Origin of the sequence: Gemmatimonas sp. (genome assembly GCF_044344655.1) — a bacterium.
Classification (GTDB): Bacteria; Gemmatimonadota; Gemmatimonadetes; order Gemmatimonadales; family Gemmatimonadaceae; genus Gemmatimonas.
In genome coordinates this window covers 1-96202 of sequence record NZ_JBIJCN010000005.1, presented here as the reverse complement: position 1 = coordinate 96202, position 96202 = coordinate 1, and the positions used below count along the sequence as shown (strand labels likewise).

General features: G+C 67.7%; 84 protein-coding genes. 44 read left to right on the top strand and 40 right to left on the bottom strand.

Translation table 11 applies throughout. The features are described from left to right. Positions 1-348: fumarate hydratase C-terminal domain-containing protein (locus tag ACIQ51_RS03420; protein WP_396203604.1), on the top strand; the 348-nt coding region annotated here is incomplete at its 5' end. 29 nt (positions 349-377) lie between these two features. On the opposite strand, the gene ACIQ51_RS03415 is transcribed toward ACIQ51_RS03420, so the two are convergent. Together ACIQ51_RS03415 and ACIQ51_RS03410 are read right to left on the bottom strand one after the other, a co-directional pair. After that, positions 378-1694, bottom strand: a complete 1317-nt coding sequence (locus ACIQ51_RS03415; RefSeq protein ID WP_396203603.1) for a CitMHS family transporter — start codon at positions 1692-1694, stop codon at positions 378-380. Then, positions 1688-2041, bottom strand: a complete 354-nt coding sequence (locus tag ACIQ51_RS03410; protein WP_396203602.1) for a nucleotide pyrophosphohydrolase — start codon at positions 2039-2041, stop codon at positions 1688-1690. Before ACIQ51_RS03410 ends, ACIQ51_RS03415 begins: the two co-directional genes overlap by 7 nt. Before the next feature lie 96 nt (positions 2042-2137). Here ACIQ51_RS03410 and ACIQ51_RS03405 point away from each other — a divergent pair, with 96 nt between their 5' ends. From ACIQ51_RS03405 to ACIQ51_RS03390, 4 genes are all read left to right on the top strand, one after another. Then, the gene (locus ACIQ51_RS03405; protein WP_396203601.1) at positions 2138-2719 is read left to right on the top strand and encodes a hypothetical protein; all 582 of its coding nucleotides are present in this window, start codon (positions 2138-2140) and stop codon (positions 2717-2719) included. Beyond that, the gene (locus tag ACIQ51_RS03400) at positions 2712-3494 is read left to right on the top strand and encodes a 1,4-dihydroxy-6-naphthoate synthase (RefSeq protein WP_396203600.1); all 783 of its coding nucleotides are present in this window, start codon (positions 2712-2714) and stop codon (positions 3492-3494) included. Before ACIQ51_RS03405 ends, ACIQ51_RS03400 begins: the two co-directional genes overlap by 8 nt. Positions 3495-3605: 111 nt before the next feature. Beyond that, complete coding sequence (locus tag ACIQ51_RS03395; protein WP_396203598.1) at positions 3606-4181, top strand: DUF2239 family protein; 576 nt, start codon at positions 3606-3608, stop codon at positions 4179-4181. Continuing rightward, positions 4178-4891: an MOSC domain-containing protein gene (locus ACIQ51_RS03390; RefSeq protein WP_396203597.1), complete on the top strand. Its 714-nt coding sequence runs from the start codon at positions 4178-4180 to the stop codon at positions 4889-4891. Before ACIQ51_RS03395 ends, ACIQ51_RS03390 begins: the two co-directional genes overlap by 4 nt. Before the next feature lie 7 nt (positions 4892-4898). On the opposite strand, the gene ACIQ51_RS03385 is transcribed toward ACIQ51_RS03390, so the two are convergent. Continuing rightward, a complete protein-coding gene (locus tag ACIQ51_RS03385; RefSeq protein ID WP_396203596.1) occupies positions 4899-6290 on the bottom strand; it encodes an FAD-dependent oxidoreductase in 1392 nt (463 codons plus the stop codon). Positions 6291-6416: 126 nt separating this feature from the next. Between ACIQ51_RS03385 and ACIQ51_RS03380 the strand changes: the two genes are divergently transcribed. The 4 genes from ACIQ51_RS03380 (at position 6417) to ACIQ51_RS03365 (ending at position 11110) form a co-directional block, all read left to right on the top strand. Then, the gene (locus ACIQ51_RS03380; protein WP_396203595.1) at positions 6417-7091 is read left to right on the top strand and encodes a DUF305 domain-containing protein; all 675 of its coding nucleotides are present in this window, start codon (positions 6417-6419) and stop codon (positions 7089-7091) included. 39 nt (positions 7092-7130) lie between these two features. After that, positions 7131-8978, top strand: a complete 1848-nt coding sequence (locus ACIQ51_RS03375; RefSeq protein WP_396203594.1) for an LVIVD repeat-containing protein — start codon at positions 7131-7133, stop codon at positions 8976-8978. Positions 8979-9079: 101 nt separating this feature from the next. After that, positions 9080-10417, top strand: a complete 1338-nt coding sequence (locus ACIQ51_RS03370) for an aminotransferase class V-fold PLP-dependent enzyme (RefSeq protein WP_396203593.1) — start codon at positions 9080-9082, stop codon at positions 10415-10417. A gap of 6 nt (positions 10418-10423) precedes the next feature. After that, complete coding sequence (locus ACIQ51_RS03365) at positions 10424-11110, top strand: YqjF family protein (RefSeq protein WP_396203592.1); 687 nt, start codon at positions 10424-10426, stop codon at positions 11108-11110. 69 nt (positions 11111-11179) lie between these two features. Here ACIQ51_RS03365 and ettA read toward each other — a convergent pair whose 3' ends face one another. Beyond that, positions 11180-12847: an energy-dependent translational throttle protein EttA gene (gene ettA, locus ACIQ51_RS03360; protein WP_396203607.1), complete on the bottom strand. Its 1668-nt coding sequence runs from the start codon at positions 12845-12847 to the stop codon at positions 11180-11182. A 195-nt stretch (positions 12848-13042) separates the two neighbouring features. Here ettA and ACIQ51_RS03355 point away from each other — a divergent pair, with 195 nt between their 5' ends. From ACIQ51_RS03355 to ACIQ51_RS03335, 5 genes are all read left to right on the top strand, one after another. Further along, complete coding sequence (locus ACIQ51_RS03355; protein ID WP_396203591.1) at positions 13043-15121, top strand: hypothetical protein; 2079 nt, start codon at positions 13043-13045, stop codon at positions 15119-15121. Then, entirely contained in the window at positions 15118-16374 is a 1257-nt protein-coding gene (locus ACIQ51_RS03350; RefSeq protein WP_396203590.1) for an HD-GYP domain-containing protein, read from the top strand. Before ACIQ51_RS03355 ends, ACIQ51_RS03350 begins: the two co-directional genes overlap by 4 nt. Positions 16375-16427: 53 nt before the next feature. Next, on the top strand, positions 16428-17168 hold the full coding sequence (locus ACIQ51_RS03345) for a cytochrome c biogenesis protein CcdA (RefSeq protein ID WP_396203589.1): 741 nt from the start codon (positions 16428-16430) through the stop codon (positions 17166-17168). A 16-nt stretch (positions 17169-17184) separates the two neighbouring features. After that, a complete protein-coding gene (locus tag ACIQ51_RS03340) occupies positions 17185-17709 on the top strand; it encodes a TlpA family protein disulfide reductase (RefSeq protein WP_396203588.1) in 525 nt (174 codons plus the stop codon). Between the two features lie 145 nt (positions 17710-17854). Then, a complete protein-coding gene (locus ACIQ51_RS03335; protein WP_396203587.1) occupies positions 17855-18892 on the top strand; it encodes a LacI family DNA-binding transcriptional regulator in 1038 nt (345 codons plus the stop codon). On the opposite strand, the gene ACIQ51_RS03330 is transcribed toward ACIQ51_RS03335, so the two are convergent. Beyond that, positions 18779-19360: a tRNA (cytidine(34)-2'-O)-methyltransferase gene (locus ACIQ51_RS03330; RefSeq protein WP_396203586.1), complete on the bottom strand. Its 582-nt coding sequence runs from the start codon at positions 19358-19360 to the stop codon at positions 18779-18781. The genes ACIQ51_RS03335 and ACIQ51_RS03330 overlap by 114 nt on opposite strands. A gap of 69 nt (positions 19361-19429) precedes the next feature. Here ACIQ51_RS03330 and ACIQ51_RS03325 point away from each other — a divergent pair, with 69 nt between their 5' ends. Further along, positions 19430-19849, top strand: coding sequence for a thiol-disulfide oxidoreductase DCC family protein (locus ACIQ51_RS03325; protein WP_396203585.1), 420 nt, complete (start codon positions 19430-19432; stop codon positions 19847-19849). A 34-nt stretch (positions 19850-19883) separates the two neighbouring features. On the opposite strand, the gene ACIQ51_RS03320 is transcribed toward ACIQ51_RS03325, so the two are convergent. Both ACIQ51_RS03320 and ACIQ51_RS03315 read right to left on the bottom strand, forming a co-directional pair. After that, a complete protein-coding gene (locus ACIQ51_RS03320; RefSeq protein WP_396203584.1) occupies positions 19884-21359 on the bottom strand; it encodes a pyridoxal phosphate-dependent decarboxylase family protein in 1476 nt (491 codons plus the stop codon). A 48-nt stretch (positions 21360-21407) separates the two neighbouring features. Then, entirely contained in the window at positions 21408-22436 is a 1029-nt protein-coding gene (locus ACIQ51_RS03315) for a DUF1835 domain-containing protein (RefSeq protein WP_396203583.1), read from the bottom strand. 124 nt (positions 22437-22560) lie between these two features. Between ACIQ51_RS03315 and ACIQ51_RS03310 the strand changes: the two genes are divergently transcribed. Then, on the top strand, positions 22561-23742 hold the full coding sequence (locus tag ACIQ51_RS03310) for a mannose-1-phosphate guanylyltransferase (RefSeq protein WP_396203582.1): 1182 nt from the start codon (positions 22561-22563) through the stop codon (positions 23740-23742). Between the two features lie 31 nt (positions 23743-23773). On the opposite strand, the gene ACIQ51_RS03305 is transcribed toward ACIQ51_RS03310, so the two are convergent. Then, entirely contained in the window at positions 23774-24565 is a 792-nt protein-coding gene (locus ACIQ51_RS03305) for an enoyl-CoA hydratase/isomerase family protein (RefSeq protein WP_396203581.1), read from the bottom strand. Between the two features lie 185 nt (positions 24566-24750). Here ACIQ51_RS03305 and ACIQ51_RS03300 point away from each other — a divergent pair, with 185 nt between their 5' ends. Beyond that, positions 24751-25239, top strand: coding sequence for a hypothetical protein (locus tag ACIQ51_RS03300; RefSeq protein WP_396203580.1), 489 nt, complete (start codon positions 24751-24753; stop codon positions 25237-25239). Here the strand turns inward: ACIQ51_RS03300 and ACIQ51_RS03295 are convergent. Continuing rightward, positions 25187-25777, bottom strand: coding sequence for a 2'-5' RNA ligase family protein (locus tag ACIQ51_RS03295; RefSeq protein ID WP_396203579.1), 591 nt, complete (start codon positions 25775-25777; stop codon positions 25187-25189). The genes ACIQ51_RS03300 and ACIQ51_RS03295 overlap by 53 nt on opposite strands. A gap of 53 nt (positions 25778-25830) precedes the next feature. Here ACIQ51_RS03295 and ACIQ51_RS03290 point away from each other — a divergent pair, with 53 nt between their 5' ends. From ACIQ51_RS03290 to ACIQ51_RS03270, 5 genes are all read left to right on the top strand, one after another. Beyond that, positions 25831-26100, top strand: coding sequence for a hypothetical protein (locus ACIQ51_RS03290; protein WP_396203578.1), 270 nt, complete (start codon positions 25831-25833; stop codon positions 26098-26100). A 55-nt stretch (positions 26101-26155) separates the two neighbouring features. After that, complete coding sequence (locus ACIQ51_RS03285) at positions 26156-27223, top strand: L-threonylcarbamoyladenylate synthase (protein ID WP_396203577.1); 1068 nt, start codon at positions 26156-26158, stop codon at positions 27221-27223. A gap of 14 nt (positions 27224-27237) precedes the next feature. After that, complete coding sequence (locus ACIQ51_RS03280) at positions 27238-28152, top strand: enoyl-[acyl-carrier-protein] reductase (protein ID WP_396203576.1); 915 nt, start codon at positions 27238-27240, stop codon at positions 28150-28152. 86 nt (positions 28153-28238) lie between these two features. Beyond that, positions 28239-28703, top strand: coding sequence for a hypothetical protein (locus ACIQ51_RS03275; protein ID WP_396203575.1), 465 nt, complete (start codon positions 28239-28241; stop codon positions 28701-28703). A gap of 8 nt (positions 28704-28711) precedes the next feature. Next, complete coding sequence (locus ACIQ51_RS03270) at positions 28712-29956, top strand: MFS transporter (RefSeq protein ID WP_396203574.1); 1245 nt, start codon at positions 28712-28714, stop codon at positions 29954-29956. A 107-nt stretch (positions 29957-30063) separates the two neighbouring features. On the opposite strand, the gene ACIQ51_RS03265 is transcribed toward ACIQ51_RS03270, so the two are convergent. Beyond that, positions 30064-33291 carry a WD40/YVTN/BNR-like repeat-containing protein gene (locus tag ACIQ51_RS03265; protein WP_396203573.1) on the bottom strand — a complete coding sequence of 1076 codons (3228 nt, stop codon included), beginning with the start codon at positions 33289-33291 and terminating at the stop codon, positions 30064-30066. A gap of 203 nt (positions 33292-33494) precedes the next feature. On the opposite strand from ACIQ51_RS03265, the gene ACIQ51_RS03260 reads away from it, so the two are divergent. From ACIQ51_RS03260 to ACIQ51_RS03235, 6 genes are all read left to right on the top strand, one after another. Beyond that, positions 33495-34364, top strand: a complete 870-nt coding sequence (locus ACIQ51_RS03260) for an SPFH domain-containing protein (protein ID WP_396203572.1) — start codon at positions 33495-33497, stop codon at positions 34362-34364. A 12-nt stretch (positions 34365-34376) separates the two neighbouring features. Next, a complete protein-coding gene (locus ACIQ51_RS03255) occupies positions 34377-34592 on the top strand; it encodes a hypothetical protein (protein WP_396203571.1) in 216 nt (71 codons plus the stop codon). Between the two features lie 38 nt (positions 34593-34630). Next, positions 34631-36238 carry an alpha/beta hydrolase family protein gene (locus tag ACIQ51_RS03250; protein ID WP_396203570.1) on the top strand — a complete coding sequence of 536 codons (1608 nt, stop codon included), beginning with the start codon at positions 34631-34633 and terminating at the stop codon, positions 36236-36238. A gap of 79 nt (positions 36239-36317) precedes the next feature. Then, positions 36318-36980 (top strand): hypothetical protein, encoded by a 663-nt coding sequence (locus ACIQ51_RS03245; protein ID WP_396203569.1) that lies wholly within the window; start codon positions 36318-36320, stop codon positions 36978-36980. 132 nt (positions 36981-37112) lie between these two features. Further along, on the top strand, positions 37113-39731 hold the full coding sequence (locus ACIQ51_RS03240; RefSeq protein WP_396203568.1) for a zinc-dependent metalloprotease: 2619 nt from the start codon (positions 37113-37115) through the stop codon (positions 39729-39731). A gap of 191 nt (positions 39732-39922) precedes the next feature. Beyond that, on the top strand, positions 39923-42571 hold the full coding sequence (locus ACIQ51_RS03235) for a zinc-dependent metalloprotease (RefSeq protein WP_396203567.1): 2649 nt from the start codon (positions 39923-39925) through the stop codon (positions 42569-42571). A 76-nt stretch (positions 42572-42647) separates the two neighbouring features. On the opposite strand, the gene ACIQ51_RS03230 is transcribed toward ACIQ51_RS03235, so the two are convergent. Then, a complete protein-coding gene (locus ACIQ51_RS03230; protein ID WP_396203566.1) occupies positions 42648-42929 on the bottom strand; it encodes a rhodanese-like domain-containing protein in 282 nt (93 codons plus the stop codon). Positions 42930-43000: 71 nt separating this feature from the next. Then, the gene (locus tag ACIQ51_RS03225; protein WP_396203565.1) at positions 43001-43849 is read right to left on the bottom strand and encodes a DUF2490 domain-containing protein; all 849 of its coding nucleotides are present in this window, start codon (positions 43847-43849) and stop codon (positions 43001-43003) included. A gap of 159 nt (positions 43850-44008) precedes the next feature. Here ACIQ51_RS03225 and ACIQ51_RS03220 point away from each other — a divergent pair, with 159 nt between their 5' ends. The 3 genes from ACIQ51_RS03220 to ACIQ51_RS03210 are packed head-to-tail and all read left to right on the top strand — an operon-like array spanning position 44009 to position 50475. Next, entirely contained in the window at positions 44009-47191 is a 3183-nt protein-coding gene (locus tag ACIQ51_RS03220) for an efflux RND transporter permease subunit (RefSeq protein ID WP_396203564.1), read from the top strand. After that, positions 47191-48372 carry an efflux RND transporter periplasmic adaptor subunit gene (locus tag ACIQ51_RS03215; protein WP_396203606.1) on the top strand — a complete coding sequence of 394 codons (1182 nt, stop codon included), beginning with the start codon at positions 47191-47193 and terminating at the stop codon, positions 48370-48372. Before ACIQ51_RS03220 ends, ACIQ51_RS03215 begins: the two co-directional genes overlap by 1 nt. 30 nt (positions 48373-48402) lie before the next feature. After that, the gene (locus ACIQ51_RS03210) at positions 48403-50475 is read left to right on the top strand and encodes a M20/M25/M40 family metallo-hydrolase (protein ID WP_396203563.1); all 2073 of its coding nucleotides are present in this window, start codon (positions 48403-48405) and stop codon (positions 50473-50475) included. Positions 50476-50546: 71 nt separating this feature from the next. Here the strand turns inward: ACIQ51_RS03210 and ACIQ51_RS03205 are convergent, their stop codons facing one another. From ACIQ51_RS03205 to ACIQ51_RS03195, 3 genes are all read right to left on the bottom strand, one after another. Then, on the bottom strand, positions 50547-51743 hold the full coding sequence (locus ACIQ51_RS03205) for a DUF1624 domain-containing protein (protein WP_396203562.1): 1197 nt from the start codon (positions 51741-51743) through the stop codon (positions 50547-50549). After that, the gene (locus ACIQ51_RS03200) at positions 51743-54037 is read right to left on the bottom strand and encodes a TonB-dependent receptor (protein ID WP_396203561.1); all 2295 of its coding nucleotides are present in this window, start codon (positions 54035-54037) and stop codon (positions 51743-51745) included. The genes ACIQ51_RS03205 and ACIQ51_RS03200 overlap by 1 nt, the downstream gene beginning before the upstream one ends. 121 nt (positions 54038-54158) lie before the next feature. Continuing rightward, positions 54159-54692 (bottom strand): hypothetical protein, encoded by a 534-nt coding sequence (locus ACIQ51_RS03195; protein WP_396203560.1) that lies wholly within the window; start codon positions 54690-54692, stop codon positions 54159-54161. Between the two features lie 77 nt (positions 54693-54769). Between ACIQ51_RS03195 and ACIQ51_RS03190 the strand changes: the two genes are divergently transcribed. From ACIQ51_RS03190 to ACIQ51_RS03165, 6 genes are all read left to right on the top strand, one after another. After that, positions 54770-56086, top strand: coding sequence for a serine/threonine-protein kinase (locus tag ACIQ51_RS03190; RefSeq protein ID WP_396203559.1), 1317 nt, complete (start codon positions 54770-54772; stop codon positions 56084-56086). Beyond that, positions 56087-56635 (top strand): hypothetical protein, encoded by a 549-nt coding sequence (locus ACIQ51_RS03185; protein WP_396203558.1) that lies wholly within the window; start codon positions 56087-56089, stop codon positions 56633-56635. Positions 56636-56701: 66 nt separating this feature from the next. Beyond that, on the top strand, positions 56702-57607 hold the full coding sequence (locus ACIQ51_RS03180; protein WP_396203557.1) for a pirin family protein: 906 nt from the start codon (positions 56702-56704) through the stop codon (positions 57605-57607). Between the two features lie 18 nt (positions 57608-57625). Continuing rightward, the gene (locus ACIQ51_RS03175; RefSeq protein ID WP_396203556.1) at positions 57626-58471 is read left to right on the top strand and encodes a YdiY family protein; all 846 of its coding nucleotides are present in this window, start codon (positions 57626-57628) and stop codon (positions 58469-58471) included. An 85-nt stretch (positions 58472-58556) separates the two neighbouring features. Next, the gene (gene soxC / locus ACIQ51_RS03170) at positions 58557-59828 is read left to right on the top strand and encodes a sulfite dehydrogenase (RefSeq protein ID WP_396203555.1); all 1272 of its coding nucleotides are present in this window, start codon (positions 58557-58559) and stop codon (positions 59826-59828) included. A 2-nt stretch (positions 59829-59830) separates the two neighbouring features. Further along, a complete protein-coding gene (locus tag ACIQ51_RS03165) occupies positions 59831-60421 on the top strand; it encodes a c-type cytochrome (RefSeq protein WP_396203554.1) in 591 nt (196 codons plus the stop codon). A 54-nt stretch (positions 60422-60475) separates the two neighbouring features. Here ACIQ51_RS03165 and ACIQ51_RS03160 read toward each other — a convergent pair whose 3' ends face one another. From ACIQ51_RS03160 to ACIQ51_RS03140, 5 genes are all read right to left on the bottom strand, one after another. After that, entirely contained in the window at positions 60476-61369 is an 894-nt protein-coding gene (locus tag ACIQ51_RS03160) for a DUF808 domain-containing protein (protein WP_396203553.1), read from the bottom strand. An 18-nt stretch (positions 61370-61387) separates the two neighbouring features. Further along, complete coding sequence (locus ACIQ51_RS03155; RefSeq protein WP_396203552.1) at positions 61388-62650, bottom strand: serine hydrolase domain-containing protein; 1263 nt, start codon at positions 62648-62650, stop codon at positions 61388-61390. Further along, positions 62647-65847, bottom strand: coding sequence for a glycosyl hydrolase (locus ACIQ51_RS03150; protein WP_396203551.1), 3201 nt, complete (start codon positions 65845-65847; stop codon positions 62647-62649). The genes ACIQ51_RS03155 and ACIQ51_RS03150 overlap by 4 nt, the downstream gene beginning before the upstream one ends. Positions 65848-65983: 136 nt before the next feature. Continuing rightward, a complete protein-coding gene (locus tag ACIQ51_RS03145) occupies positions 65984-67435 on the bottom strand; it encodes an aldo/keto reductase (protein ID WP_396203550.1) in 1452 nt (483 codons plus the stop codon). 51 nt (positions 67436-67486) lie between these two features. Next, a complete protein-coding gene (locus ACIQ51_RS03140) occupies positions 67487-69010 on the bottom strand; it encodes an APC family permease (RefSeq protein WP_396203549.1) in 1524 nt (507 codons plus the stop codon). 151 nt (positions 69011-69161) lie between these two features. Between ACIQ51_RS03140 and ACIQ51_RS03135 the strand changes: the two genes are divergently transcribed. From ACIQ51_RS03135 to moeB, 3 genes are all read left to right on the top strand, one after another. Continuing rightward, positions 69162-70895, top strand: a complete 1734-nt coding sequence (locus ACIQ51_RS03135) for a DUF885 family protein (protein ID WP_396203548.1) — start codon at positions 69162-69164, stop codon at positions 70893-70895. Positions 70896-71059: 164 nt separating this feature from the next. Further along, positions 71060-71260 carry a hypothetical protein gene (locus tag ACIQ51_RS03130; protein ID WP_396203547.1) on the top strand — a complete coding sequence of 67 codons (201 nt, stop codon included), beginning with the start codon at positions 71060-71062 and terminating at the stop codon, positions 71258-71260. Between the two features lie 82 nt (positions 71261-71342). Next, complete coding sequence (moeB, locus tag ACIQ51_RS03125) at positions 71343-72509, top strand: molybdopterin-synthase adenylyltransferase MoeB (RefSeq protein ID WP_396203546.1); 1167 nt, start codon at positions 71343-71345, stop codon at positions 72507-72509. A gap of 26 nt (positions 72510-72535) precedes the next feature. Here moeB and ACIQ51_RS03120 read toward each other — a convergent pair whose 3' ends face one another. Further along, positions 72536-73780 (bottom strand): phosphodiester glycosidase family protein, encoded by a 1245-nt coding sequence (locus tag ACIQ51_RS03120; protein ID WP_396203545.1) that lies wholly within the window; start codon positions 73778-73780, stop codon positions 72536-72538. A gap of 101 nt (positions 73781-73881) precedes the next feature. Next, positions 73882-74769, bottom strand: a complete 888-nt coding sequence (locus ACIQ51_RS03115; protein WP_396203544.1) for a LysR family transcriptional regulator — start codon at positions 74767-74769, stop codon at positions 73882-73884. A gap of 175 nt (positions 74770-74944) precedes the next feature. On the opposite strand from ACIQ51_RS03115, the gene katG reads away from it, so the two are divergent. Next, positions 74945-77179 carry a catalase/peroxidase HPI gene (katG, locus tag ACIQ51_RS03110; RefSeq protein WP_396203543.1) on the top strand — a complete coding sequence of 745 codons (2235 nt, stop codon included), beginning with the start codon at positions 74945-74947 and terminating at the stop codon, positions 77177-77179. Between the two features lie 93 nt (positions 77180-77272). Here katG and ACIQ51_RS03105 read toward each other — a convergent pair whose 3' ends face one another. From ACIQ51_RS03105 to ACIQ51_RS03090, 4 genes are all read right to left on the bottom strand, one after another. Next, positions 77273-78100: a creatininase family protein gene (locus ACIQ51_RS03105; protein ID WP_396203542.1), complete on the bottom strand. Its 828-nt coding sequence runs from the start codon at positions 78098-78100 to the stop codon at positions 77273-77275. Next, positions 78100-78894 (bottom strand): creatininase family protein, encoded by a 795-nt coding sequence (locus ACIQ51_RS03100; protein WP_396203541.1) that lies wholly within the window; start codon positions 78892-78894, stop codon positions 78100-78102. Before ACIQ51_RS03100 ends, ACIQ51_RS03105 begins: the two co-directional genes overlap by 1 nt. Before the next feature lie 138 nt (positions 78895-79032). Continuing rightward, positions 79033-79734, bottom strand: a complete 702-nt coding sequence (uppS, locus tag ACIQ51_RS03095) for a polyprenyl diphosphate synthase (protein ID WP_396203540.1) — start codon at positions 79732-79734, stop codon at positions 79033-79035. A 424-nt stretch (positions 79735-80158) separates the two neighbouring features. Then, a complete protein-coding gene (locus ACIQ51_RS03090; protein ID WP_396203539.1) occupies positions 80159-81991 on the bottom strand; it encodes a DEAD/DEAH box helicase in 1833 nt (610 codons plus the stop codon). Positions 81992-82051: 60 nt separating this feature from the next. On the opposite strand from ACIQ51_RS03090, the gene ACIQ51_RS03085 reads away from it, so the two are divergent. Beyond that, a complete protein-coding gene (locus ACIQ51_RS03085) occupies positions 82052-82510 on the top strand; it encodes an SET domain-containing protein (protein WP_396203538.1) in 459 nt (152 codons plus the stop codon). A gap of 86 nt (positions 82511-82596) precedes the next feature. Next, positions 82597-83169 carry a c-type cytochrome gene (locus ACIQ51_RS03080; protein WP_396203537.1) on the top strand — a complete coding sequence of 191 codons (573 nt, stop codon included), beginning with the start codon at positions 82597-82599 and terminating at the stop codon, positions 83167-83169. A 4-nt stretch (positions 83170-83173) separates the two neighbouring features. Here ACIQ51_RS03080 and ACIQ51_RS03075 read toward each other — a convergent pair whose 3' ends face one another. The 9 genes from ACIQ51_RS03075 to ACIQ51_RS03035 all read right to left on the bottom strand — a co-directional run bounded on the left by ACIQ51_RS03075 (position 83174) and on the right by ACIQ51_RS03035 (position 89506). Further along, on the bottom strand, positions 83174-83692 hold the full coding sequence (locus ACIQ51_RS03075) for a GNAT family N-acetyltransferase (RefSeq protein ID WP_396203605.1): 519 nt from the start codon (positions 83690-83692) through the stop codon (positions 83174-83176). A gap of 31 nt (positions 83693-83723) precedes the next feature. Then, positions 83724-84764 (bottom strand): sulfite oxidase, encoded by a 1041-nt coding sequence (locus ACIQ51_RS03070; RefSeq protein WP_396203536.1) that lies wholly within the window; start codon positions 84762-84764, stop codon positions 83724-83726. Positions 84765-84810: 46 nt separating this feature from the next. Next, positions 84811-86001, bottom strand: coding sequence for a patatin-like phospholipase family protein (locus tag ACIQ51_RS03065; protein WP_396203535.1), 1191 nt, complete (start codon positions 85999-86001; stop codon positions 84811-84813). Positions 86002-86048: 47 nt separating this feature from the next. Beyond that, entirely contained in the window at positions 86049-86402 is a 354-nt protein-coding gene (locus ACIQ51_RS03060) for a TfoX/Sxy family protein (RefSeq protein ID WP_396203534.1), read from the bottom strand. A 35-nt stretch (positions 86403-86437) separates the two neighbouring features. Then, positions 86438-86977 carry a YaeQ family protein gene (locus ACIQ51_RS03055; protein ID WP_396203533.1) on the bottom strand — a complete coding sequence of 180 codons (540 nt, stop codon included), beginning with the start codon at positions 86975-86977 and terminating at the stop codon, positions 86438-86440. A 114-nt stretch (positions 86978-87091) separates the two neighbouring features. Further along, positions 87092-88018 carry a branched-chain amino acid transaminase gene (locus tag ACIQ51_RS03050; RefSeq protein ID WP_396203532.1) on the bottom strand — a complete coding sequence of 309 codons (927 nt, stop codon included), beginning with the start codon at positions 88016-88018 and terminating at the stop codon, positions 87092-87094. Between the two features lie 31 nt (positions 88019-88049). After that, positions 88050-88841 carry an SDR family oxidoreductase gene (locus ACIQ51_RS03045; protein ID WP_396203531.1) on the bottom strand — a complete coding sequence of 264 codons (792 nt, stop codon included), beginning with the start codon at positions 88839-88841 and terminating at the stop codon, positions 88050-88052. Next, positions 88841-89248, bottom strand: coding sequence for a cupin domain-containing protein (locus tag ACIQ51_RS03040; RefSeq protein WP_396203530.1), 408 nt, complete (start codon positions 89246-89248; stop codon positions 88841-88843). The genes ACIQ51_RS03045 and ACIQ51_RS03040 overlap by 1 nt, the downstream gene beginning before the upstream one ends. 96 nt (positions 89249-89344) lie before the next feature. Beyond that, positions 89345-89506: a hypothetical protein gene (locus ACIQ51_RS03035; protein ID WP_396203529.1), complete on the bottom strand. Its 162-nt coding sequence runs from the start codon at positions 89504-89506 to the stop codon at positions 89345-89347. Between the two features lie 259 nt (positions 89507-89765). Between ACIQ51_RS03035 and ACIQ51_RS03030 the strand changes: the two genes are divergently transcribed. Further along, positions 89766-91451, top strand: a complete 1686-nt coding sequence (locus ACIQ51_RS03030; RefSeq protein WP_396203528.1) for a formate--tetrahydrofolate ligase — start codon at positions 89766-89768, stop codon at positions 91449-91451. Positions 91452-91460: 9 nt separating this feature from the next. On the opposite strand, the gene ACIQ51_RS03025 is transcribed toward ACIQ51_RS03030, so the two are convergent. The 5 genes from ACIQ51_RS03025 to ACIQ51_RS03005 all read right to left on the bottom strand — a co-directional run bounded on the left by ACIQ51_RS03025 (position 91461) and on the right by ACIQ51_RS03005 (position 96121). Beyond that, positions 91461-92078 (bottom strand): YigZ family protein, encoded by a 618-nt coding sequence (locus tag ACIQ51_RS03025; protein ID WP_396203527.1) that lies wholly within the window; start codon positions 92076-92078, stop codon positions 91461-91463. Positions 92079-92192: 114 nt separating this feature from the next. Beyond that, positions 92193-93206, bottom strand: coding sequence for a serine/threonine-protein kinase (locus ACIQ51_RS03020; RefSeq protein WP_396203526.1), 1014 nt, complete (start codon positions 93204-93206; stop codon positions 92193-92195). Between the two features lie 63 nt (positions 93207-93269). Then, complete coding sequence (locus ACIQ51_RS03015) at positions 93270-94415, bottom strand: TadE/TadG family type IV pilus assembly protein (RefSeq protein ID WP_396203525.1); 1146 nt, start codon at positions 94413-94415, stop codon at positions 93270-93272. A 36-nt stretch (positions 94416-94451) separates the two neighbouring features. Further along, the gene (locus ACIQ51_RS03010; protein ID WP_396203524.1) at positions 94452-95372 is read right to left on the bottom strand and encodes a type II secretion system F family protein; all 921 of its coding nucleotides are present in this window, start codon (positions 95370-95372) and stop codon (positions 94452-94454) included. Between the two features lie 11 nt (positions 95373-95383). Next, positions 95384-96121, bottom strand: coding sequence for a type II secretion system F family protein (locus ACIQ51_RS03005; RefSeq protein ID WP_396203523.1), 738 nt, complete (start codon positions 96119-96121; stop codon positions 95384-95386). Positions 96122-96202 lie beyond the last annotated feature (81 nt).

The window sequence follows — 96202 nt, the reverse complement described above, 5'->3', positions numbered from 1 at the left end:
ACGACGGCCACCCGCATGGACAAGTTCACCGAGATGATGCTCGCGAAGACGGGCCTCATCGCCATGGTGGGCAAGGCCGAACGCGGTCCCGCCGGTCTCGAAGCCATCCGCAAGCACAAGGCGGCGTATCTCATGGCCGTCGGCGGCGCGGCCTACCTCGTGTCGAAGGCCATCCGCTCCTCGCGCGTGGTGGCGTTCGAGGACCTTGGCATGGAAGCGATCTACGAGTTCGACGTGGAAGACATGCCCGTCACCGTCGCCGTCGATGCCATGGGCAACAACGTGCACGAGACCGGACCCGCCGTCTGGCAGGACAACATCCGGAAGGGGCTGCCGGTGCTCGCCTGACGGGCGGCCCGGAGCAGCTCGGCCGCTCGTCAGCCGACGAGCGGCACCACCGCCACGAGCAGCGACACCGTCAGCAGCACCAACGCCGACAACAGCGCCCACTTGAGGGTGAAGCGCTGATGGTCGTCGAAATCCACGCCGGCGAGCCCCACCAACAGAAAGGTGGACGGCACCAGTGGGCTGAGTAGATGCACCGGCTGACCGATCAAGGAGGCACGAGCCATCTCGGCCGCCGTGATGCCGTACGCCTCGCCGGCTTTGGCCAGAATGGGCAACACGCCGAAGTAGAAGGCGTCGTTGGAAATGAAGAAGGTGAACGGTACACTCAACACGCCGGTCACCACCGCGAGGTACGGCCCCAGTGCCGGTGGCACCAGGTTGATCACGCTACCGGCCATGGCGTCCACCATCTTCGTCCCCGACAGGATGCCGGTGAACACCCCCGCGGCGAAGATGAGCCCCACCACGGCCAGGACGTTGCCGGCGTGGCGCGAGAGGAGCGCCTTCTGCTGCTCGATCGACGGGTAATTCACCAGCACGGCCACCGCGAACCCGAGCATGAACAGCACGGGAAGCGGCAGGACGGCCATCACGAGGGCCGCGAGCAGCACACCGGTCAGCAACGCATTCACCAGCAGGCGGTCGGGACGGCGATGGGAAGTGTCCTCTTCGTAGCCGGGGTTGGCCAGCTCCTCCTCCAACACGCCGTCCGCATGGTTGCGGGCCGCCGCCTGTGACAGGCGCACACGCTCCGCCACGCCCAGCCTGTACGATACGAACAGGACCCAGACCACACCCACCGCCATGGCAGGCAGCATGGGGACGAAGACGTCGCTCACGTCCACACCCAGCGCACTCGCCGCGCGCGCCGTGGGGCCGCCCCACGGCAGGATGTTCATGACGCCACCCGCCAGCATCGTCACACAGGCCAGCACGAGTGGCCGAATATGGAGGGCCCGGTACAGCGGCAGCATCGCTGCCGTGGTGATCATGTACGTGGTGGAGCCGTCCCCGTCGAGCGAGACCAGCAAGGCCAGGACGGCCGTTCCCACCACCACCTTCACGGGGTCCCCGTGCACGATCGCCACCAACCGCGCAACGAACGGCGCGAACAACCCGGCGTCGATCATCACGGCGAAATAGAGAATGGCGAACATGAGCATCACGCCCGTTGGCGCGAGCTTGCCGATGCCGGCGATCATCATCTCGCCAAGCGACGGGCCGAAGCCGGCGGCAATGCCCACCCCCATCGGCACGAGAATGAGGGCCGTCAGCGGCGACAGTCGCTTCGTCATGATCAGCGCCATGAAGAGCACGACCATGCTGTAGGCCCAGATGGTCAGCATGCGGACTGCACCGGTGGGGCATCCGTCGCCGGTGGTTTGCGCGTCCACCGGTTGGCATCACGCGTTTCCACCTTGGCCATCATCCGTGCGAACGCGGTGTCGAGGTCGATCCCCTCGCGATTGGCCATGCAGATGAGGACGAACAGAATATCGGCCATCTCCATCGCCATCTCGCCATCGGGTTCGTCCGCCTTCTTGGGCTTCTGGCCGAACCGATGATTCACCTCGCGCGCAAACTCACCGACCTCCTCCGTGAGACGAGCCAGATTGGTCAGCGGATGGAAATAGCCTTCCTCGAACTGGCTGATCCAGCGATCGACACGCTGTTGGTAATCGGTCAGAGACATGGCCCAATGCTAGTCTGGACCGGCATGGCCTGCCACCATGCGCCGCCCCGCGGGCCAGCAGCGAGACGGCGTCACCCCCGTCGTATACCTTTCGGAATGCCTCACGCCCCACGCATCCTCGTCATCGCCGCCACAGGCCGCGAGCTGGCCGCCCCCGCGCACACGGTGGGCGTGCTCTGTGGCGTGGGGCCGGTCGAAGCGGCGGCCGCAACGACGGCGGCAATCGCCGAGCATCGCCCGACGCTCGTGTTGCATGTGGGCATTGCCGGCGCGCACCGCACAGAGCAGCTCAGCGCCGGCACCCTCGTGATTGGCAGCCGCGCAGAGTACGTCGACCTCGGCGAACTCCCCGCAGCGTGGGCGTCACGGGTGGTCGTGCCGCCCATGGCGATCCTGCACGCCGTGCAGCGCGCACTCCCGCTGGCCATCACGCGGCCCATTGGGACCAGTGCGCGGGTGGGAGGTACCACGGCCTGCCCGGTCGAAGCGATGGAAGGCTTCGGCGTCCTGCGAGCCGCCGAGCGACTGGGCGTGCCCGCTATCGAGGTGCGCGCCATCTCCAACGACATCGAGGAAGTCGATCGCACCCGCTGGGCCTTCGACACGGCCTTTACCGCGATCACCGCGGCCACACCGCATCTCGTGAGTGCCCTCGAGGACTACGCGGCCCATGCGTGAGCTCACGTTCGGCTATTCCCCCTGCCCCAACGACACCTTCGCCTTCCACGCGCTCACCTATGGCGTGATCGACACGTCACTCCGGATCCGGCCGGTGTTGCTCGATATCGAGGAGCTCAATCGCCGCGCCCACGCCGGGGAGTTCGACCTCACGAAGCTCAGTGTGGGCGCCTTTGCCTCCGTGGGCGATCGCTACACCATGCTGCGCAGTGGAGCGGCACTCGGACACGGTGTGGGCCCGCTCGTGGTGGCACGCCACGCCGCGCCCTTCGAGCAGGCCATGCACGGCCGTGTGGCCATTCCCGGTCGCGAGACCACTGCCTTCCGTCTGCTGCGCCTCGCCGCACCGCAACTCGGCGACATCGTCGAACTGCGCTACGACCGCATCCTGCAAGCGGTGGCGACCGGCGAGGTCGACGCAGGGCTGATCATTCACGAGAGCCGCTTCACGTATGCCTCGCACGGGCTCACGAAGCTCATCGACCTCGGCGAGTGGTGGGAGCGCGACACGCAGCTCCCCGTGCCACTCGCCGGGATCTGCGTGCGCCACGACGTGGATGCCGCCACCCGCGCCGAAGCGGAACGCGCCATTCGTGCCTCGGTGCAGTACGCGTTTGACCACCCCGACGCCAGCCGCGACTACGTGCGGGCGCACGCCCAGGAGATGGCGCCCGAGGTGTGCGCCCAGCACATCGCGCTCTACGTGAACGGCCGCACCCTCGACGTAGGCGACGACGGGCTCGCGGCCATTGCCCGTCTCATGGGCACCAGCTGACGGCTCGCCTGACGCCTCGCTTGACGCCTCGTCTGAGGGCCCACCGCCGTTGACAGACTGTTCTGGCCGAGTATTATCCGGATAATATCCTTTTTATCCGGACAAAACAGCATGATGTACACGGTGTTTGCTGGGCATCGGCGGCTCGCGACGGGCCCGCTGGCAACGATCACGGGGATGGTCGCCGAGGCGCAGGCGAACGGGTCGGAGCAGGAGCCGCTGCTGGTGTTCGACGATCGCACCGGGCGCGTGGTGGATGTGGATCTCCGCGGGACGTCCACGGCGGTTGACGCCCCCCCCGGCGACGTGCCCCCGGAGGCGTCGAGCGCCCCCCCGCGTTCACCGGGGCGCCCGCGACTGGGTGTTGTCGCGCGCGAAGTCACGCTGCTGCCGCATCACTGGGAGTGGCTCGCCGCGCAGCCGGGCGGCGCATCGGTCACGCTGCGCAAGCTCGTGGAGCTGGCCCGAAAGCAGGGAGCGGGCGACGAGCGTATTCGTCTCGCGCGGGAAGCCACGTATCGCTTCCTGCACGCGATCGGCGGCAACCTCCCAGACTACGAGGAGGTCACCCGGGCGTTGTTCGCCGGTCAGGTCTCCGCGATGCGGCAGCACATGCACGAGTGGCCGCACGACGTGCGGGCCCATGCGCTCGCCATGCTCGAGTCGCTCAGCGCCACGGACCGGTGAGCCTCGCGGTACCTCCCGATCAGCCGCTGCTGCTGTCGGTGAACGTGGGGCAGCTGGAACCGCTTGTCTCCACCGCGACATTGGCGTCCGCCCGCAAACGGAGCGGCATTCGCAAGTATCCGGTGGGCGGCCCCGTGCTGTGCGACGCGCAGGGACTCATTGGCGATGCCATCGGCAACCGCACCCACCATGGCGGCAAGGATCAAGCGGTCTACCTGTACAGCGCCGAAGACTACCAGTGGTGGTCGACGACACTGGGACAGCCGTGTGCGCCGGGGCTGTTCGGGGAGAACCTCACGATCGATCGCTGGTGGCCGTCGCCGCGCGTGGGCGATCGGGTGCAGTGGGGTGAGGTACTGCTCGAGCTCACGGCCCCTCGCATTCCGTGCAGCACGCTGGCCATGCGCATGGGCGATCCCCGCTTCGTGAAGCGCTTCGCCGATGCGGCCCGCCCGGGGGCCTACGCGCGCGTGCTGCAGTCCGGCGTCATCGCGTGCGGCGAGCGTGGCATCGTCACCGCGGCCGCCGCCGCACACCCCACGATCGAGGCGCTCTTCCGTGAGTGGCACCGCCTGCCGCGCGATCGATCGGCGCTGATCGCCGCCCTTGGGGCGCCGCTGGCCGAACGACTCCGTCACACTTTCCTCCAATGGATCGGCGAATCGGCGGCACATGGCGGCCCGCCGTCCGACATCCGGTCCACCGAGTGAGTCCGTCCTACGCCGGACCCGCCGCGATGATCTCCAGCATCTCCTGCACGTTGGTGATCTTGAGCCGCGGCCGCCCCGACGCCGCCCCGCGCGCCTGCTCCGCCGTGTCGAGCGTCTGCCAGTCGGCCCAGCTGGTGACGGTCACCCCACGCTCGGCGAGCAACTGATCGATCGACGACACCCCCTCGGGGAGGACGGGCACGTCGCCCGCCGCCACATCGGCTAACAGCTGCGTGACCGTATCGGTGGCGCACAGCTTGTTGGTGCCGATGATCCCCTGCGGCCCGCGCTTGATCCACCCCGCCACGTACAGGCCCGGCACGGTGGCCGTGCTGCCTGCCTGCTCCACCACGTGGCCGCGGAGGTTGGGCACCACGCCGGTGCGCTCGTCGAAGGGCACCCCTGGCAGCGCCTTGCCCTTGTAGCCCACCGAGCGGAACACGAGCCCCACCGGGAGCTGCTGCGTGTCGTCGGTCGGAACGGCGCGCACCCCACCACGCCCGTCGCTTTCGAGGCGATTGCGGACGATGGTCATCCCCTCCACGCGCTCGTTGCCCGACAGGGCGACCGGCGAGGCATTGAAGTGCAGCACCACCTTGCGCGGTGCGCCCGTCCGCGGGCGAGACGCCCACTCGCGCAGCACATCGAGATTCTTGGCGGGATTGCGATCCTCCATTGCCGCGAGCTGCGCCTCGCTGGCGGCGTCGAGCTCGAGATCGCGCGGGTCGACGATCACCTCCACCCCCTCGAGCTCCCCCAGTTCGCGAAGCTCGGGAGTGGTGCACGCCGCCTGCACTGGCCCCCGGCGCGCCACCAGATGAATGGTATGCACCTGCGATGCCGCGAGGGCCTGCAGCGCATGGTCGGCGAGATCGGTCGCCGCGAGCACGCTCGTGGGCTTGGCCAGAATGCGCGCCACGTCCATGGCCACGTTGCCGATACCCACCACCGCCACCTCGCCCTGCGTGAGGTCGAAGTGCGTGGCCGCATAGTCCGGGTGCCCATTGTACCAGGCCACGAACTCCGTGGCCGCATGGCTGCCAGCCAGCTGCTCGCCGGGGATGCCCAGGGCGCGGTCCGTTTCGGCGCCGTAGCAGAGCACCAGCATGTGGTAGCGGGCCCGGAGCTCCTCGACGGTCACGTCCTGCCCCACGCGCACATGGCCGAGGTACCGGAAGCCCGGGTGGGTGGCGATGCGATCGAAGATGCGCGTGACCGACTTGATCTTCGGATGATCGGGGGCCACGCCGCCGCGCACGAGCCCGAAGGGCGTGGGGAGACGATCGATCAGATCGATGCTGATCCCCGGGGCGGCCTTCTGCAGCGCCTCGGCGGCATAAAACCCGGCCGGGCCCGACCCAACGATCGCGACCCGCAACGATGACGGAGGAATGGACATGATACCCAACATAATGACTCGGGGTTGGCGTTTGCTCCCTAACGCCTCCCGCCACTCGGGCGTATTCTCACTGAGTACGCCCCCATCCAGCCGCTCCGGCGGCCGTGCCACCAGCGGAGCCCCACCATGATGCCCCGTCGTTCAGTCGTCGCCCTTTCGGTCATGTCCCTGCTGCTCGCCGCGCCGTCGGCCGCACGCGCGCAGCATGGCGATCACAGCATGCACCACATGGGGCCGGAGATCGTGATCCCCAAGGGGGCCCGCTATACCAAGGCCGACGTGGAGTTCATGCAGGGGATGATCGCGCACCACGCGCAGGCCATCGTGATGTCGCGCATGGCGGAGACCAACAGCACCAATCCGCAGCTGCTCAAGCTCTCCCGCAAGATCGACCAGTCGCAGGTGCCCGAGATCCTCATCATGCAGGACTGGCTGCGCCGCCACGAGCAGTTCGCGCCGGACACCTCGTCGTGGCACGGCATGCGGATGGACGGCATGCTGAACGACGACGAACTCGCCGCCATGAGCAAGGCGCGTGGCGCCGCCTTCGATCGCCTCTTCCTCGACGGCATGATCAAGCACCACGCCGGCGCCCTCAAGATGGTCGACGATCTCTTCGCCTCCGCCGGCTCCGGCCAGGAAGTCGATGTGAACGTTTTCGCCAACGACGTGGTCGTGGCGCAGACCGCCGAGATCGGCATCATGAACCGCCTGCTGGCGCAGCTGCCCGCGCCGAACACGGGCAAGGCCGCACCGAAGGCCGCCGCGAAGCGGCCGGCGAAGCCGCCCGTCAAGAAGTAACCCGCCGTTTCCCTTCCCTCCCACCACTGGAGCACCACCATGCAGTTGATGCGTGGCCTGATGCTGTGTGCCGCGACGATGCTCGCGCCTGCACTGCTGTCGGCGCAGACCTATCCGTCCAATAAGGACCCGCGTGCCACCCTCAAGTCGGGTCGGTACGACGCCGGCGAAGCCGCCCTGAACATGCGACTCGTGTCGACGGTGCCGAAGCCGGCGCAGTTCGACACCGCACGCGGTCTCACGTTCATCAACTCCGATCTGGCGTTCCGCGGCAACTACGTCTATCAGGCCAACTTCGCCGGCTTCACCATCTGGGACATCAGCAACCCCGCCAAGCCGGTGATGACGGCGGCCGTCCGCTGCATCACGTCGCAGGGTGACCCCACGATCTACGGCACGCTGCTCTTCCTCTCGGCCGAAGGGCCTGGCAACCGCAACGACTGCGGCGATGGCGGCGTGAAGGATCCCAAGGATCACATGGCCGGCGTGCGCATCTTCGACGTGAGCGACCCGAAGGCGCCGAAGCTCGTGAAGAACGTGCAGACGTGCAAAGGCTCGCACACGCACACGCTGGTGCCGAGCCCCACGAACAAGCGCATCATCTACCTGTACGTGTCGGGGCAGCAGGCGGCGCGTCCGGAGACGGAGCTCGCCGGGTGCAAGAATGGCACGAACCCCGACGATCCCGCCAACTCGCTCTACCAGCTCGACATCATCAAGGTGGACCTCGATCATCCCGAGAAGGCCGAGGTGATTCCGGGGGCACGCATCTTCTCGGGGCTCGACGGTGCGTCCGAGTGCCGGCGGTACTGCGTGCCGGTCGATCCGCGTCGTCAGGCGGCCCGCGGCGCCCGCGCGGCGGCAGCGCCCGAAGGTGAGGCCATGTCGGATGGCCCGCGCAACTGCCACGACGTGACCGCGTATCCCGAGATGGGGCTGCTGGCCGCGTCGTGCTCCACGCACTCGATCCTCGTCGACATCAAGAACCCCGAGAAGCCGTTCCGCATCGATGCGCTCGCGGACACGAACAACTACCAGGGGCGGCACACGGCGGCGTTCAGCAACGACGGCAAGAAGCTCATCCAGACCGATGAGTGGGGCGGCGGCACGGGCCCCATGTGCCAGGCGTCGAGCATGATCGAGCTGGGTGGCAACACCGTCATCACGCTCGACGGTCGCAAGAAGCAGACGCAGCGCGCCTACTTCAAGCTGCCGTCGGCGCAGGCGGCCGAAGAGAATTGCGTGTCGCACAACGGTGGCATCATCCCGGTGCCGGGGCGTGACCTGTACGTGCAGGGGTGGTATCAGGGCGGCGTGAGCATCATGGACTTCACTGAGGCCGACAAGGCGTTCGAAGTGGGCTACTTCGACCGTGGCTCCATCGATCCGCCGGGCCCGGTGGACGTGCCCAAGGCCGCAGCCGCGGCCATGACGAACCAGCGTGGTGGTGGCCGCACCATCGGCGGCTCGTGGGGCGCGTACTACTGGAACGGCCTCGTGTTCTCGTCGGAGCTCGATCGCGGCATGGACATCCTCGAGCTCACCCCCAGCGATCAGCTGTCGGCCAACGAGATCGCGGCGGCCAAGCTGGTGCGCTTCGAGGAGTACAACCCGCAGAGCCAGCCCAAGATGACGTGGCCGGCCGCCTTCGTGGTGGTGCGCTCGTACCTCGACCAGCTGGTGCGTGGGCAGGGGCTGCCGGCGGCCCGTACGACGGCGATCGATGCGGCGCTCACCGCGGCCGAAGCGAAGACCGGGGCGGCCCGTGCGGCGGCGCTCAATGCGCTGACCGTGCAGGTGGGCAAGGACGTCACCGGCGCCAAGGACCCGGCGCGCGTGCGCGCGATGGCCGGTGAAATCCGCCGCCTCGCGGCCGTGTCCAAGTAACGACCGACTGACCGCGTGTGGTGAAGGGCGCTCCTCTCACGAGGGGCGCCCTTTTGTCTGCCAACGCTTGTCTGCGAGCTCGCGGATCGGTAGCGTCTCGCATGACCCAGCCTCGTCGTGACTTCGTCAAGCAGGCCACTGTGAGTGCGACCGCCATCGGGGCGGCCGCCGTGGGCCTCGGCACCCCGCTCTTGGCGGCCTCGTCGCCCGCCGCCACGGCACCGCCCGCACTCCCCGCCCCCCTCGCCGGTCCGCTCGCGCAGGTGGCGCAGGACGAGGCCTACTGGACCACGGTGGCCGCCCAGTACCCCGTGACCGATGCGGTGATCAATCTCGAGGCGGGCTACTTCGGCATCATGGCGGCGCCGGTGCTGGCGGCGTATCACCGCCACGTGGACCGGGTGAACCGCGAGAGCTCGTACTTTGCGCGGCGCGCCTACACGCCCATCCTCATGCAAGCGCGTGACGCCGTGGCGCAGTTCGTGGGCGCCATGCCCACTGAGATCGTGCTCTCACGCGGCGCCACCGAGACGTTGCAGGCGCTCATCACGCAGTATCGCGGGGTGCAGGCGGGCGACACGGTGATGTACGCCGATCTCGATTACAACGCGATGCAGTGGGCCATGAACGCGCTGGCCGCGTCGCGCGGCGCGCAGGTCGCCAGGCTGGCCATTCCCGAGCCGGCCACGCGCGAGAACATCCTCGCGGCGTATGCCAAGGCACTCGACGCGCACCCGCGGACAAAGCTGCTGTTGCTGACCCACTGCAACAACAAAACGGGGCTCATCATCCCCGTGAAGGAGATCGCCGCCCTGGCGAAGGCGCGCGGCGCCGACGTGGTGGTGGACGCCGCGCACTCCTTCGGGCAGGTGCCACTCAGCATGGACGCCCTCGGCGCCGACTTCGTGGGGCTCAACCTCCACAAGTGGATTGGCGCACCGGTGGGCGCGGGGGCCATGTACATCCGCGAGGGTCGCCTCGATGCGATCGATCGCATGCACGCCGATGAGGCAGCCCCCCTCACGCGTATCGAGAGCCGCCTGCACACCGGCACCACCAACTTCGCGACCGTGATGGCGATCCCCGATGCGATCGCGTTTCAGCAGTCCATCGGCATGCCGCAAAAGGCCGCGCGCCTGCGGTATCTGCGCGACCGCTGGGTACACGCGGTACGCGACGTCCCGGGGGTGCAGATCCTCACCCCCGAAGATCCTGCGCTGGTGGGCGCCATCACCAGCTTCCGGTTGCACGGGCGTGGGACCCGGGCGGCCAACGACGCTGCGGCGAAAACGCTGCTCGATGAATTCGGCATCTTCACCTTCCAGCGCACCGGTCTTGCCAACGGCGACTGCGTGCGTGTGACGCCGACGCTGTTCAATACCCCGGCGCAGCTCGACAAGCTGGCCGCGGCGTTGCGCACGATGGCGGCGCGGGGGTAAGGCGTGGTGACTGTCGGCAGGCAGCGCTGGAGCGACCTGCTCTTCCTGCACTGGACCGTCGAACCACACGTCGTACAGGCCACGCTCCCGCCGGGGCTCGAGGTCGATACGCACGCGGGAAACGCGTACGTGGGCATCATTCCCTTCGCGATGTCGCGCGTGCGCCCCGCCTTCCTGCCGCCGGTGCCGTGGCTCTCCTGGTTCCTCGAGCTCAACGTGCGCACCTATGTGCGCGACGCGCATGGCACGCCGGGCGTGTGGTTCTACTCGCTCGACTGTGATCAGCCTGTGGCGGTGGAGATCGCGCGCCGTTGCTTTCATCTGCCGTACATGCATGCGCGCATGCAGGCGCACCGGCGCGGCGGCGAGGTGGACTACCACTGTGTGCGTCGCGGCATCGCGACGCCACCGTGGCACTTCGGCTGGAGCACCGCGGGTGTCGGTGCCCCGGCAGCGCCGGCGTCGCTCGAGCATTTCCTCGTCGAGCGGTACGTGCTGTACAGCGCCGACCGGCGCGGACGGCTGTACCAGGGGCGGGTGTCACACCCGCCGTACCGGATCGTCGCCCCGCAGCTGCGCGACTACACCACCGGCCCCGCCCACGCGGCGGGGTTTGCACTGACCGGTGCGCCGGTGTCCGTGCTGGCGGCGGAGCCGGTGGATGTGTCCATACATCCGCTGCGACGGCATTAATAAAGACCGGCGCCGCTCATCATGAGCGGCGCCGGTTTGTGGTTCACTCGAACCCAACGAACGTCAGCGTCACCTGACCAACTTCTTGTACTTGATCCGATGCGGCTGGTCCGCATCCGGGCCCTTCCGACGCTTCAAGTCCTCGATGTACGCGCCGTAGTTGCCCTCGAACCACACCACCTCCGAGTCACCCTCGAAGGCCAGAATGTGCGTCGCCACACGGTCCAGGAACCAGCGATCGTGGGAGATGATCACCGCGCAGCCGGAGAAATCCAGCACCGCGTCTTCGAGCGCCCGCAGCGTGTCGACGTCGAGATCGTTCGTGGGTTCGTCGAGCAGCAGCAGGTTGCCACCCTGCATCACCGTCTTCGCCAGGTGCAACCGGTTGCGCTCACCACCACTCAGATTCGCCACCAGCTTCTGCTGGTCAGCGCCCTTGAAGTTGAAGCTCGCGGCATAGGCGCGTGAGTTGAGCTCGCGCTTGCCCACGGGAATCGTCTCACGCCCACCCGAGATCTCCTCCCACAGCGTGCGCTTCCCTTCGAGCGTGCGGTGCTGGTCCTGATACGAGATCTGCACCGTCTCGCCGATCGTGAGCTCGCCCGCATCGGGCTGCTCGAGGACGTTGATCATGCGGAACAGCGTGGTCTTGCCGGCACCGTTGGGGCCGATGATGCCCACGATCCCGGCGCGCGGCAGATCGAAGTTGAGATCGTCGAACAGCAGCTTGTCGCCGAACGCCTTGCGCAGCCCCTTCGCGCGCACCACGTCGTTGCCGAGACGCGGCGCCGGCGGGATGACGATTTCGTTGCTCATCACCCGATCGTTCTGCGCTTCGCTGGCTAGATCCTCGTACGCCTGCAGACGCGCCTTGTTCTTGGCCTGACGCGCGCGCGGCGACATGCGCACCCACTCGAGCTCCTTCTGCAGCGTCTTCTGACGCGCACTCGCCTGCTTCTCTTCGAGGGCGAGGCGCTGCTGCTTCTGCTCCAGCCAGCCGCTGTAGTTCCCCTCGTACGGCACGCCCTTGCCGCGATCGAGCTCGAGAATCCACTTGGCCACGTTATCGAGGAAGTAGCGGTCGTGCGTGATGGCCACCACGGTGCCCGCAAACTTCTCGAGGTAGTGCTCCAGCCACGCCACGCTTTCCGCATCGAGGTGGTTGGTGGGCTCGTCGAGCAGCAGCATGTCCGGCTCTTCCAGCAGGATCTTGCACAGCGCTACGCGACGCTTCTCACCACCCGACAGGTTCGTCACCGACCAGTCGCCCGGCGGCAACCGCAGCGCATCCATCGCCACGTCGATCTTGTTGTCCAGATTCCAGAGGTCGTGCTGATCGATGTACTCCTGCAGCTTCCCCTGGCGGGCCATCAGCGCGTCGAAGTCCGCATCGGGCTCGGCGAACTTGAGCGAGATCTCGTTGAACTCGTTCAACGCATCCCGCTGCGCCTTCACCGCCAGCTCCACGTTGCCACGCACGTCGAGCGAGGCGTCGAGCTCCGGCTCCTGTGGCAGGTAGCCGATGCGCGTGCCCTTGTGCGCCCAGGCCTCACCCTGAAACTCGGTGTCCACACCCGCCATGATGCGCAGCAGCGACGACTTACCCGCGCCGTTGGGACCAAGCACGCCGATCTTCGCGCCGGGATAGAAGGACAGCCAGATATCGTCGAGGATGATACGCGAAGGTGGAACCACCTTGCGCAGCGCCTTCATGACGTAGATGAATTGCGGAGCCATACCGGGAGGCTTGAGGAAATGACGCAGGCGCGCCAGCACTCGGCGCACGACCGCGGGTAATCTAGGGACGGCGGGAAGCCACGAGCGGCCCTCCGAGGGCCGACTTCCTGATTCGGGAACGGTCGAGCGGCGGCGTCGGTGCGCGCCCGCCGGTGTGGTTCGTCCGAGGAGCGGCCGATACATGAAAGCAGCGCCATGTCGTCACTCTCGCCTGCCGGTCCTCCGGACGCGTCGCGCCCGCCCCTCCCCGGGCAGGGCGTCCCGCTCCTGCTCACACGCTTGTCGCTCGCCATTGCACGGCGCCGGGCGTACGCCAGCGCGCATCCCATGGTGGCCGCGGCCGATCACGCCCTCACGAGCGCGCTGCAGGAGCGGCTCGCGGGAGACCCCACCCTCTCGCTGGCCGTGGCCAAGCGCGACTTGCTGGTGAATGGCGAGCGCGTGGCCCCACCGAACGCGGTGGCAGAGCAAATCGCCAACCGATTGCACCGCGCAGGCATCGGCGCCGTACGCTTCCATCACGGGGTCACGCGCGAGGCCGTCACCGAATTCCTCCGCCTGCTCGCCCGGCGCCCCGCCGATCCAACCATCGACCAGCCGCTCCCCGAGCTGACGGGGATCGCCATGGGGCGCCTGACGTACGCGGAACTGGGGCTCGCCGACGAGCGGTCGCTGCGGACCGAGACGGCGCAGCTGTGGCAGACGCTCGCGCAGCGCCTGCTCGCGGCCGTCAGCCCCGACGGCGGGGCCGACGGCGGGGCCGACGGCGACGACGACAGTGCGCCCACGCGACTTGGAGCCGCCCTCTCACACGCCACCCGCAGCGAGGCAGCGGCTCGGCAGGCGTTCGACGCCCTCGACGGCCTTGCGGACCGCGTGACGCTCGCGCCGCACCCGGTGCGCGAGACGATCGGCGAGCGACTGCAGGCGCTGCTCTCCGCCACCGACCAGGGCGCGATCGTGGCCACGCTCCGCTCCGCGTCGCGCGGGGCGCGCGCGCGACTGGTGAGCAACGTGGTGGAGGTGCTGCCGGCAGCGGCGGTGGTGCGCTGGCTCCACGCCGCCTCGCAGGCCTCGGGGCACGACCTGTCGCCGCACCTGCTGCGGGTCCTCAGCAAGATGTCCGTGCACTTCCGCGGCCGACGCCCCGACACCGAGGTGGACGCGCTGCGCGAGACGGCGAAGGCGCTGGTGAACGGATGGGAGCTCTCCGAGCCCAACCCCGAGGAGCACGCCACGCTGCTCGACACCCTCGCCGCGTGGACGGCACGTGACGGCGCGGGGAGTGCCCCCGCCGGCGGGCAGCTGTTCGATGCCGCCTCGCAGGAGGCGGTGCGCCTGCTGCACATGGCGGTCGAACTCGATACGGTCTCGGTCGACGCCGCCCACGCCGTTCGCCGCCTCGCCGATCTCGGTCACACGTCGGTCGTGCTGTCGTGGATCGCGCGCGCACCCAGCGAGCGCACGAGGACCGCGCTGCGCGACCTCACGCTCACGCCGGCCGCTCTGCTTCGCGTGCTGCTCGCCGAGCCCCTCGATGCCGCCGAGGCCAGGCACCTGCTCGACAACACCTCGACGGAGTCGGCCGGTGTGTTGATCGACGCGCTCGAGCAGTGCGAGTCGCGCGCCGGCCGCCGCCTGATCTTCGATCGGCTCCGCGCCATGCCCTCCGCGATCGCAGGCACCGTACGCGAACGGCTCACGCACGCCATGCCCTGGTACCTTGCCCGCAACCTGCTCGCGTTGCTGCGCGAACTGATCGTGGCCGATCCGTCCCTCGCCACCACGCTTGTACCGGGCACGCTGCTGCTCTTTCAGAAGCACGAACACGTGGCCGTGCGCCGCGAGGCGATCCGTCTCCTCGCCCAGTTCCCGACCATGCGCATCCCTGCGCTGCGTCGCGCACTCCATGACGCGGCGAACGACGTGCGCCAGGCGGCCATCGACGTGGCCTATGCAGCACGACAGCAGGAACACCCCGTGGATCTGGCCCTGCGACTGCTGGCGCTCGCCGACGACGACTCACTCGACACGGGCAGCCGAGACAAGGCGGTGCGCGCGGTGGGCCACTCCCTGTACCCCGAGGTGCGCGCGTGGCTCACGGACCATGCCTCCCGCAAAACACGTCTCCTGGGCAGTGTGAAGCTCGCGCCGCTCACCGACACCGTCCGTGCCGCCGTGCAGGTCCTCGCGGCGCGCGCCGGCGACGATCCGGGCGTGCAGCCGCTGGTCGCGCTGGGGCGGAAAGCCGGCATCGTGGACGGGGCAGCATGAGCAGCGCGAGCCGCCCCCCGGGGCCGGCCGCGATGCCGTCGGCGATGCATCATGCCGTGCATCGGCTGGTGGCGGATTGGCTCCTGAGCCTCAGCCAGGCGCTGTCGGCGATGACGCTCTACGGCGCCACGCATCCGTCGTGCATGGCGAGCCGCGCGCGATCGTACGACAAGCTGAACGCCCTGCTCGGTGCCATCCCGCATGCCATGCAGCCGCTGCGCCTCACTCTCCTCGACGACGAGCTCGTGGTAGGCACCCACCTGCTACACGACCTGCGTGGCTGGGAGCTCGGCGGTCGCCTGTCGAGGCAAGGGATGCAACGCCTCGAGTTCACCGCCCCCTCCATGCGCCCCGATGCCTACGGCGCGTTGCTCGAACTCCTGCACCGGGCGCTCGTGCCAGGCGCCGATGCGGTGGAGCAGGCCGTGGTGCTGCCCGGCGTGCGGGTGGGCCCGGCGGTGCTTGTCGAGGCCACCGCCGATCACGTTCATCAGGCGCCCCACGGCGTCGATCGCGCCCCCACGCCGCTGCTCGATGCGCTGCTCGCCGACGGGCTGTCGGAGGAGCTCGACACCCTCACCTGGATCACCGCGGAAACGGCGGCGACCCATCGGGTGCCGCTGGCCGAGGTCGAGGCGGTCATCCGCGGCCTCGCGCTCGCGATGCAGGCGGAACAGGGCACGCTGCTGCCGCTCGTGTCGCTCAAGGCGGTCGACCAGTACACCACGGTGCACGCCTGCAATGTGGCGATGCTGTCGATGGGGCTGGCCGAGCAGCTGGGATTCGGCTCGCGTGACGTACGCGCGGTGGGCACGGCGGCGCTGTTGCACGACATCGGGAAGGTATGCCTGCCGCAGGCGCTGCTCACCAAGGCGGGTGTACTGAGCGATGCAGAGCGAGACGTGATGCGCACCCATACGACCGAGGGTGCCAGACTGCTCGGCGAACGCGGGGAGGGGAACGCGCTGGCGGCGATCGTGGCCTATGAGCACCATGTGTGGGCCGACGGGACCGGTGGCTATCCCGCCTTGGCTTTCCCGCGCCGGCCGCACTACGTGAGTCGGCTGGTGCAGGTGTGCGACGTGTACGACGCGCTCAGCACCCTCCGCCCCTACCGTGACCCCTGGCCGCGCGCGCGCACCCTGCATCACATGCGGCTGCAAGCCGGGCGTGAACTGGACGACGACCTGCTGCTGGCCTTCTTCGACCTGCTGGACCGCGCCGAACAGCGGCACGCCATGCCGCTTCGGTGAGAACGTGTCGGGGCGCAGGGAACGGTCACCGCCCCATGACCGTATCTTGAGCGATGCTCGCACTTCTTCAGATCGCCGACGTGTCGGCTCAGCTATCGGCCAATCCGGCTGCGGCGCTCCCCGTGCTCTTCGGGGCCGGCGTGCTCACGAGTCTCACGCCCTGCGTGTACCCGATGATCCCCATTACCGCGGCGATCGTCGGCGGTCAGTCTTCATCAGAACAGTTAGGCGCCACTACCGCGTCACGATGGCGCCCTCTAGGCCTTTCTCTCACCTATGTGGTGGGGTTGGCCACCGTCTATGCCGGGCTGGGGCTGCTGGCGGGCCTGACCGGCACGATGTTCGGCACGGTGTCGGCCAATCCGTGGGCCTACTTCACGATGGCGAACCTGCTGCTCATCGCGGCCCTGTCCATGCTCGACGTGCTCCCGGTGCGCGTGCCGGCCGCCCTCATGCAACGGGCCGCCAACGCCGGGACCGGCGGGCGCGTGGCCGGCGCCTTCATCATGGGCGCCGCCTCGGGGCTCGTGGCCGCCCCCTGCTCCGCCCCGGTCATGGCCGCCGTCCTCACGTGGGTGTCCACCACCGGCTCGGCTCTCCTCGGCTTCGCCTACCTCTTCACCTTCTCCCTCGGCATGTGCACGTTGCTCGTGCTGGTGGGGCTGTCTGCCGGCACCCTGTCGCGCTTGCCGCGCGCCGGCGCCTGGATGCTGACGGTGAAGAAGGGGTTCGCCTTCATCATGCTGGGTATGGCGGAGTACTATCTGGTGAAGATGGGCCAGGTGTACTTCTAACCCGACCTCACGACCCATGACTGCATTGTTCTCGTCGTTCCGCCGCGCCGCGGCCATCGTGGCCCTCGCGGCCGCCCCCGCGGCCGCCCCCGCGGCCGCCCCCGCGGCCGCCCAGGATCTCGGCATTGCCGTCGGCGAGAAAGCGCCGGGTGGCCCGCTCGAAACGCTGACCGGCCAGACCGTCGACCTCGCCAGCTACCTCGGCAAACAGCCCACCGTGATCGAGTTCTGGGCCACCTGGTGCGGTAACTGCAAGCAACTCGAGCCAGCCCTGCGTGCCGCCCACGCCAAGTACGGCACGACCGTCCGCTTCGTCACGGTCGCGGTGTCGGTCAACCAGTCCATCCAGCGCGTGAAGGCGTGGCAGCGCGCCAACACGATGCCCGGCGACATGCTCTACGACCGCAAGGGCACCGTGAGCGGCGCCTACGACGTCCCCGCCACCAGCTACGTGGTCGTCGCCGACAAGACCGGCAAGATCGTCTACACCGGCGTGGGCGGCACCCAGAACATCGACGCCGCGATCGCGAAGGCAAAGTGAGCCCTCGGGCGATGTAACGCGCGGGGAACAGCGCAGCCCGTCGCTGAAACGCGTTACATTCCTCCGATACTGGAAAGCCAGTCCGAGCCGAGCTGGACCGGGACATCACCCCGCCTTCTTGCCGCTTCTTCCGTTCGAGACCCGCGTGACTGCTCGCCCCACTCCCACCATCCGCGACGTCGCCAAGGCGGCTGGCGTGTCCATCGCCACCGTGTCGCGTGTCCTCAATGACGCCGCGCGCGTCACCGATGACACGCGCGATCGGGTGCGGGCCGTGGTCGACAAGATGGGCTACGCCCCGCACGGCGGGACCCGCAGCGTGGTCGTGCGTCGCACGCGCACCCTCGGCGTGCTGCTCCCGGAGCTCTATGGCGAGTTCTTTTCCGAGTTCATCCGCGGCATCGACGAAACCGCCAAGAAGCACGGGTTCCTCACCCTCGTGACCAGCGCGCGGCGCGAGGCCCACGAGATTGCCGGGGCGGTGAGCACGATGCGCGGCCGCGTGGACGGCTTCCTCGCGGTGTCGCCCTCGGTCGCGGCACGGGCCACGCTGGCCGAAGTGGCGGAGCGTTATCCGACCGTCCTCGTGGGCGCCGGCAGCGACGTGGGGGCGTTCGCCGCGCTGTCGGTGAACAACTTCCAGGGCGCCGCGGCGATGATGAAGCACCTGCTCTCGCTCGGGCACCGCCGCATCCTGTTCGTGCGCGGCCCGGCCGGTCAGGTGGATGCCGGCGAACGGCTGCACGCCGTCCGCGAAGTGGCCAACTGGTACGACGACTGCGAACTCACCGAAGTGGCGGGCGAGTTCCGCATGGACACCGCCTACGAGGCGGTGTCGCAGGTGCTGCAAAGCGGTCTGCGCCCCGACGCGATCTTCGCCGCCAACGACACCATGGCGACCGGCGCGATCGCTGCCGTGCGTGACGCGGACCTCCGGGTGCCCGACGACGTCGCCGTGACCGGCTTCGACGACACGCCGATGACGCGGTTCCTCTCGCCGCCACTCACCACCGTGCGCATGCCGATCTTCGCCCTCGGCGAACGGGCGGCGCTCCGCTTGATCGAAACGTTACGCGCCGGTGGCACCGCCGTGCCGGCCACCCACGAGATTCTTCCCGCCCAACTGATCATCCGCAGCAGCTGCGGGTCCGCCCACAAGATGATGAAAGCGGCCGGCAGCTGACGGCGCGTCCGTCTGCTGCCGCAGCACCTCGTACACGCCGAGCGCCACGCTGGTGGAGAGATTGAGGGAGCGGATCAGCGGCGAGTGCATGGGCAGGTGCACGAAGCGGTCGGGGTAGCGTTCGTGCAGGAACTCCGGGAGACCACCGGTCTCGCATCCGAACACGAGCACCGTACCCTGCTCGGATGCCAACGGGGCGTCCCAGTAGCGTCGCGTACCCTTCGTGGAGAAGAACCACGGCTCACCCAGCGTGGGAAGGACACGCTCGAAGTGGTCCCAGTCCGGCCACACGCGCAGGGCCACGTGCTCCCAGTAATCGAGGCCGGCGCGCTTCACTTCGCGCTCGCCCAGCGAAAAGCCAAGGGGCTCGATGAGATGCAGGGTGGCACCGGTGGCGAGGCAGGTGCGCCCCGCATTGCCGGTGTTCCAGTGTATTTCGGGGTGGACCAGCACCACGTGGATCGACATGCCGCAACTTGAGTGCGGCCTCCCTCGCGGGCAACTTGCAGCGTCGCTTCACCCACACGCCGAGGCCCCGTGTCCACATCGCAGTCCGCATCCGGTTCCGGCGCGCCACACACCCTGGTGCTGTTCGATGGGGAATGCAGCCTGTGCAACGGGTTCGTGGATTTCCTGCTCTCCCACGACCGGGCACGCCGGCTGCGCTTCGGCGCACTGCAGGGCGCAACGGGATCGCAGTGGGCCGCGGCGGTGCAAGGTGTCGACTCGGTCATCGTGGTGGACGGGGGGCGGGTCTATCTCCGTTCCACCGCTGCCCTCGTGGCGCTCACGTGCCTCGGCGGTGCCTGGCGGGCCGCCGCGATCCTCCGTCTCGTGCCGCCGTTCCTGCGTGACGCGGTGTACACCATCGTGGCGCGGAACCGGTACCGCTGGTTCGGCACACGGGCGTCGTGCCGGATGCCGACGCCTGCGGAACGGGCGTGGTTCGTGCCGTAGCGCGCACCGCCCGAACCCGTGCCATGCCGTATGGTCAGCGGTGGTGCTGCACCACGTACGCCGCTTCGGCGTCGAGTCCCCGGACCAGCGCCTCGATGTGCGCCACATCGGTCCGCGCGTTCATCACGGTGATGCGCAGCACGCGACGACCGTCGAGTGTGGTGGCGGTGATCCAGCCCCTCCCACTGCGGTTGTAGCGCGCGCGCAGCGCATCGGTGAGGGCATCACGGTCGCGCGGGTCCACAGCCGGCGGGTTCCACGCGAAGCAGAGGATGTTGCTCTCTGGTGCATGCAGCGGCGCGAACTGCGCATGCCCCTGCAGCAGCCCGTGGAGCGTCTGCGCCATCTGGCAGAGCCGCTCGTACAACGCCGCCAGCGCCTCGGCGCCGTAGCGCTGGAAGGCCACCCACAACTTCAGCACGTCGGCGCGGCGTGAGCACTGGAACGAGCGCGGCCCCATGTCCCACGCGCGTGCCTCGTTGCTGGGCGTAAAGAGGTAGGGTGCCTTCTGCGAGAAGGCGCGCTCGAGGTCGTCCTCCTCGCGCATGAGCAGCAGGCCGGCGGCCAGCGGCAACAGCAGCGTCTTGTGCGGGTCCCACGCCACGCTGCGGGCGCGCGCGAGCCCCGTCACGCGATGCCGATGGAACGCGCTCAGCATCGCCGCGCCGCCGTGTGCGGCATCCACGTGCAGCCAGAGCGGCCCGCGCTCGTCGGCAAACTCGTCGCAGAGATCGGCAATCGCGGGAAGATCGTCGAAGGTGCCCGTGGCGGTGCAGCCGGCCGTCGCCACGACCGCCATGACGCGTGTGCCTGCGGCACGCAGCCGCTCGAGCTGCACCCGCAACGCCGTCACACTCAGGCGATGGTCGTCTGCCGGGATCACCACCACACGGGACAGGCCGAGCCCCATGGCACCGGCCGCGCGCGCCACCGCGTAGTGCGCATGTTCACCGCAGAGGAGCACCGGCGGGTTCGGCCCGAGGCCGTTGGCCCACACATCGGGGATCGCGCGACTGCGCGCCGCGAGCAGCGCGGTGAACGTGGCCTCGGTCCCACCGCTGGTCATCGTACCGCCGGCGCGGGTATCCCACCCCACCAGATCGGTCATCCACCTCACCACTTGATGCTCGAGCGGCGTGAACGACGGCGACATCTCCCGCACCGCCATGCTCTGGTTGAGCGCACTTACCAGAGCATCGGTCCACACCGCCGCCGGGAGCGGGGCCGAGACCTGATGGCCGATGTACATGGGGTGCGCCAGCCGGTTCACGTCGTCGAGCAGGAGCGACGAGAGCCGGCGGGCCACGTCGGCAAGCGGGCGCGAACGCCGCGGCAGCGGCTCCGCCAGCCGGTCGGCGATGACCTCGGCGCTGTGCCACGTGGAGACCGGCCCCTCACCCGCTCGGGTGTCGGCTAGGTATTGCGCGGCCAACGCCAGAATCGGCTGCGCCGCCTCGAGCGTGGTGTCCGCCTCGAGCAGCGCCAGCGGATCCGTGGGGCGGTCGTTCATGGAACGGCTCCGGCCAACGTCACGAGTCACCCCCGCTGCAGGTTGGGATCAGTGCCCGCGCGGCAGCAGCTCGCAGGTATTCGGATTCCAGCGCCAGTGCCGCGACCCGCTGTTGTACACCCCACCGATCCACCGGTCGATGCCGTTCAGCGTCACGAGGTCGGCCCGGTCGCACACCACATCCTGACCGAGGGGGGTAAGCTGCACCTGGCGCTCCCAAAACGCCTTCCCGTCGGAATCCCGCAGCGGCGCGATCACGCGCGAGCCATTCACATGCACCACCAGCGGATGCGGGCAGTCGCTGAGTCGCTGCACGTACCAGGCGAAGCTCCAGTCGCCAAGCCACACCCACGACTCCGCGCTCTGGTGCGCGGCAAACAGCTTGGACAGCGTCATGGCGCCGGGGGAGAGCGCCTCGCAGATCTGCCGCTCGCTGCGCGACATGCCGGCCTGCGTGTCGGGGTACTCTTCCAGCTGGCGGCGCAGGGCGGCGGCGAGATGCGGCAGACGCACGCCGTCATCGTAGGCGTAGGCCCGCGCCTTGACGTCGCGGTCGATCCGATCGGTCACGGCCAGCAGCGCGTCGGGCGATTCGGCCGTGAACGCCTCCCATGCGGCTCGGGCGTTGCCGTAATCCATGGGGGTGACCGGGCGACGCGCGTCGAAGAGCGGCCCGAACTTCTCGGGCTTGAGCTCGCCAAGGTAGCAGTCAGCCGGTACGATGGTCACCGTCGGCCGCGCCTCCGGGGCCCGCTCGGAGAGGCGCGACAGCACCTGAAGGAGCTGCAGCTGGTCGTAGAGATCGGGTTCGAACCAGAGCACGACCTCGTCGCCGGTCCCGACTCCATCGAGCCGGGCATCGCGGTCGGTGAAGTCGGCGATGGCCGCGCTCTGACTCTGCCAGCCGCGACTGGCGAGAAACTCCCCACGCGCGCGACGGAAGGCCTGGGGATCCCGGTCGGACGGGACCGGCCCGTCGTGCAGCAGATCCCGCCAGGACAGGATGTCGCCAGGAAGCCCTGAACGGGCGAGTGCCGTCGCGGCGTGATCGCCGTTAGTGAGGTGCAGTGTAAGCATAGGTTGACGTATGTTGGGACATATGTTGTCCGAACCCGGCCCGTTCCGCTAGGGCGGAGCAGGCGAGTCCAACCCGGCGGATAGCGCTCCGGGGCTGGTTTTTCCACGAGATAATCGCTGACCGATGTCCGAGACCCGTGTCGTCAGTCCGAACGCCCCGACCTCCGTCACGGCCGATCTGGCCATTTCGGCAGGCACGCTCGAGGAGGTTGAGCTGGAGGCGCTGCTGGAGACCGGCACCGCCATGTGGGCCGTGGTCTTTGCCGGCGGTATCGGCACGCGCTTCTGGCCGCTCAGCACCCCACGGCGCCCCAAGCAGGTACTGGCGCTGGTGAATGAGCGGCCGCTGATCGCCGACACGGTGGCGCGCCTGTCGCCGCTGGTGCCCCCGGAGCGCGTGCTGGTGGTCACCAGCGCCGACATTGCCGACACGCTGCACGCGGCGATTCCCGAGGTGCCGCAGGCCAACATGCTTGTTGAACCGCGCCCGCTGGGCACCGCCGCCGCACTGGCCTGGGGGGCACAGGAAGTGGCACGCCGCGCCGGCCCCGACACGGTGTTCGTGGCGCTGCACGCCGACCTCGCCGTGGGCTACCCCGACGTGTTGCGCGACTCCCTGCGCCGCGCCGCCGCGATCGCGGCAACCGAGCCGTACCTCGTGGCCCTTGGCGCCCGCCCCACGCGCGCCGAGCGGGGGTTCGGCTATCTGCAGCCGGGCGCACCCCTCAATCCGCTGCAGTCACGCGCCGAGGGTGGCGCCTGCCGCGTGGAGCATTTCGTGGAGAAGCCCGGCACGGCGCTCGCCGACGTGCTGATCGACAAAGGCGCACTCTGGAACACGGGCATCTTCGTGTGGCGCGCGCGCGTGGTGCTCGAGGAACTCGCCACGCACACGCACGAAGTGGCGCACGGGCTGCCCACGCTGGCCGCGGGGGCGATGGACCAGTTCGCGGAGCTGGTGACGAGCGTGTCGATCGACCGCGGCCTGCTGGAGCGTGCGCGGACGGTGGTGGTGCTGCCGGTCGACATGGCGTGGGACGACGTGGGCACGTGGGCCTCGCTGCGCCGCGTGCGCGAACTCGACGACACCGGCAACGGCGTGATGGGCCAGGTGCACTGCGTGGACTGCTCGGGCAATGTCATCCACGCCGATGGCGGCTGCGTGGTCGCCTACGGCATCAGCGGCATGATCGTGGTGAGCATCGACGGCCTCACGTTCGTGACCACACAGGATCGCGCGACCGAACTGGGGCCGCTGCTGAACGCGCTGCCCGGAAGCCTACGCTTCAACCCGGGTCGCCACTGACCGCCGCGCGAGACGTGCGTCGCCCGCCGCCCTACTCGCCGCGAAACACCGGCATCCGTTTTTCGCGAAAGCTGGTCATCGCTTCCCGCACATCCCGACTCGCGAAGCAGGTCTTGATGTGCGTGAGCTCCTCGCGCAACTGCTGGTCGAGCGACGCATCGCTGCTCCCCAGCACGAGGCGCTTGGTGAGCGCATAGGCGATCGGCGGGCCAGACGCCAGCGCGTGCGCGTAATCGGCCACTCGACCGGCGAAGAACTCGGCCGGCCACACCGCGTTCACCAAACCGATGCGCTCCGCTTCCTCAGCATTCACCTCGCGACCGGTGAGCAGGATGTCCATGGCGCGCGCTTGGCCAATCAGGCGTGGCAGCAACCACGTGACGCCGGCGTCGGGTGACAGGCCGCGACGCACGTAGCCCGCCGTGCAGGTGGCCGTGTGCGCCATGACCCGCAGGTCGCAGGCGAGCGCCAGACCGAACCCCGCGCCGGCCGCGGGGCCGTGCATCGCGGCAATCACCGGTTTCTCACACTGCGTGAGCGCATGCACCCAGGCGCCCACCCAGCGATACGGATCGAGCTGCTCGGTGCGCGTCGTCGCCGCCAGCGCCGGCTCGGTGAGGTCGAGCCCCGCGCAGAAGCCGCGGCCCGCGCCCGCAATCACCACCACGCGCACCACATCATCGCGCGCGGCCTCCCGCACCGCATGCGGCAACTCATCGGCGAGCGCGGGATTGACGGCATTGAGGCGATCAGGACGATCGAGCGTGATCGTGCGCACACCGGCGGCGGTCGTCTCGATCAACAAGTGCGAATAGGTGGTCATGCGCGTGCTCCCGGCCCGTATGGCCTGCGTCAAGCGAAGGGCGCCGGTGGTTCGCAATCACGAATTCACCGCGACTCCCTCACGAATCAATCATCTGCCCCCCACTACCACCAGCACGGGTCGGCTCGCTAGATCACGGGAACTCCCTGCACCGTTCGTATCGCCCCGCCCGACCCATCTCCCCCATGGCTGCTTCCCGCTCCACCGCCGCTGCTGCCGCTGCCGACGATTCGTCGGTGGCCGCACTGACGCCACTCGACTGCTGCGATGCCCTCGCGCGCACAGCAGCCGAAACGTGCCGGCAGCATGAGCGTCTCGCGCGCCTGATGGATCTCGGCGTGGCCACCACCGAACTCGGCGCTGCGCATGCCATGGTCGACACGATCGACCTCGCGCTCGCCGAAGTCGTGCGCGACTTCGAGCGGATCTGCGCCACGGCGCAGATCACCGATCAGGCCGACCTGCGCATGGCCGCCAACAGCATGTGGCTCGCCGCCCGCGAATACCTGCGGCGGCACAGCATCGCGGAGCGGGCCTCGCGGCAGATCGCGCAGCGTGATGCCGATACCCTCGGGGATTTGCAGATGGAGTACGAACTCGAGGCCTCGGCGCTGCTCGGCCTCAAGCAGGCGATGGCCGCGTACCAGAAGCTTCGCCCCGAAACGCGCGGTTGATCTCCACCCCCGAACCGAGCTCGAGCGTGAACAGCAACGTGCTCGGTTGCGGATCGCGAGTGAGGTAGACCTGGAGCCGCTCGATCACCGCCGGCGCGGTGACGCGCATGGCGAGCAACTCGCGTTCGGTCTTCGGCGTGAGCGTGGGATAGAAGCTCAGCGTGCAATGCGGCGAGAACAGGAAGCGGGATCGCTTGAAGGGCAGCCCGCTGCGCGCCAACCGTTCGTGGAGCGTGCGCAACGGCCCGTTCGGGTCGAGCGGCAGCGAGATGATCTCGGTCTGCATGAAGCGGTGCGGCGCGAGAAACGGCAGCGACATCGGTTCGGTACTCGCCGCGATCGGGGCGAGTGCCTCGCGGATGCGCTCGAGCGGTGTGTCGGTGGGAATGGCGCCCACCCCTGATGATCCGACCAGCGTCACATGCGGCGGCGTGAGCCGTGCGAGCTTGGGATCGTATTGCTGCTGAATGGTGCGCACGACCGCACCGGCTTCGCCGGGCAACTCAGCGAGCACGAAAATTCCGAACGAAGCAGCCATACCGGCAATCTAGCCACCTCACGAAGCGCGGGGCGAGGTGATACGTTTGCCGTATGGGACAAGCCATGGTCGTCATCCGCGACTACGTGAACGAAATGGAAGCGCTCGTGGCACGAAGCGTGCTCGAGGCCCACGAAATTCCCGCCGTGCTGTTGTTCGATGATGCGGGCGGCATGCTCCCCGCCATGCGCATGCTGTATCCGGTGCGTTTGGCCGTGCGCGAAGCCGATGCCTCGCACGCGATCGGCATCCTCGACGCCCCATTCGAAGGCGACGCATCGGCGATGCTCGATCACCCGTTCGACGACACACTCGACCCCTGAGGCATCACACGCGAGCGCCGGCGCCATTCCGGGCGCCGTCCCGCTAGATTGCGGGATGTCCGTCGTCCCGGTCGATTCCGCACATCCCGATGTCACCATCATCGCGCGCGCGGCCCAACGGCTGCGGGCGGGCGACCTCGTCGCGTTTCCCACGGAAACGGTCTACGGCCTTGGCGCCAATGCGCTCGATGAGGCGGCCGTGCGGAAGATCTACGCGGCCAAGGGACGGCCGGCCTGGAACCCCGTGATCGCCCACGTGCCCGACGTGGATGCCGCGCGGGCGCTCGCGCGGGCGTGGCCCGTCGCCGCGCAATGCCTGGCGGAGCACTTCTGGCCGGGACCGCTCACACTGGTCGTCCCCAAGGCGGCGCACGTACCGGACGTCATCACGGCCGGACTCGACGCCGTGGCGCTGCGCGTGCCGGATCATCCCGTCGCGCTCGCGCTGTTGCGTGCCGCCCAGGTGCCCGTCGCCGCCCCCAGCGCCAACCGCTTTACGCAGGTCAGCCCCACGACGGCGGCGCATGTCGTCCACTCCCTCGGTGATCGCGCCCCCTTCGTGCTCGACGGCGGCCCCTGCGCCGTGGGGATCGAGAGCACCGTGGTGGACTGCACCGGCGCCGAGGTGGTGATCCTGCGCCCGGGGATGTTGGGACGGGCCGCGCTGGAGTCGGCACTCGCGGGCACGGGCGTGGTGGTCACCGACGCACCGCCCCGTGCCGTGGCGCACGACGCCGTCCCCGAGAGCGCCCCCCGCTCGCCGGGTATGACCGATCGCCACTACGCGCCCCGTGGAGACGTGTGGTTGTTCGACGGCGGAGCGCCGCAGGAGCTGCTGGAGGCGCTGGCCACGCGGCAGCGAGCCACCCCCGTGGCGGTGGCAGCCCGGCCGGTACACGCCCTCGTGCGCAGCGGCACCCTGCAGGCCACGTTGGGAGCCCTCGACCTGCCCGGCCTGCACGTCGTCCCCATGCCCGACGACCCGGCGCCCTACGCCCGTGCACTCTATGCGGCGCTGCACGAGGCCGATCGCGCCGACGCCGCCCTGGTGCTGATCGAGGCACCGGCGGCCGACCCGACGTGGGACGGTGTGCGTGATCGGCTCACGCGCGCGGCCCGGTAGGCTATGTTTCGGGCATGCTACCCATCGACCTGACCGGCAAACGCGCCCTCGTGGCGGGTGTCGCCGATGACAACGGCTTTGGCTGGGCCATCGCCAAGGCGTTCGCCGAGGCAGGAGCCAGCGTGTGTGTCGCCACATGGCCGCCGGCGCTCAACATCTTCCTGAACCTGTTTGAGCGCGGGAAGCTCGAGGAGAGCCGTCAGATGCCCGACGGCTCCCAGCTCACCTTCGATCGGATTTATCCGCTCGATGCGATGTTCGACACCTTCGACGATGTTCCGGAAGACGTGCGCGAGAACAAGCGCTACAAGGACCTCGGCGATTACTCGATCAACGGCCTCGCCGAACGGCTCGTCGCCGACTTCGGTGCGCAGCCGGTCGACATCGTCTTCCACTCGCTGGCCAATGGCCCGGAAGTGAAGAAGCCGCTGCTCGAAGTGAGCCGGACTGGCTACCTCGCCGCCTCGAGTGCGAGCGCCTATTCCCTCGTGTCGATGGTGCAGCGCTTCGGCCCGATCATGCGTCCCGGCGGGTCCTTCTGCTCGCTCACGTACATGGCGAGCGAGAAGGCGGTGCCGGGCTACGGTGGCGGGATGTCGTCGGCCAAGGCGCAGCTCGAGAGCGACACGCGTCTGCTGTCATTCGAAGCCGGTCGGAAGTGGGGCCACCGGGTGAACACCATCTCGGCCGGTCCCTACGCCTCGCGTGCCGCGAGCGCCATCGGCATCATCGAGAACATGGTGAAGTACTGCACCGCCAACTCACCGATCGCCGAAGAGCTGTCGGCGCGCGAAGTGGGGACCACGGCGGCGTTCCTCTGCAGCCCGCTGGCCAGCGGCATCACCGGCTCCACGGTGTACGTGGACAAGGGCTACCATGCCATGGGCATGGCCGTCGCGCCGCCGGATGCCGACCGCACCCCGCGGTAACCCTGCCCCATCCGTCGCGGCGCGCTGACCGTGGCGGACACGCCGTCCCCGACCACGCACGTGCACGGCACACCGGTGGCGCCGCGATGATGAACTGGATCCTGCTGGTCATGGCCGGTATCGCCGCCGCCGTCGTGGCGATCGTGGTGGGCGGTCTCGTCACGCCCGCCCGGTTCCGGGTGCACCGCCGCATCGCACTCCGCGCCGCACCGCCGCACGTGCTCCGCGCGCTGCACGAGTCCACGGCGTGGCCCGTGTGGACGGAACGTGCGCTCAACGTCTCGGTGTGCACTGCCCCGCTCGATACGTATCGTCTCGTGATCACCGGCGACGATGGCCAGCCGGTTGGATCCTTCGCGTTTGCGGTGCGAAGCGAGGAGACTGGCACGGTGGTGGACTGCACCGAGGAGGGCGTGATGCGCGACCCGCTGCGACGTTTTCTGCGCACACATGTGATTGGTCTGGGGGGCAACGCGGAAGCGGCGCTGCGCAGCTTGGCCGAACAGCTGGACGAGTTCGACCGGGCGCCCATCGTCACCAGTGTCCCGTAGCATTGACGATGCGACCTTCCGCTAACGGCGTACCGGACGACGAGGCGCCGGATCGCTGGCGCATGCTGCTTCTGGTGGCCTGCGCGGAATTGCTGGGGATGAGCGTGTGGTTCGCGGGAAGCGCGGTGGCCCCCGAGCTGCAACAGCGCTGGTCACTTTCGAGCGCGCAGGTGGGGTGGCTCACCACCGCCGTGCAGCTGGGATTCGTGGGGGGCACGGCGCTGTCGGCGCTGCTCAACCTGGCCGATATCGTGGCCGCGCGGCGACTGTTTGCGGTGTCGGCGCTGCTGGCGGCGGCGATCAATCTGCTGCTGCCGGTGGTGCCGTCGTTTTCGCAGGCGCTGATCACGCGCGCGCTGTGCGGCGCGGCGCTCGCGGGGGTGTACCCGCCGGCGATGAAGATGGCCGCCACCTGGTTCCGCGCGCGGCGCGGCATGGCGGTTGGGGCGGTGGTCGGCGCGTTGACCGTGGGCAAGGCGGGGCCGTATCTCGCCTACGTGGTCCCCGGCGTCACGCTCTCGGGGGTGGTGGCCGTGACGAGCGGCGCCACGGCGCTCGCGGCCGCGCTGGTGTGGCTGGGCTATCGCGACGGCCCGTATGCCTTTCCCTCGCGCCGCTTTTCATGGCAGCTGATCACCACCGTCACGAGGACCCGTCGCTGGCGGCTGGCCATGGGTGGCTACCTCGGACACATGGCGGAGCTGTACTCGTACTGGACGTGGATTCCGGCGTTCCTGCTGGCGAGTGCGGCGGCGCATGGCGACATGGCGCATGGCGACATGGCGCATGGCGACATGGGCCAGCATCCGGAGCGGACAGTAGCAAGGGTGAGTGCGCTGTCGTTCGCGGTGATCGCGGTGGGCGGCGCCGGCTGCCTGTGGGGTGGCGTGGTGGCCGACCGCATCGGGCGCGAACGGCTGGTGGTGATCGCCATGGCCATCAGCGGCGCCTGCGGGGCGCTGATCGGGTTCGCGTTCGGCGGGAGTTGGTGGATCCTCGCGCCCCTCGCGCTGGTGTGGGGCTTCTTCGTGATCGCCGACAGCGCGCAGTTCTCGGTGCTGGTCACCGAGAGCGTGCCGCCCCACGCGGTGGGTACGGCGCTCACGATGCAGACGTCGCTGGGGTTCCTGCTCACCACGATCACCATCCAGCTGGTGCCGTGGATGCAGGCGCGCGCGGGGTGGGCGTGGGCGTTTGCGCTGCTCTCACTGGGGCCGATGGCGGGCATCGTCGCGATCCGGCGGTTGCGGTAACGGCCGCGCAACGGCGTGCCGCCCGATCGCTCCCGGGGACATGACGACGTCCCCGGCCAAGACGGAATGTCTCGACCGGGGACGTGTGCGATCGACCTTCGCGACGATCAGCCGCGCGGCGGCGGGGCGTCGGCGGGCTTCACCTCGAGGGCGGGGTGCCCGTGCTTCTTCAGGATCGCATCGATCGGCGGAATGAGTTCCTTGTACGCCTTGCGCAGTTCCACGAGGTAGCCCTCGAGCTCCTTCGTGAGCGTATCGAACACCACCGCCGACTGCCGCGTGGGACGGGCTTCGGTGCTCCCCACCACGCCGGCGAGCGCCGCGATCTGGTTGTTGACCTTGATCGGGAAGTTGAGCGGGTCCTGCCCCGACTGGTTCTTCACCTGATAGATCTCCGCTTCCATCGCGCTGATCTTGGCGTCGAGCGCCTGCACGAGCTGCGCGTACGTCGCCGAATCGGCGGCCACCTGCGTCATGCGCGCCTTGGCCTGATTGCGCACGTTGCGCACGGTGCGCACCGCGTCGTTGGCGTCGGTGGTGCGGTCGCGGATCTGCATGAGCAGCTTGTACTGCGCCACGAGATCGAGCGGCGTGGCCTCGCTGCGCGGATCCTTCTTCACCAGCAGCTTCGCGTCACCGGCCGGCGCCCCATCCACCAGCAGACGCACCGTGTAGGTGCCCGGCAGCACCAGCGGGCCGGTGGTCACGCCCGCCCACAGGATCATCCCCGGGAAGGTCGTGGCGTCGGCTTCGCGCAGATTCCACGAGAAGGTGTTCATCCCCACGGCGTTGGTGGGGGGACGGTCACCCGCCACGGCGCGACGGCCTGCACCACCCGCTGCGGGCGCGGCCTCGTCGCTCGAGAACGACCGCACCGTGCGCCCGGTGCTGTCACGGAATTCGATCGTGACTTTGTTGGCCTTGTCCTTGAGCCAGTAGTACACGATCGCGCCGTTGGGCGGGTTCTGCCCCACCGGGCTCGATGACTGGCCGATCTGGAAACCGCCGCCCCAGTTGATGCGGTACGACGGACGCGGCGTGAAGAGATGCGCCTTCTTCGCCAGCGTGGTGGCCGACAGCTGACGCAGCACGCCGATGTCGTCGATCACGAAGAACGAGCGACCGTGCGTGGCGGCGATCAGATCGCCTTCCTTGATCGCGAGATCGTGCACCGGCACGATCGGCAGGTTGCGCTTGAGCGAGAACCAGGTGGCGCCATCATCAAGCGAGGCCCACACGCCACGCTCGGTGCCGGCGAAGAGCAGACCGGGGCGCGTATCGTCTTCGCGGATCACACGCGTGAACTCCGTGCGCGTGATGCCGTTGTCGATGCGCGTCCACGTCTTGCCGAAGTCGGTCGTCTTGAAGAGGTACGGCTCGTTGTCGTCCATCTGGAAACGATTCGCCGCCACGTATGCCGTGCCCGCATTGAAATGGCTCGGATCGATGATCGATACACGCGCCCACTCCCGTTCCTTGAGCAGCGGCGGCGTCACGTTGGTCCAGGTGGCGCCACCGTTGCGCGTCACGTGCACGAGGCCGTCGTCGGTGCCCGCCCAGATGGTGCCCTTCGCCACCGGTGATTCGGCGATCGCGAACGCGGTGCCGTACGTCTCCACGCCCGTCTGGTCCTTGGTGATGGGGCCGCCCGACGGACCGAGGGTGCGCGGATCGTTGCGTGACAGGTCGGGAGAGATGGCGGTGTAGCTGTCGCCTTCGTTGGTGGTCTTGAACACCACGTTGGAGCCCACGTACAACGTGCGCGGATCGTGCGGGCTCACGACAACGGGGAAGGTCCACTGCATGCGATACTTCGCATCCTTCGCGTCATGCCCCATGGGATTGAGCGGCCACGGATTCACGTCGCGCTCGAGCCCGGTGCGCATGTCCTTGCGCGTGAGGAAGCCGCCGTAGCTGCCGGCGAAGACGATGTCGGGGTTGTTGGGGAGCGCCGCAATGAAGCCCGACTCGCCGCCACCGGCATCCTTCCACATATCGATCGTGATGCCACCGCGCGCGCGCGAGGGACCGCAGAGCGTGCTGTTGTCCTGCTGCGCGCCGCAGATCTGGTACGGGAAGTGGTTCGTGGTGGTCACGTGGTAGAACTGCGCCGTGTTGAAGTCCTGCGCCGTCCACGTCTTGCCGGTATCGGTGCTCACGCTGGCGCCACCGTCGTCCCCTTCGATCATACGGCTCGGATCATCGGGAGCGATCCACAGATCGTGCGAGTCGCCGTGCGGCGGATTGAGGTTGCTCCACGTCTTGCCCGCATCCTTCGACACCTGGAACTGCACGTTCGACGCGTACACCACGTCCGGGTTCTTCGGATCGGCGTAGATCTTGGAGTAGTACCACGCGCGCTGGCGCAGCTTGCGCTCGTCGTTCACGCGCTGCCACGTGGCGCCGGCGTCGTCGGAGCGGTACACACCGCCCTGGTCCGCTTCGATCAGCGCGTACACGCGGCGCGGATTGGCCGCACTCACGGTGATGCCGATGTTGCCCCACAGGCCGCTGGGGAGGCCGGCGTTCTTCGTGAGCTCCGTCCACGTGTCACCGCCGTCGGTGCTCTTGAACAGCCCCGAGCCCGTGCCGCCCGAGACGAGCATCCACGGCGTGCGATGCGCCTGCCAGAAGCCGGCATACAGCACGCTGGGGTTGGTGGGATCCATCACCAGATCGGCGGCGCCAGTCGAGTCGTCGCGGAAGAGGATCTTCGCCCAGGTCTTGCCACCGTCCTTCGAGCGGAACACGCCGCGCTCAGCGTTGGGACCCCACACGTGCCCCTGCGCCGCCACGTAGACGAGGTCGGGGTTGGTGGGGTGCACGCGCACCTTCGAGATCTGGCGCGTGTCATTCAACCCGATGTTCGCCCACGTCTTGCCGCCGTCGGTGGTCTTCCACATGCCATCGCCGTGCGACACGTTGCCGCGGATGGCGAACTCGCCGCCGCCCACGTAGACGATGTCGGGATTGCTGGGCGACACCGCAATGCCACCGATGGTGCCGCCGAAGTACTTGTCGGTCATCGGCACCCACGTGTCGCCACCGTCGGTGGTCTTGAAGACCCCGCTGCCGACGGTGCCCATCCAGTATTCCTTGGGGCGGGCGGCCGATCCGGCCACAGCCACCGAACGGCCGCCACGATAGGGGCCAACTTCACGCCAGCGCACAGCCGACAGCGCGGCGCTGTCGAACCCGGCCGCCAACGGCGCGATCGCCGGGGCAGCGGCGCGGGCAGCCGGGCGAGCCACCGTCCGGGCCGGCTGGGCCGCGAGCGTGGCAAAAGGAGCAAGCGCGCCGACGAGCAACGCCAGGCGCGGGGTGGAACGACTCACGACGTACCTCCGAAATGAATGGAGCAGGGGCGGATGGTGGCGACTATGGCCTGCGTGTGTGACGCTGGCAAGCGGGGAAACGCTGGGCGGTCAGAGCATCTGGGCCGGCGCCCTGCCGCCCCCGCTCCATGAAACCCACCCCCCCTCCCGTATGCGCTACCAAAATGATATCACTTCAAGACCACCCACACCGAGTCCCCACAATGCTCCGCGAAACCCGCGTCCGCCCCGCCCCCGGCCTCATCGTCGCCGTCCTCCTGACCGCCGGCCTGCTGGCCGGCCTCTACGGCTTCTACCTGGGGGCCCGGGCCAACGACTTCGGCCTCGCCATCCCCAGCATCCTGATCGGCGGCCTCCTCGGCCTCGGCCTGCCCGGGCTCTTCACCGTGCAGCCCAACGAGGGCAAGGTCCTGACCCTGTTCGGCAACTACAAGGGCACCGTGCGCGAGCCGGGGCTCTGGTGGGTGAACCCGTTCATGCAGAAGACCGGCGTGTCGCTCCGCGTGCGCAACTTCGAGACGAACAAACTCAAGGTGAACGACGCCCGCTCCAACCCCGTCGAGATCGGGGCCATCGTGGTGTGGAAGGTGACCGACACCGCCGAGGCGCTCTTCGAGGTCAATGACTACGTGCAGTATGTGGCGGTGCAGAGTGAGTCGGCGCTGCGGGCGCTGGCCAGCGAGCATCCCTACGACGCCCACGGCACGCACGAGATCGCGCTCAGCACGCATCAGGAAGAGGTCAACCGCGGGCTGATGCAGGCGCTCGTGGACCGGTTGGCCACAGCGGGGGTGGAGGTGATCGAAGCACGCATCAGTCACCTCGCCTACTCCCCGGAGATCGCCGCGGCGATGCTGCAGCGTCAGCAGGCCAGCGCCATCGTGGCCGCGCGACAGACCATCGTGGAAGGGGCCGTGGGGATGGTCGAGCTGGCGCTCGCCTCCCTCAAGGATCGCGACATCGTCGATCTCGACGCCGAACGCAAGGCGGCGATGGTGAGCAACCTGCTCGTGGTGCTCTGTTCGGAGCGCTCCACGCAGCCGGTCGTGAATGCCGGCTCCCTCTACACCTGACGGCGCCCGTTCGTGGCTGAACGCAAATCGTTCCTGCTGCGCATCGATCGCGAGGTCCACGACGCCGTGAGTCGTTGGGCCGAAGACGATCTGCGCAGCCTGAATGGCCACATCGAGTTTCTGCTGCGGCGCGCGCTTCGCGAGGCGGGGCGCGCGCCGAAGCCGGGCATGAGCGCCTTCGCGCCCCCCCTCACGCCACCCCGTGAAGACGACGGGGACGAAACCTGAACCACCGCCGCTGGCGGTGCGTACACAAGGATCCGGACATGCTGCATCTCGTATTCGCACGATCGCGCCGCGCCGGTCGGATCGTTACGGCCGTCGTTGTCGCCCTGCTGCTCGCCGGCATCGTGGCGCGCGTGGCCGGCGCCCAGCAGGGGCCGATCACCTTCGTCTATCTCCGCGGCACCGACACACTGGCCACGGAAACCGTCACCCCCGGCAACGACGTCGTGAAGGGCGTGCTGCAGTACACGGGGCAGCCGCGCCTCGAGTGGGAGCAGCTGCGCACACCGCTCCGTCTCACGCTCAGCGTCTTCGCCGCCGGAAGCGCCGCGGATGCCGCGCCCCTGCAGGCGGCCAGCTTCGTCCCGCGCGGTGATTCGATGGCGATCGAACTGGGGATGCGCGGCGCCATGCGCCCGCAGGTGGTGCCCGCACGCGCGGGGGCCGTGGCGCTCATCAACAACTCGCTGCTGCACTCCGCGCTGCTCACCGTCGTGGCGCGCGAGCGTTCGGGTGAGCGTGGTCGCACCACCCTGCCGGTGTTTCTCACGCAGGGTGGACAGCTGATGGACGCCACCGTCAGCATGAGTGGCGACACCACGCGGATGACCATGGGCGGGCTCGATATGCTTACCATCTGGCGCGACGGCGTCCCCATCGAGGTGCGCGTGCCCGCGCAGAACCTGCGGGCTGTGCGGGCGGCAGGCGCCGTATCCCTGCCGCCGGCCACGCCGGTGAGCTACGAGGCGCCCGCCGATGCGCCGTACACCAGCGAGTCGGTGAGCATCGTCACCCCGCGCGGCTACACGCTCGCCGGGACGTTCACGAAGCCGAAGGGGGCCACGGGCAAAGGACCGGTGCTCGTCACCATCAGCGGCAGTGGCCCCCAGGATCGCGATTCACGTCTCCCGGGCATCACGAACTACGCCATCTTCCGCGACCTCGCCGACACCCTCGGCCGCCGCGGCATCGCCGTGTTGCGCTACGACGACCGCGGCGTGGGGCAGAGCGGCGGCAAAGCCTCCCGCGACAGCGCCACCAGTGAGGACTTCGCCGACGACGTGTTGAGCGTGGTGACCTTCCTCCGGAACCGGCCCGACGTGGACGGCGATCGGATCGCACTCGCAGGGCACAGCGAGGGGGGACTCATCGCCCCGATCGCCGCCGTGAAAGACCCACGCATCAAGGCGATCGCCTTGCTTGCGGGTCCGGCCATCGACGGCCGGAAGGTGCTTGTGTACCAGAACGAAAATGGCATCAAGGCGGCGCCAGTCACGGAATCCCAGCGCGACTCGCTCCGGCGCACCATCCCCGCAGCGCTCGACTCCTTGCAGCGCACCAACCGCTGGATGCGCTACTTCATGACCACTGACCCGCTCGTGATGGCGAAGAGCGTGAAGCAACCCGTGTTGATCCTGCAGGGTGACACCGATATGCAGGTCACCCCCGAACAGGCCGATCAACTTGCCACGGCCCTGCGCACCGCCGGCAACCGCGCGGTCACGGTGCAACACTTCCCCGCGACCAATCATCTCTTCCTCGAAGACGCGAGCGGATCGCCCACGGGATATCAGTCACTCACGAATACCCGCGTGCGTAAGGACGTACGCGGCGCACTGGCCGAATGGGCGGTCCGGATTCTCCGATAGGCGGATGACGAGCGCCTCGGAGGTCCGCACCCTGCGTCCCGCTATTGCGCCTGGGCCCTCGGCATCGCTTCGTATGCCCATGCTCCGCTGCGTCCTCCTGCTCGCGTCGCTCCTCGCACCGCTGCGCGCCCACGCGCAGGGCATACCAGCGGTGCCTGCGAAGAGCGACACCCTCGCCGCCGTGTATGTGTACATCCAGGCCGGCGATACGGTCGCCTTCGAGGCGGTTCGTCAGGATTCGGCGGTCCTTCGCGGCGTGTTCGTACAGCCGGACCGGCCACGCGTAAACTGGGACCACCTGCTCGCGGACGGCGCCCCCGCGCTGCTCACCATCAGCATCTACCCGCCCAATGCGCCCGGCGACGTGGTCCCGCTGCAGGAGACCGACATCCTCAGCGTGGGCGACAGCATGCTCGTCACCACGCGGACCTGGAACGGGACGCAGCATCAGCGGGTGAGCAGCGCCAAGGGAGCCGTCCCGTTGCTTGCGCGCTCGGTGCTGCACACGGCTATCCTGGCGTGGTACGCACAGCAGGCGAAGCGTGACACCCTTCCCGTGTACGTGACCGGCTCCGGCCGCACGGTGCCCGTGGTAGCCGAAGTCCGAGGTGACACGATCCTGCTCAGCGTCGACGGACTGGAAATCATCTCCACGTGGAGCGATGGCAGGCTGGTCGAGGTGCAGGTGCCATCGCAGGCGCTCCGGGTGGTCCGCGTCATGTCCCTGCCTCCGAGCCGCTGACGGCGCTGGTGGCGCGGATGCCAGCACCGCAGGGAATCCGTGCGTAAACCTAGGGCGTGCGCCGGAAGCGATGGCGCCCCTATGCTGCCGCGAAACACCTCGGCTCCCCCCTCAGCAGGACTCCATCCCATCATGCGCTCTCGTTCCCTCACGCTTGCCGCCACCGCCGGGCTTGCCCTCGGCGCGTGCACGAAGCCGGCGCCGACCCCCGCCCCGGCCCCAGCGCCGACTGCCGCGCCCAGCGGTGCACCCACCCCCGCCGCCGGTCGCCCCGGCGGCATGCCGGGCGGGATGCCGGGCGGAATGCCGGGCGGAATGCCGGGCGGCTTCGGTCAGGGCGGTGCCGGTGGTCAGGGTGGCGCCGGCGGCCAGCAGGATCCGCAGCCCCGCCCCTACGCGGCGATCATCACGCCGCGCGCCACCACCAAGAACGGGGTGTTCAAGGTGCACCAGGTAGGTGGGCGCCTGTACTTCGAAATTCCGCGCGCGGAACTCGGCAAGGACTACGTGGTGGTCACCACCCTCGCCGGCACCCCCGACGAAATCGGCATCCGCGGCACGCAGGGCGGCAACAACCTCGTGCGCTTCGAGCGGCGCGACAACCGCCTCTTCGTGCGCGAAGCCGACTACCGCGACATCATCGCCGACACCGCCTCGTCGCAGCAGCTCGCCGCGCAGCTGATCGGCGTGACCAAGATTCTCGCGTCGCTCAACGTGGAAGCATACGGCCCCGATAGCGCCGTCGTGGTCGAAGTCACGCGCATGTTCACCGGTGGGGTGCCGGAGTACACCGCGCTGGGCCGCCGCGCCACGGTCGACGCGCAGCGCTCGTACATCGAGAAGTTTTCGGCGTATGCGAAGAATGTGAACGTGACCGCGGTGCAGAGCTTCACGCCGCAGGGCGGCGCGCCGGGCGCCGGCTTCCCGGGCGCACCGGGGGCCGCCAACGCCAACGCGCCGACCACGGAGAAGTACACCTTCTCCATCGCGAAGCTGCCGGAAGACCCCATGAAGCCGCGGCTCCTCGATGAGCGCGTGGGCTACTTCGGCGTCACGCAGCGCGACTTCAGCGGCGCCACGCAGCGCGTGGAGAGCAAGCGCTACATCGGTCGCTGGCGCCTCGAGTGCAGCGACAAGAAGGTGGGCAACCTCTGCGTGCCCAAGAAGCCCATCACGTACTACCTCGACCCCGCCACGCCGGCGTGGATCAAGCCGTGGATCCGCAAGGGCATCGAAGACTGGCAGGTGGCCTTCGAAGCCGCCGGCTTCCACAAGGGCATCGTGGCCGCCGAGCCGCCCGCCAACGATCCCGATTTCTCCGGCGAGGACGCGACCGTGGCGATGGTGCGCTGGCTCCCCAGCGCCACCGAGAACGCCGTGGGCCCGTCGCTGCGCGATCCGCGTACGGGTGAGATCCTCGACGCCGACGTGCAGACGTACCTCAACGTGATGAACCTCAATCGCTCCTGGTACTTCACGCAGGTCGGCCACCTCGACAAGCGCGCGCAGAAGCTGCCGTTCCCCGACACCCTCATGGGCCGTCTGGTGGAGTACGTGACCGCACACGAGGTGGGCCACACGCTCGGCTTCCCGCACAACTTCAAGGCGAGCTCCATGTATCCCGTGGACTCGGTGCGCTCGAAGACGTGGGTGAAGAAGATGGGCCACACGCCCACGCTCATGGACTACTCGCGCTTCAATTACGTGGCGCAGCCGGAAGACAACATCGACCTCGATGATCTCATCCCGAAGGTCGGCCCGTACGACAAGTACGCCGTGATGTGGGGCTACACGCCCATTCCGAACGCGAAGACGCCGGAAGACGAGAAGCCCACGCTCGAGAAGTGGACGCGCCTGCAGGACGACACGCCGTGGTACCGCTTCGCGAGCGACGGTGGGGCACAGGGCGCCGATCCGGGTGAGCAGTCGGAAGCGGTCGGCGATGCCGACGCCGTGAAGGCCACCACGCTGGGCGTGAAGAATCTCAAGCGCACCATGGCCATGCTGGAGAGCGCGACGGCGTGGAAGGACGGCACGACCTACGACGATCTCGAGGAACTCTATGGCCGTCTGATCGGCCAGTGGGCCACCGAGATGGGCCACGTGGCCCGCGTGATCGGCGGGCAGTACAAGCAGGAGAAGTATGTGGGGCAGAAGGGCCCCGTGTACCGCCCGGTGGAGCCGGCGCGCCAGAAGGACGCGCTGCAGTTCCTGCTCGACAACGCGTACACCACGCCCACCTGGCTGCTCGACCAGAACATCCTCCGCAAGCTCGAGCCGAGCGGCAGCCTCAATCGCGTAGGTAACGCACAGGCGCGTTCGTTGGCGAGTGTGGTAAGCAACGACCGCATGCAGCGCATGTTGGAGCTCGAGGCACTCGCGTCGAAGGCCGAGGTGTACCCGGTCGCCGACATGCTCGCCGACCTGCGCGCGGGGCTTTGGAAGGAAATCCAGAGCGGGGCCCCGATCGACGCGTTCCGCCGCCGCCTGCAGCGCGTGTACCTCGAAGCGATGGCCGGGAAGATCAACCCGCCCGCGACGCCCGCCGCGGCGGCGTTCCCGGGCCAGGGCGGCCGTGGCGCCCAGGCGCCCGTGGGCACCGCCGATTTCCGTCCCATCCTGAAGGCGGAAATGCGGACCCTCGACGCCGACCTCGCGAGCGCGCTCGGCAAGACGAGCGATCGCATGACCAAGGCGCACCTCGAGGACGCGCGGGATCAAATCCGGAAGATGCTCGACAACGACAAGTGACCGGCGTCGCCTGACAGGGCGCGGGCCAGAGTTGGGGAGGGCGGGATGCCGAAAGGGATCCCGCCCTCTGCTTTCTTCGGTGCCCCTGCTGCCCACTGTTTAACGGCACCGTCGGTTCCCGAGTCCCCTCCCCTTCCATAAACTCAAGGCGTCCCGCCCGCGCGGGAATTTCCTTCCCTCCTCGAGGTCCAATGCGCATCCGTTCCATGCCGCTGGTGCTGGCCGGGCTGGCTCTCGCCGCCTGCAAGCCGGCCAAGCAGTTCGTGTCGGCGCCCGCTCCCACGCCGCCCCCCACCGGCGGGGCCGCCCGTCCAGCCGCCCTCCCCACGGCGCCGGGGCAGCCCACGGCGCCGGGGCAGCCCACGGCTCCCGGCCAGCCCGGACAGCCGACCCCCACGCAGCCGCCCGCCGGCCTCCCCAACATCCCCGGCCTCGCCGGTGCCCTGGGTGGCGCCTTGGGTGGCGCGGCCGAGGCCAATCCGCGCCCGTACGCCACCGTCATCACGCCGCGCGCCAAGAGCAAGAAGGGCGTGTTCGACGTGCACCAGGTGGGGTCGCGCCTCTACTTCGAGATCCCCGCGTCGCAGATGGGGAAGGACTTCGTGATCACCAGCGTGCTGGCCGGGACACCAGCGGGCATCGGTATCAGTGGCACGCTGGGCACGGATCGTCTCATTCGGTTCGAACGTCGCGACAATCGTATTCTGGTGCGCGACGTGAACTACAACAGCATCGCCACCGACAGCCTGCAGCAGACGCGCCGCGCGATGTCGCTGATCGAGTTCTACCCGATCATTGCGTCGCTCAACGTGGAAGCGTACGGGAAGGACAGCGCGTCCGTGGTGGAAGTGACGCGCATGTTCACCGGTGGCGTACAGGAATTCACCGCCAATGGCCGTCGGGCCACGGTCGACGCCTCGCGTTCGTACATCGAGAAGTTCTCGGCATTCTCGCGCAACGTGAACGTGACCGCTATCCAGACGTTCACGCCCATCGGCGGTGCGGGTGGGATTCCCGGCCTCCCCATTCCGGGGTTGGGTGGTCCGGCTCAGGCCACGACGGAAGCGTACACCTTCTCCATCGTGCGTCTGCCCGACGAACCCATGATGCCGCGCCTGCTCGATCCGCGCGTCGGGTACTTCGGGGAGTTCAAGACCGATTTCGGCTCCAACGAACAGCGTGTGCTGCCGCGTCGCTACATCGCGCGCTGGCGCCTGGAGTGCTCCGACCAGAAGGTCGGCAACCTCTGCGCTCCCAAGAAGCCCATCACCTACTACGTCGATCCGGCCACGCCGAAGTGGCTCATCCCCTTCGTGAAGGCGGGCATCGAAGAGTGGCAGCCGGCGTTCGAGCAGGCCGGCTTTGCGAAGGGCATCGTGTCGGCCGACGCGCCCAACGATCCCGACTTCTCGGGTGAAGACGCGAGTGTCGCCATGGTACGCTGGTTGCCGTCGCCGGTGGCCAACGCCGTCGGCCCCAGCACCACCGATCCGCGCACCGGCGAAATCATCGACGCCGACGTCCAGATGTATCACAACATCATGGATCTCCAGCGCAACTGGTACTTCACGCAGGTCGGGCACCTCGACAAGCGGGCCCAGACGTTCCCGTTCCCCGATTCGCTGATGGGGCGCCTCGTGCAGTTCGTCGTGGCGCACGAAGTGGGACACACGCTCGGCTTCCCACACAACTTCAAGGGCAGCTCGATGTACCCGCTCGACTCCATCCGCAGCAAGACGTGGGTGTCGAAGATGGGTCACTCGCCGTCCATCATGGACTACGCGCGCTTCAACTACGTCGCGCAGCCCGAAGATGGCATTGCCCTGCAGGATCTCGTGCCCAAGGTGGGCCCGTACGATCGCTACGCCGTGATGTGGGGCTACAAGCCCATCCCGGGAGCCAAGACGTCGGAAGACGAGAAGGCCACGCTCGACGCCTGGGCGCGCATGCAGGACAGTGTGCCCTGGTACCGCTTTGCCGGTGACGCGGGTGCCGCCGGTGCGGACCCGGGCGAGCAGTCAGAAGCCATTGGCGATGCCGACGCCGTACGCGCCACCACGCTGGGCTTCAAGAACATCGCCCGCGTGATGAAGCTGGTGGAACGTGCGGCGACGAACAACAAACTCGCCGACTTCTCGCTGCTCCGTCAGGCGTATGGCGAAGTGGTGGGACAGTGGGCCACCGAAGCAGCACACGTGACCAAGATCGTGGGCGGTTCGGACAAGCAGGAAAAGGCCGTGAGCCAGAGCGGTGCCGTCTGGACGCCGGTGCCACGCGCACGACAGAAGGCGGCCGTGAAGTTCCTCAACGACCAGGTGTTCACGACGCCGTCGTATCTGATCAACGTGGAAACGCTGCGCAAGTTCGAAGCGGACGGCAACATCAATCGCATCACCAATGCGCAGGCGCGTTCGCTCTCCAGCCTCGTGAACAACACGAAGCTGCAGCGCATGGTGGAGGCGGAAGCCACGGCCCAGAACACGTCCGACGTCTACTCGTTGGGGGAAATGCTCACCGACCTGCGTCGCGGCCTGTGGAAGGAGATCTACGGCGGTCAGCCGGTGAACGCGTATCGTCGCCGCCTGCAGACCACGTATCTCGAAGCCATGGCGAGCAAGATCAAGCCGGCTCCGCCGAGCGCGCAGGATGCCGCCATTGCCGCGTTCCTTGGTGGTGGTGTAGTCAACACGCGCGACTTCCGTCCGCTCCTCAAGGACGAAATGCGCACGCTGGACCGCGAGCTGGCTGGCGCGATCGGCCGCACCGGCGACCGGACCACACGGGCGCACCTGCAGGACGCGCGCGATCAGATCAAGACCATGCTCGACACCGACAAGTAACCGGTCGGTGGCAAGCGCGCGCGGCCCACTTCCCCCGGGGAAGTGGGCCGCGTTGCCTGTACGGCGAGGCGGGAGACTACGCGTCGAATTCGGCCGTGGCCGCCGCGATGCCACCACCGTCCACCACGTTGGTATAGCCGGCCTGCCGGAGCATCTGCGCCGCCATCGCGGAGCGGCCGCCGCTCGCGCAGTACACGAGGAGCGATGCGCTCTTCGACACACCGGCAACGCCGTCGAGCCCGTCAGGCAGGGTATCCACCGGCACGCAGTGAGCGCCCGGCAAGTGACCGAGCCAGTACTCGACCTTCGAGCGGACGTCGATCACGACGTCGACGGGCGAATTGCGAAAGGTGGGCATGCGCACAGGGGTTGAGGTTTGTATATGAGTATATGCGCATACTTTGATTTCTACAAGTGAGGCCGCTCACGTCACGGCCAGCGCCCCGTCCAGTGCATCGAGAGCCACAGCGTGTGATTGATCTCGTTGGCACGGCGCGGCACGAACGCGTTGTACAGGTTCATGTAGCCCACGTCCACGCGGGTCCGCGCGCCAGTCGGGATGCCCACGCCGGCACTCGCGCGATTTTGGCCGATCGTGAACGTCTGCGTGGGGCCGCCGAGGGGCATCAGCAGCTCGTCCCAGACATACCCGATCACCGGGCGCCCACCCACCGTGAGGGACCCGAGCGCAACCTGCGCCCGCGGCATGTAGCGCAGACGATTCTGGTAGGTCGTAGGCCCCGACGTCCGCGCATCGTCCCCCTCCCCCGCGCCCTCCCCCGCCACGCGAAGCAACGGGTGTAGCCAGCGCTGCTCGAGCCGGTAGCGGTGCGTGATGCTCACGGCGCCGGCCGTGTGCGCCACCGTGAGCTGCTGCCAGGTGCGGTGCTCACGGGTGGGATTGGCAATGGGGAACGCCCCGTACGGCTGTGTGGCGATGTAGCCGTACCCCGCCGCCACCCGCACCCCCGGCGACAGCGTGACCTGCAGCCCGGGACGTACCAGCAGCTGCTGCGGCTCGGCCCCCATCCCCATCCGGCGCCACGACCCATCGAACCAGAGGGCGGTGCGCTTGCTGATCGGCTGATCCACGAACGTCCCCACCCACAGGGCATCCTGATGCCGGGTGGTCCACGGCTGGGCCAGCAGCGACCGGGGGATCGCGCCGGCAAGCACGCTGGCGAACACGCTGGCGAACACGCTGGCGAACACGCTGGCGCACGCCAACAGTCCCGTCAACGGGCGCGTGACAGCGCGGAAGGGGCGAAACGGCAGCATGACGCCAAGTATAGGCGCAGCAGGCGCCAACGCCCAACGCCCAACGCCCGACGGGCGCGCGCCAGCGGGACGCAAGCGGAACCGGGGCGTGGTACGTACTATCGGGTGTGCCGGGCGGGTCACGTCGCCCGGGCCTCAGGCGACCCCTGTCTCCCGCTCATGTGGATTGTCACGCTGGCTCTGCGGCGCCCGTACACGTTCATCGTCGGCGCGCTGCTGGTGGTTCTGTTCGGGGTGCTCTCGGCGCTGCGCATGCCGACCGACATTCTCCCGGAACTCGACGTTCCGGTGGTGTCGGTGATCTGGTCGTACAACGGCCTGCCCCCCGAGGAGATGGAGCGACGCTTCGCGACGACATTCGAGCGGTCGCTCACCACCACGCTCACCGGCATCGAGCACATCGAGTCGCAGTCACTGGCCGGCATCACGGTGGTGAAGGTGTTCTTTCAGCCCGATGCCTCCGTGGAGTCCGCCGTCTCGCAGATCGCGGCGCAGTCCCAAACCGTCCTGCGCGTCATGCCGCCAGGCGCCACGCCGCCCCTGATCATCCGCTACAACGCCGCCAACGTGCCGGTACTGCAACTCGCGCTCGGCGGTGACTCCCTCTCCGAACAGCAGCTCAATGACCTCGGCACCAACGGCATCCGCACCCGCCTCGCCACCGTGCGCGGCGCCAGCGTGCCGCAGCCGTACGGTGGGCGCTCGCGACTGATCAACGTGGACCTCGATCCCGCACAGCTGCAGGCACGCGGGCTCTCCCCCACCGACGTGAGCGACGCGATCAGTGCACAGAACCTCGTTCTCCCGGGTGGCACCGCCAAGATCGGCGAGCGCGAATATACGGTGCGCCTGAATGGCAGCCCGAGTGCGGTGGACGCACTCAACGATCTCCCCATCCGCGTGGTCAACGGCGCCCTCGTTCGCATCCGCGATGTGGCGCAGGTGCGCGATGGCTACGCGGTGCAGACCAACATCGTGCATCGCGACGGGGTGCGTGGCGCACTGGTCACGGTGCTCAAGTCCGGCGGCGCCTCCACCATCGACGTCGTGAACCGCGTGCGCGAGGCCCTGCCGGGGATCCTCGCCGCGCTCCCGGCAGCGCTCAAGGTGGACGTGCTGGCCGATCAGTCACTGTTTGTGAAAGCCGCCCTGGAAGGCGTGGTCCTCGAGGCACTCATCGCCGCCTGTCTCACCGCCGCCATGATCCTGCTCTTCCTCGGCAGCTGGCGCAGCACGCTCATCGTGGCGCTCTCGATTCCACTCTCGATTCTCGCATCGGTCACCGTACTCGCGGCCCTCGGCCAGACGCTCAACGTGATGACCCTCGGCGGGCTGGCGCTGGCGGTCGGCGTGCTCGTCGACGATGCCACCGTAGGCATCGAGAACATCCACCGCATGCAGGAGCACGAGCCCGACATCGAGAAGGCGATCATCGAGGGCGCTGGACAGATCGCCGTGCCCACCCTCGTGTCCACACTCGCGATCTGCATCGTCTTCGTGCCGATCTTCTTCCTGAGCGGGGCGGCCGGTTCGCTCTTCCGGCCTCTGGCGATGGCGGTGGTATTCGCGATGATGGCGTCGTACGTGATCTCGCGCACGCTGGTACCCACCCTCGTCAAGTTTGCGATGCAGCGGGAGCGCGACCTCGAGGCGCAGCGGGCGCACCGTCCGCACGCGCCTGGCGTCTTTGCCCGGATGCATCGCGGCTTCGAGCACGCGTTTGAGGGCCTGCGGGCACGCTACCGCCTCGCCCTCGCGCGGGTGCTGGAGAAACCGGCCGCGGTCATCGCTACCGCCGCGCTGATGCTGCTGTCGGCGGGAGCGCTGGCTCCCACGCTCGGGCGCGACTTCTTCCCGCAGGTCGATGCCGGGCAGATTCGACTGCACCTGCGCGCCCCCGTAGGCACCCGCCTCGAGGAAACCGCCCGCATGGTGGCGGATGTGGAAGCACGCATCCGCACGATCATCCCACCCGGCGATTTGGGGACGATCCTCGACAACGTGGGCATCGCCTCCACGAGCCTCACCAATCTGGCGTTCAGCGACAACCCCACCACGGGGGTGACCGACGCCGACATTCTGCTCGTGCTCACCGATGACCGAGTGGGCGACACGAAAGGATACGTGAGTGAGATCCGCCGTGTACTCCGCGAAGAATTCCCGCACCTGCTCGTGTTCTTCCAGTCGGCCGACATCATCGGGCAGATCCTCAATGCCGGCCTGCCGGCGCCCGTCAACGTGCAGATCGCGGGCACCAACCGCGCTGAGAACATCGTGGTGGCACGCGCCCTCGAGCACCGGCTCCGGCAGATCCCTGGCGCGGTCGATGTGTACCTGCAGCAGCGCCTCGAGGCACCGCAGCTCAACGTGAACGTGGACCGCACGCGCGCTAGCGCCCTGTCGCTCACCCAGCGCGAAGTGGCGAACGACCTGCTCGTATCCTTGGCGTCGAGTGGTCAGTCGCAGCCCAACGTGTGGCTCAATCCGCAGAATGGCGTGCAGTACAACGTAAGTGTGCAGACGCCGCAGTACCGCATCGCCTCGCTCGAAGCACTCGCCCGCACGCCCATTGCCGGCGCGAACAACAGCCCGCCGCAGTTCCTCGAGAACGTCGCCACCATCGCCCGCGGCAGCAGCATGGCGGTGGCCAGCCACTACGACGTGTCACCGGTGTTCGATGTATTCGCCAACGTGCAGCATCGCGACCTCGGTGCTGTCGCGGGGGAGATCGATGCGGTCCTCGATTCCCTCCGCCCCACCCTGCCCAAGGGCACGTCCCTCGTGATGCGCGGGCAGGTGGCGAGCATGCGGGAGTCGTACAGCGGCCTCGCGACCGGCCTCGTGTTCGCCGTGGTGCTCGTGTACCTCATCATGGTGATCAACTTCCAGTCGTGGCTCGACCCGCTCATCATCAGCAGTGCGCTGCCGCTCGCGCTCACCGGCGTGATCTGGGCGCTCTTCGCGGCCGGCAACACCATCAGCGTACCCGCATTCATGGGCGCCATCATGAGCGTTGGTGTCGCCACGGCGAACGGCATTCTCGTGGTGGCCTTCGCCAATGAGCGCATGGAGGCAGGGCTCGATGCCCTTCAGGCAGCCCTCGATGCCGCCAGCACGCGCCTTCGGCCCGTGATCATGACGGCCGCCGCAATGATCGTGGGCATGATTCCCATGGCGCTCGGCGTGGGAGAGGGCGGCGAACAGAACGCACCACTCGGTCGCGCCGTGATCGGCGGGCTGGGCTTCGCCACCGTCGCCACGCTGACCGTACTTCCCCTTGTCTACAGCCGCCTGCGCGCCGGCCACGCGCGCTCCGCTCATCAGCCCGGATTGGCGTCGTGATGCCCCCCTCCTGCTCCCTGCCCACCAGCCGCCGGCGTGACGGGCGGGTGGTGCCCATCGTGCTGGTGGTCGTGTTCATCGGCCTGTTGGTGGCCGGTACCCTGCCCCGCCTGGCCCAGTCACGCGCCCGCACCGCCGAACGCGCACAGGTAAATGCGCCCCCCACGGTCTATACCGAGACGGTATCGAGCGACACGGCCGGCACCCCGTTCGAGCTCCCCGGGACGATCACCGGGCTGCATGAAACACCGATCTTTGCGCGCGCCAACGGGTTCGTGCGATCGCTGCGCGTGGACATCGGGTCCGTCGTGCGCGCGGGCGATACGCTGCTAGTCCTCGACATGCCCGAGGTGCGCGAGCAAGCGCGGCAACTCACCGCGCTTCGCGAGCAGGCCGAGGCGAGCGCCACCCTCACCCGCGCCACCCTGAACCGATGGAAGCAATTGGCTGAGCAGGGCGTGGTCACGCCACAGGAGCTCGACGAGCGGCAGGCTCAGTTCAACGTGGCCGAGGCCAACGTGCGCGCCGCGCGGGCCAATCTGGCCAACGTCCGCGAAGTGCTCCGCTTCGGCGCGCTCGTGGCGCCCTTCAGCGGCGTGGTCACGACGCGCGCGGTCGATCGTGGCTCCCTGGTGATGGCAGGGGCCGCGGCCACGGCACGGCCACTCCTCACGCTGGTACAGACGGATACGCTGCGTGTCATGCTGCAAATCCCGCAGAACGCCGCGCCACGCGTGCGCAGCGGCATGACGGCGGACGTGCTGGTTCGGGAGCTCGGCGACTCGCTGTTCCGGGGCACCGTCGTGCGCACGGCGGGCGCCATCGATCAGACTACGCGCACGCTGCTCACCGAAGTACACGTGCCCAATCGTGAACGCACGTTGCTCCACGGCATGTATGCCCAGGTCTCCATCAAGGTCCCCTCGACCGGAGCATCGCTGCGGATCCCCGCCATCGCGCTCATCGTGCGTGCAGAGGGCACGCTGGTGGCGCGGGTCGAGAACGGCACCGTGCACCTCGCGCCGGTCACGCTCGGCCGCGACTTCGGGACCTCGGTCGAGGCGCTCGAGGGCGTGAAGGCTGGGGATGCGCTGGTGGTAAACCCGGCCGAGTCGATCGCCGACGGCATGAAGGTGCGCGCGCTCGCGCGCGGCACGAGCAAACCGCCCGGCAAGCCGTAACACACTTCCTCAGGGATCTCCATGCTTCGTATGCCCCGCTCCGCCGCACTGGCCAGTGTGATCTGTGTTGCCGCATTTCCCGCGCAGGTCGACGCCCAGCAACAGGCCGTAGCCTCATGGGTGTCGTTCGATGCTCCCGTGGGTCTCGAGATGCGCACCACGCGCGGACTCGCGCCGGTGCTCTCTGCGGCGACCGGCGGCACGTGGCGCGCCGATGCGCTCGGCAATCTCGTGCTGCGCAAGGGCGCCGGTGTGCCGAAACGCGTAGTAGCCTGCGCCGTCGACAAGCCCGGATTTGCGGTCACGCAGATCACGAAAGAGGGGATGCTGCGTCTCCACAGGGTCGGCAACGTGTCGCACGCGCTGTGGGATCAGGCGCACGAGGGGCAGCAGCTCGAGGTGCTTACGGCACGCGGTGCGGTGCCCGCCGTCTCGGCGATCGCCAACGGGCATTTCGCGCAACAGCACCGTCGTGATTCGCTCGTGGTCACCGCTGACGAGCTGTGGGTGGACGTGGGTGCCTCCTCGGCGGCCGAGGTGGCCGCGTTGGGGATCGCATTGCTCGACCCGGTGCAGCGGCGCCTCGCCGCCTGGAGCTACGGCGCATATGTGGCCGGGGCGGCTGCTGGGCAGCGCGCCGGATGCGCGGCGGTGGTGACAGCGGCGCAGAGTACGCCGTCGCAGGGCGAAACCATGTTCGTGGTGTCGGTGCAGGGTGCATTCGGCTGGCCCGGGTTGGGCGGGGTACTGGCCAAGACGCCCGACTTCCACGCTGATCAGGTCACGCTGCTCATGAACGGTCGCAGCGACCGGGTACAGCGCCACGTGCGCAGCGTACCGGGAGTGAATGCGGCGGTGCTGCGCGCGGGAGGGCTGGACTCCGTGCGCATCGCGGCACCCGCGGTGCGACATGCAGGGACGCTTGTGGAGAGCATTGCGGCGAGTGAGGCCGCGTGGTTGCTAGACCAGGCCGCACAGGGGGCCGGCGTGTCGCTCCCGCCTACGCCCACGTGGGTGAGCGTACCAGTCCGTCGCCGTGCGAGTGCCGCGATGGATCCGGTGGTGCGCAGCGATGTGTATGGCGCGACCATGACCCAGCTGGCGCGCCTCGCCGATCTCCCCGCCACGCCCACGCACGAGTGGCGCGTGCGCGAGGCGATCATGGCGCAGTTGCCATCGTGGGCGCGCGCCCAGGCCACGGTGGACAGCGTGGGGAATCTCATCGTGAGTGCCGGCCCCGCACGCGATACCGTCGTGTTCATGGCCCACATGGACGAAGTGGGCTTCCACGTGGCGTCGATCGCGCGCGACGGTACGGTATCGCTCGCCACGCGCGGCGGCGCCGTGCATTCAGCGTGGGAGGGGCAGCCAGCCGTGCTGCACCTGCCGCGCGGGACCAACGGTGAGGCGGATACCGTTGCCGGCGTGTTCGTACCACGCGACAGTGCGCGCGTACGGCAGATGCGTACGGTGACCGCGTGGTTCGGCATGGACTCCGCGCAACTCGTGGCGCGTGGAGTGCGCGTTGGTCAGGGGGTCACGTCCCCCAAGGTGAGCGTGCGCCTCGCGGGCGCGCGCTTCACGGGCCGCAGCATGGACGATCGGGCCGGGTCCACGGCGTTGCTCATGGCGGTCACGCGTATCGATCCGGCGACGCTCCCGCATGCCGTGTTGTTCGTGTGGTCGGTGCAGGAAGAGGGCGGATTGGTCGGCGCACAGGTGGCCGCGCAGCGCTACGGGGCGACCACCTCGCGCATTTACAGCATCGACACGTTCGTGAGTTCCGAAACGCCGCTCGAGTCTCCGCACTTCGCGTTCGTCCGTCTGGGTTACGGCCCGGTGCTGCGGGCCATCGAGAACGGCAGCATCTCGCCACCGGCGGTCCGCGAACAGGTGCGTGCCGCGGCGCGCTCGGCGGGCATTTCCCTCCAGACGGGACTCACGCAGGGCGGCACCGACGGTACCGCGTTCACCTTCTACGGGGCGCCCAACACGGGGCTGTCGTGGCCGGGGCGCTACAGCCACACCCCCGCCGAGGTCCTCGACCTGCGCGATGTGGAGCGGCTGGCCGCGCTTATCGCCGCCGTCGCCCTGCAGCGCTGACCCGCGTCCCCTGCCGCATTCAAGGGGGCAGAGTCGTTGATCCGCCGCGGTTGGCGGGATGACCGCTCCGGTCAGAGATAGCGCGTGATGCGGTATCGCCGAGCGGCACGGACCCGCGCGTACCAGACCGCGGCGGGATAGAGCAGCAGCAGCGTAACCACGACGAACGGAAACGTCTGCCAGAGTGGAAAGCCGAACGTGTTGGGCAATCCGGTGATCGTCGCGCGGAAGTCAAACGTGGACCAGGCGAGCCCCGACGCCATCGCCCACAGCAACGCAAGGACGTGCAGCAGGTACAGGTGCGCCACGTAGAGAAACATCGGGACCTGCCCCATCGTGGCCAATGGCGCAGTCCATCGTGGAACCTTGGCGTCCCAGGCCGCCAGCAGCAGGAACGCTGGCCCGAGCGTCATCAGCACGAAGCTGAGCGACATCGGATACTTCGTCACGTTCAGGGCGGCCATCACAGTGTGCAGCGCGCTATCGCTGTATACGGCCACGTGCGGATCTCCGTACACGTTTGTGGCCCGCAACAGAACGAATAGCGAGAGCATGAGGACACCCGCCCCGGCAAGAACGCGGGGGCGCGTGACGTGGGCACGCACGCGATACCAGCGCCCCAACGCATCGCCCAGCAGCACGAGGCCGATCATCGGCATGATCGGGTACGATGTGCGCACCACGATATCTCCCCACAGCGGCATCACCTGGCGATCGTGCAGCACCGCCCAGCTCCAGTGGAGCCAGGTGGGGCTGGTCGGATGCCACCCATCGAGCGCATTGTGACCAGCGACCAGCAGCACCCCGAGGGCCAGCCGTGCGGTGACGGGCACCCGCTGCAGGCATCCGAGAACGATCAGGCTCATGCCGATGCCCCAGATCACCTGCGCGTAGCGCATCGGCCAGACCAGCGAGAAGGTCCAGGCGAGATGCACCACGGTGAATTCCAGCAGCACCAGAATCAGGCCGCGCGTGATCAGATGCCATGACCACGGCGCCGTTCCGGCCGTCGAGGCGCCGTGGCCCTGCAGCCCTGACGACACGCCCGCGAGCAGCGTGAACACCGGGGCACAGAAATGCGTGACCCACCGCATCCAGAAGAGCAGCGGCTCCACCTGATCGAGCTGCATCGGGTCGGTCACGCTCCCGGGCCCATTGCTGTACTCGCGTGCGTGGTCGATGGTCATGAGCACCACGACCAGACCACGCAGCACGTCGAAGGCCTCGACGCGCGAACGCGTCGAGGCCTGCTGTGGATCTGCCGCCATCACCGATCGAAGGTCACGGTGAGGAAGAGCGCACGCGATGAGGCCGGCGAGTGCAGCGTTTGTGCACCGTCCCACCACACGTACTCCATGTAGCGGTCGAAGAGATTCGTCACACCGACGCCAATGGCAGCCACGCGCCAGCGCCATGACACGTCGGCATTCACAGTGTGCATGTCACCCCAGCGTCCGCGATTGTTCTGCTGCGTCAGGTGATAGTTGCCTTGTGCGTACGCCCACGCGCTGGCGGTAAGCCCGACACGCGGCGACCACTCGGCGCCGTACTTTGCCGTCCATGTCGGTACGTGGTTGAGCAGATTGCCAGCCACGGCGGCATTGGTTCGGCCCGGTTCGACCAGGACCGCCCGCTGCGACGTGCCCGCTGCCCACAGCTGCACACCGCGCGGGAGCCGCAGGGCACTCTCCAAATCGACACCGCGACGCTGCGTGCGGCCGATGTTTTCGGAGTCTCCGGAGTTATCGAAACGCAAACGCACTTCGTCGGAGGCGCGCTGCTCCCAGTACCCCGCACGCACGGACCACGCGTTCGTCGGATTGCTCACTACGCCCACCTCGAAGCCGTCATTGATCGACGCGCGTAACGGCGCACGACCGTAGGCCGCGATCCCGGTGCCGATCTGGAAGCCGCGACCAAAGTTGGCGTAGCTGCTGAGGCGATCGTTCACCCGTACGCTGGCGCTCACCTTGGGCTGCGTGATCCACCCGTAGTTGAGCACGGGAAGCGACGTGGGCGAGGGCAGATTGTTGGTGAAGGCACCGTCGAAATGATCGGCGCGCACCGCGGCCGTCAGCGACAACCACGAGACCGGGCGACCGCTCGCCTGCACGTAGCCCCCTCGGTTATCCAGGGTGAAGTCCTGGTCGCGGAGCGTGGCCTGTCGCTGGCGCTCGAGCGTGCGGAAGCGCAGCTGTTCGTTGGTCTGCTGCTGCAGATCGGCACCGGCGGTGAGCACCACCCCGCGTTCGGCGAGCGCCGCCGGACGCCAGGTGAGAGCCGCGAGGGCGCCGTTCTGCCGCTCGTCCTCCACACGCTCCTGCTGCGCGCCAGCGGCGGTAAACCGCACGAAACGCACGCGATCGAAACGCTGTGTGTACGCCTTGAGTGACCAGGCGAGGGTGGCCGTCTGCTTCACATCGAGATGTAGGCTGCCATGATCGGTGTCGATCGTCCCACCGTCGCTGTCGGAGAAGGTGGGCGAAAGCATCGGGGTGGTGCGCGACTGCGCTTCCGTCAGGTATCCCGGGGCGTCGGTGTCGAGCCGGTGCATGCGAGCGATCACGCCCACCCGTACTCGGGCACTGTCGCTGGTATAGAACCACTTGCCGGAGGCGGTCCACTTGTCCGACGCCGAGTTGGCGCGGAAGCCATCACTACGCCGGGCACCGGCAAAGATCGTCTGCGAAAAGCCACCAACGGACGCATTCCCAAGGACCTGCGCCTCCTGGGTACCGAAGGAGCCCGCCTGCAGACGCGACGTGACATAGGTGCCACGGCCCTGTGCCGTCTCCACCGACACGTTGCCGGCCAGATTGAACAGGCCGTGTCGCGGATCGTTCGTGCCACGAACCACCTGCATCTGCGCAATCTCCAACGGGAAGAGGGCATTCATTTCGCTCACGCCGCTGTTCATGTTGGCGGGGATGCCATCGATCAGCAGCTTCGTGCTGGCAATCTCGCTTTCCGTGTTGAAGCCGCGAATACCGATGTCACCGGACACCACCCCCTGGTTGAATTCCGCCCGATAGACGCCCGGGACCTTGCGCAGCAGTTCCTGCGCGAACGTCACGTTCTCGCGTGCGATCTGCTCGCCACCCATGACCGTGACGGCACCGGCTAGCGGATCGGCGCCGGGGTGAAGCGCCGTCCCATTGGCGCGGTTGCCGATGATCTGCAGCGCGGCCAGCTGACGCTGACGCTCCAGCACGATCGTGATCGGCGCAGCGTCGCCGTCACGCACCGTGACCTCGAGGCTGCGTGGGGCGAAGCCCACCGCCCGTACCTGCACCGAGTAACGACCAGCGCCTGGCACCGCGACGAGGAACCGGCCCTCGGTGTCACTTGCCGCGACAATGGCTCGGCCGTTCGGGTCCGACAGCCGGACCGAGGCGGCGGCAACGGGTGTCTCGGTGCCAGAAGCGGCAGTCGTGACGAGACGCCCACGCAGCACCGGACCGCTGCTTTGCGCGGCGAGTGCTGCGGGACGAATGCCAGCGAAGACGGCTAGGAACAGGAGCGCCGAGCGACGAAACACGCAGAGAGAGGGCGTGATGGGCATACGCGAGGGATAGGAGTTAACGATAAGTGATTCCAACGTATCATTACCACACACGTCTGTCCATCGCGCATTCTATGGATCGGCCCCCTCAGCCACCGGTTCGTTGGGGGCTTTTCAGGGGTCAGAGCCGTTGATCCACCACCCGCTCCAGCCGCAGCCGCTGCACGGCGCGGGTCCGCATGGTCACCAGCCCCTCGCTCGCCGGCTGGTCGTCGATGGTGAGGATCTCCTCCTCCAGCACGTTCCCGGTCACGCGCAGGTGCGTGACCAGCAGGATCGAGCCGGCCTTGAACGCGCTCACCAGAACCCCGCCCAGCAGCGACGCCTGGAGACGGACACCGCCCCCCTCGTCGACCACGAGGTCCTGCGGACCGCTCCCTCGGCAGATGCGATAGTCCTTCACCGCCCGCACCGTATCGCGTTCGCTATACGTGGTCTTCCACGGCACGCACTGGTTGTCGGCAGTAGGGAAGGCGCCGATTTCCATGGTGACCGTGACCAGCGCGGCCTTGGCCCGTTCGGGATAGTTCGTGAGCGTGCCACGCCACACGCCACCGAGCGGCGGAAGCTCGGGAGTGATCGGCTGTGCGTTCACCGTACCGGAAAACAGGCCGACCGTGAGTGCGACGGCGAACCAGACACGGGCTGAGTGCATAAGATCCGGGGATTCGAGATATGGGCGCAACGAGCTGCAACTACGGTGTGCCACGCCCGTAGTGTATCCTACCGATCATGAGTGAAAAGACCTCCGCCGGCGGTGAACTCGCCGCTTTCCGCGCCGCCCTTCGCGGCCAGTACGATATCCAGCGGGAACTCGGTCGCGGCGGCATGGGCATCGTACTGCTCGCCCGCGACGAACGCCTCGATCGTGCGGTGGCCCTCAAGGTGCTGCCGCCGCATCTCGCAGTAGACGGGGATACCCGCGAACGCTTTCTCCGCGAAGCGCGCATGGCGGCGCAGCTGTCGCACCCCAATATCGTGCCGGTCTATCGCGCCGACGAGATCGGAGGGTGCGCCTTCTTCGCCATGGGCTATGTGGAAGGAGAAACGCTGGGCGACCGGATACGCGACCGCGGTACGCTCGCCGCCGCCGACACCGTGCGCATCCTGCGTGAAGTGGCCTGGGCACTCGCCTACGCGCACGCACGCGGCCTCGTGCACCGCGACATCAAGCCCGACAACATCCTGCTCGATCGTCAGAGCGGCCGCGCCGTCGTGACGGACTTCGGCATCGCCCGCGCCGACTTCAATCCCGCACTCACGCAGGACGGGCTCGTGCTGGGGACCGTCCACTACATGAGTCCCGAGCAGGCCACCGGCGACGCGCTCGACGGCCGCAGTGACCTCTACGCCCTGGGCTGCATTGCGTATCTGGCATTGAGCGGACGGCTCCCCTTCGAAGGCACGTCGCCACAGGCGGTGCTGGTGGCGCACGCCACACGGGAAGCCCCGCCGCTCCGCAGCGTTGCACCGAACGTGCCGGCCGCACTCGCGGCCGTCATCGACCGCTGCCTGCGCAAGCAGCCCGACCAGCGCTACGCGACAGGCGAGGAGCTGGCCGATGCGATCGGCAAGGCGGCCGAGGAGCAGAACCGGGCGGCCGATCAGCAGACCGGGGCCGCCGTGCTCTCCGGCGATGCGGCAATGGCCGTCTGGCGCCGGGCCGCCGAGTTGCAGGCGGAGGCTGCGGCACGGCTCGAATCGCGCGTCCGGGCGAACGACACACAGGCGCTCACACCGGTTTCGACCTCCCCCGCCAATACGTCGGGGAGCGGCGGACTTCCCACCGACGCCTTCCGATTGCGTGACGTGGAAGCGGCCGCGGTGGAGGCGGGGATCTCGCAGCGCTACGTGGCGCTGGCCCTCGATGAGTTGCGGGCGCACCCGGACGGCGTGGCGCTCGCGGCCGTCGTGTCGCCCCGCACGGAGCGGCTGGCAACACGGGTCTTCGGGGTCACCCAGTGGTCGCACGCGGTTTCGCGCACGTATCGCATGCCCCCTCGCACCGTCCTCCAGGCGCTTGGGCGAACCCTGCAGGGCGCTCCCTGATTGCTCACGCTCGAGGATACCCTCGGCGGGCATCCGCTCGATGGGGGGACGCTCGTTTTTCGGCTGCCCCCGATGACCGACGCGGGGTACCGATGGCAGTGGACGCGCTACGGCGTGTACGCCCCGGAGATTCGGGTGACACTGGCAGCAGTCCCCGGCGATCCGCAGGCGTGCGAAGTCACCATGACCGTCGACCTTCGCAACGGACTCAGCCCGAACCTCTGGGGCTATGGCATAGTCTCCTCCGGCGGCGCCGGGTTTGCGGGCCTCATTGCCGGGGCGATCGCGAAGAAGGCGCTGCTGCTCACCGGGGCCGCCATCGCCGGTCCGGCCGTGGCCGTCGCCGGCGCCACCGGCATCGCGCTCCTCATGTCGGCGGGCGCCATATACCGGTGGGAGGTCCGCAAGACGAGCGACGAACTGCGGGCGGCACTCGCCGCGATCGAGGGCGCCATGCGGGCACTCGACATCTTCGGCGACAACCCACCCCCGCCGCCCCCGCCGACCGCTTCCGGCGACGGCGGCGCCTTTCTCGCGATCGTGAGCTGACCCTAGGCGCTGGACATTCTCTCAGCACTAAGATAGTTTTCACCGACACCCCTGCTGGAGTCCCGTATGTCCATCCGTCCCGTCAAGCGAATCGTCTCCGCGCAGCCCACCATGGAAGGCGCGGGCGTGCATCTCCACCGCGGGTTCGGCTTCGGCGAGACCGCCGAAACCGATCCGTTCCTCCTCTTCGACGATTTCCGGGGCGACGACCCGCGCCAGTATCAGGCCGGCTTCCCCTGGCACCCGCACCGGGGGATCGAGACCATCACCTACGTGCTCGCCGGCAACGTGGAGCACGCCGATTCCCTCGGGAATCGCGGCATGCTTGGCGCCGGCGATGTGCAGTGGATGACCGCCGGCCGCGGCATCATCCACCACGAGATGCCGCACGGTGATCCGCAGGGGCGCATGCACGGCTTCCAGTTGTGGGCGAACCTCCCGTCATCGCTCAAGATGACGGCCCCCCGCTACCAGGATGTGCAATCGAAGGAGATCGCCGAGATCACCGACGATGACGGCACCACCGTACGCGTGATCTGCGGCGAGTTCTGGGGAAAGCGGGGGCCGGTGGATGGCATCGCTGCGGACCCCTGCTACCTCGACGTGACCGTCCCGGCAGGCGTGAAAAAGTCGCTTCCTGTCGACGCGTACCGCAGCACCTTCGCGTACATTTTCCAAGGAAGCGGTTCGTTCCGCCATGCGTCGGATCCGATGGGTGTGCTCACCGAACGAACGGCGGGCAACGACGATGATCTCGTGCGTGATCGCACGGGGAATCGTTCGCTCATCTTCTTCGACACGGGTGACGAGGTGGTCGTGCGCGCGGGAGACGAAGGCATCCGCTTTCTGCTCGTGAGCGGCACGCCCATCAAGGAGCCGGTGGCGTGGTACGGACCGATTGTGATGAATACCCAAGCCGAGTTGCAGCAGGCTGTGAGCGAGTTGCGCGCCGGGACGTTCATCACGCACTGACCGTTTGCCGATGGGCACATGCCACGTAGCAGTTTGTCAGGGTTTCTGGAGCGGCGACTGAAGACGACGGGGCGAGGCCTCCTGGGCCTCGCCCTCATGCCGTGTGCGCTGCGGGCACAATCGTCACCCGCTGCTCCCGCAAAGGCCGCCCCGGTGGCAGCGCCGGCGAAACCCGCGGCGCCGCCGAAGAAGCGGCTGGAGTTCTCCGGCTCTCTGGGCTTCTCGCAGACCAACGGCAATGCCGAAGCGATGACGACCAACGTCACCAACAAGCTGCGCTACACGCTGGCGGGTTGGAGCTTTCAGCAGGACCTCGCGTTCTTCTACGGCGAAGCCAACGAACGGGTCAACACGAACTTCTGGAACGGTGGTGTACGGGGCGAACGCGTGGTGGCCGAACGCGTATCGCTGTTTCTCGCGTCGCGGTATGACCGCAACGTCGTGCAGGGCGTGGCCAACCGTTTTCAGCAGGGATTCGGCGTAACGGTCAAGGCGGTCGACGATCGGGCCAACAGACTCAACGTGGCGCTCGGCGGCTCGCTCTTTTCGCAACAGCTTACGCCGGGAAGCGTGGCCAAGGTGTCGCGGGCCTTCCCCGCTGCACGCGCCGCCTTCGATTACCGGCGCAAGCTCACGGATCTCGCCTACGTGCAGCAGACCGCGGAGTATCTTCCCGCGCTCGGCGATACCGCCGCATCGTACTTCGTGAATACCGAGAGCGCCGTGGTGGCCCCGCTCTCGAAGAGTGTGGGCCTCAAGGTGGGCTACGTGATCCGCTACAACAGCGAGCCGCCCATCCGCAACCGCGTGCAGCTGCGCACGACCGATACGTTCTTTTCGAGCGGGCTGACGCTCACGTTCTGATCATCGCGACGCCCGCGCTGACGAGCGGTGCCGTACATTGATGTGCGTTAAGCAGGTTCTCCCGTTCCCCCGCTGGAGGCCGTACGTGGATACCGTACCTGATGACGAACCGCAGCGATCCACCCAGAAGATCACCCGTCGCGCGGTCGTGCGGTCGGGGGGACTCCTCGCCGGTGCCGTACTGACGCCGTCGCTGATGCGCGCGGTGGCGCAGGAGCCGCTTCCGGCGACATCGGCCGCCGCCCAGACGGATCCCACGCGCACCCCAGGCGCCCCGAGCGACTCGCTCGGCACACGATCGCCGTTCGAAACACCGCGCCTCACACCGGTGGGAGTCACCAGCGGCTCGTCGTGGACGCCGCACCATCTGCTGCACGGTACCGTCACGCCAGCCGATCTGCATTTCCACCGGCACCACAACGGCATTCCGTCGATCGATCCCACCACGCACACGCTCACGATTCACGGTCTCGTGGAACGGCCGCTCGTGTTCACGATGGCGGAACTGCAGCGCTTCCCGAGCGTCACGCGCACCCACTTTATCGAGTGCTCGGGAAATGGTGGACGGGCCTACAACAATCCACGCCCCGACATGTCGCCACAGGTGGTGGACGGACTCACCAGCAATACCGAGTGGACGGGTGTGACACTCGCCACGCTGCTGCGCACCGTCGGCGTGAAGGACTCGGCCACGTGGGCGCTTGCCGAGGGCGGTGACGCCGCGGTGATGACGCGCAGCGTGCCCGTGCGCAAGCTGCTCGACGATGCGCTGATCGTCTACGCCCAGAACGGCGAGGCCCTGCGCCCGGCCAACGGGTATCCCATCCGCCTGCTGCTGCCTGGGTGGGAAGGCAACATGTGCGTGAAGTGGCTGCGACGGCTGGAGTTGATGGATGCACCGGCGATGTCACGCGAGGAAACGTCGAAGTACACCGACCCCATGCCGAACGGCACGTCACGGCAATTCAGCTTCGTGATGGACGTGAAGTCGCTGATTACGTCGCCCACGCAGCCACATCATCTCCCGGAGCCGGGATGGTATCCCATACGCGGTATCGCGTGGACCGGCAGTGGTAACATTGCGCGCGTGGACGTAAGCCCTGACGGCGGGCGCTCGTGGCATGCGGCCACGCTGCCGCCGCTCGTCCCTCGGCTCGCGCACACCCGCTTCGAGTATCTCTGGAAGTGGGACGGGAAGCCCGCGCGCCTCATGAGCCGCGCCGTGGATTCAACCGGCGCCGTGCAGCCCACCCTCGACGCGTTCCGCAAGGCGCGCGGCACCGCGCCGGGATACCACTACAACGCCATCCGCACGTGGGACGTGGCGGGCGACGGCTCCATCACGTTCGGAGGCTGACCATGCGACGACTGCATGCGCTCCCGCTGGCGCTCCCGCTGGCGCTCCCGCTGGCGCTCCTACTGCCGCTCATGCTTGCGGGATGCGCCGGCGAACGCGCCAGGGACGAGGTCATGTTTGGGCTGGGGCGTGCACCGGAGCCGGCCGAACTGGCCCGGATCGACATCGACGTGACACCAAACGGGGACGGCCTGCCCGAGGGGACCGGCGTACCGGCGCGTGGTGAGATCGTGTACCGCGAGCAGTGCGCCTCCTGTCATGGCGCCAACGGCGAGGGAATCCGTCCCTCACCGGCGCTGGTGGGGCGCACGCCGGCGGCCGGTCATGTGTTTGCCCTCGACCCAGGGGCCCCGCAGACGATCGGCAACTACTGGCCGTATGCGACCACGGTATTCGACTACGTACGCCGCGCCATGCCGCTCAAGAATCCGGGCTCATTGAGCAATGCGCAGACGTATGACGTCGTGGCGTACCTGCTCGCGGCGAACGGACTCATCGCCCCCACCGATTCTGTCACCCGTACGTCACTGCCGCGTGTGGTGATGCCGGCGCGCCGCTTCTTCGTCCCGGAGTACCGCTCCGTCGCCCGTTGACCTCGTAGCTCCGCCGCGCATCGCGTGGACCGTCCACCCTCTGGACGTTCGAGATCAGTCCCCGCGCGAGCCGCGGACCTTCTGCACCAACGAGTAGCACACCACCAGCACACCGCCGCTCGCCACACCCAGCAGCGCGTCGAGCATGGTCTTCACCACGCCGGCGGCGGGTCCGCTGGCATGCGCCCACGATTCCAACAGCACGTCGGCGGCGTGCCAGCCGTGCGCGATGATACCGCCGCCCACCGTGAACATCGCGGCCGTACCCAGTACGGAAAGGGACTTCATGAGTAGCGGGGCCGCCGTGAGCAGCACGGCGCCCAGAGCGTTCCCGCGCTGATGCAGCGCAAGCCCCGCATCATCGATCTTCACGATGCCGGCCACGAGACCGTAGACTAGGACCGTCGCCGCGACACTCACGACGGAAAGCGTCATCACCTGCTGCGACAGCGGCGCCGTGGCCATGGTGCCGAGCGCAATGACGATGATCTCCGCCGACAGCACGAAGTCGGTGCGGATAGCGCCCGTGATCTTCCCCTGTTCCACCGCGAGCAGCTGCTCCTCGCTGTACTCAGGGTGTGCCACGACCGCGGCGTGTGTGTCGGCCTCGTCGCGGTGCAGATACTTGTGCACCAGCTTCTCCACGCCTTCGAAGCACAGGAACAAGCCACCGATCATCATGAGCGGCATCACCATCCATGGGGCGAAGGCGCTGATGAGCAGCGCGACCGGCACGAGGATGACCTTGTTCCACAACGACCCCTTGGCAACCGCCCAGACCACCGGCAGCTCGCGCTCTACCCGCACCCCACTGGCCTGCTCGGCGTTGAGCGCCAGGTCGTCGCCCATCACACCGCTCGTCTTGCGGGCCGCGACCTTCGCGAGGACCGCCACGTCGTCCATCATGGACGAAATGTCGTCGAGTAGAACCAACAGACTGGAAGCCATGGGAATGGTAAGGATTGCTCAGCGCAGAGACGCCAACAGCCGTTCCACGAAGCCGTTGAGGCTCTGGCCGTTGTCCATCCAGCGGATCACCGCAACCACGTCGTTGACGGGATCCACGTAGATGTAGTTGTTCCCGGCGCCCACATGGACGAATGCTTCAGCGGGCGCCGACGCGACGTACTTGCGGTCGGTGTTCACGAACCAGTTCATGTAGCCGTAGGTGGGCTCCACCGACGTGGGTGTGAGCGCCTGCTTCACCCACGCATCGCTCAGTAGCTGCTTGCCGCCCCAATTGCCGCGGCGCTGGGTGAGCAACCCGAAGCGCGCCATGTCCCACGCATTGAGGATCATCCCGCCCCCCCAGTGGCCCCCGCCACTCACGCTCTGCACCTCACGACCGTCGAGCACGATCCACGAGTTGTCGTAACCGTACCAGCGCCACGTGTTGGACGCACCGATGGGGTCCATCACGCGCTCCTTCAGCACCTCGGGGAGCGGACGGCGCCACACCTGCAGCGCCGCCAGCGCCAGCACATTCACACGCGTGTCGTTGTACTCGTAGGCGCTCCCCGGTGCCTTGCGGGCGCGCGTCGTCCACGTGCTCGCATCCTGGGCCGGACGGTCGGCCCACTCCGGTTTGCCCCAGAGCGTGCCCTCCCAGTCACTCACCTGACGCAGCAGATGATCCCAGGTGATGGTGCGGTTGTGCGGCGTATCGAAGGGCATGAGCAGCTTGTCGGTGCCCGGCCAGTCACGGGAGTACACCGTGCCGTTGGGCCGCGCGCGCACGATTGGCGGCATGTAGTGCGCCACCGTGTCGTGCACGCTGCGAATGCGCCCGTCGTCCACCGCGAGCCCCACCACGGTGCTCAGGAAGCTCTTGGTGACGCTGTTGGTGATCTCCTCGGCATCAGGGGTGCCCCACGTGGCCACCACGTAGCCACGACGCAACACGATGCCCGTGGCACCGCCACGCGGGGGCAGCGGACCGATCGCATCGCCGAGCGGCTCACGTCCGAAGGACTGCAGGTGATTGAGCTCGAGATCGCGCGGTGTGCGACTTTCCTTGCTGACGGCAAAGGTCACCGCGTCGGCCAGCTTGACCGAGTCCATCCCCACGGCGGACGGTGAACGCCGTTCCCAGCTACTGGCCAACGGTACGTACGGCGTGGCTGCCGCACGTGCCTTCTGCGCGTGCACCGGGTGGGCCGCAAGCGTGAGCAGCAGCCCCACCCCACCGTGCCTCACGAACCGCCGTGCCTCCGTGTGGCAGGCGCTCATGCAATCGGTCCCTTCGGCTTCGCCTTGCCGATCACGCCAGGCACGTTGTTGGCCTTGAGCAACGCGTTGAAGGCGGGGACGTCCACGTTCTCGATCGCATCGACTTCCGAGCGGATCGCCTGCCACACCTTCTCGAGTTCCAGCAGACGGTCCTTTACCGGCTGCGTCAGGGCGGTGTTCCCTTCCACCTGGCCGAGCAAAAAGCCGTACTGCCCGTTGATGCCGTTGGCGAAGTTGATGATGTCCTGCCCGTTCGCCGCCTTGGTGGTGAGACGCGGGTCCATCGCCTCGAGCTTGCCGGTGAGCACACGGCCGGCCTTGCCGATCGTGTCGGGGGCACTGGTTTCGCGCGCACGCGTCACGTAGCCCTGCACCTGCGTCTTCACGTCGCGGAGGCGGAGTACCGCCTGATGGATCTCATCGATGCGCGTGGAGAGCAGGTTGGCGACCGAGTCACGTTCGGCGATGACGGCCGCCGGCGCGTCGAGACGCGGATCCTGCTTCACCACGAGCGGGTGCGTGAACACCGTGGCACCGACTGACAGCCGGACCGTGTAATTGCCCGGGGACACGCGGGCCCCGCCGTCGCCCGGTGCACCGAAGAGCAGCACGTTGCCCACACGCGCCGGTGCGGCGCGGCGCAGGTTCCAGGTGATGCTGTTGAGGCCAGCCTTGACCGGAAGGCGGTTGATGCTGTCCCCCTTGCTGGCGAACGCGCGCACCACGGTGTTCTTCGCATCGAGGAACTCAAGGCGCACGGTGGTGGCGCTGTCGGGCGCTGCCGCGAGCCGGAAGTTGATCGTGGCGCCGTTCGGCGGATTCTTCCCGGCGTTCTGCGGCGTGCCGAAACCACCGCTGCCCGCAAACAGGATCGCCTCGCGCGGCGCATAGAGATGGGCCGCAGCCTTCTCGACCGCATCGCTGCGCTGACGCAACACCGACAGATCGTCGAGAATCCAGAAGGCACGCCCTTCGGTGGCGGCGACGAGGTCCCCGTGCTTCACCTGCAGGTCGGTCACCGGCACCACGGGGAAGTTGCCGCGGAAGGGGAGCCACTGCGCGCCGCTGTTGTACGACACGTACACCCCCGTTTCCGTGCCGGCGTAGAGCAGACCTTTGCGAACGGGATCCTCGCGCACCACGCGCACCGGCTCGCCGTCGCGCAGCCCGTTCACGATGCGCGTGAAGGTGGCGCCGTAATCACGGGAGACGAAAATGTGCGGCGTGGGATCCCCCACGCGATCCTTGCGGAACGACACATAGATCGTGCCCGCGTCGTGCGGCGACACGGCAATCTCGTTCACCAGACCATCGCCCCAGACCGCCGGCGTGACGTTCGTCCACGTCTTGCCGCCGTCGCGCGTGCGCTGGATGAGTCCATCGTCGGTACCCACGTACATCGTATTGGCGTCGTGCGACGACTCCTCGATCACCACGATCGTGGCGTAGACCTCACCACCCGCGCCTTCGTTGGTGATCGGACCACCGCCCCACCCCTGGCGCGACCTGTCGTTCCGCGTGAGATCACCGGAGATGGGCGTCCAGTTCTGGCCGCGGTTGGTCGTCTTGAACAGCACGTTGCCACCATGGTACACGACCTTGTCGTCGTGCTGCGATACCTCGATCGGCGCCGTCCAGTTGAAACGATACTTCGTCTTGTCGGTGGGCTCGGTGAGGTTCATCTCGGGCCACGGCATGATCGTGCGCGTGAGCCCCGTCTGCGCGTCCATCTCGTCGATGAGCCCCTGATAGCAGCCGCCGTACACGTAGCGCGGATGCTTCGCACTCACGCCCATGTTGGCGCTCTCACAGCCCGGACCCTCGGTCCAGTCGCGGAGACCGATCGCGCCGCCATCGCTGCGCGACTTGATAATCACGCTCGAGTTGTCCTGCTGTCCGCCGTAGAGCTTGTAGGGGAAGTCGTCATCGACCGCCACATGATAGAACTGCGACGTGGGCTGATTGTCCTGCGTGCTCCAGCTCTTGCCACCGTTCAAGGAGATCGACGCGCCACCATCGTTGGCGTTGATCATGTAGCGCGAATCCTTGGGATTGATCCACACGCCATGGTTGTCGCCGTGTGTGGCCGGATTCACCGCGAAGGTGCGCCCGCCATCGATGCTCTTGAGCAACGGCGCGTTGCTCACCCACACCACGTCGGCATTGGCGGGATCAGCGGTGATGTTCATGTAGTACCACGAGCGCGTCTGGATGAGACGGTCGCCGCTCATGAGACGCCAAGACTTGCCGGCGTCGTCGCTGCGGAACAGGCCACCATTCTCCGCTTCCACGATCGCGTACACCCGATCCGGATTGGCGGGCGACACCGACACGCCGATCTTGCCCATGAGCTTGGGCAAACCTTCAGCCAGACGCGTCCAGCTGTCGCCGCCATCCGTGCTCTTCCAGATGCCGCTGCCCGCGCCACCGGAACGCACCGTCCAGGGCATGCGCTGATGATCCCAGAACGCCGCGTACAGGATGCGCGGGTTGGTGGCATCCATGCTGAGGTCACCGGCGCCGCTCGTCGCGTTCACACCCTTGAGCAGCTGCGTCCACGTCTTGCCGCCGTCCGTGGTGCGGTAGATGCCGCGGTCCGCCGTGCCCTTCCAGCGGTCACCCTGCACCGCGACGTAGACCACGTCGGGATTGTTTGGGTGCACGCGGACGGCGCTGATCTGCCGCGACGTCTCGAGACCGATCCGCGTCCAGGTGCGGCCCTGATCGGTGCTCTTGTACATGCCGTCGCCGTAGGTGGACGACTGACCGCGAATGGCGTGCTCACCGCTGCCCACGTAGATCACGTTCTCGTCGCTCGGTGCCACGGCGATCGCGCCGATCGATCCCGAGCGGAAGAAGCCATCGGAGATGTTGCGCCAGGACAGACCCGCATCGTCGGTACGCCACACCCCACCGCCGGTGTATCCCGCGAAATACGTCATCGGGTTCGACGGCAGGCCGGCGGCCGCCACCGAGCGGCCACCGCGCCACGGACCCACGTTGCGCCACGAGAGGCTCGTGAACGTGGTGGAATCGAACGCCGACAAGGCGTTTGCGGGGGCGCTCTTCGCAGCCGTGGCCGCGGTCTGCGCATGCAGCAGGGCGCCCGAGCGATCGCCGGGCAGCGCCAGTGGAAGCGAAAGAGCGAGGGCCAAGGTGACCGGGCGCGTGGCACGCGGCGAGCGGCGTCGGGACATGGGGTCGGACTCCTGAAGTTCGGGAGGGGCTGGGGATCCGCCCAAAGCTACCATGTTCCCCGCGCCACGGTGCCGAGCCACGGTGATCAGCGGCCCCAGGCCCGGTCACCGAGCCTGCCCCGTCCGACCGGCCGCGTCAGTCGAGCTCCGCGTCGGCCTCGATCTCCACGAGGTACTCGTCCCCGATCAGCGACGCCTGCACCATGGTGTTGGCGGGCAGGATGTGGCCGAAGCGCTCACCGTGCGCGCGCGCGATCGGCTCCCACTGTGAGATGTCGGAGACGAACACACGCGTGCGCACCACGTGCTCGAGCGAGCCGCCGAGTGACTGCAGGGCGCCGGCGATCTTGTCGATGCAGAAGTGCGTCTGGGCCGCCGGGTCGGCGCCGCCGATCGCACGGCTGCCATGGGTGGCCGTGGTGCCCGACACGTGGATGCGAGTGCCCTTGCGCACGGCGCGGCTGTAGCCAGCCATCGGCTCCCACACCGTACCGCTCAAGGCGAGGGTGCGGCCGTCGCTACCGGGGCGCGTGTTGAACGGCGCCGGAAAGCCCGAGAGGTGATGCGACAAATCACCGCTTGCGGTGAGAAACGGGGGCGTGCGGTACTCGTCGCCGCAGTCACCGGGAATGGGCTGCAGCGCCGCCTGGGCCTCGGCGATGCACGCCCGGTCGTTGTCGTCGAGCGAAAACGCGAACATGCGCGCAGTATCGGCCACGTGCGCCGAGTGACTGAGGCGTGCGCCCACGATCACGCCGGCCACACCGGGCTGATCGAGCACCCAACGGCTCGCCACCGTGGCGATCGGCACGCCATGTCTGGTGGCCACCGCGTGCAGCGCCCGCAGCACCCCCTGGAACGGCTCCCAGCCGCCGGCCGTGCGGATGAAGCGGCCGTACTTCATCTGCGACCACGTCTCGAGCCGATCCCAGTCCGGCTCGGGGGCCCCCAGCCATTTCTCGCTCAGGAAGCCGCCGAGCACGGTGCCGTAGCAGAGGAGCCCCACCCCCTGCGCCTGGGCATAGGGCCCGAGCCGGGTGGTGAAACGCCGATCGATCACGCTCCCGCTGATCTGATTGCTCACCACCCGGATGCCGCTCGCGATCGCTACCCGCAGATGCGCGGTATCGAAGTTGGTCACGCCGATGGCCCGGATGCGCCCCGCGTCGCGCGCCGCTTCGAGCAGCCACATCGCGTCGAGCCAGCGCGGATCGGCAAAGGTCCACGCGTGGAATTGCAGCAGGTCGATCACCTCGGTCTGCAGCCGCGAGCAGGCCCGATCCACCGCCGCACGCACGTCGGCAGCCGACACCGGACCCGGCTCCGGCACCCACTTGGTGAGCCGCTGCACCGGAGCCCCCGGGCGTACCGCGGCAGCAAACCGCCCTGCCACCACCTCGGCCGACCCGTAGTGATCGGCCATGTCGAAGGTCGTCAGCCCCGCGTCCACATACGGCGCCATGGCGGCAGCGGCCGCGTCGAGATCGAGCGTGCGGCCATCGCGCTCGAGGTCGGCGATCTGCCACAACCCGGTGAGGACACGCGAAATCTCGAGACCGGGGGCGAGCTGGATGCGGGGGATACCCATCGGGAGAAGGGAAGTGGGGTGATGTACAAGGGAGGAAGCAGGCGCGCGTCCTTATTCCGGCGGCAGCACCGCCGTGATCGCCCGCAGATCACGCCCCGCCGCCGCCAGCGCACGCGTCTCGCGCCAGTACACGAGGGTACCGATCGCCATCACAAGGGCCCACACGAGCGTGGAGCGCGCGTACCATCCCGCCACGTCAGCGGTGAGGTCGCGCCAGCTGTGCACCACCAGCAGCGCGAGCAGGGTGATGAGCGCCAGCACCGCTACCAGTACCTGCGCCCACCGCGCGGTGATCACGCGCACATCGCGGGCAATCGCCGGATTGTGCGACGGTAACCGCAACACCGACAGCGCCATGATCACGAAGTTCACCAGCATGGCCGTGACGAGAATATCCACGCCGAGGAAGAAGTCGCCGGCAAAGTGGCCGCCAAGAATGCCCAGCGTGGAGAGCATCGCGGAGGCAAACAGGGCGGTGCGCGGGGTGCCGTTGACCGGATCGACCCGGGCGATCTGCCGCGGAAAGACGCCGTCTTCAGCCCACGCGAAGCAGAGGCGGGACACGCCGAGCAGCATCCCCGGCAGGTCCTTGATGAGCGCGAGTGCTGCGCCCGACATCATGAGCACGCCGACGGCGGGGCTCACCAGCGCGGTAAGCAGTCCGGGCGCCGTCACGTCACCGCGCTGACTCGCCGCCGCCACGTACTGCCAGGGGACCGCACGGTAGACGGCACCGGTGAAGGCGAAGTAGAAGATCCCCACCACACCGATCGCCAAGCCGATCGCCAGCGGCAGCGTGCGCGACGGGTTCTTCGCCTCACCGCCGGCCTGCGCGATCACGTCGAAACCAATGAAGCTCGAAAAGAGCACCGCCGCCGCCGGCGGCACGACGCGCCAGAACTCCCCGGCGCTCCCCTCGAGCATCGCCGAGTCGCCGCGGGCGGCCAGCAGCGCCTGATAGTCGGCGGCCGTGTGGGTGTAGCCCGTGAGGATCACCAGCCCGCTGCAGAGGAACACCAGCGCCACGAGGGGCACCAGCGTGCGGGTCACCGCCTTCACGCCGCGGAGGTTGACCAGCACGAAGGTCCAGAGGAACCCGAGGGCAAGCGCCAGACGCACCAGCCGCTGGTCGAGCATCGCGGCCACGTCGGTCCACTGCGCCGCGATGGCGGTGTCCCGCAGAAAGGGCGGAATGACGTACGACACCACGCCGATCGCGATGCAGAGACCAAACCACTGCGAAAAGCTCGCGAGAAAGCCGGTGTACGGTCCAATGGCGCGGCTGGCGTACACGTAGGAGCCACCAGCGCGGGGCATGGCGCTCCCCAGCATGGCATAACAGAGTGCCGCGAGCACCGCCGGCACGGCGGCGATGGCATAGGCCGTCAGCACCCACGGCCCGATCCCCGGCACCGTGCGCTGCAGCGCGAAGGGCACGATGTTGATGCCCGCCCCCACCATGGACCCGATGCCCGCAGCGGCCAACCCGAGCAGCCCCAGCTCCCGGCGCAGGGCGGGGCGTGATCCCGTCCCGCCGGCAGCGGGACCTCCGTCCGATATCGAGGCGTTGGTCATGGGACGAATGATACAGCGCCACACCGATCTTGCGGTGCCGGGATCCGGGCCAGTTCGACCGTTGGCGCCGCGCCATGATTTTCCGCCGAAAGTCGGGCGGCGCGCGCGCCGCGTACTGGCGTGGCGGTTTCTCGCGCAGCAGCTTCGGGGCATGATGCCATCATCCCAGATTCTTCCGAAGGCGCTGCGGCGAGTCGCCTGCGCCGTCACACTCGGTGCGACGGCCGTGGCGGTACCCGGCGCGGTGGGGTACGCCCAATCAGCGGCAACACCCACCTACGGACAGTTGCTCCCGCTGTTCACCACCTGGCGCACCTTCGAGGAGGCGCCACGCGTGCAGGGGGCACCGGATTACACGCCGGCCACCAACGCCCGACGACTCGCTGAGCTGCGGTCGCTCCAGCAGCGCCTCGCCGCCATCGATACCACGGGCTGGTCGATCAGTCAGCAGGTGGACTGGCACCTGGTGCGCGCCGAGATGAACGGCATGCTGTATCACCTCACCGTACTGCAGCCGTTCGCGCGCGATCCGGCCTATTACGCCTCCGTTCGGACCGACGAGAGCGACACGCCCGCAGAGGAAGGGCCCACCATCCACGGGGCCATCCGCCTCTGGCGCTTCGGCATCTGGCCGCGCACCGCGCTCGATACCGTGCGTGATCTCACCCGCGACGAGGTGCAGCAGCTCACGACGGCGCTGCGCGCAGTCCCCCCACTCCTCACCCAGGCGCGCGCCAACCTCGCCGACGCCAACGCGCGGGACCTGTGGGTGGGTGGCGTGCGTGCCTTCGAAGAACAGCACGACGCTCTGAGCACACTGCTCACACGCGTGCGCCAGCGGCACCCGAAGGAAACGGCGCTCGCCGCCGCGATCAGTCAGGCGGCCGATGCCACCACGCAGTTCAAGGCCTGGCTCGAGGCGGAGGCCCCCAAGCGCACCGGTCCATCGGGGATCGGCAAGGAGCAGTACACGTGGTATCTGCGCAACGTGCTGCTCGTGCCTCTCACGTGGGACCAGGAAGTCACAATTCTCCGTCGTGAACTCGCACGGTCACACGCGGCGTTGCGTCTCGAAGAGGCGCGCAATGCGGCGCTCCCGCCTATGAAGGTCGCGGCCAACGCCGCGGAGTTCGCGGCGCTGCAGGACACCATGCTCCCCAAGTATCTGGGCTTCTGGCGCGACAAGCAGCTCATGACCATGGAGCCCTGGATGGATCGGGCGCTGCGCGAGCGGTTCATGGGCTTCTCGCCGGAACCCTCTCGCAACTTCTTCGCGCAGGCCACGCACCGCGATCCGCGCACGCTGTGGGCGCACCTGTTCCACTGGTGGGACAACATGCGCATTCGCGTGGCGCCGCACGCCAACCCCATTCGCCGCGAACCGCTGCGCTACAACGTGTGGATGAGCCGCGCCGAGGGCATGGCCACCGTGATGGAAGAGTGGACCATGCACGCCGGGTTGTACGACGACAGCCCGCGCTCGCGTGAGATCGTGTGGGCCATGCTGGCGGCCCGCGCGGCGCGCGGCCTCGGGAACCTGTACGCACACAGCAACGAGCTCACCATGGAAGGCGCGGGTACCCTGCACGTGGACTGGACCCCCCGTGGCTGGATGCGGCGCGATCCGCTGCTCGGGTTCGAGCAGCACCTCTATCTGCGCCAGCCGGGGTATGGCGCGACCTACGTGAGCGGCGGCCGTCTCATGGAGGAAACGATCGCCGAACGGGCTCGCCAGCTGGGCAACGCCTTCACCATGAAGCGCCTCTTCGACGAGGTGAATGGCGCCGGCATGATCCCGGTCTCCATGATCTACTGGGAGCTCACCGGCGACGACCGCATGGTCCGCGAGCTCCGCGACGGGCAAGGGCCACTGCCCTTCCGGTAACCGGCGGAAAGGATTGGGACAAACAGGGCGGTTTCAGGGACAAGCGGGAGCAAGCGAACGCGCGTTTCGCCGGAAGACGGGGCTGCACCACGCCGGTGCAGCTGCTGATATTGGAGAAAGTTGTTCGGCTGTTCCCCTGAAACCCCACCACAGTACCCCCGCTCATGTTCAACGATATGTGCGATGATGCGCACGAAGCGCACTCGCTGAAGCTGATCAACCGCGTCATCATGGTCATCGGCGTGGTGTTCCTGACGTTCGGTGGCATCGCCATCAGCACCCGCCTCGGCGCCACCACGCCGCCAGAGTCGGTGGCGTACGGCACCCAGCAGGCCGAAGCAGACGCGGCAGTCTTCGGCGACTGAGCCCGACCGCCCGTCCGGTAGCACGCGGCCAGCGGCGCTGTTGCGCGCGCAACAGCGCCTGGCCCGTTCCGAGGAAATCGTCATGACCAGATCCGGACGGCACGACGAGGCGCTCCCGGCCCTCACTCAGGCCGAGCACCAGCGGTATGGACGGCATCTCGTGCTGCCCACGGTGGGCGAGACCGGGCAACGGCGCCTCAAGGCGGCACGGGTGCTCATCGTCGGGGCCGGCGGGCTGGGCTCGCCCGCGGCGCTGTATCTCGCGGCCGCCGGCGTGGGAACAATCGGCCTCGTTGACCACGACGTAGTGGACGCCACGAACCTGCAGCGTCAACTGCTGCACGGCACCGACGACGTGGGTCGCGCCAAGCTCGCGTCCGCGCGCGACCGTCTGCACGACGCGAATCCGCACGTGGCGGTCGAACTGCACGACACGTGGCTCACCGCCGCCAACGCCCTCGACATCATCGCGCGCTACGACGTGGTGATCGACGGCACCGACAACTTCGCCACGCGGTATCTGGTGAATGATGCCTGCGTGATGCTGCAGCGACCCAATGTGCATGGGGCCATCTTCCGCTTCGACGGACAAGCGTCGGTGTTCGCCACAGCCGATGGTCCCTGCTACCGCTGCCTGTATCCCGAGCCCCCGCTGCCGGACACGGTGCCCAACTGCGCTGAAGGCGGCGTACTCGGCGTGCTGCCCGGGTTGGTGGGCACGGTGCAAGCCACCGAAGCGATCAAGATCATCCTCGGCATCGGCGACACGCTCGCCGGGCGTCTGCTGCTGATCGATGCGCTCGGCATGGAATTCCGGAGCCTGCGCATTGCACGGAATCCGCAGTGCCCGGCGTGTGGCACGCGCACCATCACCCAGCTCATCGACTACGACCAGTTCTGTGGTACGCCACCGCTCGGGCAGCGCACCACGCCGGACGTGCAGGAAATTACGCCGGAGGGGCTGCTCGAATGGATGGTTCGAGGCGTGGCGTTCGAATTGGTGGACGTGCGCGAACCCGAGGAAACGCGTGACGGCTATCTGAACGGCGCGCGCCTCATGCCGTTGGCCACGCTGCCGGACGCCATGCACACGCTCGATCGGGCAAAGCCGGTGGTGGTGGTGTGCCGAAGCGGCGGACGCAGTGCCCGTGCCGCGACGGTGTTGCTCGCCGACGGATGCGAGCAGGTGCTGTCACTCGCGGGCGGCATGATGCGGTGGGAGCGGGACATCGGGGCCGGCCCCCCGTGAGGTAGCGCGCCGGCCGAGCGACGGGTTCACCGCCGCTGCAGCACCAGCAGCGCGTTAGCCACGGCTCGCTCACCGGTCGCATCAGTGGGCGTGTTGACCACGCGCCCGTCGATCACGAGCGTGGTACTGCCTCCGCCATCGAAGTTGAGCGCGTCCCACGCGCCGAGCGCACGCATCGCGTCACCCAGCTCCACGAGCGTCATGCCCACGCTCGACGCACTGCGGCCGTTCACCGCGTAGAGCCAGAGCGTGCGGCCGTCCTTCGACACACCGATGGCGCTGCGCGGATGCCGAGCCTCCGCATTGCGCGAGATGGTCCCTTCGCGAACGGGGGCATCGGCGGCCACGTTGACGCCACCTTCCACGATGCGAGGCCAACCGCCGATCAGTTGCTGCGGCGGACGCCCGTCGGTCAGACGCGGCATCGTGCCGATCCACACACGAATCGTATCGCCGGGCTGCCAGCGCTGAACCGGCGGCACACGATCACCGTGGGTGGAGAGCACCGCACCATCGGCAGGGATGGGCGTACCTCCCTGCGGAAGCACTGCCCCCTGCACCACATAACGCAGGGTATCGCCGTGCGCCGCGATGGCCCGCAGCGGGAGCTCGGCGATGCGCCGAGTGCTGTCGCGCGGCGAGGGCGAGGGCGTGCGCGCGCCGAAACGTGGCGTGTAGAGGGCCGTGCCTTCGTAGAGACCGGCCGGCATGCTGTTGACACCCAGAAGGGGCAGCGCACCCGTAGGGCCCCACACGCGGGCCTCGAGCAGGAATCGCCCGATGCTGCCGCGCCCGTCGTGTGACAGCGCGAACTGACTGTGCACGTTGTCGTAGGTATCGAATGGCGAGTCGGTGACCATGCGCCCCACCCACCACTCACCGTCGGTCACCTGATTGTTTTCGCTCTGCCCGGTCCGGAGATCGAAAAAATCGGCATTGATCGCCACCCGCACGCGCGCACCGTCGCGGCGGTCCACACGCTGCGCCATGGACGAGGTGAGCTCACGGCCGGCGATCGAATCGCGCGCGTGCACGGCGCGGAGCGAGAGGTCGCGCTGCGAGAGGTCGATGCGCACGATCATCGCCCGCCAAGGGCCGCGTGGATCGTCGCGTTGCCACCACGCAATGCCAGGACCCAGCGGTTCGGGCGTTGTCGACGCCGACACGGACGGCGTGGTCGGCACCGAGGCACGCCCTGGCATGCATGCCGTGAGCAGCAGCATGAGACTGGTGCCGGCTGCGTGAATTGCAGGACGCAGGACGGGATTCATCGCGGCGAAGATACGCGGTGGTGGGTCCCCCCGCGAATTGCCGCGCGACGGTGAGGTGGGGCGTCCGGGACCGCGCGAGCGCGCGGTGCGTCGTGTGCCGGTCACCACCCCCGCACCACATCGCGCACCGCGTCCACGAAGGCACGCCCCTCGGGCGTCGGCACCGCGCCGCGACGCCACACCGCCACGATGTCGCGCTGCAGCGTGTGCTCCGCCAGGGACACGTACGTGCACTGGGGGGTGTTGTGCCGCGCCGCTGCCATGGCCGGCACAATCGAGATCCCCACCTCCGCGCCCACGAGCTCGAGCACCGTGGCCAGCTGCGCGCTGCGGCACACCACCGACGGCAGCACCTGCCGGCTCGAGCAGAAGCCCGCGACCTGCTCGCCAAGACAGTGCGCCGGATCGAGCGTGACCGCCGGAGCATCGTGTAGTTGCGCGAGGGTGATGCGCCCGGTGCGCGCCGCAGGATGCGTAGCCGGCACCGCCACCACGAGCGCGTCGGGACCGAGGATCTCGGTGTCGAGATGCTCGAAGTTGTACGGGACGGCCGCGACGACCACGTCCAACTCACCATCCAGCAGCAGCTTCGCGAGCACGGCGCTGTAATCCTCCCGAAGCTCCACGCGCGTATTGGCGTGCAGAGCCGTGAATCGGCGAAGCGCCGCCGGGAGCACATAGGGCGCGATCGTGGGGATCGCCCCCACACGGAGCCCCCCGCTCCCGAGCGCGCCCTCGCGGCGGACGGCCGTTTCCGTGGCCCGCAGCTCCTCCAGGATGGCACGGGCACGCGGGTAGAGCGCCCGCCCGGCCGCCGTCATGGTCACCCCCCGCCCGTGCCGCGCGAAGAGCGAAACCCCCAGCTGCTGCTCCAACCGCTGGAGCTGCGCCGAGAGCGACGGCTGCGACAACCCCAGCTGCCCGGCCGCTCGGCTCTGACTCCCAGCGTCTGCCGTCTCGAGGAAGGCGCGGAGTAATGTCGTATCCATTTGAGATATAGTGACATCCTATGCCTTGTATAGGAAGCGACCCATTGCTGCCTATACCGGGACCTCATATCGTTCGTCAGCTATTCCGCTCTGTGAGGCCCTGCGCGAACCCGCGCCGGCTTCATCGCGGTTCCGATGCACGACTACCCACGACGCTCCGATTGGAGAGAGAACGATGGAAGGACATTCCGGTGGAAACGGGGGCAAGTGCCCCGTGATGCACGGCGCGACTGCGGCACATGGCGCGACCTCCGCGCCCCGCGGCCGCACCAATCGTGACTGGTGGCCCAATGCCCTCAATGTGGGCATCCTCCGGCAGCACTCGTCGCTCTCGAACCCGCTCCCGGGCTTCAAGTATGCCGACGCGCTCAAGACGCTCGACGTGGCCGCGCTGAAGGCCGATCTCGTCGCGCTCCAGACGGACTCGAAGGACTGGTGGCCGGCTGACTACGGCCACTACGGCCCCTTCTTCGTGCGCATGGCCTGGCACAGCGCGGGCACCTACCGCACGGCCGACGGCCGCGGCGGCGCCGGCAGCGGCACGCAGCGCTTCGCCCCGCTCAACAGCTGGCCCGACAACGGAAATCTCGACAAGGCGCGCCGCCTCCTGTGGCCGATCAAGCAGAAGTACGGCAACAAGGTCTCGTGGGCCGACCTCTTCATCCTCGCCGCCGACATCGGCATGGAAACCATGGGCTTCAAGCCCTTCGGCTTCTCCTTCGGCCGCGAAGATGTGTGGGAGCCCGAGCAGGACATCTACTGGGGGAGCGAAGGCGAGTGGCTCGCCACCAGCGAGAAGGAAAACAGCCGCTACACCGGCGATCGTGAGCTCGAAAACCCGCTCGCCGCCGTGCAGATGGGGCTCATCTACGTGAACCCCGAAGGCCCGGACGGCAAGCCCGACCCGATGGCCTCGGCGCGTGACATCCGCGAGACCTTCGCGCGCATGGCGATGAACGACGAGGAGACCGTGGCGCTCGTTGCCGGCGGTCACACCTTCGGCAAGATGCATGGCGCCGGCGACCCGGCGCTCGTGGGTCCGGAGCCGGAAGGCGCGCCGATCGAAATGATGGGCCTCGGCTGGGCCAACAGCTTCGGCACCGGCAAGGGCGCGCACACCACCACGTCGGGGCTCGAAGGCGCCTGGACGCCCAACCCCACCAAGTGGGACAACGGCTACTTCGACACGCTCTTCGGCTTCGAGTGGGAGCTCACCAAGAGCCCCGCCGGCGCCAACATCTGGGAGCCCACCGACAAGGCGGCGTCGCTGGTCGTGCCCGACGCGCACGAGCCGAACAAGAAGGTGCGTCCGGCCATGAGCACCGCCGACATCGCGCTGCGCACCGACCCGAGCTACCTCGAGATCTCCAAGCGCTTCCACCAGAATCCGCAGGCGTTCCACGACGCCTTCGCGCGCGCGTGGTTCAAGCTCACGCACCGCGACATGGGCCCCAAGACGCGTTACGTGGGACCGTGGATTCCGCAGGAAGACCTGCTGTGGCAGGATCCCATCCTGGCCTGTGATCACCCGGTCATCAACGCGGCCGACATCACCGCGCTCAAGGGCAAGATTCTCGCGGCTGGCCTGCCGATCGCCCAGCTCGTGTACGTGGCCTGGTCGTCGGCCAGCACCTTCCGCGGCAGTGATCGCCGCGGTGGCGCCAACGGTGCGCGTATCCGTCTCGAGCCCGCGAAGCAGTGGGACGTGAACCAGCCCGCGAAGCTCGCCCGCGTGCTCGAGATCTACGAGACGATCCAGAAGGAGTTCAACGCCTCGGCCACGGGTGGCAAGAAGGTGTCGATCGCCGATCTGATCGTGCTCGGCGGTGCCGCAGCCATCGAGGCGGCGGCAAAGAAGGCAGGCGTCGACATCTCGGTGCCGTTCACGCCTGGCCGCATGGATGCGACGCAGGCGCACACCGACGCGCACTCATACGCGGTGCTTGAGCCGCAGGCCGATGGCTTCCGCAACTATCAGAAGACCGTGTTCAGCAAGCCGGCCGAAGAGCTGCTCGTGGACAAGGCGCAGCTCCTTGGCCTCACGGCGCCGGAGATGACGGTGCTGGTGGGTGGCATGCGTGCCCTCGGTGCCAACTACGGCGCCACCAAGCACGGCGTGCTCACCGACCGTCCGGAAACGCTGTCGAACGACTTCTTCGTGAACCTGCTCAGCATGGACACGACGTGGGCGCCGATGAACGGCAGCACGGAAGTGTTCGAAGGCCGTGACCGCGTGACCGGCGACGTGAAGTACACCGCCACGCGCGTGGACCTGATCTTCGGTTCGCACTCCGAACTGCGCGCGCTGGCCGAGGTATACGGCCAGAGCGACAGCGGCGAGCGGTTCGTGCACGACTTCGTGGCCGCGTGGAACAAGGTGATGAACGCGGATCGTTTCGACCTCGCGTAAGCGAGCGACAGCAGAAAAACGACGAGGGGCGTTCCGGCGTGCACCGGAGCGCCCCTCGTGCGTTCAGGACCGCCGCACCGCTCTTGCTCGTCGCTATTTCGCGCTGGTGCCGCTACGGAACTGCGAAAGTGCGGAGTTTACCTTGAAGTCAATCGCGATCTTGCCGATCGCCGCGCTAGCCTTGGTGGGATCACCCTGCACACCGGCATCGGGGCTGCCGCCATTCGGCGCGAGCTTGTCGGTGCGAATCCCCTGCGCGAAGACGTACAGCAGCTGCGACGTGTCACTCGTGCCGGCGTGCGAGCCCACCACCTGCTCGCTCCAGCCGTACGTCTTGTTGAGGTAATCGCGGATGAGGATGCGTCCCTGCTCGTAGTAGTCGGTGAGGGCATGTACGCGCACCCCACTCCCTGTCCACTCGGCGTTGAGCGCTTTCGCGATGTTGCTCATGCCGCGCTGATTCGGTCCGCTGTCGCCGATCAGAATAATGTCGGTGAAGCCGTGCACCTTGAGGGAACGCACCGCAGCGTCGAGCACCTGTTCGTACGCCGGCTCGAGCAGGGAGATCACCCCGGGTTTGTCGCCGAAGCCAGGGCGATTGTAGTCACCCTCCGGGACGTACTGCAGCGTCGGGGCGATCAGCGCGTTGCCCAGCCGCTGCGCGAGCAGGCCAGCGGCAAACGTGACGATGTAGTTGTGCTTGCCCATCACCATGTGCGGCCCATTCTGCTCGGTGCCGCCCGTGGGGATGATCGCGACCTTCTTGCCGCCGGCGATGGCGTCGCGGATCTCCGTCCACGTCATCGACTCCATGTATGGAGCCGCGTACGGATCGGGGCGCTCCTGTGCGGCGAGTGGAGATGCAACCGCGAGCGTGGCGAAGGTCGCAACGCCGAGCATACGAATGATCGAGTAGGCCATCAGCGGCTCCCTCCGGTGCGCAGGGTACGAACCTGGTTCAGCGCATTGTCGATCTTGATCTTCAACAGCTCCGCGCCCAGTTCGGCGCTCGCCTTGGTGGGATCGCCGTTCACGCCGCTGTCCGGCGCCCCACCGTTCCGCGCGAAGCGTTCCTTGCGTACGAGCTTGGGATTCACGTACAGCAGCTCCGACGTGTCGAGCATGCCGGCGTGGCTGCCGATGTCATCGTCGGTGTAGCCTTTCGCGCGCAGCATCACGCGCATGTCCTCGCCGGCTTTCGTGTAGTAGTCACCGATGAACAGGGCGCGGGCACTGCCAGCCCACTCGGCGTTGAGCTGCTCGGCCGCCTTCTGCATGCCGCGCTGATTGCCACCGCTGTCACCGATATAGATGATCTGGGTGAAGCCACCGGCCTTGAGCGAGCGACCGGCGTGCAGCAGCAGCTCTACGAAGCGATCCTCGGGGAGCGTGATCGTGCCGGGCTTGGTCATATGGCCGCGCGGCGGATCCCAGCTGCCCTCCGGCACATAGGTCACGATCGGGGCCACGAGCGCATCGCCAAGGGCGCGGGCAATGCGTTCAGTCGTGTGCGTGAGCACCCACTTGTGCTCACCATCGACCATATGCGGGCCCTTCTGCTCCTGCCCGGCGGTGCCGATGATGACCGAGCGCGTACCCGCCTGCTGGCGATCGCGGATTTCGGTCCAGGTGAGTTCGTCGATGAAGACGGGCGGAGCGCTCTGTGCGGAGAGCGTCGCGGGAAATGCCATCGACAGCCCGATGGCAGCCGACAACAAAAACGGTAGGGAGCGAACGGGGCGCATCTGGCTCAGGAAGGAGGAGCGGGGTGGCACCACAGGGAGCGATCCGACGCCGACGAACTTCGCGCCGGATCCCCCTGACTGCAACCGAAGCGCGCCCCCGGCCGGGCCCTACGCGCTTCCTACCGGCGCCGGCGCCGAATCGAGGCCGCCGAAGCGGCGATCGCGACCGGCGAAGTCGGCGAACACCGCATCGAGGTGCGCGGTCGTCAGGTCGGGGAAGAGCGCCTCGTGAAATGCGAGCTCCGCGTAGGCGCACTCCCAGAGCAGGAAGTCTGACAGGCGGCGTTCCCCCCCGGTGCGCAGCAGCAGATCCACGTTGGGGAGCAGCGGCTCGGCGGGCCACTCGCCATCGCCCGCGTTCACTCGTGCAAAGGCCTGCTGTAGCGCCGCCTTGCTGGAGTAGTCGATCGCCACGCGCAGGTGCATGCGCGTCCCCTGCGCCGTACGGGCCTCGGCGTCTTCCATCTTGGCGACGAGCGTGGCGGGCAGGCGATCACGACGCCCGATGATCGAGAGGCGAATGCCGTTCGCGCACAACTCGGTGAGCTGTCGGTCGAGATGCGAGGCGAAGAGGTCCAAGAGGAACCCCACCTCCTCACGCGGGCGCTTCCAGTTGTCGCTGGAGAAGGCGTAGAGGGTGAGGTGCTGCACACCGAGCCGCGCACAGTATGCCACCACTTCCCGCGCCGTTTGCGCCCCGCGGGCATGGCCCATCCAGCGGGGTCGCCCCCGCTTGGCCGCCCAGCGACCATTGCCGTCCATGATCACGGCGAGGTGACCGGGCACCCCGGCATTCGCAGGCAGGTTCATTGCGCAGCGCCTCCCACGCGCCTGGTCAGTACTTCCATCTGGGCCAGATACCGATCGAGGGCCGTATGCCCGTCGGCGGTGAGTCGATCCTCAGTCCGCGGTGCGGATGCACGTCGAGTGCGTTGCATGGTATAGCACACGGGACGAATCCGAAAGCGTTCCCCGTCCTCAGACGCTCAACCCGACGCGCTGGTTACACCGATACCGCGTCGGCCGCATTGCCGAGCCGCGAGAATCAGCCGTGACCGGAACCGCGTGCAATGTGAGCCCGGATAGTGATGGGAGGTGACGAACGCAGAAGGTGAGCAATGAACCATCGCTGGTTCACCGCTCACCTTCTGCGTTGATCACCGCTCGCTGCTCTCAGGGCTGACGGCTCGAGCTCACCCGTCAGCTCTCCGTCTCACGCCAGAGCGCTCAGCGCTCACCGCTCCCGCAGGCGGTCGCGGCGCACTTGCACGCGCAATCCCTTGATCTTCGTGTTCTTGAGCGCCGAGATCACCTCGTCTGCCATCGCTTCCGGCACTTCGACCGTGCTGAAGTTGTCGGCGATCTGGATCGAGCCGATGTGACTCGAGTCGAGCCCCGCTTCGTTCGCGATGGCGCCCACGAGATCGCCCGGGCGCATCTTGAGCTTTCGGCCGGCGCCAATCCACAGCGTGGCCGCAGTCCAGGCGGTCTCGCGGCGGGCCTTCTTGCCCTTGGCCGGAGGCCCTTCACGCGGCGCGCGCTTGTCGCCACGCTCGCCGCGGTCGAAGCCCGCACTGCGCTCGGGGCGATCACGCGAGAAGCGCTCACCACCCGCGCGCTCTCCGCGATCGAAGCGCTCACGCGGTTCGCGCGGCGTGACCGCCGGAATCTCCGCTTCTTCGCCATCGTGACGCGCGGCCACCAGCTTCACCGCCGCAGCCGCCACTTCCATCAGGTCGTACTCGCCGGCGAGCGCTTCCACCATGCCGCGGAAGCTCTCGAGGTTCCCTTCCACGAGCGCTTCGCGCAGGGTGGCCTTCACCAGCTCCTGACGGTGCGCGCGCAGGTCGGCCACCGTGGGCACCTGCGCCATGTCGATCTTCTGGCTCGTCTGCCGCTCGATGTTGCGCAGCAAACGGCTTTCGCGCGGTTCGGCGAGCGTGATCGCTACCCCCTCACGACCGGCGCGACCCGTGCGCCCGATGCGATGCACGTACGTTTCCGCATCGGCGGGCACATCGAAGTTCACCACGTGGCTCACGTGCTTCACGTCGAGGCCACGCGCGGCCACGTCGGTGGCAATGAGCAGGTCCACCTTCTTGGCGCGGAACTTCTGCATCACGCGATCACGCTGGTCCTGCGACAACCCGCCGTGCAACGACTCGGCGCGCAGCCCGCGCGCCGTGAGCGTTTCGCTGAGTTCGTCCACTTCGGTGCGCGTGCGGCAGAAGACGATCGCGCTCGTGGGCTGCTCGATGTCGAGCACGCGCGCGAGCGCCGGCATCTTGTGGGCGCGCGAGACGATGTACGCCACCTGACGCACGCGCGCCGTCTCGCCTTCGGCAACGACCTCGCGTTCGACCGTGACATGCTCCGGATTGCGCAGATACTTGCGCGCAATGCCCGCAATGCGCGGCGGCAACGTCGCCGAAAAGAGCGCCGTCTGCTTCCCGTCGGGCGTGGCGTCGAGAATGGCCTCGAGCTCGTCGGCGAAGCCCATGTCGAGCATTTCGTCGGCTTCGTCGAGCACCACGGCCTGCAGCGTACCGAGGCGGAGCGTGTTGCGCTTGATGTGATCGAGCGCGCGCCCGGGGGTGGCGATCACCACATCCACGCCGCGCTTGAGGGCGCGGATCTGCAGCTCCATGCTGGCGCCGCCGTACACGGCGAGCGCGTGGAGCCCCAGCGGCTTGCCGTAGCGGTGGACCGCTTCGGCCACCTGCATCGCAAGCTCGCGCGTGGGCACGAGAATGAGGACCGAGGGAGCGCCGCCGTCGGCCTTGTGGCCGGCGCCGATGCGCGTGAGCAGCGGCAGCGAGAACGCGGCCGTCTTGCCGGTGCCCGTCGCCGCCTGCGCGAGCACGTCGCGCCCGGCCAGCAGAGGGGGAATAGAGGCCCGCTGCACGGGCGTGGGTTCTTCGTAGCCGAGGGCCGAAAGGGCGTCGGCGATACGCGAGTCGATACCGAGTGCCGCGAAGCCGTTCGATCCGGCTTCGTTATCCTGCTGGTCGCGCTCGGTGCCCGCGCGGATCGGCGCGTCAGACGAGCGCGCGTCCGTTTTGGTCATGGTGTTCTCCTGAAGTCCCGAAAGCTAGCACATTCGAGGCCGGAGTGGTGAAATTCCGGAATGTCAGTCTCATCCGACCTGCCTTTTGAGGTCCGCCACAGCCCAATTCAGGGGGCTGGGGGCTTTGCCACTCGTCCCATTGCCGCCGGGACCCGCCTGGTCGAGTACGCCGGAGAGCGGCTCACACCGGCCGAGGCGGAGGCGCGGTATCCCGACGTGCCCGGGGAACGGCACCACACGTATCTGTTCGCGATCGACGACGAGGTGGTGGTCGACGCGGCGGTGAACGGCAACGAGGCGCGCTTTCTCAACCATTCCTGCGCCCCCAATTGCGATGCGGTGATCGAAGATGGGCGCATTTGGATCGAATCGATCCATGACATCGAGGTGGGCGAGGAGCTGGTGTACGACTACGCCTACATGCTCGAGGAGCGGCACACCCCGGCGGCCAAGCGGCGCTTCCCCTGCCACTGCGGGGCGATCACCTGCCGCGGGACGATCCTCGCGAAAAAGCGGTAGAGGGCGCCGGTCCACCGCCCCACGTCGTCGCCCGCGGCCAGTATGTTATAGATTGTTCTCCGTACTCTTACGGAGACCCGTCGTCCATGCGTCTGTCTATCGCCGCCGCTCTCGTGGCTACCAGTGCCCTGCTGGCCTGCGCCCGCTCGCAGCAGGAAGTCGCCGTGGCTACCGCCACACCGGTGGCCGCCCCCGCCGGTGCCGCCCCCGCCGCGCCGACCCCGCGCCGTCAGCCGGTGAGCCCCATGAAGCTCGATACGGTACGCAAAGAGGCGATCGCCACGCTCATGGCCACCCTCAAGGGGCGCGAGAATGAGCCCGCCGGCGCCGTCTTCAAGAACGTGAAGCTCCACAAGGCCATGCCGGTCAAGGAGTTCCTCACCATGATGGACGAGCAGTACGGGCGCGGCCTGAGCTTCGCGTGCACGAACTGCCACATGGACAACGGCGACTATGCCAGCGACGAGCGCAAGAACAAGGTCATCGCCCGTCAGATGGAACGCATGCAGCGCGACATCGACAGCAAGTACATCGAGAAGGTGAAGGAACTCGATGACCCGCGCCCAAAGACAACCTGCGTCATGTGCCATCGCGGAACGCCGCACATGCCCAACACCATGGATGTGCCCACGGCGCCAGTACCGCAACGGAAGCGCTGACGGCTCAGGCGAGCCGCACGCGCATCACGCAGTCGCGTTGCAGATCGGAGCCCAGGCGAAATGTCTGGGCTCCGACCGTTTCGTAACCCTGCTTCTCGTAGAAGCGGATCGCCCTCGCATTGCGCTCCCAAACGCCGAGCCACACGACATCGGTGCCCCAGGCCCGCGCCTGCCCGACCGCCGTCTGCATGAGGAGGGCGGCCAGGCCGCGCCCGTGCCACGCGCGCGCCACGTAGAACCGCTCGAGCTCCACGGGATGCGCCGCGACCACCGACGGATGCGCCGCGTCCTGCATCAGCGATGCGTACCCGGCGAGGTCACCGCCGACCGTCGCGAGCAGACAGCAGCGGTGCGGATCGGCCAACTCCGCCGCCTGCCTCTCCGGCGAGAACGCCTCGCGCAGGTACGCCTCCACGTCACCGGGCGCATTGTCCGCCGCGAAGGTGTCGTGAAACGCATCGCGGGCGAAGCGGCTCAACGCAACGGCATCATCGCTCGTCGCCGCACGGATGTGAGGCCGCATCACGCGTGAACGCCACCGCGGGCATCGGGTGTCATGCGTCTGCCGCCGGAAGCGAAGCGCCCACCACGCGCACCGGAATGGCTCGCACCGCGTTATTGCCATAGCCGAGCGAATTCCACTCGATCACATCGGGTTGCACCGCCCCCGAGGCATCGGTGGCGCGACTGCGCAGCATGACATCACCAGATGGCAGCTGCGTGCGCAACGAGAACGGCGTCCAGGCATACGGCGACGCAGGAACGCCGAGCGCCGCACGGTGCCATGCATCATTCACCGCGACATCCACCTGAGTGATCGCCCCGTGCCCGGACCACGCCCACCCGCGGATGTCCGCGTCGGTGGGGCAATTGGCACCAGGCAGTGGCGACACGATCATGCTCTTCACAAGCGCACGCGTGACCGGGATCGTGCCGGCCCCGGTGTGGTACACGTAGCGTTGCCGCTGGAAATAGCCGGTGAACGGCTCCGTGCGCACCTCGAGACCGGCCAGCCACTTCACACTCGCCATGCCGTACCACCCCGGCACGATCACGCGCAGCGGCGCACCATGATCAGGGGTGAGCCGCGCGCCATCCATGTGCGTGGCGATCAGCGTGTCTGGATGCATGGCCACGTCGATCGGCAACGACCGCTCGAAGCGCACGATCCCCGCGGCGTCACTGCGCGGGCCGGCGTCGGCACCGACCGCCACCACCTCTCTGGCGTCGGGCGGTACGCCAGCCAGTTCGAGTAGCCCGGAAAGGGAGACGCCGCTCCATGTGGTAGTGCTGACGGCTCCGTACCGCCACGGCTCACCTTCGGGAACGGGGTCCATCCCTAGACGCCAGTTGCCGGCGCACTCCATGGTGACGTGCACCGAACGCTGGGGCAGGCCCGCGATGTCAGCCAGCGTGAGGGAGATGGGACGCTGCACCACGCCGGTCACGCGAACGGTCCAGGCATCGTGCGCGTCCGGCGTTTCGAAATTGCTCCGTATATACACGCTCTCGGCCGGAGTGGTCGCGCACTGCAGCGCAGCCACGGGCGTTTCGGCACAGAGCGGGTGAACGCGCACCACGTCGAGAGGACTCACGGAGGTAGTCACGAAGCGTCGATTGGGACGAACGATGATGGGGACATTACTGACGAGCGGGCCGCGCGAAGGCAGAGGGGACGACGTCCCACGGCGTCTGGCTGCCCGCTTTGGCAAAGCCGATCGAGTCGAGCCGTTGCATGAAGTGGCGCTCGAACAACTTCTCCGCTCCGGGAAAACCGGACGCCTCATTCGGTAGCGACGCCACCCGCACCTGCATACGCAGACGGGGGACCTCGGCGCTGACGGCACGCGCCAGATTCTCGAGCGCGGTAAGCGTGGATGGCTGGTGGAGGTAGAAAAGCAGCGCCGTAGAGCGGGTGCTGATCTGCCTCCGGCTCGACGGCGTGATCACCCGGGGTTCAGGATGGCTCCAGAGATTCATGACCACCCAGACCCGCACCGTCACCTCCGTGATCCCCTTGGCCTCGAGACGGTGCGCCAGCCGGCGATAGTCGTCGAGCGTGAGGACCTGGAGCACATTCTCCACCACGCCGCCGTCGGCATGCACGTGCCCATCCACGATGACGGGCGGAAAGATCCCCGGGATAGCCGTGGCGGCACGCAAGAGCGTACGCGCCCGCACGAGTCCCGCCGCCGTCGTGTCAAGTTCGTCGCCCAGCGACCAGAGCCGCCCGATGCCCAGATCGAAATCGGCCGATGCAAATACAATCTGTCGATCTTCACCGAATGCCGTCCGCAGCTCATTGCGGAAGCGACCATCGATGGCGCGCTCGAGGGTGTGGTCGAATCGCGCCGTGCTGACCAGGCCCCCGGTGCGCCGCAGCCAGAACCACCAGTCGATGGTGGGCGCAATGCTGGTGGCCGCTCGCGCGTAGAGGGCGGTGACCGTGTCGAGCGCCGCGGTCGTACCGAGGAGCGCATAGGGCGCCTGCAACGCACCGGTACTGATGCCGCTCACCAGATCGAAGGTCGGCATGGTCCCGTCGGCGCGCGCACGCCAGCCGCGCAGAAAGCCCGCGCCGAACGCGCCATTCTGCCCGCCGCCCGAGAGCAGCAAGAGGTCCAGCGTGCGATCGCCGCGCGCGGCCGCCCGCCGGGCGAGTCGCTCGACAACGGAATCGCGGGTCACGCGGTCACGGTCCGCGAGCCGTGCGGCATCCTGCTCGAGCGATGCCAGTGTGGCCGGTGGCCGGGAGATAGCGGCACAGGCAGCCAGTCCGCCACCGGCGGCGAGCCCGAGACCCAGAGACGCGAGAACCCCAAAGAATCGCATACCACGAATATAGGGCGACAACTCCCACCCGATTGGACGCGGGGGCGTCAGACGGCGCGTTTGCCTGGCCGCTGCTTCGACCGCCGCCCCACCTGCACCGCCGCATCGGCCCACTGCCGCAGGGTGTCGGCGTCCTCGATCACCTCGACGGGTACTTCGAAGTACCGCATCACCTCGCCGCCTTCACCAAATGGGCGAAACGCCCGCATCCCGCGCGCCTCGTAGTCCCGGCGCGTATGGTCGTCGACCTTGAAATACAGCACATCGTTCCCGATGAGCGCGAAGAACGTGGCGCCCGCATAGAAGCCCACGCCCCCGAACATGTCACGTGTGCGGACGTCGGGCAGCGCGCGCTGCAGCCGTTCGAGCACGAAGGCCCGGTAGGAGGCAGTGACCGGCATGTGAAGAAGCTCGGGCCCAAACCGCGGGACGTCAATTAGCCGAGGGGAATGCGCTGCAGACTGCCGGTGAGTGTCGCTCCCGCCACATTTAGGAAGAGGTCGCCATCGGTGACGGACAGCTCGATGGACATGCGACGGTCGAGTCGCGCCACGAGTTCGTCGACCAGATCACGATCAAACATCCAGCACTCGATCCGCTCCACCTTGTGAATTCGCTCGCCGGCGATCTGCCGCAGCCACACCGTTGGATCCTTGTGCGTGTACACCACCACGCGGGGACTGGCCTTGCTGGCTTTGTGCAGCCGCGCGGCCTCGGGCAGCCCGATCTCGACCCAGGTGGTGATCGTACCGGTCAGATCGCGTACGCTCACCGTGGGGTCGTCGGGATCGGAGACCCCCTTCGAAAAAGCGATCCCCTCGGCGTATTCGAGGCAATACGCCAGCAGGCGCGCCACGAAGTACTCCGGCGACTCCGAAGGATGCATGGCCATGCGGAAGTCGAGCGACTCGTACACGCCGCGCTCCACGTGGGCAAGCGCGACCTGCATGGCGTACATGGTGGAGGTCAGCGCCATGGGGCCGACGAGAGCAGGATGGGCATCAGGAGTGGGACGGTGACCGATACGTGAAGTCCGGGGAAGCGCCCGAATCGGCGCGCCCCCGGACTTCGGGATTTCATGGTCCGGTGGTTACCGGCAGTGCGTGAGCCAGCCGTGCCGGTCTTCGATCTGACCCTTGCAGATCCCCAGGTATTCGCGCTGCAGCTGCTTGGTGATGGGCCCCACCTTGCCAATGCCGATCGTGATCCGGTCGACGCTGCGCACCGGTGTCAGCTCGGCGGCAGTACCGGTGAAGAACACCTCATCGGCCATATACAGCATCTCGCGCGGGATGTGCAGCTCTCGCACGGGGATGCCCGCATCGGCGGCCAACTGCATGATCGTGGCGCGCGTGATGCCGCCAAGGATACTGCCGTCCAGCGGTGTGGTGATCAGTGTGCCATTCGACACGATGAACACGTTCTGCCCCGACCCCTCGCTGACCATGCCGCTCGGACTGAGCGCGATCCCTTCGGCGAAGCCGTTGGCGAGCGCTTCCATCTTGATGAGCTGACCGCTGAGGTAGTTGCCCGCGATCTTCGCCATGGCGGGGATCGTGTTGGGCTGCACGCGATGCCAGCTGGAGATGCACGCATCCACCCCGGCCTCGAGCGCTTCGTCGCCGAGGTACGCCCCCCACGGCCAGCAGGGGAGGTAGGTCTCGACCGGGGAGCCCACCGGTACCATACCGGCCGTGCCGTAGCCACGCACCACCATGGGGCGCAGGTAGCAGCTCTCCACACCGTTGCGCACGATCAGTTCACGAGACGCCTCGGTCAACTGCTCGATCGTCCACGGCACCTCCATGCGATAGATCTTGCAGGAGTGCATCAGCCGCTCGAGGTGCTCCTTGAGCCGGAAGATCGCCGGACCGCGCGGCGTGCTGTACGCGCGGATCCCCTCGAAAGCGGACGATCCGAACTGCACGGAGTGGCTGAGCACGTGAATCGTGGCGTCGGCCCATGGGATGAAATGGCCATCGCGCCAGATCCACTGCGTCTCGGTGATGCGGCTCATGTGCGGGGGTGCTGAAGGAACGTGGAGGAGGTCAGATCAGCGACTTCACGGCGCCGCCGTCGACCAGCACGGCCTGCCCCGTCATGAATCCGGCCTTCGTCGAGCAAAGGAAAGCTATCACCGCGGCCAGCTCCTCGGGACGCCCCACGCGCCCCAACGGGGATTCGCTGGCCCAGCCGGCGAAAATCGCCTCCGACGACTGCCCCGTGCGCTGCGACGTGGCCGCGGCCAGGGCGTCGAGGCGCTCGGTGGCCGTAAAGCCGGGGAGGACGGTGTTCACCGTCACGCCGTCCTTCCCCACATCGTCGGCGAGGGTGCGGAGGAAGCCCGTTACGGCGGCGCGCAGGGCATTACTCAGGACCAGCGCGCCCTGTGGCCGTTTGACCGCAAGGGAGGTGATGGCGATGACGCGCCCCCACTTCTTCTCCTGCATCGCCGGCACGAACGCCCGCGTGAGCTCCACGACACTGCGCAGCAGCAGGTCCGTCGCCTTGCTCCAGGTGTCCCAGTCGTGCGCCAGCGGCGCGCCGGTCGGCGGCCCCCCGGTGTTGCACACCAAGATGTCGATGCCGTTCGGATACGCCGCCTTCGTGTGATGCACCACGTGCGCGATCCCCTCGGCGGTGGCGAGATCGGCCTCGAGCGCGGTCACCGTGACCCCGAAGGCTTCGAGCCGCGCCCGAGCCTCGCGGATCGAGCTCCCGTCACGCGAGCAGATCACGAGCTCCACCCCCTCGCGCGCGAGCTCCTCAGCGGTAGCGTAGGCGATGCCACGGCTCGCGCCACAGACGAGGGCGACCTTCCCCTTGATGCCGAGATCCATCAGCCCTGTCCTCCGTTGCGCATCGGCGTGCCGGAACGCAGGTAGTCGTCGGATTTGTCGATCCAGTCCTGCCGCGGCGGATTGAAGATGTCCACGTCGAGCGTGTCCTCGAGCGCCTCGGCCCGGTGCCGCACCATGCTGGGGATCACGAGCACATCGCCGGCGCGCACATCCACATACGTGTCGCCCGGATTGTCGGCGTGCTCGCCGATCCAGAAGCGGAGAGCGCCCGAGAGAACGTAGGTGATCTGCTCATTGATATGGTCGTGCGCGGGGACGAGGGCGCCCTGCTTGAGATACACGTGGGCAAGCATCTGCTTGTCGGTGTAGATCAGGCGGCGGCCGATGAGCGGCGTGAGCTCCTCAACGGCCATGTCGTCCCACGAGAGTTTGCGAACGTCGGTCATGTGCAGGGAAGCGGGGAGGGTGGGCAACGCCGCGGCGGGCGTAAAGGATCCGGTGGACGCAGCCGACGAAAACGCCGGCAGAGGTGCTACGGACGGCTAGGGGGATGGCGTTGAACCAGCAGCAACGGCCGCCTGGCGCGCCGCGGCCGCCTTATTCTCCCGGCGCAGATCCCAAAGCATCCACGCACAGAACACCAGAGCGGCGCCCATGGGCTCCAGGATGCCGAACAGGAACGTGGGGTTCAGGAACGTCTCCATGGGCGTTGAACGCGGCGGAAGCGTCCGAGGTTCGTGAACGTCGGCTCGGGCAGCCGCGCCGGCGTGCCTCGTGACACCTGTCTACCAGCACCCATGGGCAGGGCCCGGTCGACGTGCACGTACTTGGTGGCCAGAGACGGCCGTGAGTTGTGCAACGGGAGGGACCGCAGCATGATCAGCCGGTGGCACGGCGCGCGCGGCATCTATATAGAGAAGACACGCCGTGCCCACAACATGCACCCGCACCCACCTCCTCGCCATGACGGTTACGCCCGCTTCCGTTCCCAGCGACATCGCAATCGCCCAGCAGGCAGTCATGCGCCCCATCCGCGATGTGGCAGCCGACCTTGGCCTCGGCGAGGACGACATCGACCTGTACGGCAAATACAAGGCGAAGCTGCCGCTCTCGCTGGCCGCCGCGCCGCCCAAGGGTCGACTGGTGCTCGTCACCGCCATCAACCCCACGCCGGCAGGCGAAGGGAAGAGCACCGTGAGCGTGGGCCTTTCTCAGGCGCTTCGTCGGCTCGGGCACAACGCTGTGCTCTGCATGCGCGAACCGAGCCTTGGCCCGGTATTCGGCGTGAAGGGCGGCGCCGCAGGGGGCGGCTACTCACAGGTGCTCCCCATGGACGACATCAACCTGCACTTCACCGGCGATTTCCATGCGATCGCCAGTGCGCATGCGCTGCTGTCGGCGATGATCGACAACCACCTGTATCACGGCAACCCGCTCGGCATCAATCCCAAGGCCATCACATGGCCGCGCACGATCGACATGAACGATCGTGCGCTACGCAGCGCCATCATCGGCGTAGGCACCGGCAACGGCACCATGCGTGAAGAACGGTGGGTAATCATTCCCGCCAGTGAGATCATGGCGATCGTCGCACTCGCGGCCGACGCCGAGGACCTCGAGCAGCGGCTCGGCAACATCATCGTGGGCACCACGGCCGGAAAGGACAAGAAGCCGGTGTACGCGCGCGATCTCGGCGCCACCGGTGCGATGACCCTGCTGCTCAAAGACGCGCTGCGCCCCAATCTCGTGCAGACCCTCGAGGGTGGCCCCGCCATCCTGCACGCGGGCCCCTTCGGCAACATTGCGCACGGCTGCAACTCCCTCGTGGCTACACGCACCGGCCTCGCCCTCGGCGATATCGTCGTGACCGAGGCAGGCTTCGGCAGTGACCTCGGCGCCGAGAAGTTCTTCGACATCAAGTGCCGCGCCGGTGGTCTCAACCCCGAAGCGGCCGTGCTGGTGGCCACGGTGCGCTCGCTCAAGATGCAGGGGGGCGTGCCCAAGTCGGAACTCGACCGCGAAGACGTGGACGCCCTCGAGCGCGGCCTGCCGCATGTGGCACATCACGTGCGCAATGTGCAGCAGTACGGCGTGCCGGTGGTGGTGGCGATCAATCGTCGAACGAGCGACAGTGATGCGGAGCTCGCGATGGTGCGCGACTATGTCGAGACGCTCGGCGTACCGGTGGCGCTCTGCAACGTGTGGGCGGAAGGCGGCGCCGGAGGCGAGGCGCTCGCGACGGAGGTGCTCGCTCTCCTCGACAGCAAGCGCGCGAGGTTCCATCCACTCTACGAAAGCGATCGGCCCATCCGCGAAAAGATCCGCACGGTCGCCCAGAAGGTCTACGGCGCCGACGGCGTGGATTTTTCGAGTGCGGCGGAGAAGAGCATTGATTGGCTCGAGGCCAATGGCCTCGGTCGCTCGCCGGTGTGCATGGCGAAGACGCAGTACTCGCTCACCGACGATGCATCTCGCCTCAATGTGCCCACCGGCTTCCGCATCACGGTCAACGAAGTGTACGGCAGCGCCGGCGCGGGCTTCGTGGTCGCCAAGTGCGGCGACATCATGACCATGCCCGGGCTGTCGAAGAAGCCTGCAGCCGAAGGGATGCGCCTGCGCCCGGACGGGACGATCGAAGGGTTGAGCTGAGACCGACGGCTAGTCATTCAGGAGGAACACGCCGCTGCCCCGTGTGAGGTTGTCGATCTGCCCCTCGAGGGCCGACGCCTCGCTCCGGGGTAGCTTCACCGTGAAGGTGGCATGTACGCCAAAGTCCTGCGTCAGGACCTCTGCCTTCACGGTGGGCAACAGCTGCTGGATCGCACCCACGAGGTGATAGCCCACCTCGAACGTGGCCGTGACGGTATCTACGCGCAGCTCCGTCGGGAGCGAGGCGAGCGCCTCTTGAACGGCGCCACCGTAGGCCTTCACGAGCCCGCCCGTGCCCAGCTTCGTCCCGCCGTAGTAGCGGGTCACGACGGCCATGATCTCGCCAATGCCACTGTGCAGAAGCACCGTGAGCATCGGACGACCGGCGGTCCCATGAGGTTCCCCATCGTCGCTCAGACCGATGCGATCGGTGCTACCGGGTTTCCCCACGACGTACGCCCAGCAGTGGTGCGTGGCGTCGGGGAACTCACCATGCAGGGTCCTGAGAAACGCCTGCGCCTCGTCGGCGCTGGCCACTCGCGTCACCGTGCAGATGAATCGGCTGCGATCGATGACCGTGGCAACACGATGCACCTCGGCTGGTACGGGATAGGCGACGGATGTCATACGCCCCGCGCAGATCGAACAGGCACGCGCAGACCGGGCGAGAAGCATGCGAACCGGAACGTATTCATCCGCGCAAGCTAACGGTCCCCCCGCGCGCCGGACCACCGGCCGCCCCTACGAACGCACGGTCACGCGAACAAGTGAAACCAGCCAATCACGCAGTGGAGACGGGACCGCACTGGCGAGGGTGACCGCGACAATCAGCACCAGGAGGATAAGCATCCACCGCGAGTGTCGCCGCGTGGGCACTGGAGTCTTCACCGTTGGCAGACTGTGGCCGAGGGCCTCTTCAGGTTCGGTCAGCGCGCGCACGAACCGACCAGCAGTGGGGAAGCGCATGGCGGGGTCCTTATTGAGGGCACGCCGAATGGCGGCCGTCGCATGCATGGGCACATCGCCACGGAGGGCATGGTTCGGAGCCAGCTCAATGGGTCGGATCTCCGGGACCCCCTGCGCATCGTAGCCGACCCGGGCGGAACTGGTGCACAGTTCGTAGGCCAGCACGCCGAGGGCATACACATCGAGGCTGCGATCTACCGTTGGATCGTGCCATTGCTCGGGCGCCATATACGCCGGATCACCCACGACGGCTGGGGTCAGCGGCGATAGTGCGTCTGCCTCCGACAGATGAAGGCAGAAGCCCTTCAGCAGGACATTACCCGCCATATCCAACAGCACCGCGGACGGACGCAAGGCACCGTGTACCACCCCATGCGCATGCGCGTAGTCGAGTGCATCGGCAAGCTGCTGGAGAATGGTCAGAATGCGAGGGAACTGCGGTGGATTCGGTGCGGTGATGAGATGATCCAGCCGTATCGGCCCCGCTTGCGGCATCTCGTAGAACGCCACGTCGTGGATCATCTCAGGGCGAGCATTGCGCAGAATATGAGGGTGGTTCAACCGCGCACCGATCTCGGCCTCGCGGCGAAATCGCGCGAGGAGCGTAGAATCAGCCTCTCCCGCACCCAAGGGATACGCCACCTTCACGACAACCGGGGCACCAGACGCGCCGGGACGGGAAGCAAGGAAGACGAGCCCGCAGCGTCCTTCGTGCAAGAGCGACAGCTCGGGATAGCGGTCCCGCAGCACGTCGCGCACCCGATGGACATATGGCACGACCTGTGTCATGAGGCTCTCCTGGAAACGGAACGACGGGCAACCTGCTTCGCGGCGGTGCTCCGCGCGCTCGCATCACTGCACGAGGGCGATCTTCTTGATGAGACTGGGGAGGGGAGAGAACCGCCCCTGGGTCGCCAGCGACGTGAAGTACCCTTGGACACCCTCTCCCTTCAGGTATTCGGTGACGTAAAAGACACCGACGTACTTCACCAGAAAGCACTTACCGCCGCACCCGGAGGCCCCCGGTGCGTTGCCGCTCTCGGCCCACATGGCGATGATCATCTGCGTGGGGACATTGCACACAAACGAGCGGTTGCCGCCGCCATTCGGAGGCGTGATGCCCCCCGAAGCTCGGCACAACTCGGCAATCCCATCACCGGTCTTGCCGACCATATTGCCATTCTCGGCCAGTAACCAGTCACCAGCAGAGACATTGGGACGTCCCCCCGCTGCACTGATCAGCGCGGCCAGTCCAGCGCAGTTACTGCCGAGCGCATTCGAAAAATCGTTGGCGCCGCTCCATGGATTACCCATAGCGCCGTCAGCGTACACGAGCGGCGGCATGCGCACGCCGTAGAAGTTGCCGCTGACAACGTTTGTACTCGAACTCCCCGATTTGAGCAGAATGATGGGGTGGTTGGCAGCGTACCAGTTGACGTCGTCGGCCGTGAGCGCGTAGGTCCGCGCATCGCGTCCGCCCTCGCCATACCGTGCATTGAGCAGCTGCTGGTATGGCACGGCCAAGGGACGCACACAGGCGATCCCGCTCACGCCACCGATCGCCGCCACGCTGGTGGCGGAGCGCACACGTGTGGCGAGTCCGAAGAGCCGACCAAAACGGTATTGCGCCGTGTAGCGTGCCGAGGCCTGCACCGCATTGTTGGAAGGTGCGGTCCAGCTGCCGTTTGGGGCGGGCGTGAAGCGCTCATTGGCGAAGTTCCAGACGCCTGGCACCGCATCGGCCGTGGTGATGGTGGGGATCGTCCGCTCCACGAGATTCAGCCGTCCATACGCGACGGCTGTGTCGGCCGCACCCTGATACGCCTGACGCAGTAAACGCTCGGCGCCGGCCAGGGCCGCCGCGTCGGACGACACATGCACCTGCGCGCGGAAGAGGTACATGCGCCCCATCTCGATCGCCAGCGCCATGATGCCGATGAGGGCGGTCAATGCCACCCCGACGACAATCATCGTGGCGCCGCGCCGATTCCTGAACATGCACATTGTTCCTCCACTGCGAGGCTGCCGTTGGTGTCACCGCCCACCAAAGACGTCAAAGATTGGGCCGAGACCGATTACCATTGGGCCGCCAATCACAACGAACAGTGCGGGCAAGATGCACAGCACCATTGGAAAGATCATCTTGGTCGCAGCGGTGGCCGCTCGACGCTCTGCCGATTGCCGACGCTTACGGCGCAGCGACTCCGAGTACACGCGCAATACGCGGCCGATCGATGAGCCCCACCGTTCACTTTGGATCATGGTGGAGGCCAGCGTGCGCAACTGCTCTACCCCGGTACGGTCATAGAGCCCACGCAACGCATCGTCCCGACGAACACCCGCATTCCCCTTGCGATTGATCACCAGCAACTCGCGGGCGAGTGCGGGATGCATCTGCTCCATCTCATGGCCGACGCGCAGGATCGCCGCATCGAGTGAGACCCCGGCTTCAACACAGACGAGCAGCAGGTCAAGACAGTCCGGAACCGCACGAAGGATCTGCAGCTGTCGCGCCCGTTCGAAACGGAGCAGGAGGTACGGCGGCAACATCAGACCGAAAGCCACAGCGGCGAGCACTCCGCCCACGTACAGCAGTTCCGACTCCCGAGGGATGAAGGCGACGCCCAACCCGATGCTGGCCACGGCCACCGCAATGCGGATTAGCAGGTAGAGCAATGGCGCACTCGGGGCATCAAACCCAGCCCGAACGAGACGCAACGGGGTGGATTCACCGATCATCCACGCCGGCAGCAGCGCGACCGCCGTGTGGTGCCAGCGCTCCCCCCAGCTGCTGCGGGCCCCGTGCAACACCAGTCGCCGAGGCCCCGTGTTTACCGAGGGCTCGGTGGCACGCGCAATCAGCACGGCGCGACGATGGTTGGCCACCAGCGCCCAGACCGACACGGACGCCGCCACGAGCAATACGCCGAGGAAGATCAGGAGTGACGTTGACATGGTATCGTTCCCTAGAGGTCAATGCGGGCAATCCGGCGCATCACCAGAAATCCCACTGTCAGAAGACCGGCTGCGAACACCAGGGTATAGCGTCCGGCGTCCGCGTCGAACATCGGCTGCATCATGGGCCGGTTCAGCAGCATGATCACCGCAAAGGCCAGCAACGGCAGTGCCGACAGCGCGTTGCCCGTCAGCTTTGGTTCGGCGGTCAGCGTATCGATCTGGTCGCGCAGCGCCGAACGATCACGGATCAGCGAGGACAGCCCGGTCAGAACCTCACTGAGATTACCCCCGGTTTCCCGCTGGATGAGCAGGGACGTAACGAACATCTTGATGTCGAGCGTGTCGATACGCTCCTGCAGATCAAGAAGCGCATCGCGCACATCCAACCCCAGCCGCTGTTCCTCGTAGAAGGTGGCGAATTCTTCGCCGATCGGTGCGGTCATCTCCTCGCCCACGAACTTCATGGCGGCTTGGAACGAAAAACCGGCGCGCATCGCATTCACGATCATGTCGATCGCCTCCGGCAACTGCTCCTCGAGTCGCCGCACCCGCCGGCGCCGCATCGCCACGAGCAACGCGGTCGGCAGCAGCAAGCCCACGGTGGCCGCTCCAAGGGCCGCGAAGAGACCGAATGATTGACCTGCGAGGAGCCCCATGGAGGCGAGGAGCGCGCTCGCGAGCGCAAACTCCCCGACGGCCCAGTGCAGGCCAGCGCGCTCGATGGCCGTTTCGATCAGCACCGTCACGGATCGGCCCGTCAGGAACCGGTCGAGAGACGGTACCGCACTCTTGCGGAGATCGCGAAGAATCCGGACATCCGGCCCCGA

Coding starts and splice junctions, on each gene's coding strand:
- ACIQ51_RS03415 (WP_396203603.1), bottom strand. CDS start 1,694: ATGCTGACCATCTGGGCCTACAGCATGGTCGTGCTCTTCATGGCGCTG.
- ACIQ51_RS03410 (WP_396203602.1), bottom strand. CDS start 2,041: ATGTCTCTGACCGATTACCAACAGCGTGTCGATCGCTGGATCAGCCAG.
- ACIQ51_RS03405 (WP_396203601.1), top strand. CDS start 2,138: ATGCCTCACGCCCCACGCATCCTCGTCATCGCCGCCACAGGCCGCGAG.
- ACIQ51_RS03400 (WP_396203600.1), top strand. CDS start 2,712: ATGCGTGAGCTCACGTTCGGCTATTCCCCCTGCCCCAACGACACCTTC.
- ACIQ51_RS03395 (WP_396203598.1), top strand. CDS start 3,606: ATGATGTACACGGTGTTTGCTGGGCATCGGCGGCTCGCGACGGGCCCG.
- ACIQ51_RS03385 (WP_396203596.1), bottom strand. CDS start 6,290: ATGTCCATTCCTCCGTCATCGTTGCGGGTCGCGATCGTTGGGTCGGGC.
- ACIQ51_RS03380 (WP_396203595.1), top strand. CDS start 6,417: ATGATGCCCCGTCGTTCAGTCGTCGCCCTTTCGGTCATGTCCCTGCTG.
- ACIQ51_RS03375 (WP_396203594.1), top strand. CDS start 7,131: ATGCAGTTGATGCGTGGCCTGATGCTGTGTGCCGCGACGATGCTCGCG.
- ACIQ51_RS03370 (WP_396203593.1), top strand. CDS start 9,080: ATGACCCAGCCTCGTCGTGACTTCGTCAAGCAGGCCACTGTGAGTGCG.
- ettA (WP_396203607.1), bottom strand. CDS start 12,847: ATGGCTCCGCAATTCATCTACGTCATGAAGGCGCTGCGCAAGGTGGTT.
- ACIQ51_RS03355 (WP_396203591.1), top strand. CDS start 13,043: ATGTCGTCACTCTCGCCTGCCGGTCCTCCGGACGCGTCGCGCCCGCCC.
- ACIQ51_RS03350 (WP_396203590.1), top strand. CDS start 15,118: ATGAGCAGCGCGAGCCGCCCCCCGGGGCCGGCCGCGATGCCGTCGGCG.
- ACIQ51_RS03345 (WP_396203589.1), top strand. CDS start 16,428: ATGCTCGCACTTCTTCAGATCGCCGACGTGTCGGCTCAGCTATCGGCC.
- ACIQ51_RS03340 (WP_396203588.1), top strand. CDS start 17,185: ATGACTGCATTGTTCTCGTCGTTCCGCCGCGCCGCGGCCATCGTGGCC.
- ACIQ51_RS03330 (WP_396203586.1), bottom strand. CDS start 19,360: ATGTCGATCCACGTGGTGCTGGTCCACCCCGAAATACACTGGAACACC.
- ACIQ51_RS03320 (WP_396203584.1), bottom strand. CDS start 21,359: ATGAACGACCGCCCCACGGATCCGCTGGCGCTGCTCGAGGCGGACACC.
- ACIQ51_RS03315 (WP_396203583.1), bottom strand. CDS start 22,436: ATGCTTACACTGCACCTCACTAACGGCGATCACGCCGCGACGGCACTC.
- ACIQ51_RS03310 (WP_396203582.1), top strand. CDS start 22,561: ATGTCCGAGACCCGTGTCGTCAGTCCGAACGCCCCGACCTCCGTCACG.
- ACIQ51_RS03305 (WP_396203581.1), bottom strand. CDS start 24,565: ATGACCACCTATTCGCACTTGTTGATCGAGACGACCGCCGCCGGTGTG.
- ACIQ51_RS03300 (WP_396203580.1), top strand. CDS start 24,751: ATGGCTGCTTCCCGCTCCACCGCCGCTGCTGCCGCTGCCGACGATTCG.
- ACIQ51_RS03295 (WP_396203579.1), bottom strand. CDS start 25,777: ATGGCTGCTTCGTTCGGAATTTTCGTGCTCGCTGAGTTGCCCGGCGAA.
- ACIQ51_RS03290 (WP_396203578.1), top strand. CDS start 25,831: ATGGGACAAGCCATGGTCGTCATCCGCGACTACGTGAACGAAATGGAA.
- ACIQ51_RS03285 (WP_396203577.1), top strand. CDS start 26,156: ATGTCCGTCGTCCCGGTCGATTCCGCACATCCCGATGTCACCATCATC.
- ACIQ51_RS03280 (WP_396203576.1), top strand. CDS start 27,238: ATGCTACCCATCGACCTGACCGGCAAACGCGCCCTCGTGGCGGGTGTC.
- ACIQ51_RS03275 (WP_396203575.1), top strand. CDS start 28,239: ATGATGAACTGGATCCTGCTGGTCATGGCCGGTATCGCCGCCGCCGTC.
- ACIQ51_RS03270 (WP_396203574.1), top strand. CDS start 28,712: ATGCGACCTTCCGCTAACGGCGTACCGGACGACGAGGCGCCGGATCGC.
- ACIQ51_RS03260 (WP_396203572.1), top strand. CDS start 33,495: ATGCTCCGCGAAACCCGCGTCCGCCCCGCCCCCGGCCTCATCGTCGCC.
- ACIQ51_RS03250 (WP_396203570.1), top strand. CDS start 34,631: ATGCTGCATCTCGTATTCGCACGATCGCGCCGCGCCGGTCGGATCGTT.
- ACIQ51_RS03245 (WP_396203569.1), top strand. CDS start 36,318: ATGCTCCGCTGCGTCCTCCTGCTCGCGTCGCTCCTCGCACCGCTGCGC.
- ACIQ51_RS03240 (WP_396203568.1), top strand. CDS start 37,113: ATGCGCTCTCGTTCCCTCACGCTTGCCGCCACCGCCGGGCTTGCCCTC.
- ACIQ51_RS03235 (WP_396203567.1), top strand. CDS start 39,923: ATGCGCATCCGTTCCATGCCGCTGGTGCTGGCCGGGCTGGCTCTCGCC.
- ACIQ51_RS03230 (WP_396203566.1), bottom strand. CDS start 42,929: ATGCCCACCTTTCGCAATTCGCCCGTCGACGTCGTGATCGACGTCCGC.
- ACIQ51_RS03225 (WP_396203565.1), bottom strand. CDS start 43,849: ATGCTGCCGTTTCGCCCCTTCCGCGCTGTCACGCGCCCGTTGACGGGA.
- ACIQ51_RS03220 (WP_396203564.1), top strand. CDS start 44,009: ATGTGGATTGTCACGCTGGCTCTGCGGCGCCCGTACACGTTCATCGTC.
- ACIQ51_RS03215 (WP_396203606.1), top strand. CDS start 47,191: ATGCCCCCCTCCTGCTCCCTGCCCACCAGCCGCCGGCGTGACGGGCGG.
- ACIQ51_RS03210 (WP_396203563.1), top strand. CDS start 48,403: ATGCCCCGCTCCGCCGCACTGGCCAGTGTGATCTGTGTTGCCGCATTT.
- ACIQ51_RS03205 (WP_396203562.1), bottom strand. CDS start 51,743: ATGGCGGCAGATCCACAGCAGGCCTCGACGCGTTCGCGCGTCGAGGCC.
- ACIQ51_RS03200 (WP_396203561.1), bottom strand. CDS start 54,037: ATGCCCATCACGCCCTCTCTCTGCGTGTTTCGTCGCTCGGCGCTCCTG.
- ACIQ51_RS03195 (WP_396203560.1), bottom strand. CDS start 54,692: ATGCACTCAGCCCGTGTCTGGTTCGCCGTCGCACTCACGGTCGGCCTG.
- ACIQ51_RS03190 (WP_396203559.1), top strand. CDS start 54,770: ATGAGTGAAAAGACCTCCGCCGGCGGTGAACTCGCCGCTTTCCGCGCC.
- ACIQ51_RS03180 (WP_396203557.1), top strand. CDS start 56,702: ATGTCCATCCGTCCCGTCAAGCGAATCGTCTCCGCGCAGCCCACCATG.
- ACIQ51_RS03175 (WP_396203556.1), top strand. CDS start 57,626: ATGCCACGTAGCAGTTTGTCAGGGTTTCTGGAGCGGCGACTGAAGACG.
- ACIQ51_RS03165 (WP_396203554.1), top strand. CDS start 59,831: ATGCGACGACTGCATGCGCTCCCGCTGGCGCTCCCGCTGGCGCTCCCG.
- ACIQ51_RS03160 (WP_396203553.1), bottom strand. CDS start 61,369: ATGGCTTCCAGTCTGTTGGTTCTACTCGACGACATTTCGTCCATGATG.
- ACIQ51_RS03155 (WP_396203552.1), bottom strand. CDS start 62,650: ATGAGCGCCTGCCACACGGAGGCACGGCGGTTCGTGAGGCACGGTGGG.
- ACIQ51_RS03150 (WP_396203551.1), bottom strand. CDS start 65,847: ATGTCCCGACGCCGCTCGCCGCGTGCCACGCGCCCGGTCACCTTGGCC.
- ACIQ51_RS03145 (WP_396203550.1), bottom strand. CDS start 67,435: ATGGGTATCCCCCGCATCCAGCTCGCCCCCGGTCTCGAGATTTCGCGT.
- ACIQ51_RS03140 (WP_396203549.1), bottom strand. CDS start 69,010: ATGACCAACGCCTCGATATCGGACGGAGGTCCCGCTGCCGGCGGGACG.
- ACIQ51_RS03135 (WP_396203548.1), top strand. CDS start 69,162: ATGATGCCATCATCCCAGATTCTTCCGAAGGCGCTGCGGCGAGTCGCC.
- ACIQ51_RS03130 (WP_396203547.1), top strand. CDS start 71,060: ATGTTCAACGATATGTGCGATGATGCGCACGAAGCGCACTCGCTGAAG.
- moeB (WP_396203546.1), top strand. CDS start 71,343: ATGACCAGATCCGGACGGCACGACGAGGCGCTCCCGGCCCTCACTCAG.
- ACIQ51_RS03120 (WP_396203545.1), bottom strand. CDS start 73,780: ATGAATCCCGTCCTGCGTCCTGCAATTCACGCAGCCGGCACCAGTCTC.
- ACIQ51_RS03115 (WP_396203544.1), bottom strand. CDS start 74,769: ATGGATACGACATTACTCCGCGCCTTCCTCGAGACGGCAGACGCTGGG.
- katG (WP_396203543.1), top strand. CDS start 74,945: ATGGAAGGACATTCCGGTGGAAACGGGGGCAAGTGCCCCGTGATGCAC.
- ACIQ51_RS03105 (WP_396203542.1), bottom strand. CDS start 78,100: ATGGCCTACTCGATCATTCGTATGCTCGGCGTTGCGACCTTCGCCACG.
- uppS (WP_396203540.1), bottom strand. CDS start 79,734: ATGAACCTGCCTGCGAATGCCGGGGTGCCCGGTCACCTCGCCGTGATC.
- ACIQ51_RS03090 (WP_396203539.1), bottom strand. CDS start 81,991: ATGACCAAAACGGACGCGCGCTCGTCTGACGCGCCGATCCGCGCGGGC.
- ACIQ51_RS03085 (WP_396203538.1), top strand. CDS start 82,052: ATGTCAGTCTCATCCGACCTGCCTTTTGAGGTCCGCCACAGCCCAATT.
- ACIQ51_RS03080 (WP_396203537.1), top strand. CDS start 82,597: ATGCGTCTGTCTATCGCCGCCGCTCTCGTGGCTACCAGTGCCCTGCTG.
- ACIQ51_RS03075 (WP_396203605.1), bottom strand. CDS start 83,692: ATGCGGCCTCACATCCGTGCGGCGACGAGCGATGATGCCGTTGCGTTG.
- ACIQ51_RS03065 (WP_396203535.1), bottom strand. CDS start 86,001: ATGCGATTCTTTGGGGTTCTCGCGTCTCTGGGTCTCGGGCTCGCCGCC.
- ACIQ51_RS03060 (WP_396203534.1), bottom strand. CDS start 86,402: ATGCCGGTCACTGCCTCCTACCGGGCCTTCGTGCTCGAACGGCTGCAG.
- ACIQ51_RS03055 (WP_396203533.1), bottom strand. CDS start 86,977: ATGGCGCTGACCTCCACCATGTACGCCATGCAGGTCGCGCTTGCCCAC.
- ACIQ51_RS03050 (WP_396203532.1), bottom strand. CDS start 88,018: ATGAGCCGCATCACCGAGACGCAGTGGATCTGGCGCGATGGCCATTTC.
- ACIQ51_RS03045 (WP_396203531.1), bottom strand. CDS start 88,841: ATGGATCTCGGCATCAAGGGGAAGGTCGCCCTCGTCTGTGGCGCGAGC.
- ACIQ51_RS03040 (WP_396203530.1), bottom strand. CDS start 89,248: ATGACCGACGTTCGCAAACTCTCGTGGGACGACATGGCCGTTGAGGAG.
- ACIQ51_RS03035 (WP_396203529.1), bottom strand. CDS start 89,506: ATGGAGACGTTCCTGAACCCCACGTTCCTGTTCGGCATCCTGGAGCCC.
- ACIQ51_RS03030 (WP_396203528.1), top strand. CDS start 89,766: ATGACGGTTACGCCCGCTTCCGTTCCCAGCGACATCGCAATCGCCCAG.
- ACIQ51_RS03025 (WP_396203527.1), bottom strand. CDS start 92,078: ATGACATCCGTCGCCTATCCCGTACCAGCCGAGGTGCATCGTGTTGCC.
- ACIQ51_RS03020 (WP_396203526.1), bottom strand. CDS start 93,206: ATGACACAGGTCGTGCCATATGTCCATCGGGTGCGCGACGTGCTGCGG.
- ACIQ51_RS03015 (WP_396203525.1), bottom strand. CDS start 94,415: ATGTTCAGGAATCGGCGCGGCGCCACGATGATTGTCGTCGGGGTGGCA.
- ACIQ51_RS03010 (WP_396203524.1), bottom strand. CDS start 95,372: ATGTCAACGTCACTCCTGATCTTCCTCGGCGTATTGCTCGTGGCGGCG.